108 protein-coding genes, 1 tRNA gene and 4 pseudogenes (2 of these 113 running past the window's edge) are annotated in these 115343 nt (G+C 60.0%); 56 read left to right on the top strand and 57 right to left on the bottom strand.

Going from position 1 to position 115343, the window contains the following annotated elements; genetic code table 11:
- Positions 1-92, top strand: partial view of an aldo/keto reductase gene (locus FZ934_RS17685; RefSeq protein ID WP_153272137.1) — the 3' portion only. 901 nt of this gene lie to the left of the window's left edge; 92 of the gene's 993 nt are visible here — the last part of the coding sequence; its start codon lies beyond the left edge, outside the window; the stop codon is at positions 90-92.
- Positions 93-187: 95 nt separating this feature from the next.
- Positions 188-547 carry a nuclear transport factor 2 family protein gene (locus tag FZ934_RS17680; protein ID WP_153272136.1) on the top strand — a complete coding sequence of 120 codons (360 nt, stop codon included), beginning with the start codon at positions 188-190 and terminating at the stop codon, positions 545-547.
- A gap of 50 nt (positions 548-597) precedes the next feature.
- Here the strand turns inward: FZ934_RS17680 and pheT are convergent, their stop codons facing one another.
- From pheT to infC, 10 genes are all read right to left on the bottom strand, one after another.
- Complete coding sequence (gene pheT / locus FZ934_RS17675) at positions 598-3033, bottom strand: phenylalanine--tRNA ligase subunit beta (protein ID WP_153272135.1); 2436 nt, start codon at positions 3031-3033, stop codon at positions 598-600.
- A 15-nt stretch (positions 3034-3048) separates the two neighbouring features.
- Positions 3049-4131 (bottom strand): phenylalanine--tRNA ligase subunit alpha, encoded by a 1083-nt coding sequence (gene pheS / locus FZ934_RS17670; protein WP_153272134.1) that lies wholly within the window; start codon positions 4129-4131, stop codon positions 3049-3051.
- Between the two features lie 38 nt (positions 4132-4169).
- Positions 4170-4988: a serine/threonine protein phosphatase gene (locus tag FZ934_RS17665; RefSeq protein ID WP_153272133.1), complete on the bottom strand. Its 819-nt coding sequence runs from the start codon at positions 4986-4988 to the stop codon at positions 4170-4172.
- A 101-nt stretch (positions 4989-5089) separates the two neighbouring features.
- Entirely contained in the window at positions 5090-5494 is a 405-nt protein-coding gene (gene rplT, locus FZ934_RS17660; protein ID WP_007529269.1) for a 50S ribosomal protein L20, read from the bottom strand.
- Between the two features lie 39 nt (positions 5495-5533).
- Positions 5534-5737 (bottom strand): 50S ribosomal protein L35, encoded by a 204-nt coding sequence (gene rpmI, locus FZ934_RS17655; protein WP_056816455.1) that lies wholly within the window; start codon positions 5735-5737, stop codon positions 5534-5536.
- A 244-nt stretch (positions 5738-5981) separates the two neighbouring features.
- Positions 5982-7322, bottom strand: a complete 1341-nt coding sequence (locus FZ934_RS17650) for an ATP-binding protein (protein WP_153272132.1) — start codon at positions 7320-7322, stop codon at positions 5982-5984.
- Positions 7319-7987: a response regulator transcription factor gene (locus FZ934_RS17645; protein ID WP_153272131.1), complete on the bottom strand. Its 669-nt coding sequence runs from the start codon at positions 7985-7987 to the stop codon at positions 7319-7321. Before FZ934_RS17645 ends, FZ934_RS17650 begins: the two co-directional genes overlap by 4 nt.
- 3 nt (positions 7988-7990) lie before the next feature.
- Positions 7991-8521: a PepSY domain-containing protein gene (locus tag FZ934_RS17640; protein WP_153272130.1), complete on the bottom strand. Its 531-nt coding sequence runs from the start codon at positions 8519-8521 to the stop codon at positions 7991-7993.
- 134 nt (positions 8522-8655) lie between these two features.
- Positions 8656-9228 (bottom strand): hypothetical protein, encoded by a 573-nt coding sequence (locus FZ934_RS17635; RefSeq protein WP_153272129.1) that lies wholly within the window; start codon positions 9226-9228, stop codon positions 8656-8658.
- A 172-nt stretch (positions 9229-9400) separates the two neighbouring features.
- Positions 9401-9937 carry a translation initiation factor IF-3 gene (gene infC, locus FZ934_RS17630; protein ID WP_153272486.1) on the bottom strand — a complete coding sequence of 179 codons (537 nt, stop codon included), beginning with the start codon at positions 9935-9937 and terminating at the stop codon, positions 9401-9403.
- Positions 9938-10112: 175 nt separating this feature from the next.
- On the opposite strand from infC, the gene FZ934_RS17625 reads away from it, so the two are divergent.
- Complete coding sequence (locus tag FZ934_RS17625) at positions 10113-10913, top strand: alpha/beta hydrolase (RefSeq protein ID WP_153272128.1); 801 nt, start codon at positions 10113-10115, stop codon at positions 10911-10913.
- A gap of 238 nt (positions 10914-11151) precedes the next feature.
- Positions 11152-11751 (top strand): transglutaminase-like cysteine peptidase, encoded by a 600-nt coding sequence (locus FZ934_RS17620; RefSeq protein WP_153272485.1) that lies wholly within the window; start codon positions 11152-11154, stop codon positions 11749-11751.
- A 53-nt stretch (positions 11752-11804) separates the two neighbouring features.
- Here the strand turns inward: FZ934_RS17620 and mbfA are convergent.
- Positions 11805-12787, bottom strand: a pseudogene (gene mbfA / locus FZ934_RS17615) (iron exporter MbfA).
- A 311-nt stretch (positions 12788-13098) separates the two neighbouring features.
- Between mbfA and FZ934_RS17610 the strand changes: the two are divergent.
- The gene (locus FZ934_RS17610; RefSeq protein WP_113360998.1) at positions 13099-13446 is read left to right on the top strand and encodes a helix-turn-helix domain-containing protein; all 348 of its coding nucleotides are present in this window, start codon (positions 13099-13101) and stop codon (positions 13444-13446) included.
- Positions 13447-13499: 53 nt separating this feature from the next.
- On the opposite strand, the gene FZ934_RS17605 is transcribed toward FZ934_RS17610, so the two are convergent.
- The 5 genes from FZ934_RS17605 to FZ934_RS17585 form a co-directional block, all read right to left on the bottom strand.
- The gene (locus FZ934_RS17605; protein WP_153272127.1) at positions 13500-13706 is read right to left on the bottom strand and encodes a hypothetical protein; all 207 of its coding nucleotides are present in this window, start codon (positions 13704-13706) and stop codon (positions 13500-13502) included.
- Positions 13707-13839: 133 nt separating this feature from the next.
- Positions 13840-15735: an adenylate/guanylate cyclase domain-containing protein gene (locus FZ934_RS17600; RefSeq protein WP_153272126.1), complete on the bottom strand. Its 1896-nt coding sequence runs from the start codon at positions 15733-15735 to the stop codon at positions 13840-13842.
- A 207-nt stretch (positions 15736-15942) separates the two neighbouring features.
- Positions 15943-17070: a molecular chaperone DnaJ gene (dnaJ, locus tag FZ934_RS17595; protein ID WP_153272125.1), complete on the bottom strand. Its 1128-nt coding sequence runs from the start codon at positions 17068-17070 to the stop codon at positions 15943-15945.
- A gap of 84 nt (positions 17071-17154) precedes the next feature.
- Positions 17155-19071 (bottom strand): molecular chaperone DnaK, encoded by a 1917-nt coding sequence (gene dnaK / locus FZ934_RS17590; RefSeq protein ID WP_153272124.1) that lies wholly within the window; start codon positions 19069-19071, stop codon positions 17155-17157.
- Between the two features lie 236 nt (positions 19072-19307).
- Positions 19308-21746 (bottom strand): transglycosylase domain-containing protein, encoded by a 2439-nt coding sequence (locus FZ934_RS17585; protein ID WP_153272123.1) that lies wholly within the window; start codon positions 21744-21746, stop codon positions 19308-19310.
- A gap of 301 nt (positions 21747-22047) precedes the next feature.
- On the opposite strand from FZ934_RS17585, the gene FZ934_RS17580 reads away from it, so the two are divergent.
- Both FZ934_RS17580 and FZ934_RS17575 read left to right on the top strand, forming a co-directional pair.
- Entirely contained in the window at positions 22048-22380 is a 333-nt protein-coding gene (locus tag FZ934_RS17580) for a GCG_CRPN prefix-to-repeats domain-containing protein (protein ID WP_153272122.1), read from the top strand.
- Between the two features lie 171 nt (positions 22381-22551).
- Positions 22552-22734, top strand: a complete 183-nt coding sequence (locus FZ934_RS17575; RefSeq protein WP_153272121.1) for a hypothetical protein — start codon at positions 22552-22554, stop codon at positions 22732-22734.
- Between the two features lie 411 nt (positions 22735-23145).
- On the opposite strand, the gene FZ934_RS17570 is transcribed toward FZ934_RS17575, so the two are convergent.
- Positions 23146-24534 (bottom strand): M20/M25/M40 family metallo-hydrolase, encoded by a 1389-nt coding sequence (locus FZ934_RS17570; RefSeq protein ID WP_153272120.1) that lies wholly within the window; start codon positions 24532-24534, stop codon positions 23146-23148.
- Positions 24535-24720: 186 nt separating this feature from the next.
- Here FZ934_RS17570 and FZ934_RS17565 point away from each other — a divergent pair, with 186 nt between their 5' ends.
- Entirely contained in the window at positions 24721-27099 is a 2379-nt protein-coding gene (locus FZ934_RS17565; RefSeq protein ID WP_153272119.1) for a bifunctional diguanylate cyclase/phosphodiesterase, read from the top strand.
- 5 nt (positions 27100-27104) lie between these two features.
- On the opposite strand, the gene FZ934_RS17560 is transcribed toward FZ934_RS17565, so the two are convergent.
- Positions 27105-27521, bottom strand: coding sequence for a MarR family winged helix-turn-helix transcriptional regulator (locus FZ934_RS17560; RefSeq protein WP_113360982.1), 417 nt, complete (start codon positions 27519-27521; stop codon positions 27105-27107).
- A 420-nt stretch (positions 27522-27941) separates the two neighbouring features.
- Between FZ934_RS17560 and polA the strand changes: the two genes are divergently transcribed.
- The 3 genes from polA (at position 27942) to FZ934_RS17545 (ending at position 34174) form a co-directional block, all read left to right on the top strand.
- On the top strand, positions 27942-30938 hold the full coding sequence (gene polA, locus FZ934_RS17555) for a DNA polymerase I (protein ID WP_153272118.1): 2997 nt from the start codon (positions 27942-27944) through the stop codon (positions 30936-30938).
- A gap of 172 nt (positions 30939-31110) precedes the next feature.
- Positions 31111-33507: a DNA translocase FtsK gene (locus tag FZ934_RS17550; protein ID WP_153272117.1), complete on the top strand. Its 2397-nt coding sequence runs from the start codon at positions 31111-31113 to the stop codon at positions 33505-33507.
- 289 nt (positions 33508-33796) lie between these two features.
- Positions 33797-34174 carry a VOC family protein gene (locus FZ934_RS17545; RefSeq protein WP_153272116.1) on the top strand — a complete coding sequence of 126 codons (378 nt, stop codon included), beginning with the start codon at positions 33797-33799 and terminating at the stop codon, positions 34172-34174.
- Positions 34175-34649: 475 nt separating this feature from the next.
- On the opposite strand, the gene FZ934_RS17540 is transcribed toward FZ934_RS17545, so the two are convergent.
- The 9 genes from FZ934_RS17540 to phnC form a co-directional block, all read right to left on the bottom strand.
- Positions 34650-35150, bottom strand: a complete 501-nt coding sequence (locus tag FZ934_RS17540) for a thermonuclease family protein (protein ID WP_153272115.1) — start codon at positions 35148-35150, stop codon at positions 34650-34652.
- A 100-nt stretch (positions 35151-35250) separates the two neighbouring features.
- Positions 35251-35754, bottom strand: coding sequence for a GrpB family protein (locus FZ934_RS17535; RefSeq protein ID WP_153272114.1), 504 nt, complete (start codon positions 35752-35754; stop codon positions 35251-35253).
- Between the two features lie 16 nt (positions 35755-35770).
- Positions 35771-36370, bottom strand: coding sequence for a phosphonate metabolism protein/1,5-bisphosphokinase (PRPP-forming) PhnN (phnN, locus tag FZ934_RS17530; RefSeq protein WP_153272113.1), 600 nt, complete (start codon positions 36368-36370; stop codon positions 35771-35773).
- Complete coding sequence (locus FZ934_RS17525; protein WP_153272112.1) at positions 36367-37506, bottom strand: alpha-D-ribose 1-methylphosphonate 5-triphosphate diphosphatase; 1140 nt, start codon at positions 37504-37506, stop codon at positions 36367-36369. Before FZ934_RS17525 ends, phnN begins: the two co-directional genes overlap by 4 nt.
- A gap of 12 nt (positions 37507-37518) precedes the next feature.
- A complete protein-coding gene (locus FZ934_RS17520; RefSeq protein ID WP_153272111.1) occupies positions 37519-38214 on the bottom strand; it encodes a DUF1045 domain-containing protein in 696 nt (231 codons plus the stop codon).
- Between the two features lie 131 nt (positions 38215-38345).
- Positions 38346-39686: a phosphonate ABC transporter, permease protein PhnE gene (gene phnE, locus FZ934_RS17515; RefSeq protein WP_153272110.1), complete on the bottom strand. Its 1341-nt coding sequence runs from the start codon at positions 39684-39686 to the stop codon at positions 38346-38348.
- A gap of 8 nt (positions 39687-39694) precedes the next feature.
- On the bottom strand, positions 39695-40675 hold the full coding sequence (gene phnE, locus FZ934_RS17510) for a phosphonate ABC transporter, permease protein PhnE (protein ID WP_153272109.1): 981 nt from the start codon (positions 40673-40675) through the stop codon (positions 39695-39697).
- A gap of 71 nt (positions 40676-40746) precedes the next feature.
- Positions 40747-41652: a phosphonate ABC transporter substrate-binding protein gene (phnD, locus tag FZ934_RS17505; protein WP_153272108.1), complete on the bottom strand. Its 906-nt coding sequence runs from the start codon at positions 41650-41652 to the stop codon at positions 40747-40749.
- 89 nt (positions 41653-41741) lie between these two features.
- A complete protein-coding gene (gene phnC, locus FZ934_RS17500) occupies positions 41742-42587 on the bottom strand; it encodes a phosphonate ABC transporter ATP-binding protein (protein ID WP_194273812.1) in 846 nt (281 codons plus the stop codon).
- A gap of 259 nt (positions 42588-42846) precedes the next feature.
- On the opposite strand from phnC, the gene FZ934_RS17495 reads away from it, so the two are divergent.
- Entirely contained in the window at positions 42847-43059 is a 213-nt protein-coding gene (locus FZ934_RS17495; protein ID WP_153272106.1) for a hypothetical protein, read from the top strand.
- A gap of 90 nt (positions 43060-43149) precedes the next feature.
- Here FZ934_RS17495 and FZ934_RS17490 read toward each other — a convergent pair whose 3' ends face one another.
- From FZ934_RS17490 to phnG, 9 genes and pseudogenes are all read right to left on the bottom strand, one after another.
- Positions 43150-43680, bottom strand: a complete 531-nt coding sequence (locus FZ934_RS17490; RefSeq protein ID WP_153272105.1) for a ribonuclease H family protein — start codon at positions 43678-43680, stop codon at positions 43150-43152.
- A 78-nt stretch (positions 43681-43758) separates the two neighbouring features.
- On the bottom strand, positions 43759-44160 hold the full coding sequence (locus tag FZ934_RS17485) for a hypothetical protein (protein WP_065691015.1): 402 nt from the start codon (positions 44158-44160) through the stop codon (positions 43759-43761).
- A gap of 355 nt (positions 44161-44515) precedes the next feature.
- On the bottom strand, positions 44516-45133 hold the full coding sequence (locus FZ934_RS17480; protein ID WP_153272104.1) for a DapH/DapD/GlmU-related protein: 618 nt from the start codon (positions 45131-45133) through the stop codon (positions 44516-44518).
- Positions 45130-45840 (bottom strand): phosphonate C-P lyase system protein PhnL, encoded by a 711-nt coding sequence (phnL, locus tag FZ934_RS17475; protein WP_153272103.1) that lies wholly within the window; start codon positions 45838-45840, stop codon positions 45130-45132. Before phnL ends, FZ934_RS17480 begins: the two co-directional genes overlap by 4 nt.
- A 64-nt stretch (positions 45841-45904) precedes the next feature.
- Positions 45905-46681, bottom strand: a complete 777-nt coding sequence (phnK, locus tag FZ934_RS17470; protein ID WP_153272102.1) for a phosphonate C-P lyase system protein PhnK — start codon at positions 46679-46681, stop codon at positions 45905-45907.
- 216 nt (positions 46682-46897) lie between these two features.
- Positions 46898-47779, bottom strand: coding sequence for an alpha-D-ribose 1-methylphosphonate 5-phosphate C-P-lyase PhnJ (locus FZ934_RS17465; RefSeq protein WP_153272101.1), 882 nt, complete (start codon positions 47777-47779; stop codon positions 46898-46900).
- Positions 47776-48885 (bottom strand): carbon-phosphorus lyase complex subunit PhnI, encoded by a 1110-nt coding sequence (locus FZ934_RS17460; RefSeq protein ID WP_153272100.1) that lies wholly within the window; start codon positions 48883-48885, stop codon positions 47776-47778. Before FZ934_RS17460 ends, FZ934_RS17465 begins: the two co-directional genes overlap by 4 nt.
- A 3-nt stretch (positions 48886-48888) precedes the next feature.
- Positions 48889-49512, bottom strand: a complete 624-nt coding sequence (phnH, locus tag FZ934_RS17455; RefSeq protein ID WP_153272099.1) for a phosphonate C-P lyase system protein PhnH — start codon at positions 49510-49512, stop codon at positions 48889-48891.
- Positions 49512-49978 (bottom strand): annotated as a pseudogene (phnG, locus tag FZ934_RS17450) (phosphonate C-P lyase system protein PhnG). Before phnG ends, phnH begins: the two are co-directional and overlap by 1 nt.
- A gap of 98 nt (positions 49979-50076) precedes the next feature.
- On the opposite strand from phnG, the gene phnF reads away from it, so the two are divergent.
- The gene (phnF, locus tag FZ934_RS17445; RefSeq protein ID WP_153272098.1) at positions 50077-50808 is read left to right on the top strand and encodes a phosphonate metabolism transcriptional regulator PhnF; all 732 of its coding nucleotides are present in this window, start codon (positions 50077-50079) and stop codon (positions 50806-50808) included.
- A 120-nt stretch (positions 50809-50928) separates the two neighbouring features.
- Here the strand turns inward: phnF and FZ934_RS17440 are convergent, their stop codons facing one another.
- From FZ934_RS17440 to mepA, 6 genes are all read right to left on the bottom strand, one after another.
- The gene (locus tag FZ934_RS17440) at positions 50929-51564 is read right to left on the bottom strand and encodes a 2,3-bisphosphoglycerate-dependent phosphoglycerate mutase (protein WP_113360928.1); all 636 of its coding nucleotides are present in this window, start codon (positions 51562-51564) and stop codon (positions 50929-50931) included.
- A gap of 21 nt (positions 51565-51585) precedes the next feature.
- Complete coding sequence (dapB, locus tag FZ934_RS17435) at positions 51586-52410, bottom strand: 4-hydroxy-tetrahydrodipicolinate reductase (RefSeq protein WP_153272097.1); 825 nt, start codon at positions 52408-52410, stop codon at positions 51586-51588.
- Positions 52411-52429: 19 nt separating this feature from the next.
- Positions 52430-54217 (bottom strand): ABC transporter ATP-binding protein, encoded by a 1788-nt coding sequence (locus tag FZ934_RS17430; RefSeq protein WP_153272096.1) that lies wholly within the window; start codon positions 54215-54217, stop codon positions 52430-52432.
- Positions 54218-54311: 94 nt separating this feature from the next.
- The gene (locus FZ934_RS17425; RefSeq protein ID WP_153272095.1) at positions 54312-55337 is read right to left on the bottom strand and encodes a glucokinase; all 1026 of its coding nucleotides are present in this window, start codon (positions 55335-55337) and stop codon (positions 54312-54314) included.
- Between the two features lie 32 nt (positions 55338-55369).
- Positions 55370-55750 (bottom strand): methylglyoxal synthase, encoded by a 381-nt coding sequence (locus tag FZ934_RS17420; RefSeq protein WP_153272094.1) that lies wholly within the window; start codon positions 55748-55750, stop codon positions 55370-55372.
- Between the two features lie 85 nt (positions 55751-55835).
- Positions 55836-56909: a penicillin-insensitive murein endopeptidase gene (mepA, locus tag FZ934_RS17415; RefSeq protein WP_153272093.1), complete on the bottom strand. Its 1074-nt coding sequence runs from the start codon at positions 56907-56909 to the stop codon at positions 55836-55838.
- 192 nt (positions 56910-57101) lie between these two features.
- On the opposite strand from mepA, the gene FZ934_RS17410 reads away from it, so the two are divergent.
- From FZ934_RS17410 to FZ934_RS17365, 10 genes are all read left to right on the top strand, one after another.
- A complete protein-coding gene (locus FZ934_RS17410) occupies positions 57102-58940 on the top strand; it encodes an extracellular solute-binding protein (protein ID WP_153272092.1) in 1839 nt (612 codons plus the stop codon).
- A 158-nt stretch (positions 58941-59098) separates the two neighbouring features.
- Positions 59099-60193: a microcin C ABC transporter permease YejB gene (locus FZ934_RS17405; protein ID WP_153272091.1), complete on the top strand. Its 1095-nt coding sequence runs from the start codon at positions 59099-59101 to the stop codon at positions 60191-60193.
- Positions 60193-61341, top strand: coding sequence for an ABC transporter permease (locus tag FZ934_RS17400; RefSeq protein ID WP_153272090.1), 1149 nt, complete (start codon positions 60193-60195; stop codon positions 61339-61341). Before FZ934_RS17405 ends, FZ934_RS17400 begins: the two co-directional genes overlap by 1 nt.
- Positions 61338-62975 (top strand): ABC transporter ATP-binding protein, encoded by a 1638-nt coding sequence (locus FZ934_RS17395; protein WP_153272089.1) that lies wholly within the window; start codon positions 61338-61340, stop codon positions 62973-62975. The genes FZ934_RS17400 and FZ934_RS17395 overlap by 4 nt, the downstream gene beginning before the upstream one ends.
- 8 nt (positions 62976-62983) lie before the next feature.
- The gene (locus FZ934_RS17390; RefSeq protein WP_153272088.1) at positions 62984-63943 is read left to right on the top strand and encodes a 2-hydroxyacid dehydrogenase; all 960 of its coding nucleotides are present in this window, start codon (positions 62984-62986) and stop codon (positions 63941-63943) included.
- A 90-nt stretch (positions 63944-64033) separates the two neighbouring features.
- Positions 64034-64384, top strand: a complete 351-nt coding sequence (locus tag FZ934_RS17385) for a hypothetical protein (protein WP_153272087.1) — start codon at positions 64034-64036, stop codon at positions 64382-64384.
- Between the two features lie 173 nt (positions 64385-64557).
- Positions 64558-65862 (top strand): nicotinate phosphoribosyltransferase, encoded by a 1305-nt coding sequence (gene pncB / locus FZ934_RS17380; protein ID WP_113360904.1) that lies wholly within the window; start codon positions 64558-64560, stop codon positions 65860-65862.
- 185 nt (positions 65863-66047) lie between these two features.
- Positions 66048-66404 carry a hypothetical protein gene (locus FZ934_RS17375; protein ID WP_153272484.1) on the top strand — a complete coding sequence of 119 codons (357 nt, stop codon included), beginning with the start codon at positions 66048-66050 and terminating at the stop codon, positions 66402-66404.
- A 25-nt stretch (positions 66405-66429) separates the two neighbouring features.
- Complete coding sequence (locus FZ934_RS17370; protein ID WP_153272086.1) at positions 66430-66726, top strand: hypothetical protein; 297 nt, start codon at positions 66430-66432, stop codon at positions 66724-66726.
- Positions 66727-66773: 47 nt separating this feature from the next.
- On the top strand, positions 66774-67979 hold the full coding sequence (locus FZ934_RS17365) for a tyrosine-type recombinase/integrase (protein WP_153272085.1): 1206 nt from the start codon (positions 66774-66776) through the stop codon (positions 67977-67979).
- Positions 67980-68483: 504 nt separating this feature from the next.
- Here the strand turns inward: FZ934_RS17365 and FZ934_RS17360 are convergent.
- The 3 genes and pseudogenes from FZ934_RS17360 to gmd all read right to left on the bottom strand — a co-directional run.
- A pseudogene (locus FZ934_RS17360) lies at positions 68484-68849 on the bottom strand (integrase core domain-containing protein); the annotation flags it as partial.
- A 136-nt stretch (positions 68850-68985) separates the two neighbouring features.
- On the bottom strand, positions 68986-69927 hold the full coding sequence (fcl, locus tag FZ934_RS17355; RefSeq protein WP_153272084.1) for a GDP-L-fucose synthase: 942 nt from the start codon (positions 69925-69927) through the stop codon (positions 68986-68988).
- Positions 69928-70986, bottom strand: coding sequence for a GDP-mannose 4,6-dehydratase (gene gmd, locus FZ934_RS17350; protein ID WP_153272483.1), 1059 nt, complete (start codon positions 70984-70986; stop codon positions 69928-69930). It lies immediately after the preceding gene.
- A gap of 409 nt (positions 70987-71395) precedes the next feature.
- On the opposite strand from gmd, the gene FZ934_RS17345 reads away from it, so the two are divergent.
- The 18 genes from FZ934_RS17345 (at position 71396) to FZ934_RS17260 (ending at position 91424) form a co-directional block, all read left to right on the top strand.
- Positions 71396-73159 carry an ABC transporter ATP-binding protein gene (locus FZ934_RS17345; protein WP_153272083.1) on the top strand — a complete coding sequence of 588 codons (1764 nt, stop codon included), beginning with the start codon at positions 71396-71398 and terminating at the stop codon, positions 73157-73159.
- 27 nt (positions 73160-73186) lie between these two features.
- Positions 73187-74185: a UDP-N-acetylglucosamine 4,6-dehydratase (inverting) gene (gene pseB, locus FZ934_RS17340; protein WP_153272082.1), complete on the top strand. Its 999-nt coding sequence runs from the start codon at positions 73187-73189 to the stop codon at positions 74183-74185.
- Positions 74185-75369 carry a UDP-4-amino-4,6-dideoxy-N-acetyl-beta-L-altrosamine transaminase gene (gene pseC / locus FZ934_RS17335; protein WP_153272081.1) on the top strand — a complete coding sequence of 395 codons (1185 nt, stop codon included), beginning with the start codon at positions 74185-74187 and terminating at the stop codon, positions 75367-75369. The genes pseB and pseC overlap by 1 nt, the downstream gene beginning before the upstream one ends.
- A gap of 18 nt (positions 75370-75387) precedes the next feature.
- Positions 75388-76266: an aldo/keto reductase gene (locus tag FZ934_RS17330; RefSeq protein WP_153272080.1), complete on the top strand. Its 879-nt coding sequence runs from the start codon at positions 75388-75390 to the stop codon at positions 76264-76266.
- Complete coding sequence (locus FZ934_RS17325) at positions 76263-78290, top strand: aminotransferase class III-fold pyridoxal phosphate-dependent enzyme (protein ID WP_153272079.1); 2028 nt, start codon at positions 76263-76265, stop codon at positions 78288-78290. The genes FZ934_RS17330 and FZ934_RS17325 overlap by 4 nt, the downstream gene beginning before the upstream one ends.
- 12 nt (positions 78291-78302) lie before the next feature.
- Positions 78303-79445, top strand: coding sequence for an acyltransferase family protein (locus tag FZ934_RS17320; RefSeq protein ID WP_153272078.1), 1143 nt, complete (start codon positions 78303-78305; stop codon positions 79443-79445).
- A 129-nt stretch (positions 79446-79574) separates the two neighbouring features.
- Complete coding sequence (locus FZ934_RS17315; RefSeq protein ID WP_194273729.1) at positions 79575-80804, top strand: phytanoyl-CoA dioxygenase family protein; 1230 nt, start codon at positions 79575-79577, stop codon at positions 80802-80804.
- A gap of 11 nt (positions 80805-80815) precedes the next feature.
- On the top strand, positions 80816-81847 hold the full coding sequence (pseG, locus tag FZ934_RS17310; RefSeq protein ID WP_153272076.1) for a UDP-2,4-diacetamido-2,4,6-trideoxy-beta-L-altropyranose hydrolase: 1032 nt from the start codon (positions 80816-80818) through the stop codon (positions 81845-81847).
- Positions 81844-82356, top strand: coding sequence for a UDP-4-amino-4,6-dideoxy-N-acetyl-beta-L-altrosamine N-acetyltransferase (gene pseH / locus FZ934_RS17305; RefSeq protein ID WP_203437309.1), 513 nt, complete (start codon positions 81844-81846; stop codon positions 82354-82356). Before pseG ends, pseH begins: the two co-directional genes overlap by 4 nt.
- A gap of 2 nt (positions 82357-82358) precedes the next feature.
- A complete protein-coding gene (pseI, locus tag FZ934_RS17300) occupies positions 82359-83417 on the top strand; it encodes a pseudaminic acid synthase (RefSeq protein WP_153272075.1) in 1059 nt (352 codons plus the stop codon).
- A gap of 6 nt (positions 83418-83423) precedes the next feature.
- A complete protein-coding gene (locus FZ934_RS17295) occupies positions 83424-84746 on the top strand; it encodes a hypothetical protein (RefSeq protein ID WP_153272074.1) in 1323 nt (440 codons plus the stop codon).
- Positions 84743-86290 (top strand): hypothetical protein, encoded by a 1548-nt coding sequence (locus tag FZ934_RS17290; RefSeq protein ID WP_153272073.1) that lies wholly within the window; start codon positions 84743-84745, stop codon positions 86288-86290. The genes FZ934_RS17295 and FZ934_RS17290 overlap by 4 nt, the downstream gene beginning before the upstream one ends.
- Positions 86287-87243: a glycosyltransferase gene (locus FZ934_RS17285; RefSeq protein WP_153272072.1), complete on the top strand. Its 957-nt coding sequence runs from the start codon at positions 86287-86289 to the stop codon at positions 87241-87243. The genes FZ934_RS17290 and FZ934_RS17285 overlap by 4 nt, the downstream gene beginning before the upstream one ends.
- A 6-nt stretch (positions 87244-87249) precedes the next feature.
- Positions 87250-87816, top strand: coding sequence for an acyltransferase (locus FZ934_RS17280; RefSeq protein WP_153272071.1), 567 nt, complete (start codon positions 87250-87252; stop codon positions 87814-87816).
- Complete coding sequence (locus FZ934_RS17275; RefSeq protein ID WP_153272070.1) at positions 87813-88535, top strand: methyltransferase domain-containing protein; 723 nt, start codon at positions 87813-87815, stop codon at positions 88533-88535. The genes FZ934_RS17280 and FZ934_RS17275 overlap by 4 nt, the downstream gene beginning before the upstream one ends.
- Positions 88536-88537: 2 nt before the next feature.
- Positions 88538-89500 (top strand): NAD-dependent epimerase/dehydratase family protein, encoded by a 963-nt coding sequence (locus FZ934_RS17270; protein ID WP_153272069.1) that lies wholly within the window; start codon positions 88538-88540, stop codon positions 89498-89500.
- Positions 89500-90666 (top strand): glycosyltransferase family 4 protein, encoded by a 1167-nt coding sequence (locus FZ934_RS17265; RefSeq protein ID WP_153272068.1) that lies wholly within the window; start codon positions 89500-89502, stop codon positions 90664-90666. Before FZ934_RS17270 ends, FZ934_RS17265 begins: the two co-directional genes overlap by 1 nt.
- The gene (locus FZ934_RS17260; RefSeq protein ID WP_153272067.1) at positions 90663-91424 is read left to right on the top strand and encodes a glycosyltransferase family 2 protein; all 762 of its coding nucleotides are present in this window, start codon (positions 90663-90665) and stop codon (positions 91422-91424) included. Before FZ934_RS17265 ends, FZ934_RS17260 begins: the two co-directional genes overlap by 4 nt.
- 61 nt (positions 91425-91485) lie before the next feature.
- Here FZ934_RS17260 and FZ934_RS17255 read toward each other — a convergent pair whose 3' ends face one another.
- The gene (locus FZ934_RS17255; RefSeq protein WP_194273728.1) at positions 91486-92193 is read right to left on the bottom strand and encodes an FkbM family methyltransferase; all 708 of its coding nucleotides are present in this window, start codon (positions 92191-92193) and stop codon (positions 91486-91488) included.
- A 244-nt stretch (positions 92194-92437) separates the two neighbouring features.
- Between FZ934_RS17255 and pseF the strand changes: the two genes are divergently transcribed.
- Complete coding sequence (gene pseF / locus FZ934_RS17250) at positions 92438-93139, top strand: pseudaminic acid cytidylyltransferase (RefSeq protein WP_153272065.1); 702 nt, start codon at positions 92438-92440, stop codon at positions 93137-93139.
- 61 nt (positions 93140-93200) lie between these two features.
- Here pseF and FZ934_RS17245 read toward each other — a convergent pair whose 3' ends face one another.
- From FZ934_RS17245 to FZ934_RS17225, 4 genes are all read right to left on the bottom strand, one after another.
- On the bottom strand, positions 93201-93857 hold the full coding sequence (locus FZ934_RS17245) for a class I SAM-dependent methyltransferase (RefSeq protein WP_153272064.1): 657 nt from the start codon (positions 93855-93857) through the stop codon (positions 93201-93203).
- Positions 93858-94403: 546 nt separating this feature from the next.
- On the bottom strand, positions 94404-95519 hold the full coding sequence (locus FZ934_RS17240; RefSeq protein ID WP_153272063.1) for a tyrosine-type recombinase/integrase: 1116 nt from the start codon (positions 95517-95519) through the stop codon (positions 94404-94406).
- Between the two features lie 193 nt (positions 95520-95712).
- A complete protein-coding gene (locus tag FZ934_RS17235) occupies positions 95713-96159 on the bottom strand; it encodes a hypothetical protein (protein WP_153272062.1) in 447 nt (148 codons plus the stop codon).
- A 614-nt stretch (positions 96160-96773) separates the two neighbouring features.
- A tRNA-Ser gene (locus FZ934_RS17225) sits at positions 96774-96863 on the bottom strand.
- A 226-nt stretch (positions 96864-97089) separates the two neighbouring features.
- On the opposite strand from FZ934_RS17225, the gene FZ934_RS17220 reads away from it, so the two are divergent.
- From FZ934_RS17220 to deoA, 9 genes and pseudogenes are all read left to right on the top strand, one after another.
- Positions 97090-97407 (top strand): hypothetical protein, encoded by a 318-nt coding sequence (locus tag FZ934_RS17220; RefSeq protein ID WP_153272060.1) that lies wholly within the window; start codon positions 97090-97092, stop codon positions 97405-97407.
- 295 nt (positions 97408-97702) lie between these two features.
- Complete coding sequence (locus FZ934_RS17215; protein WP_113360899.1) at positions 97703-98695, top strand: BMP family lipoprotein; 993 nt, start codon at positions 97703-97705, stop codon at positions 98693-98695.
- Between the two features lie 72 nt (positions 98696-98767).
- A complete protein-coding gene (locus tag FZ934_RS17210) occupies positions 98768-100279 on the top strand; it encodes an ABC transporter ATP-binding protein (RefSeq protein WP_113361382.1) in 1512 nt (503 codons plus the stop codon).
- Between the two features lie 7 nt (positions 100280-100286).
- Positions 100287-101390: an ABC transporter permease gene (locus FZ934_RS17205; protein WP_153272059.1), complete on the top strand. Its 1104-nt coding sequence runs from the start codon at positions 100287-100289 to the stop codon at positions 101388-101390.
- Positions 101391-101400: 10 nt separating this feature from the next.
- Positions 101401-102371 (top strand): annotated as a pseudogene (locus tag FZ934_RS17200) (ABC transporter permease).
- 4 nt (positions 102372-102375) lie between these two features.
- Complete coding sequence (locus FZ934_RS17195) at positions 102376-102765, top strand: cytidine deaminase (RefSeq protein ID WP_056816281.1); 390 nt, start codon at positions 102376-102378, stop codon at positions 102763-102765.
- Positions 102762-103565, top strand: coding sequence for a purine-nucleoside phosphorylase (locus tag FZ934_RS17190; protein ID WP_153272058.1), 804 nt, complete (start codon positions 102762-102764; stop codon positions 103563-103565). Before FZ934_RS17195 ends, FZ934_RS17190 begins: the two co-directional genes overlap by 4 nt.
- Complete coding sequence (deoC, locus tag FZ934_RS17185) at positions 103565-104341, top strand: deoxyribose-phosphate aldolase (protein WP_153272057.1); 777 nt, start codon at positions 103565-103567, stop codon at positions 104339-104341. The genes FZ934_RS17190 and deoC overlap by 1 nt, the downstream gene beginning before the upstream one ends.
- Position 104342: 1 nt before the next feature.
- Entirely contained in the window at positions 104343-105650 is a 1308-nt protein-coding gene (gene deoA / locus FZ934_RS17180) for a thymidine phosphorylase (protein ID WP_153272056.1), read from the top strand.
- Positions 105651-105656: 6 nt separating this feature from the next.
- Here the strand turns inward: deoA and FZ934_RS17175 are convergent, their stop codons facing one another.
- The 7 genes from FZ934_RS17175 to FZ934_RS17145 all read right to left on the bottom strand — a co-directional run bounded on the left by FZ934_RS17175 (position 105657) and on the right by FZ934_RS17145 (position 111084).
- Positions 105657-106196 (bottom strand): TIGR02281 family clan AA aspartic protease, encoded by a 540-nt coding sequence (locus tag FZ934_RS17175; protein ID WP_153272055.1) that lies wholly within the window; start codon positions 106194-106196, stop codon positions 105657-105659.
- A 159-nt stretch (positions 106197-106355) separates the two neighbouring features.
- Positions 106356-106985: a uracil phosphoribosyltransferase gene (gene upp, locus FZ934_RS17170; RefSeq protein ID WP_113360890.1), complete on the bottom strand. Its 630-nt coding sequence runs from the start codon at positions 106983-106985 to the stop codon at positions 106356-106358.
- Between the two features lie 108 nt (positions 106986-107093).
- Entirely contained in the window at positions 107094-108062 is a 969-nt protein-coding gene (locus FZ934_RS17165) for an adenosine deaminase (protein ID WP_153272054.1), read from the bottom strand.
- Positions 108059-109279, bottom strand: coding sequence for a phosphopentomutase (locus FZ934_RS17160; RefSeq protein ID WP_153272053.1), 1221 nt, complete (start codon positions 109277-109279; stop codon positions 108059-108061). The genes FZ934_RS17165 and FZ934_RS17160 overlap by 4 nt, the downstream gene beginning before the upstream one ends.
- A gap of 102 nt (positions 109280-109381) precedes the next feature.
- Positions 109382-109963 carry a TadE/TadG family type IV pilus assembly protein gene (locus FZ934_RS17155; RefSeq protein ID WP_153272052.1) on the bottom strand — a complete coding sequence of 194 codons (582 nt, stop codon included), beginning with the start codon at positions 109961-109963 and terminating at the stop codon, positions 109382-109384.
- A complete protein-coding gene (locus tag FZ934_RS17150; RefSeq protein WP_056816247.1) occupies positions 109963-110580 on the bottom strand; it encodes a TadE/TadG family type IV pilus assembly protein in 618 nt (205 codons plus the stop codon). Before FZ934_RS17150 ends, FZ934_RS17155 begins: the two co-directional genes overlap by 1 nt.
- An 87-nt stretch (positions 110581-110667) precedes the next feature.
- Positions 110668-111084: a pilus assembly protein N-terminal domain-containing protein gene (locus FZ934_RS17145; protein ID WP_153272481.1), complete on the bottom strand. Its 417-nt coding sequence runs from the start codon at positions 111082-111084 to the stop codon at positions 110668-110670.
- A gap of 403 nt (positions 111085-111487) precedes the next feature.
- On the opposite strand from FZ934_RS17145, the gene FZ934_RS17140 reads away from it, so the two are divergent.
- The 5 genes from FZ934_RS17140 to FZ934_RS17120 all read left to right on the top strand — a co-directional run.
- Positions 111488-111667, top strand: a complete 180-nt coding sequence (locus FZ934_RS17140; RefSeq protein ID WP_153272051.1) for a Flp family type IVb pilin — start codon at positions 111488-111490, stop codon at positions 111665-111667.
- 77 nt (positions 111668-111744) lie between these two features.
- Complete coding sequence (locus FZ934_RS17135; protein WP_153272050.1) at positions 111745-112260, top strand: A24 family peptidase; 516 nt, start codon at positions 111745-111747, stop codon at positions 112258-112260.
- A gap of 108 nt (positions 112261-112368) precedes the next feature.
- The gene (cpaB, locus tag FZ934_RS17130; RefSeq protein WP_153272049.1) at positions 112369-113184 is read left to right on the top strand and encodes a Flp pilus assembly protein CpaB; all 816 of its coding nucleotides are present in this window, start codon (positions 112369-112371) and stop codon (positions 113182-113184) included.
- A gap of 11 nt (positions 113185-113195) precedes the next feature.
- The gene (locus FZ934_RS17125; RefSeq protein WP_153272048.1) at positions 113196-114698 is read left to right on the top strand and encodes a type II and III secretion system protein family protein; all 1503 of its coding nucleotides are present in this window, start codon (positions 113196-113198) and stop codon (positions 114696-114698) included.
- On the top strand, positions 114695-115343 hold the 5' portion of the coding sequence (locus tag FZ934_RS17120; protein WP_153272047.1) for a CpaD family pilus assembly protein. It continues 98 nt past the right edge of the window; only the first 649 of its 747 coding nucleotides appear in the window; the start codon lies at positions 114695-114697; its stop codon lies off the right edge, out of view. The genes FZ934_RS17125 and FZ934_RS17120 overlap by 4 nt, the downstream gene beginning before the upstream one ends.

The following is a 115343-nucleotide window of genomic DNA, read 5'->3' as shown; positions in this document are numbered from 1 at the left end:
AAGAACTGGCCGAACTGACGGAGACGATTTCGCTCGATCAGATCGCCGGCAAACGCTACTCGGAGGCATCGCTGGCGATGACCAACCTCTAAAGGTTGACGCTTCGGATGCTGGCCCGCACCCTTCTTCGGCCTTGCCGCAAGCGGTCCCTGCACTATGCTAAGGACATGTTCTGGCGAGGTGAAGCATGTCGGACCAGCAAGCAATCGAAGCAGTCGTCCATCTCTACGTCGAGGGCATGACCTTCGCGAACGAAGCGGCATTGCGGAAGGCCTTTCATCCGCAATGCGCCATCATCGGACACTATGAAAACGCCGTCGAATGGCTGAGCCGCGACGAATTCATCGCCGCGATCGTCGCCGAGGGCGCCGCGCCGCCCACGACGCAGCCGCATATGGACATCCAGATGCTCGACATCATCGGCGATGCGGCGAGCGTGAAAGTCAGCGACGATTTCGCCGGCATGCGCTTTACCGACTATCTCTCGATGCTGAAGATCCAGGGCCGCTGGACGATCGTCAACAAGCTCTACTATCTCCACGCATAGAAAAGCCGGCGAGGCGATCGCCGGCTTTTCGCATCAAGAGATCATGCGCCTCAGGCTCTGAGGACGCCGCCGGTGAATTTCGTCACGCTGGCAACGATCTTCTGCGTCAGTGCTTCGAAATCCTCGTCGGTGAGCGTGCGGTCCACCGGCTGGATCTGAACCTCGATCGCCACCGACTTCTTGCCTTCACCGAGCGACGGGCCTTCGAAGATGTCGAAGACGTTGACACCGGTGACGAGCTTGCGGTCTGCACCGGTCGCTGCCTTGATGATCGCGCCTGCTTCCACCGACTTGTCGACGACGAAGGCAAAGTCGCGCTTGACGGCCTGGAACGGCGAAAGCTCCAGCGCCGGCTTGGTGCGGGTCGCCTTCTTCTTCGGCTCGGCCATGGCGTCGATATAGACTTCGAAGCCCGAGAGCGCGCCTGACACGTCAAGCGCTTCCAGCGTCAAGGGATGGAACTCGCCGAAATAGCCGAGAATGACCTTCGGGCCCATCTTGATCGTGCCGGAACGACCGGGGTGGTACCAATCAGGTCCACCCTGTTCGATCTGGATGTTGCCCATCGGCAGGCCGCAGGCTTCGATCACGGCAAGCGCATCGGCCTTGGCGTCGAAGACGTCGACCGGCTTGCCGCCGCCCTTGGCGGCGTTCAGCCACATGCGGCCGGCGCCGGCAAGCGAGGCGGTGCCACGACGGACACCACCGGCAACGCGGCGCTGCCCCTCGGGGCGATCGTTCTCATAGGTGCCGGAGACTTCGAAGATCGCGACGTCACCGTAGCCCTTGTCGGCATTGCGCTGGGCGGCGCTGAGCAGGCCCGGCAGCAGCGATGGGCGCATGTCGGACATATCCGCAGCGATCGGGTTGGCAAGCTTCAGCGCCGGCGAGCCGCCGCCGAAGAGCTTTGCCTGATCTTCGGAGATGAACGACCAGGTGACGGCCTCCAGCATTCCGCGCGAGGCGAGCGCGCGCTTGGCGGTGCGGGTGCGGATCTGCAGCGTCGTCAGGATCTTGCCGTTGACTTCAGCATGGCTTTCCAACGGCGCGGGCTTGATGTTGTCGACGCCGTGGATGCGCATGACTTCCTCGACGAGATCGGCCTTGCCGTCGACATCGGGGCGCCAGGAGGGAACCGAGACCGAGACGCGCTCGCCGGAACCGGTGACCTTGAAGCCGAGGCGCGTCAGGATTTCGGCGCTCTCGTCCGTCGAGACCTCGAGCCCCGTCAGGCGCTTGACCTCGGAGAAGGGGAAATCGACGATCTTGGGCTCATAGCCCTTGTAGCCGACGACATCGGCCTTGGCCGCCGTACCGCCGCAGAGTTCGAGGACCAGTTCGGTTGTGCGCTCGAGGCCCGGGACCATGTATTCAGGATCGACGCCGCGTTCGAAACGGTAGCGGGCATCGGTGATGATGCCGAGGCCGCGACCCGACTTGGCGATGTTCATTGGATCCCAGAGCGCCGATTCGATCAGGACGTCGGTGGTGTTCTCATCGCAGCCGGAATGCTCGCCGCCCATGATGCCGCCGATCGACTCGATGCCATCGGCGTCCGTGATCACGACATTGTTGGCGCTGAGCTTGTACTCGCGCTGATCGAGCGCCAGCACCGTTTCGCCATCCTTGGCGCGGCGGACGGTCAGGTTGCCCTTGACCTTGGCGGCGTCGAAGACGTGCATCGGGCGACCCTGGTCGAAGGTCATGTAGTTGGTGATGTCGACGAGCGCGTTGATGGGCCTGAGGCCGATCGCCAGCAGACGCTGCTGCATCCACTTCGGGCTCGGGCCGTTCTTGACACCGCGCACGAGGCGGAGCGCAAAGCCCGGGCAAAGCTTCTCGTCATCGAGATCGAGCGTCACCTTGACGGGCGTTTCGCCTTCGACGGCAAAGGACGGCGCGGGCCGTGTCTTCAGCGTGCCGAGGCCTGATGCCGCCAGGTCACGGGCGATGCCGTAGATCGAGGTGCAATCCGGACGGTTCGGCGTCAGGTTGATCTCGATCATGGGATCGTCGAGATGAGCGTAGGCGGCAAAAGAGGTGCCGACAGGCGCATCGGCGGGCAGATCGATGATGCCGTCGTGGCTGTCGGACATGTTCAGCTCCTTTTCGGAGCACATCATGCCTTGGCTTTCGACGCCTCTGATCTTGCCGACGCCGAGCGTGACATCGATGCCCGGCACATAATCGCCAGGCCGCGCCAGCGCGCCCACGAGACCGGCGCGGGCATTCGGCGCACCGCAGACGATCTGCAACGGCTTGCCGCCGTTCACATCAGGACCGGCATCGACCGACAGCACCTTCAGGCGATCGGCCTCCGGATGCTTTTCAGCCGACAGAACCCGCGCGATGACGAAGGGCTTGTAGGCCGCCTTGTCGTCGACATCCTCGACCTCAAGGCCGATCTCGGTCAGGCGCTTGCAGATTTCGTCAAGGGTCGCATCCGTTTCCAGATGATCCTTCAGCCAGGAAAGTGTGAACTTCATGATCTCTATCCTCCCTTACGCGCTCAGACCGCCGAACAGCGTCGGCATGTCGAGCGGGCGGAAGCCGTAATGGGTCATCCAGCGGACGTCGGCGTTGAAGAAGTCGCGCAGGTCGGGCATGCCGTATTTCAGCATGGCGATGCGGTCGAGGCCCATGCCCCAGGCAAAGCCCTGGTACTCGTCGGGATCAAGACCGCCGGCGCGCAGCACGTTCGGGTGCACCATGCCGCAGCCCAGGATCTCCATCCAGTCGGTGCCTTCGCCGAACTTGACGATCGGGCCGGAGCGGTCGCACTGGATGTCGACCTCGAAGGACGGCTCGGTGAAGGGGAAGAAGGACGGGCGGAAGCGCATCGTCACGCTGTCGACCTCGAAGAAGGTCTTGCAGAACTCTTCCAGCACCCAGCGGATGTTGGCGACATTGGCCTTCTTGTCGACGACGAGACCCTCGACCTGATGGAACATCGGCGAGTGCGTGGCGTCACTGTCCTGGCGGTAGGTCTTGCCGGGGATGATGATGCGGATCGGCGGCTTCTGCGCTTCCATGGTGCGCACCTGCACCGGCGAGGTGTGCGTGCGCAGCACCTTGCGCTCGCCGTTCTCGTCCGGATTGAAGAAGAAGGTGTCGTGCATCTCGCGGGCCGGATGACCTTCGGGGAAGTTCAGCGCCGTGAAATTGTAATAGTCGGTCTCGACATCGGGACCTTCAGCGATCGAGAAGCCCATGTCGCCGAAGATCGCGGTGATCTCGTCGATGATCTGGCTGATCGGATGGATGCGGCCGCGCTCGGCCGGCGAAGAGCGGACCGGCAGCGAGACATCGACCGTCTCGGCCTTCAGACGGGCGTCGATCGCCGCCTTCTTGAGATCGGCCTTGCGGGCGTTGATCGCCTCGGTCACGACAGTCTTCAGCGCGTTGATCGCCGCGCCGCGCGTCTGGCGCTCTTCCGGCGTCATCGAACCGAGCGTCTTCAGGAGCTCGGAGACCGAACCCTTCTTGCCGAGTGCGCCGACACGCACGGCTTCGATCGCCGGCTCGTCGGCAGCGGCTGCCACATCAGACAGAAGTTGCTTTTCCAGGGTTTCGAGTTCGGTCATCTTTTCCTGCCTCACGGGGCGTCAGTCTTGTCGATAATTCACGAAACTTGCTTCAGATAGCTGGTCGCCACGATGAAACGTCGCAGATCACTACCCATGTGCACGCGGCCAATCAACCGGGCAGCGGATAAAAAGCCGCCCAGGAATCCTGTAAGCTTGCGCAGTTCGGCAACGGCGGCTGCCGGCGCCACATCGGCCCAGGCCTTGTAGGCCCGGTCGTGCGTTTTGCCGCCAAGCTTGGCGCGGGTCGCGACCTGCAAAAAGAGCAGCCAGATATCGCGTGCCTGGGCGACTTCCAGCGGCATCACCCGATCGGGCTCTTCCTCGAAATCCATGAAGCCGACGCGGCCGTCCTTCAGGAACATGTCGCGCGGATAGGGCCGACCGTGGCACAGGCCTTTTGAATGCAGTCGGCCAAGCTCGGCGGCGCAATGGACAAGCATATTATCGTGGGCAACAGGATCGTTATTCAGCACATGATGGAGCTGGCGATCGACGGTATCGCCGACATCGGTGAACACGATGGCCGCACCGGAAGAATAGAGGACGCGGGCCGTCGGAACGTCCTGCGCGGAAAACTGCGCGACGCGGCGCATCTCGCGCGCCGCCATGCCCTCGTCGCCGAGAAGCGGCGACGGACGGAGAAACGGCGCCTTGATGAGATTGGCGAGCATGCGCTGCAGGCTCACCCAGCGCGATGCGCGCTCGGTGCCATAGCGCTTGATCCAGACGGCACCGCTCGACAGCGCCACGCGCTCGACGCGTCGCGAACTGCTCAGCAGGGCTGCGAGCAGGACAGGCACGTCCGCTTCCTTCAGCCCGGCTTCCGCCGTCAGATTTTCGAGATCGTTCGTCACGCCTTCTCGACGCCTTCATCCGGATTAAAACGAAAGAACCCGCGCAAGCCTTGCCAGCGCGGGTTCAAAATCATCGAAGCAAAAGCTTTGATAGCGCCGGCTTAGTTGACGGCTGCTTCAAACTCGTTCTTCGTACCAGCGTCCTTCAGGTACTCGAGAGCCTTCTTGGAGGCTGCAACGAGTGCACCGAATGCTTCCGGCTCATGGATCGCCATATCGGAGAGAACCTTACGGTCAACTTCGATGCCAGCCTTGTTCAGGCCGTCGATGAAGCGGCCGTAGGTCAGGCCGAATTCGCGGACAGCAGCGTTGATACGCTGGATCCAGAGAGCGCGGAAGTTGCGCTTGTTGACCTTGCGGTCGCGGTAGGCGTACTGCTTCGAACGATCAACAGCGGCCTTAGCGGCGCGGATGGTGTTCTTGCGACGACCGTAGAAGCCCTTAGCGGCCTTCAAAACCTTCTTGTGCTTGGCGTGGGCGGTAACGCCTCTTTTTACACGTGCCATTTCATGATCTCCTTAATCTAAAGCGTTCGCGGAATAGTCTTAGAGACCGTTCGGCAGGTAGTTCTTCACGACCTTGCGGCCATCCGGTTCAGCCAGAACCATCGTGCCACGTGCATCGCGGATGAACTTGTTGCTACGCTTGATCATGCCATGGCGCTTGCCAGCAGCTGCAGCCTTGACCTTGCCAGTTGCGGTGATCTTGAACCGCTTCTTGGCAGCAGACTTCGTCTTCATCTTGGGCATTTTGCTACTCCGTTTCTGATCCCCCTGCATGCTTCAAAAGAAGCCTTCTCGCGATGCCCGGTTTCCCTGGAGTCGCAACAAGTGCGGGAGCGTTTGTTGTTGATCTGCGGCTCCGGTGACGAACCGTTCCGCAAGCATTCGAAACTGCCACGGCATGCCCTGCCGGTCAGTTCGGACGCGCGCTTATAACCGCGACGTCATAAAAGTGCAACGGGGCGAGGCGAGGAATCTTCCGTGTCCGACATCAAGGGGCAACCTCGCTGGCGGGCAAGGTCATTTTCACCATCAACCCACCCAGTTTCGATGCCAGGAGATCGAGCTTGCCGCCATAGGCTTCGACGATATCGGCGGAGATTGCAAGCCCGAGCCCGGAGCCGGAGGTCTCGTCGTTGATGGTAACGCCGCGCTTCAGCATCCGGTCGTAGCTCTCGGCACCCGCGCCGGGGCCATCGTCGGAGACGATCAGAACGATATGCCGTTGGTCGTGACGGGCGCTGAGCTCAATTCGCGAGCGGGCAAAGCGTACGGCATTATCGAGCACATTGCCCAGCGCCTCCGCGATATCAGCGGGATCCGCCTGAATGCTCAGCGCCGGATCGATGTCGACATGCCAATCGATGCCCTTTCCCGAGGTGAACGCCTGCAGGACATTGACGAGCTTTCCCGATATGCCGAGCAGCGACGTCGTCGCCATCTGTTCGACGCCCATGCGCGCGGCCTGCAGCTGACGATCGGATCGCTGCCGCACCAGCTCGATCTGCTGCAGGGCGGTGTCGCGCTTTTCGGCCGGCAGGCTCTCCGCCAGATGAGACAGAACCGTCAGTGGCGTCTTCAGCCCATGGGCCAGATCACTTGCCCGCGCCCGGGCCCGCTCGACGGCCGTTTCGCGCTCGGTCAGCAAGAGGTTGATCTCGCGCACCAGCGGCGTCACCTCTCTCGGTCCGCTCCAGCCAATATGGGCAAGGCGGCCAGCGCGGATATCCGCAACGCTGTCACGAAGCCGCGCCAGCGGACGAAGGCCAATCCAGCCCTGCAGAAAGGCGGCCAGCAGCAAGATCCCGCCGATCGACAGCAGCATCAACCGCAACGGCCGGTGATAGCTTTCAAGCACGGTTTCCATCTCGGCCTTGGAGAAACCGGTGTAGATCGTGAACTCCTTGCGGGCAGCGCCCTCCCCAAGGCTCATCCGCTTTTCCGAAACAAGGACGGGCAATCCGTCCGGGCCATCTGTCTGGCGGAACCCGCAATAGAGATCGGCAGACAGATCGCCGGCGGCGATCTCCTCATCCCACAGCGATCGCGAGCGCAAGGGGCGCCCGCCATCGCTCGGAGAGATCTGCCAGTAGCGGCCGCCCGTTGGCAGGTCGAAGCGGGTGTCGGCCAGTTCACCCGTCAGCACGAGCCGACCATCTTCGACCGTGAGGCGCGCGGCGAGTGAATCCATCACGCCGGTCATCTCATAGGAATACTGGTCGGCGAGATAATCGGTGAACAGATGGCTGAGCACAAACCAGACGATCGTCAATGCAACGCCGATCGCGACAAGCGCGCCGACGGCAAGGCGAAATCGCAGCGAGCCCATCATGCGCCACGCCGCTCCGGCAGCACATAGCCGAAGCCACGACGCGTCTCGATCGCGTCGCTGTCGGTCTTCTTTCTCAGTCGTGCCACCATGGCTTCGACGGCATTCTTGGCGGCATCATCGTCCCTGCCCTGAACCTGGCTCGCAAGTTCAGCGGCGGTGAGCACCGCGCCGGGTCTTGCGATGAAAAGCGCCAGCATCCGATATTCCAGCGGGCTTAGGTCCAACTCCCTGCCGTCGAATGTCACCCGGCGGGCATTTTCATCCAGCGTGAAGCGATCGGCGGACTTGACGCGTGCGTGGCCGACGCCGGAGCGGCGCAACAAGGCGCGCAGACGCGCGATCAATTCCTCGGTGCGAAACGGCTTCGGCAGATAATCGTCGGCTCCGGCATCGAAGCCATCAACGCGCTCCATCCATGAGCCGCGAGCCGTCAGCACCAGGACAGGCGTATTGATGCCGGCCATGCGCCATCGCTTCAGGATCGACAGGCCGTCCATGCCTGGCAGGCCGAGGTCGAGAATGATCGCGGCGAAGTCACCGGTCTCGCCTTCCTCCCAGACCTGCGGCCCGGTCGCGAGAACGTCGATGCGGTAGCCCTCGCGCCCGAGCGCCTCGACCACGTGACTGGAAATGTTGGCGTCGTCCTCGCCCAGCAAGATCCGCATTGGTCAGGATCCTCCCAGCAACGTGCCGTCGCGGGCGTTGATGCGCAGGGTTCTGATGGTTCCGGCGCCGTCCCTGACTTTCAGCTGATAGGTATCGCTGACCATCGACCGCTGCAGCCGGACGTCGATGACGCGGCCATAGCGTCGCATGTCGATGTTTTTCAGGATCGCCTTCAGGGGCAGCACCTTGCCGTCCCGGACAGCATCCCTGGCGCGATCATAGTCCGAACCGCGCCCGTGATTGCCGCTACCGCCGTCGTCGTCGCCATCATCGCCGTCGTCACCGCCATGACCGCCTCCGTGATCATCGCCGCCGCCATGGCCGCTGTTATCGCTTCCGGAGCCGGAACTTCCGGAATTCGATCCGGACGAACCGGATCCAGAGGAGCCGCTGCCGGAGCCGCCCGAACTGCCCGACCCGCTGTTGCTGCCTCCGTCCTTGGCGGATGCATCGCGCACCGCGAGGTTACCGGCCGCCGCCAGCCAGCAGGTCAACAATAAAAGAGATAGAAGCGAGCGGCGTTTGGGGTCCATGGTCGTTCCGGCGATTAAGGGCCAGCAGCTAGATTGTACGCTTCACTGCGGCGAGGCAAGGTCGCCAGACCAAGAGACCCCGTCGCATGGCGACGGAGCCTCTTTCTTCCGAGGCGGTCGGAAGATCTGTCGCGCTACTGCGCGGCAGCTGGGAGGATCTGGACACTGGTGATTGCTCCAGGATTGCGGCGAGCATCCGACCGGTGGACCTGGGCCTTGATAATGCGCGCGCCATGTTCGCGCTCGACCTCGACTTCCAGCAGGCGGCCGAGCTGATCGCGCGCCACCAGCGATCCGTTCAGAAGACCGCGCAGGCTTGCATCAGAAACCGTCAGGACGGTCTGCGGTCGATCGGACCGGTCACGGTTTCTTCGCCCGCCATGGTTTCCGGGATTGTCGTCGCCGACGTCATGGGAGGCGCCGTCGTCAGAGGCGCGATCGCCGCGCCGACCGCCGTGGTCATCATTGCCGTCGTCGTCATGACCGCCACTGCGGCCGCCATGGTCGTCGCTACCATGATTACCGCCGCTTCGACCGGAGCTACCGCTGCCGCTGCTGCTTGAGGAGCCGCCATCGTCGTGACCGCCCCGGGCCAAGGCAGCCCCCGCCAGCGAAGGCGGGCCGAACGATTGAACGACCGGCATCGACGCCGTTAGCGCCAATGCGGCAACCGATGCGAGCGCCATCTTGCGAATCTTGATTGTCATGACTTGCCTCCTCTGTCGTTTCGATGCGCAGAGAATGGCAAAAGCTGACTGACAAGGCGTTGAGCGCCGATGTCAGTATCCTGTCAGATTGATGGGACAACCCAGAAATACAAAAGCCGCCCTTTCGGACGGCTTTGATACGAATGGCGGCGATGCGCCCTGTTCCGACATCTTACTTCGGTGCGAGCACCATCATCATCTGGCGGCCTTCGAGCTTGGGCTCAGCCTCGACCTTGGCGAACTCCAGCGTGTCGGCCTTGACCTGCTGCAAAAGCTTCATGCCGAGTTCCTGGTGGGCCATTTCGCGGCCGCGGAACTTCAGGGTCACCTTGACCTTGTCGCCTTCTTCGAAGAAACGACCCATCGCCTTCATCTTCACCTCATAATCATGGGTGTCGATGTTCGGGCGCATCTTGATTTCTTTGACTTCGACGATCTTCTGCTTCTTGCGCGCCTCGGCGGCCTTCTTCTGGTTGGCATATTTCAGCTTGCCCAGATCGAGGATCTTGCACACAGGCGGTTCGGCGTTGGGGGAAATCTCCACCAGGTCGAGGCCGGCTTCTTCAGCCATTCTCAGGGCCTGGTCGGTCGCCACGACGCCTAGATTCTGTCCTTCAGCATCGATGAGCTGAACTTTGGGAATGCGAATTTCCCTGTTCGAGCGCGGCCCTTCCTTTACGGGCGCGTCGTTCTTGAAAGGTCTGCGAATGGTCGTACTCTCCTCGCGTTGTTTCGGATTGCTGCAGCGGATCGCCTCTATATAAGGAAGACGACCGAGTTTCGCCATCGCTGCAACCAAGTCATTAGCACGCTTTAGCGGAAAAATCACCCGCTGTCAGCCTGTCAAGAATCTGTTTTATAGGCCGAAACGAAGGAGTTTTCGCATGTCCGACGCCATTTCCGCCTCCGAACCGCAATTTCTGGCCGTCGGGCAAGGCGCCGCTGCCCGGGACATCGCCTATGTGGTGCGTCCGGCGCGGGAAGGCAACAACGGCCCTGCCCTGGTCTGGCTGTCCGGATATCGCTCCGACATGGAAGGCACGAAGGCGATCGAGCTCGACAGGCTCGCGGCCGAGAGCGGACTGTCGTGCATCCGTTTCGACTATTCCGGGCACGGCGTGTCGAAAGGCGCATTCACCGAGGGCACCATTTCGCGCTGGCTGGAAGAGGCGCTCGGCGTCATCGCACACACCAGGCTCGAGCGTGTCATCCTCGTCGGCTCGTCAATGGGCGGCTGGATCGCGTTGCGGCTCGCCCAGGAGTTCGCCAAGCGCGCCGATGCGCCGAAGCTTCAGGGCATGGTGCTGATCGCGCCCGCACCGGACTTCACCTCCGATCTCATCGAGCCGAACCTTACAAAGAAGGAGAAGACCTCGCTTGCCGAGCGCGGCTTCTTCGAAGAGCGCTCCGAATACAGCCCGGAGCCCAATATCTACACCCGGGCCCTGATCGAGGACGGACGCGAGAACCAGGTGCTGAAGGGCATTATCGAGGTTGGATGCCCTGTTCACATCCTGCAGGGGATGAAGGATCCGGATGTCCCGTTCCAGCACGCGATGAAGCTCGTCGAGCATCTGCCGGCCGATGACGTGGTACTGACCTTCATCCGTGATGGGGATCACCGCCTGTCCCGTCCACAGGACATAGAACGCATGCTATTTGCCGTTAAGGAAATGGCGGACTGATCACCGCAAGCCTGGCACCGAGCCTGGACTTCGCGATATCTTTAGCAATATTAGAGACTTGCTTGAAAATTGCCGCAGCGGCCAGATGCGGCAAACTGGCAGCGATGTGTCAAATCCTAACGTATTTTAACCATATCCAGCGCTTCCACCCCCTCCCCAGAAGTAGCGATTGACTCTCCGCACGTCCCTCAATTAACTTTTTGTTAAGAATTCAGGGGCGATGCAAGGAATATCGGGCGTGCGGATCAAGGGTTTCCTGGTGGCCATGATGGCCATGTGTGCGATGTCGACGGCCGCGATACCGGCCCCAACAAGCAATTTTTCCATGGTCACGGGTGCCGCAACGTCCCAGCCGATCGGCCATTACGAATTCTGTCAGACGCATCGCGAAGAGTGCGGTCCGAACCGCAATTCGGCAGCGGCCGACATGACGGATGACAAGTGGGCGATGGTCCGCGCTGTCAACACCAAGGTCAACACCACCATCATCCCGATGACCGACAAGGAAATCTACGGCAAGGACGAAGTCTGGGCCTATCCGACCACGGCCGGCGATTGCGAGGACTTCGCGCTGCTGAAGCGCCGTATCCTGATCCAGCGCGGCTTCTCGGCCGCCAACCTTCTGATGACCGTCGTGCGCAAGCCGGATGGCGAAGGCCATGCGATCTTGACGCTGCGCACCACCAAGGGCGACTTCGTACTCGACAACCTGGCCTCGACGGTCAAGCCGTGGTTCGACACGCCGTACTCGTTCATCAAACGCCAGTCGAGCGCCAATGCCGGTCGCTGGGTTACCATCGAGAACGGCCGCGACGTGCTGGTCGGTGCGTTGAAGTAGGTTAGGGCACATTTCGAATTGAAAAGGCCGGCTTGAAGCCGGCCTTTTCTGGCTCAGCCGTTGCCGATCAGAATGCCGGCGCCGAGAACCAGTCCGCCGCCGACGACGACCTGGAAGGCCGCCCGGAGAAAGGGCGTCTCCATGTAGCGGTTCTGGATGAATGCGATCGCCCACAGCTCGAAGATCGCGATGATCACGGCCATCGTCGTTGCCGTCAGGAAGTTCGGGATGAGATAAGGCAGCGTGTGTCCGAGGCCGCCGAGCGCGGTCATGACACCGCACGAGAGGCCGCGCTTGATCGGCGAACCGCGGCCGGAAATCTTGCCGTCGTCATGCGCGGCTTCGGTGAAGCCCATCGAGATGCCGGCGCCGACCGACGCGGACATGCCGACGAGAAATGTCTGCCAGGTGTCCTGCGTGGCGAAGGCCGCGGCAAAGATCGGCGCCAGCGTCGACACCGATCCGTCCATCAGCCCGGCAAGACCGGGCTGCACATAGGTCAGCACGAACTGCCGCCGCACCGCCAGGTCCTCCTCGCCTTTAACTTCCGCCGGCACGTGCTTTTCGCTCAGCATGCGGGTGATGTCTTCGTGTCCCTGCTCGGCGAGCGCGAGATCGCCCAGCAGCTGGCGCGTCTTCGCATCGGAAACACGCTTGGTGGCCTCCACATAGAAGCGGTAGGCCTGCTGCTCCATGGCCTCGGCCTCGCCGCGGATCTTCTCCAGCGAGAGATTCCGCCGCAGCCAATCGGGCTTGCGCTCGTAGAACCCCGCACATGCTCGCGACGGATCAGCGTGATGCGCTCGCCAAACCGCTCCCGGTAGATCGCGATCAGGGATCTGCGGTGGGTATCCTCGACCTCCGCCATATCCTCGAACACCTTGGCGGAGGCGGGAGACTGGGGACGGAGCATTTCGGCATAGGAAAGATAGATGCGGGCGTCGTCTTCTTCGGAACTGATCGCCAGAGCCAGGATTTCCTGCTCCGACAAACTATCGAAAGACCGTTTCGACGACTGGAAAATGCGATTCAACATGGGGACCTCTTTTAGAATAATTCTAAAATAGGCGCCGCGGGAGAGGCGGTCAAGTCCGCCTTTTCCGCGCTCTTCGGGACCATCACATATTGATGGAGAAGACGATGGCAAAGCCGAGTAAAACTCGGCGCCTCTTCGAGAGGTGGTATGTAAAGTTTTTGCATCTTAAAGTCTACAAACGTATATCGACGCACCATTATTGCCGCGGAGCAAGGAAAAGTTGGTTGAAATTTTCAACTTCCGGATTGCGATATTTCAAAACGTCGCCATAGTACGAGGCGCGATTTACTCGCTAATAAGGGAACACTCACGTGCCAGATCCGGTCGATATTATTGTCGGGCAGAATGTTAGGGCGCTTCGGGCGCAACGAAAGATTTCGCAGCTGGAACTGGGCGAAGCGCTGGGTCTGACCTTCCAGCAGATCCAGAAATACGAGAAGGGTACGAACCGCGTATCGGCAAGCAAGCTGCACCAGATCGCGGTGTTTCTCGATGTCGACATTTCAGCTCTTTTCGAGGGCGTCGAGACCAAGTCTCGTCCGGGCCTCAGCGCGGAAGCGTACGAACTCGCGGTCCATTACGACCGCATGCAATCGACCGCAGGCAAGCAGGCGGTCAAGACCATCCTGACCTTGATCAACGGCGACAACTACGCCTGAACCGCCGGAGGAACCCGGCGGCAGGATCGTTTCCCAGGCCTTAGCGCCGAAAATTAGTGAAGGTCGCGCTCGTGGAGCGCGACGAGAAGCGCATCCTGCGTGTGATGGCCGGCGTGGTACAGATCGATCGCTATGCTTGCGATCGACAGGCCCTGCTGGCTGCGAAGTTTGATGTTGCGTTCAGCGCACCAGGAATAGAGTGCACCTGCGAGCACGTCGATATCATCCGACTGCATGGATAAGGCGGCGGCTACCGTCATGGAGTTGCCCTTTGTTTGAAATTCCCCTGCGAGCATAGTGGCAACAAGACGCGCGGCTGAAAAGCGCGTTCAAAGACCTGCGTTAACATAAGACACAACGCCGTCTCGCCCAGTTCCATTTTGGAACAGATCGCTACTCCGAGGCCACCCTGTAGCCTTCCTGCGGGAAGGAGCAGGCCTCGATCGCATCGAGCATGGCCTGGAAACGCGGATGGTCGCGCACCGAATCCAGATCCGAATCATGCTTGAACCAGAGGATCTGGTAGCACGAGGACTGCGGCAACAGCGCCTCGAGCAGGTCGAGGGCGGTTTCGCGCTCGTCGAGCAGCGCATAGACGCAGGCGATGTTGTACTGCGCGACGATGTCATCGGGGTCGATCGCCTGGGCACGTTTCAGCCATTCCTTGGCGCGTTCGCTTTCGCCCATGTGGGCAAGCGCCAACGCGCCGCGGTGGGCCGGCCCGGCATTCTCCGGATGATCCTCCAGCGCACGCTCGGCACGCTCGATACCGATGCGCGCCCAACGTTCCCGTTCCGCCTGCAGCCCGAGCGAGCGGCAGGCGCTCATCAGGTGGATCGGCGACAGGTAGTCGTCGGGGCGAATTTCAGACGCGCGGGTGAAGAAGGTGATGGCCCCTTCGAACTTGCCCTGCATGAAGAGGAAGCGTCCGTAGTGAAAATTCACCTCGTAAAGGTCGGGCTCCAGCTTCAGCGCCTTTTCGAATTCCGCCAGCGCTTCGACGTCGCGGCCGTCCTGATGCAGCGCCAGGCCGCGCGACGCGTGCGCCTCGGCGAGGTTCGGGTCCAGCGCGAGCGCCTTTGCGGTCAGGCTGAGGATGCCCTCCAGCGTATATTCGCCCGCATGCCAATCCCTGAGGGCGGATTCGCAGTCGGCTATGCCGGCATAGGCGCGCGCATAATCTGGATCGAGCGCAACCGCTGTCGAGAACATCCGCCGCGCCATCAGCAGGTAATGGCGGGTCCATGTGTGCGAGAACTGCCGTCCCCTCAGATAGTAGGTGTAGGCCTCGACATTGTTGGTCGGATCGTTGGCGATCGCCCGCTTTTCTTCCGGCAGTAGCTTGATCTTCAGCTGGTCGACGATCGCGTGGGTGATCTCGTCCTGGATGGCGAAGATGTCAGTCAGATCGCGGTCGAAGCGATCTGCCCAAAGGTGCGCGCCATTGCGCGCATCGATCAGCTGTCCGGTGATGCGAACACGTTGCCCGGCCTTGCGGACACTACCCTGCAGGACGAAATTGACGCCGAGTTCGGAAGCCACCTGCTTTACCTGAACGGATTTTCCCTTGTAGGTGAAGGCCGTGTTCCGCGCGACGACGTAGAGGTTCGATATCTTGGAGAGATCGGTGATGATGTCTTCCGTGATGCCGTCGGAAAAATACTCCTGTTCGGGATCGCCGCTCATATTCGTGAAGGGCAGCACAGCCACCAGCTGCTTGTGCTTTTCCCTGGCGGCCGCCAGCGCTGCTTCATTGACCTTCAGCGGCAGGCCGCGGCGCGGCGAAATGGCATAGACCTTGACGGGACGCTCGATGTTCTTCAGCCGGTGCTCGCCGCGATCCTCGAACGGCAGGTCGAGCCTCGTGCCGACATGATCCCGCGCCGTCGCGGACAAGGCGATCCCGCCGGGTTCGGCAATGGCTTCCAGCCGGGCTGCGACATTCACCCCATCGCCGAAGATATCGCCGTCCTCGACCAGCACGTCGCCGAGATGGATGCCGATGCGGAAATCGATCCTGCGATTGGATTCGACCGCACGGTTGCGCTCGGCCATGGTCTCCTGGATCTCGCTGGCGCAGGCAACGGCATTCACGATGCTCGAGAATTCGATGAGAATACCGTCGCCGGTCAACTTGACGATGCGGCCCTTGCAGCGGGCAATGACAGGGTCGACAAGCTCAGCGCGGCAGAGCTTGACCGCATTCAGCGTCCCCTGTTCGTCTGAACCCATCAACCGGCTGTAGCCGACGATATCTGCTGCGAGAATAGCTGCGAGACGACGTTCCAATGGGACCTCGGCGCTGGCTGACCAATAAGGATACAAGTCTAGCCTCCCACAAGAGGCTCATCGCGACATTTACTGTTCGGTAGTAAAGAAGCTAAAAATACAAAAGTCGAGTGCAATCGACGATCAAATCCGCGTTTATCAAATAAATTGACAAATAGAAAAGCCCGGCTGAAACAACCGGGCCTTGATAAACGCATCGAGGCTTGATCAGCCTTCGAAGAATTCCTTCATCCGGGCGAAGAAGCCGGTGGATTCGGGATTGTTTTCCTTCGACGACAGAGATTCGAACTCCTGCAGCAACTCGCGCTGGCGCTTGGTGAGCTTCTGCGGTGTCTCGATCTGGATCTGGATATAAAGATCCCCCGTCTGCGACGAGCGCAGCACGGGCATGCCCTTGCCCTTCAGGCGGAACTGCTTGCCGGCCTGCGTACCCTCGGGCACCGTCACCCGCGACTTGGTGCTGTCGAGCGTCGCTACATCGAAAGTGCCGCCGAGAGCCGCCGTCGTCATCGAGATCGGAATGGTGCAGTAGAGATCCGCCCCGTCGCGCTGATAGAACTCATGCGGCTTGACCGACAGGAAGATATAGAGATCGCCCGATGGTCCGCCGCGCGTGCCAGCTTCGCCCTCACCCTGGAGACGAATGCGCGTGCCGTCCTCGATACCGGAGGGAATGTTCACGGAGAGCGAACGCTCCTCGGTGACGCGGCCCTGACCGTGGCACTTGGTGCAGGGATCGGGAATGATCTGACCGCGACCGTGGCAGGTCGGGCAGGTGCGCTCGATCGAGAAAAAGCCTTGCGCGGCGCGAACACGACCGGAACCCTGACAGGTTCCGCAGGTCTTCGGCTGCGTGCCCGGCTTGGCGCCGGAGCCGGAGCAGACGTCGCAGGTGATCGACGTCGGGACGCGGATCTGCGCGGTCTTGCCGGAGAAGGATTCCTCCAGCGAAATTTCCATGTTGTAGCGAAGGTCTGCGCCGCGTTCGCGGCCGCCGGAAGAGCGCTGCCGCTGGCGGCCGCCGCCCATCATCTCGCCGAAGATGTCTTCGAAAATATCGGAGAAGCCACCGCCGGCAAAACCACCGCCACCGCCGCCCATGCCACCATGCTCGAAAGCCGCGTGGCCGTAACGGTCATAGGCCGCGCGCTTCTGCGGGTCCTTCAACGTCTCGTAGGCTTCGTTGATTTCCTTGAACTTCTGTTCGGCGGTATGATCGCCCGGATTCTTGTCCGGATGGAACTTCATCGCCAGCTTGCGGAAAGCGCTCTTCAGCTCTTTTTCGTCAGCCGTCTTGGCGACTCCAAGCGTTTCGTAAAAATCGGCTTTTGCCATTAAGGATCAGACCCCGGAAATGGATTTCCGGCTGCCACGAAGACAGCCGGAATGTCAGTTTCAAACGTGACCGTTCAGCCCAGCTTACGCGGACTTCTTGTGGTCGTCGTCCTTGACTTCTTCATAGTCGGCATCAACGACATTCTCGTCGCCACCGGCAGCAGAGGCATCCGCCGCACCGCCTTCAGCCTGCTGCGCTTCGTAGATCGCCTGACCGAGCTTCATGGAGGTTTCCATGAGGGTCTGGGTCTTCGCCTTGATGTCTTCGGCATCCGGTTCGGTTGCTTCGACAGCAGACTTCAGAGCGGCAATCGCGTCGGAGATCGCAGTGCGGTCTGCCTCGGTGACCTTGTCGCCGTAATCCTTCAGCGACTTTTCGGTCGAGTGGATCAGGCTTTCGGCCTGGTTCTTGGCTTCGACGGCATCGCGACGCTTCTTGTCGGCTTCGGCATTGGCTTCGGCGTCCTTGACCATCTTCTCGATGTCGGCGTCGGAGAGACCACCAGATGCCTGGATGCGAATCTGCTGTTCCTTGCCGGTGCCCTTGTCCTTGGCCGAAACCTGCACGATGCCGTTGGCGTCGATGTCGAAAGTGACTTCGATCTGCGGAACGCCACGCGGTGCCGGCGGCAGGCCAACGAGGTCGAACTGGCCGAGCAGCTTGTTGTCGGCAGCCATTTCGCGCTCGCCCTGCGAAACGCGGATGGTGACGGCCTGCTGGTTGTCGTCGGCGGTCGAGAAGGTCTGCGACTTCTTCGTCGGGATCGTGGTGTTACGCTCGATCAGACGGGTGAAGACGCCACCCAGCGTTTCGATGCCGAGAGACAGCGGGGTTACGTCGAGAAGCAGAACGTCCTTGACGTCGCCCTGGAGAACACCGGCCTGGATCGCTGCGCCGAGTGCGACGACTTCATCCGGGTTGACGCCCTTGTGAGGCTCCTTGCCGAACAGCTGCTTGACGACTTCCTGCACCTTCGGCATGCGGCTCATGCCACCGACCAGAACGACTTCGTCGATCTCGGCAGGGGTGACGCCGGCATCCTTGAGGGCTGCCTTGCACGGCGCGATGGTGCGCTGGATCAGATCGTCGACCAGGCTTTCGAGCTTGGCGCGGGTCAGCTTCAGCGTCAGGTGCTTCGGACCGGTTGCATCGGCCGTGATGAACGGCAGGTTGATTTCGGTCTGCTGCGACGACGAGAGTTCGATCTTGGCCTTTTCGGCAGCTTCCTTGAGGCGCTGCAGAGCAAGCTTGTCGCCCTTGAGGTCGATGCCGTTGTCCTTCTTGAACTCGGCAACGAGGTATTCGACGAGACGCATGTCGAAGTCTTCACCGCCGAGGAAGGTATCGCCGTTGGTGGACTTCACTTCGAAGACGCCGTCGCCGATTTCGAGGATCGAGATATCGAAGGTACCGCCACCCAAGTCGTAAACGGCGATCGTCTTGCCGTCCTTCTTGTCGAGACCGTAAGCGAGCGCGGCAGCGGTCGGCTCGTTGATGATGCGGAGAACTTCGAGGCCAGCGATCTTGCCGGCATCCTTGGTTGCCTGGCGCTGTGCGTCGTTGAAGTATGCGGGAACGGTGATGACGGCCTTTTCGACCTTTTCACCGAGGTAGGATTCAGCGGTTTCCTTCATCTTCTGAAGGATCATCGCGGAGATCTGTGCAGGCGAATAGCCGGTGCCGCGGGCCTTGACCCAGGCGTCGCCGTTGTCGCCCTTGGTGATCTCGAAAGGAACGAGAGCCTTGTCCTTTTCAACCGTCGGATCGTCGTAGCGGCGGCCGATGAGGCGCTTCACTGCGAACAGCGTATCCGTGGGGTTGGTAACTGCCTGGCGCTTGGCCGGCTGACCGACGAGGCGTTCGCCATCTTCGGAAAATGCTACGATCGAAGGCGTCGTGCGCGCACCTTCGGCGTTCTCAATGACCTTTGCGTCCTTGCCGTCCATGACAGCGACGCAGGAATTTGTCGTTCCAAGGTCGATACCAATTACTTTTGCCATGTCATTCTCTCCTTGAAGCAAGCTGTCGGAACCCCGAGAAGGCATTTCCCTGACAGCCCCTTACGGGATGGGTCTTTAAGATTAACGCAATCGTGATTGCGGTGATGCGGCGTATATAAGGAGCGGTTTTCGGGACTGCAAGGCGAGAAATGGCCTGAAAACCAGCAAAACGAGCCCGCGGCGATTAATTTTTATGACAGCCTGAATAGCGCATTTTACCGCGCCTGTCGGGCCCGCTATTGCCCCATGATCAGATCAAGAAGCGTGGTTCTGCGCGGCCGTCCCGACGGCGCTTCCTCGACCTCTCCGATATCGCCCGGCGGGATGGCGCCGTCATAGCGGTAGCGACCGCCCGCGACATCGGCGGGAGGCACCGGCCCACCGTCCATCGGTACCGGCGAGCGGCGATTATCGGAACGTACCGGCGCCTGCGGATAGCGCTCTTCCTCGCTCGAACCGCCGAAGACACCGGAGATGATGTTTCCGATCGTCGTCGGCTGTTCGGCTGACTGCGGCGGCATCGCCGGATCCGCGGAAGCCATCGGCTGGCCGCCGTTGTCGAGGACCGAGGGATCGTTGACAAACCGGCCGCTGCCGAAGAGCGGCGCAGGCGACAGGCCCTTATGGGCTGCTGTCATGTATTCCTGCCAGGCCTTGGCCGGCAATCCGCCACCCGTGACCTTCTTCATCGGCTTGCCGTCGTCGTTGCCGAACCAGACGCCCGTGGTCAGATTGCTGGTGAAGCCGACGAAGAGCGCGTCGCGCGAATTCTGCGTCGTGCCGGTCTTGCCCGCTGCCTGCCATCCGGCCAGCTTGGCGCTCTTGCCGGTGCCCTGGTCGATGACACCCATCATCATGGCGTTCATGTTAGCAGCGACCGTTTCGGACAACACCCGCGGCGGGTTGTCATAGGTGTTTTCGTAGAGCACCTTGCTGCCGTCGGCGGTCGTGACGCGGCGGATGACATGCGGCGTTGCCTTGTATCCGCCATTCATGAAGGCGGCATAGGCGCCGGTCAGTTCCATCAGCGTTACCTCTGATGTCCCGAGCGCGATCGAGGCATTCGGCTGCAGTTCCGACTCGATGCCGAGACGATGGGCGAGCTTGATGACCTGATCGGGACCGTCATACATGACGAGCTGCGCGGCCACCGTGTTCAGCGACTTCGAGAGTGCCGTCGCCAGCGTGACTTCGCCATTGTACTTCTTCTCGTAGTTCTCAGGCGTCCAGTCGCCGATGCGGATTGGCGCATCGTTGAACACCGAGAACGGCGTCAGGCCCTTTTCAAGTGCTGCGGCATAGACGAAAGGCTTGAAGGACGAACCCGGCTGGCGCTTTGCCTTGACGGCACGGTTGAACTGGCTGTCCGCATAGTCGCGACCGCCGACCAGCGCGCGGATCGCACCTGTCCCGTCAAGCGAGACAAGGGCTGCCTGCGACGCATCGAGCTTGGCGCCGTCCTTGGAAAGAACGTCATCCAGCGATTGCTCGGCGCGTTTCTCGAGTGTCTTGTCGATGGTCGTGTCGACGACAATGTCTTCCTTCACGTCCCCGATCAAAGCCGGAAGCTGATCCATGACCATGTCGGCGACGTAGTGGCCGGCGCCCGACCAGTAGCGCTTGGCCTTTGCCGGCGTCTGCGACATGGCGGTCTTCACTTCGTCATCGGTGATGTAGCCCTGGTCGCGCATCGCCTGCAGGACAACCTGCGCCCGGGCGTTTGCCGCTTCCGGGTCGCGCGCCGGCGACAGCCGCGACGGCGCTTTCACCAGGCCTGCCAACAGCGCGGCTTCGCCGAGATTGACGTCTCGCGCAGACTTGTTGAAGTAGCGACGCGACGCGGCCTCGACGCCATAGGCGTTGGAGCCGAAGAACACCCGGTTCAGATACATCGCAAGGATCTGGTCCTTGGTGTATTTCTGTTCGAGCCACAGGGCGAGGAGAACTTCCTGCACCTTGCGCTCCAGTGTCCGATCCGGGGACAGGAACATGTTCTTGGCCAGCTGCTGGGTCAGCGTCGAGCCGCCCTGGACCATGTGGCCGGTCGTCAGATTGACGACGAAGGCGCGGGCGAGACCGAGCGGGTCCACGCCGAAATGCGAATAGAAGCGCCGGTCCTCGATCGCGACGATTGCTTCCGGGATGTAGGGCGACATATCCTCGAGCGCCAGCGCCTCGCCGCCCGTCGTCCCTCGGTTTGCCATGACGCTGCCGTCGACGGCAGTGATCTTGACGTTCGGGGGTCGTTCCGGAATGGCCCAGGTGGAGGCGCTCGGCATGCGCGAGCCGTAATAGACGACAAGGCCGGTTATGCCGATGCCGGCCCAGATGCCGAGAACGATGCACCAATAGACCATGCGGCGGATGAGGCCGAAGAAGCCGAGGCTTTCGCGCTGCGGCGGCCGGCGCTTGCCGCCGCTGCTGCGACGGCGCCGTGGTTCGCGTGTGCGCGGCGGCTCGTCGTCCTCATAACGATCATCATAGTCGTCGCGATCGTAATCGGGCTCGCGGCGGGCGGACCTGGCGGATGGGCGCTTGTCCGCGGAGCGGGCAGCGCCGCGTCCGCCGGCGACCCGGTCGCCGGCGCCGAGCGCGAAATCGTCCTCGTCGCGCCTGTTATCGCGGCCATTGAAGGACGGTTCAATTCTATCGCCTGATCTGCCTCTGCCCGCCATTTACGCCTGATAAACCCCTATTCCTGACGCAGAGCCGAAGCCTGCGAATGCCCGCAAGCGCCTCTGGCCGCGGCAACGGCATCACGCCGGTCGCATGTCTACCCGGTTGAACTTTAAATGCGGCGATTTAAGGGGTGGTTAATAACTCGTTAGGCACGCGCGATTGCTTTAGAATCAAGTGTTTCCGGCGCACAACAGCGATCGGTTTCCTGCCCCAATAATGCCTCGTTTGGTTCAGCCCCCGTTCACCTCGACGGCTCTCTAATCGAGATGCAAGGGACTGCAGAACAGAGGTGCAGAAATGCGCATAACTACGATCGCACTAGCGATTGCGATGAGCGGCTTCGGTGTTTCGATCGCCGAAGCGATGCCGATGCCCGCCGCCGATAGCGGCGCGGCGGCAGGAAATGTCGTCAAGGTCGATTACGCCTGCGGGCGCGGCTATCACCTGTCGCGCTGGGGCAATTGCCGGCCGAACTGGCGCCCGCCACCGCCGCGCTACTATGGCGGCGGCTACGGCTACGGTCGGCCTCGCTGGGACCGCCCGCCACCGCCACGCTACGGCTGGGGCTACGAGCGCTCCTGGGGTTACCGCGGCCCGCCGCCGTGGGCTCGCGACCGCTACCGCTACTGACGGCAAACCAAGAATTCTTCCAAGCCCGGCTCCAAAGGCCGGGCTTTGTGCTTCCGGCCGAGCCTCGCTATTTTGGCATGGCTGCCATTCGTTGCCACCGTCACAAATCTGACATATATCGCGCCGACTTGCGCCTAAGATTAGCGCAATGCGCGCAATATGTAGGCATCGATGAATAAAGACCTGTCCAAATCCGAGGAATTCAAGCTGCGCGAAGTCTGGTGCGTGCACGAATTCGCGCGCCGCTATCGCTTGAGCAAGATGGAAGAGAGCCGGCTGAAGATGCTGCACGGTCCGTTCGCCGAAATGCGCGACCTGCTCGCCGGACGAGAAAGCTCCGTTACCGTCTGGTGACGGAACCTTTAGCAGCTGTGTGGGTTATCGATGCAGCGAGGCAACCCAAGCTTCGCGATTGGTCGGTCGTCTCCCTCAAACGTTCCGACCGAAATTAGGCCCGGCGTCTCCGAACGGAGCGCCGGGCTTTTCATTGTCGCGACCGATCCGTCTGCCTGCCCCTTGAAACGACAGCACGGCATCCCGATATAGGGTTCACAAGCTGCAGCGTTCGACCGTGAGCGCGTCACGCGCCGTCGGTATCGGCATTGTGGTCCGAAGTTCCGTTAACCCTTCGTTAACCTTTCGAGATCACTCTAGCTGCAGTGTTCGCTTCCTCCTTGACCACGGATGTACTGGCATCGACGCGAAGCGAATGACGAAAGGCCGGATTGATCCGGCCTTTTTGTTTTTCAGCAATGATCAAGCGCCTCAGGCGGCAAGCGCGCTCAGGATGCGGATCCACGAGCGAATACCCTTGTGGTAGGACGTGAGCTCGTATTTCTCGTTCGGCGAATGGATGCGGTCGTCGCTGAGGCCGAAGCCGACAAGCAGCGATTCCATTCCGAGCATCTTCTGGAAATCACCGACGATCGGGATCGATCCGCCCATGCCGATCACGACGGCAGGCTTCGGCCATTCGTCCGAGAGCGCCGTCTTCGCCTTGGTGAGCACAGGCGAATCGTAGGCCAGATGAATTGCAGGCGAACCGCCGTGCGGGTGGAACTCGACGGAGCAATCCGCCGGCACCTTCGAGCGAACGAAGTTGCGGAAGCTCTGACGGATGGCGTCCGGATCCTGCGTGCCGACGAGACGGAACGAAACCTTGGCGGACGCCTTGGCGGCGATCACGGTCTTGAAGCCCTCGCCGGTATAGCCGCCCCAGATGCCGTTGACCTCAGCGGTCGGTCGCGCCCAGGTGAGCTCCAGCACTGACCGGCCCTTTTCGCCCGATGGAACGGACAGGCCAACTTCGCCGAGGAAGCTTTCAGCGGTCTTTCCGAGCGTGTCCCAGGATGCCTTGATGTTCTCAGGGGTTTCCTCGACACCGTCGTAGAAGCCATCGAGCGTGATGCGGCCGGTCTCGTCGTGCAGGCCGGCAAGCGCGGATGCCAGGATGTGGATCGGATTGGCGGCGGCGCCACCGAAGAGACCGGAATGCAGATCGCGATCCGCGGCGGTCACCACGATCTCCTCGCCGACAAGGCCGCGCAGGGCTCCGGCGATGGCCGGCGTCTCGCGATCCCACATGCTGGTGTCGCAGACCAGCGCATAATCCGCCTTCAGTTCATCGGCATTCGCCTGCAGGAACGGCTTCAGGGACGGCGAACCGGACTCTTCCTCGCCCTCGAAGAGAATGGTGATGCGGCAGGGGAGCGTGCCCTGCACTTCCTTGTAGGCGCGGCAGGCTTCGACGAAGGTCATCAGCTGACCCTTGTCGTCGGCGGTGCCACGGCCGGTCAGGATCTTCCTGCCATCACCGACATCCTTGATCGATGGCTCGAACGGATCATTCTCCCAAAGCTCGATCGGATCGACCGGCTGGACGTCGTAATGGCCGTAGAAAAGCAGATGCGGTGCATCCGGAGTGGCGCCATCGTGATGGGCAACGACCATCGGGTGTCCGGGGGTGTCGCGCACCGAAGCGTCAAATCCGATCGACTGGAGGTAGGTCACCAACCACTCGGCGCCCTTCCGGCATTCGGCCTTGTAGGCCGGATCGGTCGAGATCGACTTGATCCGCAGCAGCTCAAACAGCTTATCCAGACTCGAGGTGAGGTTCTGATCCGCACGCGCGAGTACCGGTACTATATCGGTCATTTTCGACTCCTTTGAAAATCCGGCGGGACGATAGACCAAAGAGGCGCTGCTTTCGAGGCGAAAAACCACACGAAGCGGAATGACACAAGCGCACACGCCATAAAGGGGTGCAGCAAGCGAAATACAATTTACAGTTATTTAGCAACTGCTTGATAATCTTGGTCCAGTCGTTGATCGAGGGTGAACATGTTTTCCGTCATCACCTGTATTCGTGACAACCATGACTGGCGCCTGATCGTCGCCGCGGTTGTCGTCTGCCTCATCGGCAATCTCACAGCCATGCTGCTGCTCTTCAGAGCCCAGCAATATGATCGGCCCCAGCAGCGTCTGTGGATCATGGCTTCGGCATTTGCCTGCGGTGTCGGCATTTGGGCGACGCATTTCATCGCCATGCTGGCCTATGACGGCGGCTTCCCGATTACCTACGGACTCGGCCTGACCGCCCTCTCCGTCATGATCGCAATCGGCATGTCGCTGCTGGCGATCCTCGTCGCCTCCGAAGGAACGAGCCGATATGCGTTTGCGTCCGGCGGCGTGCTGATGGCGCTTGGCATCGGCGCCATGCACTTGACGGGCATGCAGGCCATCGAAGCGCCTGTCGACATCGTCTACGATCTCTCTGCGACACTCGTGGCGCTGGTGATTGGCGCAACGTTGACGAGCACCGCGTTTCTTGCCTTCAGCAAGCTCAAGGGTGCGCCAAGGCTGATCGCTTCGGCCATCGCAATGGTGCTTGCCATATCGCTGATGCACTTCATCTCGATGAGCAGCATCACGCTCGTCCCGGTTGCCGGCCGCATCGCGACCGCGATGGTGCTCGAGCCAAAATCCCTAGCGGCGATCGTCATGGGTATTTCGACCTCGCTTATTCTGCTCGCACTCGGCGCCGTCTTCCTGGCAAGCCACCTGACGGACCTGCGCGGTCTTGCGAACGCGACCATGGAAGGCCTGCTCGTGCTACACGACGGCTCGATCGTCGACGCCAACGAGCGCGTTCAGCAACTATCCGGCTGGCCGCTTGCCGATCTCATCGGACGAGGGCCAGAGGGACTGTTCATGACCACGGGCAGCGCCGCCGCTGGCAACATCGAAACGTTGCTGACGACGCGAGACGAGCGAGAAATCCCGGTCGAAACCATGACGCGCCGGATGGTCTACCGAGGCCGAACCTGCGAGGTGTTGGCGATACGCGACCTCACGGAACGGAAGCGCGCCGAACAGATGATCGAGCATCTGGCTCAGCACGACGTGCTGACCGGCCTGCCGAACCGCTCACTGTTCGACACCCGCATGCGCCAGGCGATCCAGGTTGCCAGCCGCAAACGGTCGCAGGTCGCCGTCTTCTATCTCGACCTTGATCGCTTCAAGGCGGTCAACGATATCTTCGGGCACGCCGAGGGCGACCGGATTCTCTGCAAGATCGCGGCGATCCTGCGCCGTGTCGTCGATGAGAGTGCCACCATCGCCCGGCTCGGCGGCGACGAGTTCGCCATCATACAGACGGGGAAGAGACAGCCGGACGGCGGACGGCGTCTCGCCGACCAGATACTGGAGGGCGTCGCGGCCGAGATGGATATCGCCCGCGATCCGACTGCAGTCGGCGTCAGCATCGGCATTGCGGTCTATCCCGCCGACGGCGAGACCGTGGAGCAGCTTTGCGGCAACGCCGATACGGCGCTCTACCGCGCAAAGCATGCGGGTCGTGGCAAGGCCTGCTTCTTCGACGCGGAAATGGATGCTTCGATCAAGGCACGCCGCGAGATTGAGAACGAGCTGCGACATGCGATCACGCGCAACCAGCTTTATGTCCACTACCAGCCGATCCTCGACAGCGTGAGCTCCGCCATCAGCGGATACGAGGCGTTGATGCGATGGAACCGGCCGGGGCACGGCACCAGCGAGCCCAGCGTCTTCATCACCATCGCCGAAGAGAGCGGCACCATCATCCAGCTCGGCGAGTGGGTGCTGCGAGAGGCCTGCATCGAGGCCTCGCGTTGGCCGGAGCCGCTTTCGATCGCCGTCAACGTTTCGCCTGTGCAGTTCATGCTGCCGAACCTCTATGACCGGATCGCCAGCATCCTGCAGGAAACCGGGTTGGCGCCGGAGCGACTGGAACTGGAAATCACCGAAGCCGCCTTCGTTCGCGACAGGAAAGCCACGATCTCGACGCTGATGCGCCTGCATGAGCTCGGCATCCGTATCGTCATGGACGATTTCGGCACCGGCTTCTCCTCGCTGTCCAACCTGCGCGCCCTGCCCTTCGACAAGATCAAGGTCGACAGGAGTTTTACGGGCATACTGGAGCATGACCCCGCCGCCCGCTCCATCGTTCGGGCGATCATCGGCCTCGGGCACAGCCTCGGCATCCAGGTCGTGACCGAGGGCGTCGAGACGGAGCTGCAGCGGCAGATCGTGACGAACGAAGGCTGCCAGCAGATTCAGGGCCTGCTGCTCGGGAAACCGGATATCGAGCCAAGTGTAAAGATGGCGGCGCGCGAGAGCTATCTTGCTGCCAGGGCCGAACCGCGCACACCCGCTCAGCCGCACACGGCGGCGATCAAATAGGAGGGTCAGAGCTTCTTGGCGTTTTCCAGAAGCCGCCTGATATATTCGAGGGTGAGTTCGCGCTCGAAGGTCTTGAAGCCGTCGAAAAGCGCAAGGTCGGCCTGCTGCGCCGCTTCCACGGCATCCTTTTCCATGCGCCGCGACTTCTCGGTGAGGAAGATCAGTTGAGCCCGCTTGTCCGAGGGATGGGGGCGTCGCTCGATGAGGCCGTCGCGTTCCATTCTCGACAGGGTATTGGCCATGGTTGCCTGCTCGATATCGACGCGCGCCAGCAACTGCTTCTGCGTCAGCCCGTCTTCGGCCCACAGCTCCAGAAGAATCGGAAACTGCCCGGGAGAGAAACCAAGCCTTGCCGCGCGCTGCTGGAGCGAGCGGGCAAAGCCTTTGGCCAATTGGCTGGCGAGATAGGCTCCCGAGTCCATTCGATCAAATCCCATTTTCTCACTTAGGCCCAAAAACCGACCCTGAGCAATGCAACAAATCGTATGCGATGCATCAAAAAATGTTCATTCCGCTTCATACAGCTTGAGATAGAGCAGAAAAACAAAGCCGCCATAGCCTGGAGGTGTGGCTATGGCGGCTTAAAAATGGGGACAAAGGCCCGGAGAGGGGATTAGGCCTTTGTCCAAGTCCGACGCGGCGGGGGACAAGCCGGCTATCAGACCCGCGACGCGATCAGTGATCTGCCGTCGGTAAGGCTGATTTGTGATTCCGAATGTGGCTTTTCAAGGGAGAAAATTTATTTGACTATTACATTTTAGTAACAGTTTGGTGAGTCAGAATCTTTTTGACCGCCCAAGTTTATATGGACCTTGCAAAGGCGGCACGCTATCCATGCTGCCATGAAAAAAGGCGATCATCTTTTCCTTGTCGACGGTTCCGGCTTCATCTTTCGGGCCTTTCACGCTCTTCCGCCACTGACTCGCAAATCGGACGGTCTGCCCGTCGGCGCCGTCTCGGGTTTCTGCAACATGCTGTGGAAATTGCTGACGGATGCACGCGACACCTCGGTTGGAGTCACGCCGACGCATCTGGCCGTCATCTTCGATTACTCGTCGAAGACCTTCCGCAAGGATCTTTACGACGCCTACAAGGCCAACCGCTCGGCGCCGCCGGAAGAGCTCATTCCGCAGTTCGGACTGATCCGGCAGGCGACGCGGGCTTTCAACCTGCCCTGCATCGAGGTCGAAGGGTTCGAGGCTGACGACATCATCGCCACCTATGCGCGGCAGGCCGAGGCAATCGGCGGCGACGTGACGATCGTTTCCTCCGACAAGGACCTGATGCAGCTCGTCACGCCCAATGTCCACATGTACGACAGCATGAAGGACAAGCAGATCGGCATCCCCGATGTCGTCGAAAAGTGGGGTGTGCCGCCGGAGAAGATGATCGATCTTCAGGCCATGACCGGCGACTCCGTCGACAACGTGCCCGGCATTCCGGGCATCGGACCGAAAACGGCGGCCCAGTTGCTGGCCGAATATGGCGACCTCGATACGCTGCTTAACCGGGCAACCGAGATCAAGCAGGAGAAGCGCCGGCAGACCATCATCGAAAACGCCGACAAGGCAAGACTGTCACGCGAGCTCGTTCGCCTCAGGACCGATGTGCCGCTTGAGCTGGCGGTCCAGGATCTGGTGCTCGAGAAGCAGGATGGGCCGAAGCTGATCGGCTTCTTGAAGGCCATGCAGTTCACGTCGCTGACGCGGCGCGTCGCCGACGCCTGCGAATGCGACGCCAGCGTAATCGACGCGGTGGATGTTCCGGTTGAATGGGGTGCTGCGGCTCATGGGCCGGATCTCGACGTTGATAAGCCGGCGCCGGTTGCCGGCGGCGTTCCCGATATCGTCGGTGACAGCGTTCAGGTTCCGGCCAAGGCGAAGGAAGCGAATGGCGAGGGCATGTTCCAGCCGGCATCGCTGGCACAGAGCCGCGCCGAGGCGTTCGCCTCGCTGCCGTTCGACCACTCCCGCTACATAACGATCCGCGATCTCGCCACCCTCGACCAATGGATCGCGGATGCGCGGCAGACGGGGCTAGTTGCGTTCGACACGGAAACCACCTCGCTCGACGCGATGCAGGCCGAACTTGTCGGCTTCTCGATGGCGATCGCCGATAACGCCAAGAATTCGACCGGCACCACCATCCGCGCGGCCTATGTGCCGCTCACGCACAAGACGGGCTACGGTGATCTTCTCGGCGGCGGCCTTGCTGACAATCAGATTCCGATGCGCGATGCGCTGCCGCGCCTGAAAGCGCTGCTCGAAGACGCGTCCGTGCTGAAAGTCGCGCAGAACCTGAAATACGACTACCTGCTGATGAAGCGCTATGGCGTCGAGACCAGGAACTTCGACGATACCATGCTGATCTCCTATGTGCTCGATGCCGGAACCGGCGCCCACGGGATGGATCCGCTGTCGGAAAAGTTCCTCGGACACAAGCCGATCGCCTACAAGGACGTCGCCGGCAGCGGCAAGTCGAACGTGACCTTCGACCTCGTCGACATCGACCGGGCGACGCACTATGCGGCAGAGGACGCCGACATCACGCTTCGCCTCTGGATGGTGCTGAAGCCGCGGCTGGCCGCCGAAAAGCTGACGGCCGTGTACGAGCGGCTCGAGCGCCCGCTGCTGCCTGTCCTCGCGCATATGGAAGAACGCGGCATTACGGTGGACCGGCAGATCCTGTCGCGTCTCTCCGGCGAGCTTGCACAGGGTGCGGCCGCGCTCGAGGACGAGATCTTCAAGCTTGCCGGCGAGCGCTTCACCATCGGCTCGCCGAAGCAGCTCGGCGACATCCTGTTCGGCAAGATGGGGCTCGCGGGCGGCACCAAGACGAAGACCGGGCAATGGTCTACTTCGGCCAGCGTTCTCGAGGATCTGGCGGCGGCCGGTTTCGAGCTGCCGCGCAAGATCGTCGACTGGCGCCAGCTTACCAAGCTGAAGTCGACCTATACCGACGCCCTGCCGGGATATGTCCATCCGCAGACGAAGCGAGTGCACACATCCTATTCGCTGGCATCGACCACGACGGGCCGCCTTTCCTCATCGGAACCCAATCTGCAGAACATTCCGGTCCGCACCGCCGAAGGTCGCAAGATCCGCACGGCCTTCATCGCCGCGCCGGGGCACAAGCTCATTTCCGCAGACTACAGCCAGATCGAATTGCGCGTGCTGGCACATGTCGCGCACATTCCGCAGCTGACACAGGCCTTCGCCGACGGCATCGACATTCATGCGATGACGGCCTCGGAAATGTTCGGCGTACCGGTCGAAGGCATGCCTTCGGAAGTGCGTCGCCGCGCCAAGGCGATCAACTTCGGCATCATCTACGGCATTTCGGCCTTCGGCCTCTCCAACCAGCTGTCGATCGAACGCTCGGAGGCAAGCGATTACATCAAGCGGTACTTCGAGCGCTTCCCCGGCATTCGCGACTACATGGACAGCCGCAAGCAGATGGCGCGCGACAAGGGCTACGTCGAGACGATCTTCGGGCGGCGAATCAACTATCCGGAGATTCGCTCCTCCAACCCGTCGGTCCGTGCCTTCAACGAGCGCGCTGCCATCAATGCGCCGATCCAGGGTTCGGCCGCCGATATCATCCGCCGTGCGATGATCAAGATGGAACCGGCACTCAGCGAAGCCGGAATTGGCGACCGTGTGCGCATGCTGTTGCAAGTGCACGACGAATTGATTTTCGAGGTCGAGGATGCGGATGTCGAGAAGGCCACGCCGATCATCGTTTCCGTGATGGAAAACGCTGCGATGCCCGCCTTGGAAATGCGCGTGCCGCTGAAGGTCGACGCGCGCGCCGCCAGCAACTGGGACGAAGCGCACTGAGCGCTTCGTCGAAAATCCCTTAAAATTTTATGCTTCACTCAAGCAATTGATATTTCGTCATTATCGGCGATTTCTGGCCTCGCGGACGACTGCGTCGGAAGGAACTTATTAACCTTCATTTCCTAATCCGGAGGTGGGTAATAGTTGCTAATCATGAGTGAGTAGCGGTCGCATGCGCTTTCCTAGAAACAATCTGACGGACGCCGGGGACATTCAGACTGAGGTCGACGGCGAACAGCGACACGACGAGGTTGCCGGCGAGAAGCCGACGCCTCCGATCTGGCAGAGCAATTTCTCGCTGGCTCCGAACGTGCGTTTCACGCGGACGCCGGAGAGTCTGATCAATCCTCGCCGGGTCCAGGCAGAGGCTGTCCAGAAGCCTCAGATCGACGTCGTAGCGCCGCCGGTATCCCATGCAGCGGCAGAAGCCGTGCAGGTGCAGCCGCAGGTGATCGTTCATACTCAGCCGCAGGCGCCTGTCGTGGTCGACGTGCCGTTCGACATCTACGTCCCCGAGGCGGCTCCCGCCCCGGCGCACGTTGTGGTCAGACGGCTGCCGGTCGAAATCCCGACGGTCGCACCTGCGGAGACTGTCGCGAGCACGCTGAGCGCGTCGCCGCGCCTCGCAGGCATCTCCGATTTCGCCTTCTGGGAGGCCATGTCGTTCGACGAAGTCGCGGCGATCCCCGCCCCTGCTGCCGTTCCGGTTCCGCCGGTCGTGATCCAGAAGCCCGAGATCAGCGCCGAAGCGATCATCAGCCGTTTCCGCATCATGGAATGGCGCCCCGGCAAGCAGCCGGTCGCAGCGCCGATCGCCATCGTGCCCGAGCCTCCGGTCGAGGTCGCAGTACCGACGCCGGCACCAGCCCCGGTCGCGGCCATCGAGCCCGAGCCCGTCCCGGCGCCGATCGTTCAGGTAGAGCCTCCGCAGGCCAAGTCGCAGCCGATTGCGCCATTGCCGGTTCGCACGCTGGCAGCGCAGCCGCTTGCGCCGCTGCCCCGCTTTGTCGCACCGAAGGTCGTGCCGCCGCGCGTCGATGCTTCCGGCTACGAGTTCCCGTCGCACTCGCTGCTGCAGGAACCGCCGGAGCGCGTTGGCGAAATCATGTCGCAGGAGACGCTGGAGCAGAACGCCGGGCTTCTCGAAAGCGTGCTCGAAGACTTTGGCATCAAGGGCGAGATCATCCATGTCCGCCCCGGCCCGGTTGTCACGCTCTACGAATTCGAACCGGCACCGGGGGTCAAGTCCTCCCGCGTCATCGGCCTTGCCGACGATATCGCCCGCTCGATGTCGGCGCTGTCGGCGCGCGTCGCCGTGGTCCCCGGCCGCAACGTCATCGGCATCGAACTGCCGAATGCGCTGCGCGAGACCGTCTATTTCCGCGAGATGATCGAGAGCCAGGACTTCGAGAAGAGCGGCTACAAGCTTGCGCTCGGCCTCGGCAAGACGATCGGCGGCGAGCCTGTCATTGCCGAGCTCGCAAAGATGCCGCACCTGCTTGTCGCCGGCACCACCGGCTCGGGCAAGTCGGTCGCCATCAACACGATGATCCTGTCGTTGCTCTACCGCATGTCGCCGGAACAGTGCCGCCTCATCATGGTCGATCCGAAGATGCTGGAACTGTCGGTCTATGACGGCATCCCGCACCTTCTGACACCTGTCGTTACCGACCCCAAGAAGGCCGTGATGGCGCTGAAGTGGGCGGTGCGCGAAATGGAGGATCGCTATCGCAAGATGTCGCGCCTCGGCGTGCGCAATATCGACGGCTACAACAGCCGCGTGGCGCAGGCGCGCGACAAGGACGAGACCATCCACGTCATGGTCCAGACCGGCTTCGACAGAAGCACCGGCGCTCCGATCGAGGAGCAGCAGGAAATGGACCTGACGCCGATGCCATACATCGTCGTCATCGTCGACGAGATGGCCGACCTGATGATGGTCGCCGGCAAGGAAATCGAAGGCGCGATCCAGCGTCTGGCACAGATGGCGCGTGCTGCCGGCATCCATCTGATCATGGCGACCCAGCGTCCGTCGGTCGATGTCATCACCGGCACGATCAAGGCGAACTTCCCGACCCGCATCTCCTTCCAGGTGACGTCGAAGATCGACAGCCGCACGATCCTTGGCGAACAGGGCGCCGAACAGCTGCTCGGCCAGGGCGACATGCTGCACATGCAGGGCGGCGGGCGGATTTCGCGCGTGCACGGCCCGTTCGTTTCGGATGCCGAAGTCGAGAAGGTCGTGGCACATCTGAAGACGCAGGGTCGCCCAGAGTATCTCGATACCGTTACGGCGGACGAGGAAGACGAAGCCGGCGAAGAAGAGGACAGCGCGGTCTTCGACAAGAGCGCCATGGGCTCCGAGGACGGCGACGAGCTGTACCAGCAGGCGGTGAAGGTCGTCCTGCGCGACAAGAAGTGCTCGACCTCCTACATCCAACGCCGTCTCGGCATCGGCTACAACCGTGCCGCCTCGCTCGTCGAGCGCATGGAGAAGGAAGGCCTCGTCGGGCCGGCAAACCATGTCGGCAAGCGCGAGATCGTGGCTGGACGCAGCGAAGGGGAGTGATCTCCTGAATGGGGTGGACGCCGGCGGTGGACGCCAGCTTGGAGAGACGCCGCGCCAGACTTCCAACCTGAGCCGTGACGATGTCGGGCCATGACGAGTGACTGGTGAATTCCGTGGCGCGGCATGCCAACAGTCCGCCCTGCCTCGCAATGCCGCCATTGCGACGCGAAACCTCCGCAGCTATAGATGGCCTCGTAGGCACCGCCCTTCATGTTGAAACATTGGAGCGCGCGTATGGTCTTCCGCACCGCCGGAACCCATTCGTGACGTCTCAGAAGGAGATTGAGCGATGACAGAGATCGCTGATCATCGTGTCCGCTTCGGACGTATTGCCGCGATGCTTCCCGTGAAAGATATCAGTCGAGCAATGGATTTCTATCGCGGCGTGATGGGCTTCACCAAGGTGTTCGAAAACGGCAATCCCGTCGGTTTCGTTATCCTGAAACGCGATGCCGCCGAACTGCATCTGACGCTGCAACCGAACCACGAAACGCCCAACTTCAACGTCGCCCATCTCATGGTCGACGATGCGGATGCTCTCTACGCGCTGTGCCAGGCGCATGGCGCGCGGATCATCAAGCGACTGCAGGACAAGGACTATGGCCTGCGCGCCTTCGTGTTCGAGGATCCGGACGGCAATCGCATCGATGTCGGCCAAGCGATCTAGCCCAACGCCGGACCCGGGCGCATCGTGCGTTCGGGTCTTTCGTGCGGGTGCGAGCGGACAACACAAAGCCCCGCGCCGGAGGGTTCTCCGCGACGGTGCAAACATGCTGGGAACAGGCAGGCGGCAGTTGTGGGTAGATGGGGATTGTCAGGCGGTGCAGCCTGCCCGATCGCATCGAGGTTCCGCTCTTCCAGGCCGACAGGAGCGTCTCTCGGCCTTTCCGATGCGGCGGAGCACTCGTCCTGACGACTTGCGATCCCCTGCTGCAACCATCATCGAACGCCGGACTCTCGACCAGTTTTGTCAGATCCGGTTCACGACCCGGCTCCCTGTCCAATGACGCGATCAGTATGGGCTGGACTACGAAAGCGGGGATGGATGGGGGACGATGTGATCAGCAACTCGTTGAGAGTGCAGTATAGTTTTTCACCGCATAAGCTCATTATCCCCGCGACACGGCCGCGCTCACTGATCTTTAGCTGTCGGTCTGCGTACGAAGTTTGCCGCGCTGGCGCGCATCGGCGCGCCACAGTTTGCGCCGTGCATCCGCCGTTTCGAGGTGCCGGTATTTCCCTCCCGAGAACTTGGGCCAGTCCAGCGCCAGACCCATGCGCACGAGTTCGGCCGACAGATCGCGTCCATCCGAGAGGAAGCAATCCGCGACCACGCGGTCATAGGAGAGTTCCGGTCTGATCCGAGCCGTTACCGTCTGGCCCTTGCACAGCTGGACCAGCGCCCATTTTGACTGCTTGCCCCACGGGTGATCGAGTTCCGGCGCATCGATTCCGGCCAAGCGAATGCGAACGCTGTCGATGATGATGGTATCGCCGTCGACGACCCAGCACCGGCCGCTCAGAACGGTCTCGACTTTGGGAGGCGGGACAGGATTGGTGACAACGACAATCGATTCATAGCGTCGCTTCTGGACTCTGCCCCTGCCGGAAAACAACCGAACCAAAACCCGAAACAGCCGCATGCCCCCTCCGCAATGCATCCCATCCCCGCCATATCGGCGGACATGCTGCGTTAAAGCTTGGCGCAATTCAGCGTTGCGCGCAAGCAGGGTGCGTTATCAACTATATCGAGCGTGCGCGGCGCAGGGTCTCGCGTACGAAGTCCGTCTTGCCGCCGGTGTAGTAGGACCAATCGTCATTCGCCTCGCCCATTAGGCGAAGCTTGAGTGCCGCATAAGCATCCGCCCTCTCCCGGTGCGCCCTCAGATAGTCGCGGAAAATGATGCGATCGCGGAGCACGGCGTTGTCGGATGTGCAGAGGTAGAGCCGGGCACCATAAGAGCCCTTGCCGCTGGTGAAGGCCCAGCTCTGGTCGTTGTACTTGTCGCCGTGAAAGGTGTAGACGGGCAGGCCCTTGATACGCTCGATCGCGACCGGCAAGGCTTGCTGCTCAGTGAAGGCGGCATGCAGATCGATCTTTGGCTTGGCGGCGAGACCCGGTACAGATGTGCTGCCGACATGATGGAAGACCGGCGCCAGATCCGACAGCACCGGCTCTAGTTCCGCCCGGACCTCGATAAAGAGCCTCGGCCAGTCTGGATCGTAGGGAACGACAACAATCGCCATCGTCCCTCCTTCGATCTCACGCGACTTCCGCGAGGAAGCTGTTCAGCGCATCCACGATCCTGCGCTCGCCTTCTTCCAGCGAGTCGCTGTTGTCGAGATCGATCACGTCGTAATCACCGCGCACGGTCAAAGGACCACGGGCGAGACGCGCCATGATATCTTCATGCGTTTCGCGGCCACGAGCCTCGAGACGCGTTGCCAGCACCTCGGCACGCGCCGTCACGTTGATGACCTTGAGGCGCGGGAACACCGCCTTGAAGTGGTGAAGCGCCGAGCGGGAGCCGTTGGCGATGACAAGGTTTCCCTGTGCGAGCGAAACCGACACTTCGGCCGGAATGCCGTACTTCAAGCCGTGCGCTTCCCACCAGACCGCGAAGTTTCCGGCCTGCTCCATCGACGCGAAGCCCTGGTTCGACACTGCGAGGTGGTGCTCGCCGCCCGCCTCGCTGTCACGCGTGATGACGCGGCGGACGAAATGCACATCCTGGCGGCCCTGGAAATGCTTGGCGGCAAGCGCCATCAGCGTGTCCTTGCCGGCGCCGCTCGGGCCGACGACGACGACCATGATGCCGCGTTCTGTGCCAGGAACGATGTGAGGTTCGTGCGACGGGTTCATGCGACACGGCGCCCTTCGCGCCAGACGGAGCGGCTGACCGGAACGCCGTGATCACGGTGAACGCGGACGAGGTCGGCACGCAAGCCCTGAGCGATCCGGCCGCGGTCATTGAGGCTGACGGTGCGGGCGGGTGTCGAGGTGACCATGGCGATCGCCTTGGGCAACGTAATTCCTTCGACCTCGTCAGCGAGGATGAAGGGCGCGTAAAGCAGGCTGAGCGGAACATAGTCGGACGAGAGAACGTCGAGCACGCCACGTTCGGCGAGATCGCGGGCGGCGATGTTGCCGGAGTGCGACTTGCCGCGCACCACATTCGGTGCACCCATGAGCACGCTCATGCCGTGGCCGTGCGAGGCCTTGGCGGCGTCGAAGCTCGTCGGGAATTCCGCGAGGCGCACACCGTTCTCGATCGCTTCGTCGACATGGGCAAGCGTTGCGTCGTCGTGGCTGGCGACGGTGATGCCGCGCTCGGCACAGACCTTGGCGATGGCGAGGCGGTGTGGCGTGGAGTTGCGTTCGGATTCCGAAACGCGGCGATCGACGAACTTGGCGAACTCGGCGTCCGAGAGGCCGCGCTTCTTCTGATAGTAGAAGATGTACTGGTCCATCGTCTGGAACTGACGCTGGCCGGGGGCATGATCCATCAGCGAGACCAGACGGACATAGGGATCGTTTTCGAAATCGGCGAAGTGCTGCAGCACGTTATCGGCGGAGACTTCGCAGCGCAGGTGGATCAGGTGCTCGGCGCGCAGGCGACCTTCCTGTTCGGCCTGCTGGATCGCATCGGCCATCTCGCGCATTTCGCCATGCTCGAAGCCGCCGTCTTCGTCGGCGCCCATGCGCAGGCAATCGAAAACAGTGGTGATGCCCGAGGTGACGATCTGGGCGTCGTGCGCCTGGATCGCTGCCGTCTTGTGCCAGCGCAGGCCGGGGCGCGGCGAATAGTGACCTTCGAGGTGGTCGGTATGCAGTTCGACGAGACCGGGGATCAGGTAGTCACCCTCGAAGTCTTCGCCGACATGCGAGCTGCCCGTCGAGATATCGGCAATCTTGCCATCGCGGACGAGGACCGATCCGCTGACGATCTCTTCCTCGAGGACGATACGCGCATTGGAAAAGACGGTTTCTTTGCTCATGGATCAGGTCTTTCAGCTTTCGGCGCCGGCAAGCGGCCACCAGGAATGAACTTTGAACGGGGCGCCGCGCGCCTCCTCGACGAATACGGCCAGGCCGGAGATTGCCAGCGGCCGGCCCGTGAAGGCCGAAAATCGCTCGGCCAGAATTTCCTTCATCACGCCGGATCGCTCGGGCGGCACCTTGCCGGTCAGGGTCATGTGGAAACCGAAGTCATCCATCACGTAGGGATATCCCCAGCGCAGGAGATTGGCCCTCTGGCTTTCCGTCAGTTCCTCCGGCTTGCGGCGCGCGACATCGGCTTCCGATAGCGCGGCACGAAACGGTTCGAAGGACTTTACCACCTTCGCAGCGAAATCCTGAAGTGGGGGATGCAGGAAACCGGGTACGAGCGCGAAAAAGCGGCCGAGTTGCCCCAACACCAGTTCCGGGATCTCGAAAGCAGACGTGCGAGCGGCAAAATCCTCGACGACCGGGATCAGGTCCTTCTCCGTTACCGAGGCCGCGAGGCTGAACGGCGCCTTGATCGTCGCATGGAAGCCGTAACGGCGCGGATCGGCGGTCAGCTCGAACTGCTCGCCGGCCGGCATTTCCGGATATTCGGGAGCCGGATAAGTTTCGCCGGTGAAAGCATCGCGACCCAGCCAGCGCGAGGCCGTTCCGTTCAAAGGATGATCCTTCGGCGGCGTGAAATAGAGTGCGTAGCGCAAGGCTCGTATCCTGGGAAATCGTTCTGAAAGCGGGCCGCAGTCTGCCGCGATTTGCGCGGCAACTGCAAGGCCGGTTTCCGGCTAAAAGATTTCCGTGACAGAATGATGATGGCCGAAGCCGATCCTCACATTTAATGTGACTTCGTTCCCATCAGCCGGTGACGCAGGGCATTCGAGGCCATGTCGAACAGGAACACAACCATCAGGATGAGAAGAACCATGTAGGCGACGTTTTCCCAGTTCGCGTTGGTGCGCATCGATTCCCAGAGCTTCAGGCCGATACCGCCCGCGCCAACGGCGCCGATGATCGTCGCACCGCGGACATTCGATTCCCACTGGTAAAGCGTCTGGCTGACAAAGACAGGAACGATCTGCGGGATGATGCCGTAGCGGTGCGTGAGCATCGTGGACGCACCTGTCGACTTGATGCCTTCGCGCGGCTTATTGTCGATATTCTCGAGGCCTTCGGAATAGAGTTTGCCGAGCGTGCCGGTTTCCGTGAGGAAGATCGCGCCGGAGCCGGCGAGTGGACCGGGGCCGAAGGCGCGGGTCAGGAACAGCGCCCATATCAGCATGTCGACCGAACGCAGGAAGTCGAAGGAGCGCTTCAGGACCTGATTCAACAGCCTGTTCGGCGTGATGTTGCGCGCTGCCAGGAACGCCAGCGGGAAGGCTGCCAGCGCACCGAGCAAAGTGCCGAGGAAGGCCATGACAATGGTCTGGAAAAGCTTGGTCCAGACATCGCCATGCTGCCAGGCGCTGTTGTACCAGATGTTGTCGAAAGCGAGCGACAGGTTGGATTGACCAGGCTTCAGTTCCGGACCCGAAACGATCAGGCTCAGGACCTCGCCGGCCGGCTTGTCGAAGAAGGGCGATTGGGTGTCGAAGACGAAGTTCGCCCAACCCAGGAAGCGCTTGCGGATCTTCACGCGATCGGCGGAAATGCTGACATCCCCGGCGAAGCCGAGATCGGCAAGAACGTTGTCGTCATAGACGGTCATCCAGCTCGGGACGGGGCCCACGACCTTCGGCGCACCGCCCGAGAGTTCGACCGGGACAGTGATGCCGTGGGCGGTGACGACGGCCTCGGTCTTCGAAACCGTGACCGTGCGGCTCTCACCACTCACCGAAACCGAGACGCTGCCATCCGGGTTGTTGACCACCCAATCGGGATGCGGGTTGTCGCCCAGCGGCGAGAAGCGCGGATACTTGACGGTGATGCCGGTATCGCCGATGCGAAACTCCGGCTGGACGTCATAGCTCACCCACTGGCTGAGATAGAGGCCGACACGTTCCCAATGCGCTTCGGCCAGCAGCTTCGGCAGGTCGAAGAACCAGGTGGCGTAAACGCCGTAGAGCAGCGTCGCGATGACGATCATCAGGCCGCCGAACCGCTGACGGAAGGAACGTTTGAAGTAATCCGGATAGCGGAGTTCGATTTCATGCATCCGGTTGGCGTCGATCACCGTCATGGCGGACCTCAATGCTGCAGAAGGAAGGCATGCTCGCCGACGAGGCGGCGGCGCAGCCATGCGGAGAACTGATCAACCACGACGATGGTGATGAAGAGCAACAGAACCAGTGCCACGGTCTTGGCACCGAAACCGCGCGAGATGGAAAGCTTCAGCTCCTCGCCGATGCCGCCGCCGCCGACGGCGCCGATGATGGTGGAGGCGCGTACGTTCACTTCAAGCCGCAGCAGCGCATAGGACATGAAATTCGGCAGAACCTGCGGCAAGGCCGCGAAGCGGACGCGCTCGGCCCAGCTGGCGCCGACGGCCTTCATGCCTTCGTCCGGCTTCATGTCGATGTTTTCGACGACTTCGTAGAAGAGCTTTCCGAGCGCGCCGATCGTGTGGAGGCTGACGGCGATGATGGCGGCGACCGGACCGATCGAGAGGATCGCGGCGAAGAGGCCGGCAATGACGATCTCGGGAAAGGCGCGCAGGAACTCCATGAAGCGCTTGACGACGATGCGCAGCGGCGAAGACGGCGACAGGTTTCGAGCTGCGAGGAAGCTCAGCGGCATTGCGAAGACGACGCCGATGATGGTCGAGACCAGCGCGATGTTGATCGTGATGATCATCAGCTCGAAATATTCGGGAATGTAGAAGCTGCCCCATACGGGCACGCGACCGAGCGCGAAATTGTATTCTTCGCCGGTCTGGTGGTTCGGGCTTTCGATATCGAACAGTGCCCGCCAGACGTCGTTCCAGTCTTTCGGAACGAGCCAGCTCACGAAATCGAACAGATGCGGAAGACGCTCGATGAAATGGCCGGCATTGCTTTCGTCGGCAAACTTCACGGAACTGACGAAAGCGACGAACAGGATCAACAGGCCGAGACCGGTGTAGAGGCGTCGGCGCGCGACCATTTTGCTCCACGCCTCGCCGATTTCATGGGCGCTCTGCTGCGGTTGCTGCGCGCGGTGCGTCTGGGAATGAGGATCGGCAAAAGTCATGAAACGATGTCCGCTTTCTTGGCAGGAAAAAGGGCGGCCACAAGGGCCGCCCCTCTCGATCTGGAGATCGATCAGCCGCCGATGGCAGCCTTACGAGCGTCGATGATCGCGTTGTAGAAGTCAGGCTTGACCTTGGAGTAGCCCTTGAAGTCGCCGCCTTCGATGGCTGCGAAGCACTTGGCGTCCGTCTGCGGGAGCTTCATGAAGAAGTCCGTGAGCTTGGCCTGCCACTCGGTGCCGAGTTCGTTGCGAACGACGAGCGGGCCGTTCGGGATGAGCGGCGAGCGCCATACTTCAACGAGCTTGTTCGGATCGACGGTGCCCTTGTCGACAGCCTTGCGGAAGGTGCCGGAGGTGTAGCCGTCCTTGAAGTCGCCGATGCCCGAGCTATCGTCAACAGCGATGTCGACCTTGCCGTCATAGGCGGCGAGAAGGTTGTTCTCGTGGCCGCCGTTGAACTGCGTCGAAGCGAAGTACTTGTCGTTCGGAACGCCGGTGTCCTTCGGGATCTGCGTCAGCGGGATCAGGTAACCAGACGTGGAGTCCGGATCGGCGTAGCCGAGCTTCTTGCCCTTGGCGTCCTTGATGTCCTTGATGCCGGCGGACTTCAGGGCGAGACCGATCGAGTAGTAGCCGGTCGAGCCGTCTTCCTGCTGCGTCGTCAGGATCGGTGTTACAGCCTTCGGGTCCTTGATATGGACGGCTGCGTAGCCGGAAGCGCCGAGTTCGGCGAAGTCGAGCGTGCCGCCGAGGAGACCCTGGATAACGCCGTCATAGTCGGCGGCCGGGAAGAGCGAGACCTTCTCGAAGCCGAATTCCTTCTTCAGGTGATCGGAAAGGCAGGCGTAGTTGCGAAGACGATCGGCTTCGTTTTCGCCACCGAGGATACCGACGCGGAATTCCTTGAGGTCGGCAGCATGCGAAACGCCAGCGAGCGCAAACAGCGCCGTGGCGGCAAAAAGTGCTTTCTTCAACATGGTTCTCTCCTGATTGACCGGGGTCTCCGGCAATTCTGTTTAAGAAGAAGTGTGCCCATAACGCAGGCTTACGATCGAGGCCGCCCCTCTCAGAGACCGGCCAGCGCCAGCGGTTGCAAGCCGGCGGATTGTTGCGCGGCCGCGGCCGCGGGAATGTTGATTGCGGTCGACGTCATCGTTTCGTCGATGCCGGCGCCGTCCTTGTCGGTGCCGTAGATCTGCTTGACGGCTTCGGCCGTCAGTTCGGACGGCTTGCCATCGAAGACGACGCGACCGGCCGACATGCCGACGATGCGCTCGCAGTAATTGCGCGCGGTGTCGAGCGTATGCAGGTTGGTGACGACGGTGATGCCTTCACGCTCGTTGATGTCGCGGAGTGCATCCATGACGATCTTGGCGTTCAGCGGATCGAGCGAGGCGATCGGCTCATCGGCGAGCAGCATCTTCGGGTTCTGCATCAGGGCGCGGGCAATGGCGACGCGCTGCTGCTGGCCACCCGACAGGGTGCCGGCCATCTGCAGCGCCGTCTGCTCGATACCGAGACGCTCAAGCGCGGCAATGGCATGGATGCGCTCTTCGCGGCTGAAAACGCCAAGCAGGCTCATCGTGGTCGAGCGATGGTTGAGACGGCCGAGCATGACATTCGTCAGCACGTCGAGGCGCGGCACGAGATTGAACTGCTGAAAGATCATCGCGCAATCGCGCTGCCAGTTGCGCAGCGCATGACCGCGCAGACGCGAGACTTCGACGCCGGCGAAATGGATCGAGCCCGACGTCGGCTCCTGCAGGCGGTTGATCATGCGCAGAAGCGTGGACTTGCCGGCGCCGGAACGGCCGATGATCCCGACCATCTGTCCCTGAGGAATGTCGAGCGTCACGGAATCGACGGCAGTCTTGGTTCCGAAACGGCGGGTGACATTCTTCAGTTCGAACATCATGCTCTTCCTCATAGTCCAGATGCGATATGGGGGAGTGCATTAGTCCCGGTTCGTGAAGCTCCAATGTCAGTTTTATGTAAGGACTGTCATAATGGGAGCTTTCGGCGGCCGCGAAAGCCAGACGGGCCGCGCGCAGCCAAAAATCAGCCAATCGGCGCCTTTTCCGGGATTTCCAACCGAGCCTGCTGTCGTTGACGGTTGACCCGACAGCCGGTCGATGGCAGGCAATCCCGATCGACGATAGTGGAGTAAAGCGATGGATCAGACACTCTTCAAAAGCCTGTGCAAGGCCGGGAAGTTCAAAGAGGCACTCGCTCTCGCCATCAGCGGACACGAGGACGAGAAGTTCACGCCCAGCCGCTTTTCCATGGACAAGAAGACCGGGCTGCCGATCTTCTATCGCGGCAACAAGCGCGTCGAGCCCGATGAGACCGGGGAATGGCAGTTGTCGAAGAACCCGTGGGCGTAAGGGCCGAAGCCAAGAGTTGATCACGGCAAGGCTGCGTTTAAGGCCTACCGGAAATCGCCACAGCCGCGAAGGTCAACCGGCGTGAGCAGTTCAGCGGTCGCCCTTGCCGCGCAAGGACAGTCGGCCGCGCTCGGCGAGCTCATCGGCCCGCTCGTTGCCGGCAAGGCCCGCATGGCCCTTACACCAGGCGATGGTCATCAGACGGTTAAGAGACAGCTGACCGTCGATCGCCTTCCAGAGTTGCGCGTTCGCGATCGTTCGGCCTCGGAGCTTCGTGTTGGCGCTGATCTTCTTCCAGCCGTTGTTCTTCCAGATGTGGCGCCATTGATTGCAGCCTCTGACGGCGTAAGCCGAATCGGACCAGACGACGGCCGTTTCCTCCGTGGCGTTGGCGTTGATCCACTTAACGGCTTCGAGCAGGGCGATCAGTTCTGTCGTATTGTTGGCGGTGTCCTTGACGCCGCCAAAACCGGAGGCGATTTCCGCATCGTCGCGATAGACCGCGAAGGCCCAGCCGCCTTCCCCGGAGACGGGTTCGTAGCAACCATCGGCGAAGACGTGGAGGGAGTGCGAGGCAGCGATACTTTCAGGGAACAGGATAGTGTCGATGTTATCGGTCATTTACGCCTTGTGACGTCCATCCGTAGGGATGGATGGCGGGAGGCTCGGTCTTACACCGAGCCATCAGGGACGCCAGACCTATTCGGCAGCAGCCAGAAACACCGTATTCTCAGAGGTAGATGCAAGAGCGCGAACCCTGGCTTCCGTCTTGGCGATCAGCCGATAGAACTCTTCTTGCGCGTCAACATCGAGCTGGATGACGGCATTTACTTCGTCCGGGGTATCGCAGACGCAGGCGACCGCAGATATCGGACAGATGCCACCCGGATACCGCTTGCCGGTTCCCGTATAGGCGCGACGGCCCCACTGTTCGGAATAGACCGTTTCCTCACGATCCAGCTCCAGGATCGTGCCCTTGCAGGCCGTCACGATCGCAGCCTTGCCATAAGCGAACCAATGATAGTTCAGCTTGCGCAGAATATACTTGCCAGTGATATCTTCGCCGGCCAATTCTGCCGGATCTTCAATCATTCTGATCATGACGACTTCCTCAAGATCAGTCTAATATCCATGAAGTATGATTCTGAGACAAGCTGGAAAATTGTAGCTTTTGTAACGACTTAGTCACAATGTGTTTCCGATTCTTACAGGAACTGGCATTCGCGCCAGCTCATCCACGGCCAAGACGCATGGTTATCCTTGCGGTAAACAGGGTCGCCTCCTGTTCTTTCCTAGCAGAGACAGACGCGACTATTATGACAATGGAGTGCGCCGATGCTTCGTCGGCTGCATGTTTTTAGCGCCCGGGCGAGCCGTGAGGAGCGGAGGTCGGTCGGCCGATTTTTGGGCGGCCAAGCTCCGGGGCTGGACGAGCGCCCCTTTTAGGGGCGCCCGATCATGCTTCGTAGCGGGCGAGGAAATCTTCGGCGCTCAGCGCGCGGAAATCGGCCAGGGCAACGCGCAGGCGGTCGTGCTCCCAGTCCCACCAGGCGAGCTTGTCCATCCGTTCGCCGACGTCCTTCGGGAAGCGTTCGCGGATCAGCTTGGCCGGGACGCCACCGACGATGGTGTAAGGGGCGACATCCTTGGAGACGACGGCACCGGCGCCGATGACCGCGCCATTGCCGACCGTGACGCCGGGGAGGATGGTGACTCCATGGCCGATCCAGACGTCATGGCCGATGACGACGCGGTTCGAGCGGCGCCATTCGAAGAAGTCGGTCTCCATGTCGGCATCCGGCCAATAATCGGCGGCGCGATAGCTGAAGTGGTGCAGCGTCGCTCGCCAGGTCGGGTGGTTGGTGGCATTGATGCGGACCGACGCTGCGATGTTGACGAACTTGCCGATCGTTGCGCACCAGATGGCGCCGTCCTGCATGACATAGGAATAGTCGCCGAATTCGACTTCCTCGATGCGGCAACGCTCCGAGACCTCCGTGAAGCGGCCGAAGGTGGCGTTCTTCACGGAAGCGGTTTCATGGAAATAGGGCTCGAGGCCAATCTTGCGGCTCATGCTGCGATTGCCTTTCGCGGCGAGAACTTCTGGACGTCGAGAATGCGGTCGGCGACAGCCTCGCGCACTTCCTCATCGTGGAAGATGCCAAGCAGGGCGACGCCTGCCTTCTTCTTCTCCTCGATCATGCCGACGACGACGGCGCGGTTCCTGGCGTCGAGCGAGGCGGTCGGCTCGTCGAGCAGCAGGACGGTGTGATCGGTAATGAAGCCTCGGGCGATGTTGACGCGCTGCTGCTCGCCGCCCGAAAAGGTGGCGGGCGGAAGCTGCCAGAGCGCTTCTGGCAGGTTCAGCTTCGAAAGAAGGTCTGCGGCCTTCTCGCGCGCCGTTTCCGCCTTCTCGCCACGGGCGACCAGCGGCTCGGCCACCACGTCGATGGCGGCGACACGCGGCACGGTGCGCAGGAACTGGCTGACATAGCCAAGCGTATCACGGCGCACGGCGATGACGGTGCGCGGGTCGGCTGTTGCCAGGTCGACAATCTTGTCGTGATGCTTGATGAGGATCTGGCCGCTATCGACGGCGTAGTTGCCGTAGATCATCTTCAGGAGCGAGCTCTTGCCGATGCCAGACGGGCCGCCGAGGACGACGCATTCCCCGCATGCTACGGAAAAGGATACATCCGAGACGACGGGCAGCTTGATGCCGTCGCGCAGGTGCATGGTGAAGCTCTTGACGACTTCAGAAACAACGAGTGGCGTTGCCATGATTTCTTTCCTTAGTTTCGCTTGCCTCGGACACCGTTAGCCGGAGTCTGAACAGCATTCGCGATCAGACCTGCAGGATGGAGGAAACGAGGAGCTGCGTGTAGGGCTCGCGCGGATCGTCGAGCACGCGATCGGTCAGCCCCTGCTCGATGACATGGCCATCCTTCATCACCATCATGCGGTGCGACAGCAGGCGCGCGACGGCGAGATCGTGAGTGACGATGATCGCGGCAAGGCCGAGATCGTTGACGAGGCCGCGCACGAGATCGAGCAGGCGGGCCTGCACCGACACATCGAGGCCACCGGTCGGCTCGTCCATGAAGACCAGGCGCGGGCCGGTCACTAGGTTGCGGGCGATCTGCAGGCGCTGGCGCATGCCGCCGGAGAAGGCGCGCGGCTGGTCGTCGATACGGCCCTCATCGATCTCGACGCGCTGCAGCCAGTCGATGGCGGTGGAGCGGATATTGCCGTAGTGGCGGTCACCGATCGCCATCAGACGCTCACCGACATTGGCACCGGCCGAGACCGTCATGCGCAGACCGTCAGCCGGATTCTGATGCACGAAACCCCAGTCGGTGCGCATGAGGAAGCGGCGCTCGGCCTCGCTCATGCGGTATAGGTCGCGATAGGCGCCGTCGCGCATGTGGTATTCGACGCTGCCCGTCGTCGGCATCAAACGGGTCGAGATGCAGTTGAGCAGCGTGGTCTTGCCTGAGCCGGATTCGCCGACGATGGCGAGCACTTCGCCGGGCCAGAGCTCGAAGGAGACATTGCGGCAGCCGATGCGGTTGCCGTAGAACTTCGAGACGTCATTGACTTTGAGAAGCGGGGTGTCGGTCATGGCGCGATATCCTTGAATGATGGTGCGTGGCACTCACCCCCCTCTGTCCTGCCGGACATCTCCCCCTCAAGGGGGGAGATCGGATGGGCGCGCCCGTTCGCTCCTCGGTCATTGTGTGAATGGAAGATGGCCACTTGCCGATCTCCCCCTTGAGGGGGAGATGCCCGGCAGGGCAGAGGGGGGTAATGCTGGCGCTGTGGCCGATTATCTCCGCCCTCATTCGGCGGCCTCCCGGCCCGGTGCCAACATCTCGCCGGCATGCCCGTGGGCGCGGCGGTCTTCGCAATGGTCAGTATCGGAGCAGACGAACATGCGCCCGCCCTTGTCGTCGAGGATGACTTCGTCGAGGTAGACCTCTTCGGCGCCGCAGAGCGCACAGGGCTTGCCGAAGCGCTGGATCTCGAAGGGGTAGTCGTCGAAATCGAGGCTGACGACTTCGGTATAGGGCGGAACGGCATAGATGCGCTTCTCGCGCCCCGCCCCGAAGAGCTGCAGCGCATCCGACATGTGCATTTTCGGATTGTCGAACTTCGGCGTCGGCGACGGGTCCATGACGTAGCGGCCGGCAACCTTGACTGGATAGGCATAGGTCTTGGAGATGCGGCCGTTGTGCGCGATGTCCTCGTAGAGTTTCACATGCATGAGGCCGTATTCCTCAAGCGCGTGCATCTTGCGGGTTTCCGTCTCGCGCGGCTCGAGGAAGCGGAGCGGTTCCGGGATCGGCACCTGGTAGACGAGCACCTGTTTGTCGCCGAGCTTTTCTTCGGGGATGCGGTGGCGGGTCTGGATGATCGTCGCATCCTTGGTGTGCGTCGTCACCGCGACATTCGCGACCTTCTGGAAGAAGGCGCGGATCGAGACGGCGTTGGTCGTGTCGTCGGCGCCCTGGTCGATGACCTTCAGCACGTCATCCGGCCCGATGATCGAGGCCGTGACCTGCACGCCGCCAGTGCCCCAGCCGTACGGCATCGGCATTTCGCGGGAGGCGAAAGGTACCTGGTAACCAGGGATGGCGATCGCCTTCAGGATGGCGCGGCGGATCATGCGCTTCGTCTGCTCGTCCAGATAAGCGAAATTGTAGCTGGCTAGGTCGGTCATTCCGCCGCCTCCTTCATGGTATCGTCGCCACCGATGCGGCCCGCTTCGAATTCGTTGCGCATGCGGCGGACCAGATCGAGTTCCGCCTGGAAGTCGACGTAGTGCGGCAGCTTCAGATGCTCGACGAAGCCGGTCGACTGGACGTTGTCGGCATGCGAGATGACGAATTCCTCGTCCTGTGCCGGGGCGGTGATGTCCTCACCGAGCTCGTCGGCGCGCAGCGCCCGGTCGACGAGCGACATGGACATTGCCTTGCGCTCGCTCTGGCCGAAGACGAGCCCATAGCCACGGGTGAACTGCGGCGGCGCCTTGGACGAACCCTTGAACTGGTTGACCATCTGGCATTCGGTGACCTGGATGAGCCCAAGCGAAACGGCGAAGCCGAGTTCGGGAACATCGAATTCGACCTCGACCTCACCGATGCGGATTTCGCCGGTGAAGGGATGGTTGCGGCCGTAACCGCGTTGGGTCGAATAGCCGAGCGCCAACAGGAAGCCTTCGTCGCCGCGGGCCAACGCCTGCAGGCGCAGATCGCGGGTCATCGGGAACTCCATCGGCTCGCGTGTCAGGTCGCCGATCTCGTGATCTTCGGGCATTTCGCCATCGCCCTCGATCAGGCCTTCCTGCGCGAGGATTTCCGAAACGCGCATGACGCGGCCGATTTCTGCATCGCGAAGCGTCGGCTCCTCGACCGCTTCATCGGTAAGGAGCGACGGGTCGAGAAGGCGATGCGTATAGTCGAAGGTCGGGCCGAGCAGCTGGCCGCCGGGCAGATCCTTGTAGGTGGCCGAGACGCGGCGCTCGATCTTCATGCGCGCCGTGTCGATCGGCTTGCTATAGCCGAAGCGCGGCAGCGTCGTGCGGTAGGCGCGAAGCAGGAAGATCGCTTCGATCATGTCACCGCGCGACTGGCGGACGGCGAGAGCGGCAAGCGTTCGATCGTAGAGCGAGGCTTCGGCCATGACGCGATCGACGGCCAGCGCCAGCTGCGCCACGATCTGGTCGATACCGATAGCCGGCAACGAACGGTCGCCACGACGGCGATCCGCCAGCAGGCGATGGGCGTTGGCAATGGCGGCCTCGCCCCCTTTGACAGCAACATACATGGGTCACATCTCCGTTGCGGTGATCTTGGTGGTGCGCGGCAGGCAGACGAACCGGCTGCCCGAGGTCAGCACGATGTCGATGCCGCGCGGGAAAAGAGCACGGTTCTCCGTCCAGAGGCGCAGGAAGGTATCGGGCAGGCCAAGCGGCGCGATGTCCGTCACCGTCTTGATGCCGGGACCCATCAGCGCCAGCCTGCGGCCGCCTTCGATGTCAGCCAGTTCGATGACCAGCGTCGTCGAACGGTCCGGATATTCCTGGGTGCCGGCGGCAAAGAGACCGAAGGACGACAGCGGCGTTCCGGCTTCGACGAAGGCGAAGCGCGCTTCGGCCTTCTCAGGCGTGACAGGCGCGCCGGTGTGGAAACCGAGCCATTGCGGCACGGCCGATTTTGCGAGCCCCGACGACAACCAGACGGGCGTGTCATGGTCGCAGAGCGTCAGCGCGATCGCGCCTGCCGCAACGCCGAGAGGGGCCGGCGGCAGGGCGTCGGGAGCGACCGTCTGGATTGTGCCCGGACGCGCCATCGCATCCATCATCAGCTTGAACACGCTCTGGGCGTGGAAGACCGGCTCGGCAAAGCCCCCAGCCAACACGTCATTCTTAGGAACTTCTGTCTTGAGGCTCATCAGTCGTCTCCGCGAACCATGGTGAAGAAATCGACGCGGGTTGCCGCCGTCTCATCGGCCTTGCGGCGATCGGCATCGGCCACGCGTGCCTCGACCGGCTGCAGAAGCGCCTGCTCGACGAAGGATTGCGTCGCCTGCTCCTGCCAGAGGGCATCGAAGATGGCGGAAAGCCGGGCCTTCTCGCGATCGGTGCCGAGCGCCTGGGCGTGACCGACGGAGCCCGATGCAAGGCGCACGGTGGCACGTGTCACCGTCACCTCACCGAGGTTGAACCGCGCACCGCCGCCACCCATCCGGCCCGGACCATGACGAGGCCCGTTTCCGGGCCGCGCACAGGCTGGACCGCCGGCTTTTCCGCCAGCTTGTCCCAAGCCTCGACCAGCTCCTGCCGCTCCGCACGCGCAAGCAGGTCGACGACGCGCTTGCGCCCACCTGCCGCCGGCTCATTCTTTTCCGCTAAGGTCATCGCCACATCCTTTAAATGTCTATTGATATAGACAACTATACAATATATGGTTACGCTTAAATCGGCGACATGACAAGCGTGTGACATCAAGGGGTAAAATGGCTGGGCAGGTACAAAGACAGACGGGCGTGGCGCTGTGGCGGCAGATCGCGGACCGCATTCGCCAGGCGATCAGCGCCGGCGCCTATGACGAGACCGGCATGGTGCCGCCGGAGATGGTGCTGGCGCTGCAGTTCGGCGTCAACAGACATACGGTGAGAAGTGCGATCGCGGCGCTTGCCCAGGAAGGCATCGTGCGCGCCGTACAGGGACGCGGCACGCTGATCGAGCGCAAGGAGCGGCTGAACTTTCCGATCACCAAGCGCACGCGCTTTACATCAGGGATCGGCGAGCAGGCACGCGAGATGCGCGGGCTATTGCTCTCCTATTCGGAGGAGAGGGCCGACGCGGAGGTGGCGCGCGGGCTGAAGATCCGGCCAGGCGAGCCGGTCATCCGCATGGAAACGGTTCGCAAGGCGGATGGCCGCCCGGTCTCCTGCGCGACGGCGTGGTTTCCGGCCGCGCGCTTCGGCGGTATGCCCGACGTCTACAAGCGGACGGAATCGATCACCAAGGCCTTTGCCGAGCTTGGGCTATCGGATTACGTGCGCGCGACCACCGAGATCACCGCCGTCCATGCCGACGAGGCGGATACCGCAGCACTCGAACTGGCCCCCGGCGCGATCCTGCTGATCACCAAGGCCGTCAACACCGACCTCGAGGGCGTGCCGGTCCAATACGCGATCAGCCGGTTTGCAGCCGACCGGGTGCAGTTCACGATCGAGAATTGAGAGGGCTGAAAGTATCCGTCATCCTGCTGCGGATGACGCCGAGTACGGATCTGCCTTATCGCAGAATCGAAAAGGCGCGGCCCATGAGACCGCGCCTTTTCAACTGTAAAACAATCGATATCAGTGTGCGCCGGACATGTCGCCGAGCACTTCCTTGGAAGCGACCGTCGAGTCGGCATTGAGCTTGTAGACCATCGGCACGCCGGTCGCGAGGTTGACGCCGAGGATCTGTTCCTTGGTCAGGCGGTCGAGCACCATGACCAGCGAGCGCAGCGAGTTGCCGTGAGCGGCGACCAGCACCTTTTCGCCGCGGAGCACGCGGGGCAGGATTTCCGTCAGGTAGTACGGCCAGACGCGGGCGCCGGTGTCGCGCAGGCTTTCGCCGCCCGGAGGCGGTACGTCGTAGGAGCGGCGCCAGATGTGGACCTGCTCCTCGCCCCACTTGGCGCGGGCGTCGTCCTTGTTGAGGCCGGAGAGATCGCCGTAGTCGCGCTCGTTCAGCGCCTGATCCTTGATCGTCTCCAGACCGGGCTGGCCGACATTGTCGAGGATGATCTTCAGCGTATCCTGGGCGCGCTTCAGATCAGAGGTGAAGGCGATGTCGAACTTGATGCCGTAGTCGGCCAGCGCCTTGCCGCCGGTGTTGGCTTCCTGAACGCCGAGCTCGGTGAGCTCCGGGTTCTTCCAGCCGGTGAAAAGGTTCTTCAGGTTCCAGTCGCTCTGGCCGTGGCGAACGAGGACGAGGGTACCGCTCATGAAATATGCCTCCAAAATAGATCAGTGTTGGGAAAGCCCGAGCACGTCGAGCATGGAATAGAGACCGGGTTTCTTGTCGCGCGCCCAAAGGGCGGCCTTGATGGCGCCGCGTGCGAAAATCGAACGATCGCCGGCGCTGTGCGACATGGTGACCAGCTCGCCTTCGCCGGCGAAAACGACCGAATGTTCGCCGATGACCGAGCCGCCGCGCAGCGTGGCAAAACCGATCGTGCCGGCTTCACGCGGGCCTGTGTGGCCGTCGCGGACGCGCACGGAATGCGTGGCGAAATCGACGCCGCGCCCCTTGGCGGCAGCCGCGCCGAGCAACAGGGCAGTGCCTGATGGGGCATCGACCTTGCGCTTGTGGTGCATTTCGAGAACTTCGATATCCCAATCGGCCGGATCGAGCGCGCGGGCGGCCTGTTCGACAAGGACGCTCAAGAGATTGACGCCGAGGCCCATGTTGCCCGACTTGACGACGCGGGCGTGGCGGGCGGCGGCTGCGATCCTCGCTTCGTCCTCGGTCGAGCATCCGGTCGTGCCGATGATATGGACGATGCGGGCCTGGGCTGCGAGTGCTGCAAATTCGTTGGTTGTATCAGGCGTGGTGAAATCGAGAACGCCGTCGGCATGCAGGAAAGCCGCCAGCGGATCGTCGCCAATGATGATGCCGTTCGGGCCGAGGCCTGCGATCTCGCCGGCATCCTTGCCGACGAAGGCAGAGCCTGGGCGGGCAACGGCGGCATGCAGGGTCACACCCTCGATCTCGTGGACCAACCGGATGAGCGCCTGCCCCATGCGACCTGCTGCACCAACCACCACCAGCTTCATCGCAGCATCGCTCATGTCACCACACTATCCTGTATCAGTATAATTCCGAGGCTGCCGGCCTCTGAAGGTTGTTGAGGCGAGCGTAGAGACCGTCATCACGCTTCGCAAGCGCCTCATGCGTGCCCTCTTCGACGACCCTGCCCTGCTGCATGACGACGATCTTGTCGGCGCGGACGACGGTCGAAAGGCGGTGAGCGATGACGACGACTGTGCGGCCGGTCATGGCCTCGTCGAGCGCCTTCTGTACGGCGGCTTCCGATTCCGTGTCGAGCGCGGAGGTCGCTTCGTCGAGCAACAGGATCGGCGCGTTGCGCACGAGCGCACGCGCGATCGACAGGCGCTGACGTTGGCCGCCCGACAGCGTTACACCGTTTTCGCCGACGGGCGTATCGTAACCCTGCGGCTGGGCGAGGATGAACTCGTGCGCATAGGCGAGACGGGCGGCTTCCTCGATTTCCGCATCGGTGGCCTCCGGGCGACCATAGCGAATGTTGTCGCGGATCGAGCCCTCGAAGAGATAGGGCTGCTGCGACACGTAGGCCAGCTGGTGACGCAGCGACTGCTTCGTGACATGCGCGATGTCCTGGCCATCAATCAGGATCGATCCGGCCTTCGGATCATAGAAGCGCGGAATGAGATTGATGATCGTCGACTTGCCGGCCCCCGATGGCCCCACCAGCGCCGTGGTCTTTCCGCCTTCGGCAACGAAGTTCAGGCCATTCAGGACGTTCTCGTCGCCATAGCCGAAGGCCACGTCGCGAAACTCGATGCGCGCGGCGGTGACGACAAGCGGCTTCGCATCCGGCAGATCGCGCTGCCGCGGCTCCATGTCGAGGAGTTCGTAGATCATGCGCGCATTGACGGCCGCGCGCTCCATCTGCACCTGCAGCTTCGCCAGGCGACGCGCCGGGTCGTAGGCAAGCAGGAGCGCGGTAACGAACGAGAAGAATGCGCCGGGAGGCGCATTGAAATAGATCGACCGGTAGGCGGCGTAGGCCAGAACGCTTGCGACAGCGAGGCCGGCAAAGCTTTCCGTCATCGGCGCATTGCGTTCCGAAAGGCGGGCGATCTTGTTGGCGCGGCTTTCCGCAGCCGTGATGATCTTGTTGATCTTGCCTTCAAGCTCGGCTTCCATCGTGAAGGCCTTTACGATGGAGATACCCTGGATGGTTTCCTGCATCGCGCCGAGCACGTGGCTGTTGAGGTCGATCGCCTCCTTGGTGGCCTGGCGCAGACGCCGGGACAGATAGCGCAGGGCGATCAGCAGCGGCGGCGCGAGAACCAGGACCGCCAGGCTGAGCAGGGGATCCTGGTAGACCATGACGCCGATCAGCGAAACGAAGGTCAGAAGATCGCGCGCGGTCGAGGTGACCGTCAGGTTCAGGACATCGCCGATGCCGCTGACATTCTGGCTGACCTGAGCGGCGATGCGGGCCGAGCGAGCCTCGTTGAAGAAGCCGACTGACAGCGTCATCAGATGCGAATAGAGGCGGCGCTGATAGCGCGCCACGATATTGTTGCTGACCTTCGACAAGGCCACGGCCTGGCCGTAGCTCGCAAAACCGCGCAGCACGAAGGCAACGAAAATCGAAAGACAGATGACCCACACCACATCGGCGCGGCGATTGGCGAAGGCCTCATCGATGACCGACCGCATGATCCAGGCGGTAAAGGCCGTGGAAAGCGCGACGATCACGAGGCATGTGATCGCAATAGCGTAGCCCCAGATATGCTCGCGCCCATTTTCGGCAATAATACGCTTCAGGACGGCGGTAACCGTGCTGCTGTCAACGGGGCGCTGCGAAGTATCTGGTGACGGCAAAAATCGGGCTTCCTGTCTCGGACCAGTGCGCCGCAGCTGCAGCGCACGCTCGGGCGGCTCTATAAAGAGTTGCCGCCCATTTGGCTAGAGCGGCCTAGCGCCGCCAGCGGCGACCATCGGTCGAAACGCCGAAGCTCTCCGGCCTGCGGGCAAAGGACGACAGTCCTGCCAGGGCCGCGAGAGGATGGGTCACGACGTAGGTGGGGATCTTCGCGAGCAGCCCGGAATGCGGCGCCTTGTCCTCGAAGGCAGCACGAAATTCCGGACGGCGGAGTGCCGGCAATATCTTCTGCGAGATGCCGCCCGACAGGAAGACGCCGCCGCGGGCCATGAAGACGAGCGCCATGTCGCCGGCAACCCGGCCAAGATAGGTCGAAAACAGCGAAACTGTCTCGACAGCGATCTTGTCGGTGTCCGCCAGCGCATGCGAGGTGATATCGGCCGGATCGCTGTAGGCCGGCTCGATGCCATCGGCGGCGCAGATCGCCTTGTAGAGATGGACGATACCGCGGCCGCAGAGGATCTGCTCGGCCGACACGCGTCCCTCAATCGTCTCGACATGCGGGAAAATCTCGTAGTCGCGCTTGCTGCGCGGTCCGAGATCGATATGGCCGCCCTCGCCCGGAACCGGGATCCAGGTGTTCTGCGCATGCAGCAGGCCGCCGACGCCAAGGCCGGTGCCCGGGCCGAGCACCACGCGAGAGGCGACGACATCACCAGACGCATCGCCCAGGCGTTCCCGATGCTCGTCAGAGAGATGGGCAATCGCAAGTGCCTGCGCCTCGAAGTCATTGACGACAAGCACATCCTCGAGCCCGAGGCCCTCGATCATCGTGCGCGGGCGCACCACCCAATCGCAGTTCGTCAGCGGGATTTCGTCCTCGCGGATCGGGCCGGCGACGGCCAGGATCGCGGAGCGTGGCTTGACGGCGCTCTTTTCCATGATCGCGGCGCGGATGGCATCGTCGATCGTCTCGAAATCCGCGGTCCGGACGTTCGGAAAATTGATCTGCTCCGCGTCGGCATCAGCGATGATCGCGAAGCGGGCATTGGTGCCGCCGATGTCGCCGATAAGGATCGGATAAGGCATTCTTGCTTCGTTGGTGTCGGACTGTAGCATCTCAGGTTCCGTGAATGCGCGCGTCTTGCGGATTAAAGGTGAAGGTCTGCTATCAGCCTGTCGGCCGTCGCCTCGTTGAGGGCCATCGGAATATCATAGACGATCGCCAGGCGCATCAAAGCCTTGACGTCGACATCGTGCGGCATCGGCGTCAGCGGATCGACGAAGAAGATGAGCGCATCCGCCTCGCCGGTCGCAATCAGCGCGCCGATCTGCTGATCGCCACCGAGAGGACCGCTCTTCAGCCTGATGACGTCAAGCTCCGGCACGGCCTCGAGGACGCGGCCACCGGTGGTGCCGGTGGCGACGATCCGCCAGTTCTTCAGCGCCTCCTTGTGACGGCGGGCAAACTCCGCCATGTCATCCTTCTTCTGGTCATGCGCAATCAATGCGAGGCATTTGCCGCCGGCCATGAAAAGAGACCTCCGCCCTAAAATTAAATCGATTTGGCGCTTCTATACGAAGAGTTTGCGATTTGAAAGACGACCCGATACCGGCTCATTGATCGGCAGGCTTGTCATCCGGCACCGGACCGAGAGCCGGCAGCGCTTCGCCCGACGTTGCCGCCGGTTCCGCAGCCGGCGCGACCGCCAGAGACTCCGCAGCCGACGCACCGCCGTATGTCGCCGCACGGACGGATGCCACCGAGGGCGCAGCGAGGATGGCCGCGCAGGCCTTCGGCAGATCGGACACCATCACTTCGCGCGGCTTCACCGGCTTGGTGCCTGGCTTCGGCGGCTTCGGCGCCGCCCACGGCTCCTTGGTGAACCACCAGGCGAGCGACTTGTCGCAGCCATCACCGGCAACGACTGGCGCCTGCGGCTTGCAGCCGGCGGCACCCGGAGGGCATTTGATGCGGATGTGGAAGTGCGAGTCGTGGCCATACTCCGGCCTCAGCTTGCCGAGATTGGTGCGGTCGCCCGTCCAGGTGTCGCACATCTTCTTCTTGATGGCCGGATTGACGAAGATGCGCTCGACCTGCGGATAGCTCGCGGCGCGCATCAGCAGGCGGGCGCGAGACTCGCTCCAGACGTTCGGATTGATCGTCAGGAAAGCGCCCTTCTGCAGCATCGTCGTGAACGGCAGCGTTTCTCGCTGCTCCGCTGTCAGATGACGCGATGGCATCGGCGTCAGCCATACGTCGGCATCGAGACCGATCTGGTGGGAGGCGTGGCCGTTGAACATCGGGCCGCCACGCGGCTGCGCGATGTCGCCGACCAGAAGGCCTGGCCAACCGTCGTATTTCGCGGCATCACGGGAGAGCTGCTCAAGGAGAGCGATCATCGCCGGATTGCCCCAGCGTCGATTGCGGGAAAGACGCATCGCCTGCCAGGTCGGTCCATCCGTCGGCAGGGCGACCGCGCCGGTCATGCAGCCCTTGGCATAGAAACCATAGGGTTCGGCCGGGCCTTGAGACGGCAACTCGACCGAACCGAAAATAGCCTTGGCGCTACCCGGGCTGGGCTGCTTCTGCTGTGCCGCGACATCACCGGCAATGAGACCCGCACCGATCGTCCCCGCCAAGGTCAATTGAACGAAAGAGCGAAATACCTGCGCTATACGAAGTGCCATGCCATTTCCCGAACATCTGCTGATTTCAAATCAAGTGATTTGCTTTGAATTTAACGTGAAATCGAATTTTGGTGAATCGATGTTTCACAAAATCCGTTCCGCTTCCATCAGGACAAAAACTCTTGGCTCACCTGTTTTTCGCCTGCTTTTCGCCTATTGTCGGCAAAAGCAGAAAACAATCGGGGTTGGCGAATGGCGCTTACGTGGTCGAAACTTGGTGTGGTCCTTTCTCTTTTCGGCACATTGGCGCTGCCGCTCGCCGCGACGGCGCAGGACCTGGATTTCAAGATCGGCAGCTCCGTCATCAGCGAGCTGAAATACAAGCCGGGCTTCAAGCATTTCGACTACGTGAACCCGGACGCGCCGAAGGGCGGCAATCTCCGGCTTTCGGCATCGGGCACCTACGACACGTTCAACCCGCTGCTTTCCAAGGGCGAGGCCGCCGTCGGCCTGACGCTGCCGTTCGAGACGCTGATGAAATCGGCGGACGACGAGTTGCTCGCCTCCTACGGCCTGCTGGCGGAAGGGCTCTCCTATCCCGACGACGTCTCAAGCGCGACCTTCCGGCTGCGGGCGGAGGCGAAGTGGGCGGATGGCAAGCCCGTCACGCCCGAGGACGTGATCTTCAGCTTCGACAAGGTGAAGGAGCTCAACCCGCTCGCTTCCAACTACTACAAGCACGTCGTGAAGGCCGAAAAATCGGGCGAGCGCGACGTGACCTTCACCTTCGACGAGAAGAACAACAAGGAACTGCCCAATATCCTGGGGCAGCTCGTGGTCGTGCCGAAGCACTGGTGGGAGGGCGCCGGGCCTGATGGCAAGCCGCGCGATATCGCGAAGACGACGCTGGAACCTGTCATGGGCTCTGGCCCCTACAAGATCGCCGCCTTCTCGGCGGGGTCCACGATCCGTTACGAACTACGCGACGACTACTGGGGCAAGGATCTCAACGTGAATGTCGGGCAGAACAATTTCGGCTCGATCACTTACACCTATTACGCCGACCGTGACGTGGAGTTCGAGGCCTTCCGCGCCGGCAACAGCGACTTCTGGCAGGAGACCCAGGCAGCGCGCTGGGCGACTGGATATGATTTCCCCGCCGTAAAGGAAGGGCGCGTGAAAAAGGAGGAGGTGCCGAATGGGCTGCGCGCCGCCGGCATCATGCAGGCGCTGGTGCTGAACACCCGCCGCGACATCTTCAAGGACGAGAAGGTGCGCGAGGCGCTGAATTACGGCTTCGATTTCGAGGAGCTGAACCGCACCGTCGCCTTCAACAGCTACAAGCGCATCGACAGCTATTTCTGGAATACCGAGCTCGCCTCCTCCGGCCTGCCTGAGGGGCGCGAACTGGAGATCCTCAACGGCCTCAAGGACAAGCTTTCGCCGTCGATCTTCACCACCGCCTATACAAACCCTGTCGGCGGCGACCCGCAGAAAAGCCGCGACAACCTGCGCACGGCGATCAAGCTGCTCAAGGAAGCGGGCTGGGAGATCAAGGGCAATCGCATGGTCAATACGCAGACCGGCAAGCCGATGAGCTTCGAGATCCTGCTTTCAAGCCCGATGCTGGAGCGCTGGGCGGTGCCCTACGCCAACAATCTCAAGAAGATCGGCATCGATGCGCGGGTGCGCACCGTGGATGCCTCGCAATATACCAACCGGGTGCGCGCCTTCGACTACGACGTGATCTGGCAGGTGCGGGCCGAAACGATGAACCCCGGCAACGAACAGGCCGACTACTGGGGTTCGGGTTCGGTGAACCAGCAGGGCTCGGGCAATTATTCCGGCATTTCCGACCCTGCGATCGACGCGCTGATCCGTATGGTGATCTTCGCGCCTAATCGAGACGAGCAGGTGGCGTCGATCAAGGCGCTCGACCGCGTGCTGCTCGCCGGACACTATGTCGTGCCGCTCTTCTACCGCGATACGCAATCGATCACTTACTGGAACACGATCACCCACCCGGCCGAATATCCGACCTATTCGACCGGTTTCCCTGATGTCTGGTGGTCGTCTTCCGCCAAGAAATGAGCGGACTTGCATTGGCCTGACGGCTGGGCTCCAAATGGACCAACCGAATCACTTCGGACCATGATCAGCGCCGGTATGAACCGGCAGAGGAAGGCTTGACGATTGAGCGGCGATAGACTGGACAGCCTACGACAGAACTCCCCGGAGGCCGCTCGCTGATGGGAGCCTATATTCTTCGCCGCCTGCTTCTGATGATCCCGACAATCGTCGGCATCATGGCCATTTCGTTCACCGTCATCCAGTTCGCACCGGGCGGTCCGGTCGAGCAGGTGATCGCGCAGCTGACAGGCGATGCGCAGGGAGCCGACTCGCGCCTTTCCGGCGGTGGCGGCGATCTTCTCGGCGGTGGTGGCCTCGACGAAGGCAGCTCGAAATACCGCGGCGCCCAGGGGCTTGATCCCGAATTGATCGCCAAGCTCGAAAAGCAGTTCGGCTTCGACAAGCCGCCGCTGACGCGCTTTGGCGAAATGATGTGGAACTACATCCGCTTCGACTTCGGCGAGAGCTTCTTCCGCAACACCACGGTTCTCGAACTGATCAAGGAAAAGCTTCCGGTCTCCGCCTCGCTCGGCATCTGGATCATGATCTTCTCCTACGGGATTTCGATCCCGCTCGGCATCCGCAAGGCGGTCAAGGACGGCTCGACCTTCGACGTCTGGACTTCAGGCATCATCATCATCGGCTATGCCGTTCCAAGCTTCCTGTTCGGCATCCTGCTGATCGTGCTCTTTGCCGGCGGATCCTTCTACGACTGGTTCCCGCTGCGCGGCCTCGTCTCCGACAATTTCGACCAGCTCGCCTGGTGGCAGAAGCCGCTCGACTATTTCTGGCACCTGACGCTGCCGCTGATCTCGCTGTCGCTCGCCGCCTTCGCGACGACGACGCTGCTGACGAAAAACTCCTTCATCGAGGAGATCAAGAAGCAGTATGTCGTGACGGCCCGGGCCAAGGGCCTGAACGAACGGCAGGTGCTCTACGGCCACGTCTTCCGCAACGCCATGCTGATCATCATCGCTGGCTTCCCCGGCGCCTTCATCTCGGCCTTCTTCACCGGATCGCTCCTGATCGAGAACATCTTCTCGCTCGATGGCCTCGGGCGGCTCGGCTATCTCTCTGTCGTCAACCGCGATTACCCGATCGTGTTTGCGACGCTCTACATCTTCTCGTTGCTCGGCCTGTTCGTCAGCCTGATCTCCGACCTGATCTACACATGGATCGATCCGCGCATCGACTTCGAGCGGAGGGACGTCTGATGGACACCGCCGCCAATCCGACCAGCGCAACGCCGGTCAAGCCGCCGCGCAAGGGGCTGCTGTCGCCGACCAATGTTCGCCGCTGGAAGAACTTCAAGGCTAACCGCCGCGGCTACTGGTCCTTGTGGCTGTTTCTCGTGCTGTTCGTGCTCAGCCTGTTTGCCGAGTTCATCGCCAACGACCGGCCGATCGTCGCGTCCTACAAGGGCGAAATCCTGTTTCCTGTGCTGGTCAATTATCCGGAAGAGAAGTTCGGCGGATTCCTTGCCGAGACGGACTATCGTTCCGACGTTATTTCCGACGAGATCAAGGCCAATGGCTGGATGATCTGGCCGCCGATCCATTACTCCTATCGTTCGGTCAACTCGAATATCCCGCATTCGGCGCCGACCGCGCCCTTCTGGCTGATGAGCAAGGAGGAACGCTGCTCCGGATATCCCCAGGGTGCGGCCGATCCGGGCTGCAACCTCGGCAACCTCAACTGGCTCGGCACGGACGATCAGGCGCGTGACGTTCTTGCCCGCGTCATTTACGGCTTCCGCATCTCCGTGCTCTTCGGCCTGGTGCTGACGATCTTCTCTGCCGTCATCGGCGTCACTGCCGGCGCGATCCAGGGCTATTTCGGCGGCTGGACGGACCTCTTGCTGCAGCGCTTCATCGAGATCTGGTCGTCGATGCCGGTGCTCTACATCCTGTTGATCATCGCGGCGATCCTGCCTCCCGGCTTCTTCGTGCTGCTCGGGATCATGCTGCTGTTCTCCTGGGTCGGCTTCGTCGGCGTCGTGCGTGCGGAATTCCTGCGGGCCCGAAATTTCGAGTATGTGCGGGCAGCGCGGGCGCTCGGCGTCGGCAACCGCACGATCATGTGGCGGCATCTGTTGCCGAACGCGATGGTCGCAACGCTGACCTTCCTGCCGTTCATCCTGTCGGGCTCGATCACCACGTTGACGTCACTCGACTTCCTCGGCTTCGGCATGCCGCCGGGCTCCCCTTCGCTCGGCGAGATGATCGCGCAGGGCAAGGCCAACCTGCAGGCGCCGTGGCTCGGACTGACGGCGTTCTTCACCATGTCGATCATGCTGTCGCTGTTGATCTTCATCGGCGAGGCGGTTCGCGATGCATTCGATCCCAGGAAGACGTTTCAATGAGTGACGCTGCCGAAACACTGCTGTCCGTCCGCGATCTCTCGGTGGCATTCCACCAGGGCGGCGAAACATCGCTGGCTGTCGATCGCGTCTCCTTCGATATCCGCAAGGGCGAGGTCGTGGCGCTGGTCGGCGAGTCCGGGTCGGGCAAGTCGGTCTCCGCCAACTCGATCCTGCGGCTGCTCCCCTACCCCTCCGCCAGCCATCCCTCCGGCGAAATCCTGTTCAAGGGCAAGGACCTCCTGAAGGCATCCGACAAGGCGTTGCGCGAAGTGCGCGGCAACGACATCACGATGATCTTCCAGGAGCCGATGACCTCGCTCAATCCGCTGCACAGCATCGAGAAGCAGATCGCCGAGATTCTCGAGTTGCATCAGGGCGTGACGGGACAGGCGGCGCGCAAGCGGATTCTCGAACTGCTCAACCAGGTCGGCATTCGCGAGCCGGAAAAGCGGCTGAAGGCCTATCCGCACGAGCTGTCAGGCGGCCAGCGCCAACGCGTGATGATCGCCATGGCGCTCGCCAACCGGCCGGAGCTTCTGATTGCCGACGAGCCGACGACGGCGCTCGACGTCACCGTGCAGGCACAGATCCTCGAACTGCTGCGGCAGCTGAAGGGGCAGCATGGCATGTCGATGCTGTTCATCACCCACGACCTCGGCATCGTGCGAAAGTTTGCCGATCGGGTCTGCGTGATGACCAAGGGCAAGATCGTCGAGACCGGCACGGTGGAAGAGGTCTTCCGCAATCCCAAACACGATTACACCCGGCATCTGCTCGCCTCCGAGCCGCGCGGCGAGCCGCCGCTTGCGGACGCCTCGAAACCCATCGTGATGCAGGGATCCGACATTCGCGTCTGGTTCCCGATCAAGGCCGGGCTCATGCGCAAGGTCGTCGATCATGTGAAGGCCGTCGACGGCATCGACCTGCAGCTGCGCGCTGGCCAGACGCTCGGCGTCGTCGGTGAATCCGGTTCCGGCAAGACGACGCTCGGCCTCGCGCTGACACGGCTGATCTCCTCGCAGGGCCGGATCAGTTTTGTCGGTAAGGATATAGCCAGCTATTCATTTACGGAGATGCGGCCGCTGCGCAACCAGTTGCAGGTCGTGTTCCAGGATCCCTACGGCTCGCTCAGCCCGCGCATGTCGGTCGGCGATATCATCGCCGAGGGGCTCAAAGTACATGAGCGGTCGCTCTCCTATGAAGAGCGCGACAGCCGCGTCTGCTGGGCGCTGGAAGAGGTCGGGCTCGATCCGCTGACCCGTTGGCGCTATCCGCACGAATTCTCAGGCGGGCAACGCCAGCGCATCGCCATTGCCCGCGCCATGGTGCTGAAACCGCGCTTCGTGATGCTGGACGAGCCAACCTCGGCGCTCGACATGAGCGTCCAGGCGCAAGTCGTCGATCTCCTGCGCGATCTGCAGAAGAAACACGATCTCGCCTACCTGTTCATCAGCCACGACCTGAAGGTGGTGAAGGCGCTGGCAAACGACGTCATCGTCATGCGCTTCGGCAAGGTGGTCGAGCAGGGACCGTCGGCCGATATCTTCGGTGCGCCGAAGGATGACTATACCAAGGCGCTAATGGCTGCCGCCTTCAACATCGAGGCGGTGCCGACGCCCGCCGTCCAACAGTAAAGACGATCATGTCCGCAAAACAGCCCATTCTCGTCGATTTGAAATTCGACCCCGATACCGTTGCCCGCATCCTGAAAACGGCCTTTCCCGATCGCGGCAGCATCAATCTCGCGGATCCCGCCAACAGGGATCGCGATCTGACCGGCATCGACTATGCGCTGCTCTGGAAACCGGACGCGGATCTTTTCAGCCGCGCCCCTAATCTCAAGGTCATCTTCTCCGGTGGCGCCGGCGTCGACAGCTTCATGAACCTGCCGGGCTTGCCCGATGTGCCGATCGTTCGCTTCTCCGACCGAAGCCTGACGACGCGGATGAGCGAATGGGTGGTGATGCAGTGCCTGATGCACCTGCGCCAGCAGCATCAGCACGACAAGGATCAGCGGGCGCGCATCTGGGGCAAGCTCGTTCCACCTGAGGCCGCAGAAATCACCGTCGGCATCATGGGCCTTGGCGTACTCGGGCAGGATGCGGCATACAAGCTGAAGGTCATGGGCTTCAACGTCATCGGCTGGTCGCGCAGCCGCAAGGAGATCGATGGCGTCGAGACCTTCGATTCCGGGCAGCTCGATGATTTCCTCTCCAGAACGGATTTTCTCGTCGGTCTGCTCCCGCTGACACCGGAGACGACAGGCTTCTACAATGCCGCGCTGTTTTCGAAGCTGCGGCAGGGCGGTGCGCTCGGCAAGCCTGTGTTTATCAATGCGGGCCGCGGCAAGAGCCAGGTGCAATCGGACATCGTCGCCGCGATCGAGGGCGGCGTGCTCGGCGGTGCGTCGATCGACGTCTTCGCGGTCGAGCCGCTTGCCTCCGACGATCCGCTCTGGGGGCTCGAAAACGTGTTCATCACGCCGCACGATGCGGCAGTCTCCGATGAGACAGCGCTCTTCCGCCACGTCGAGCGCCAGATCGCCCGCCACGAGGGTGGCGAGCCGCTGCAGTTCGTCGTCGACCGGCAGCGCGGTTACTGACGGCAGGAACCATGCTGTCTGCCGTTCGTTTTCCTCCAGGATGAGGTGCCGGGCTGATGATGGCTCGCGCGACGTCGGAAGGAGAAAAGCATGGCTCAGCAGACGGAAACGCGCTGGGAAGAAACGGACGGAAAGCTTCACGCCGAGGAGACGATTTCACCTGTGAACGCAAAGCAGGGCCGCGCGGGCACCCGCATCCTTGCGGTCCTGATAGCGGCTCTGGTGCTCGCATTCATCATTTGGATCCCTGTCGAGATTTGGGGCAAGAAGGAGGCGGCGGAGGTTGCTCCGCAGCAGCCCGGACAGCGGTTGCAGTCCGAGCAGCCAGCGACGCCACCATCGCCATCATTGCAGAACGGTAACGCTGTTCCGACCGAAACGCAGTCTCAGCCTACAGGCACGAATACCGCGCCGGCAACGCCGAAGACCACCGGGCAATAGAACGGGGCGGGTCGAGGCGGTCACCACAGAGCACCCTGCCGGACCACCGGCAGGGGTGCTCATCCGTTTGTGCTGGACTTTGCCGGCTGATTTTTCGATAAGAAGCGCACCAGCCGGTCTTCTCGCGTCGGCTCATGACGCGATTTTGCCCGGTCGGGGAATGGGCGGAGTTCATGGCCAAGACTGATATCGCACGGCGCGTTTATAACCACACCTGGAAGCTCGATCCGATTGTTCGCAGCCTGATCGACACGGATTTCTACAAGCTGCTCATGCTGCAGATGATCTGGAAGCTCTATCCGGATGCGAACGCGACCTTCACGGTCATCAACCGCACCAAGCGCGTCCGTCTCGCCGAAGAGATCGATGAGGGAGAACTGCGCGAGCAACTCGACCACGCGCGCTCGCTGCGCCTCTCGAAGAAAGAGATGATCTGGCTGGCCGGTAACAGCTTCTATGGGCGCGCGCAGATCTTCGAGCCCGAATTCCTCGCCTGGCTGTCGCATTTCCAGCTGCCGGAATACGAGCTGTCGAAGCGCGACGGCCAATATGTGCTCGACTTCCACGGCTCGTGGAAGGACACGACCATGTGGGAAATCCCGGCGCTCGCGATCATCAACGAGTTACGCTCGCGCACCGCCATGAAGGCGCTCGGGCCGTTTACGCTCGACGTGCTCTATGCCCGCGCCAAGGCGCGGATGTGGGAGAAGGTCGAGCGCCTGCGCGAACTGCCGGGCCTGCGCATCTCCGACTTCGGCACGCGCCGGCGTCACAGCTTCCTATGGCAGCGCTGGTGCGTCGAGGCACTGAAGGAAGGCATCGGTCCTGCTTTCACCGGTACCAGCAACGTCCTGCTCGCGATGGATTCCGATCTCGAAGCGGTGGGTACCAATGCCCACGAGCTACCGATGGTTGCCGCAGCCCTTGCCCAGACCGATGAGGAACTGCGCAATTCGCCCTACAAGGTGCTGCGCGACTGGAACAAGCTCTATGGCGGCAATCTGCTGATCGTCCTTCCCGACGCCTTCGGCACCGCCGCCTTCCTGCGCGACGCGCCCGAATGGGTCGCCGATTGGACCGGTTTCCGGCCGGATAGCGCACCGCCGATCGAGGGCGGCGAGAAGATTATCGAGTGGTGGAAGAAGATGGGGCGCGATCCGCGCCAGAAGCTTCTCATCTTCTCCGACGGGCTCGACGTCGATGCGATCATCGACACCTACAAGCATTTCGAAGGCAAGGTGCGGATGAGCTTCGGCTGGGGCACCAACCTCACCAACGACTTTGCCGGCTGCGCACCGACCGAGATCTCCGGGCTGAACCCGATCTCCATCGTCTGCAAGGTCAGCGATGCCAACGGACGGCCCGCGGTCAAACTGTCGGACAATCCGCAAAAGGCGACCGGCGATCCGGCAGAGGTCCAGCGCTACCTGAAGTTCTTCGGCACGGAAGACCGCGTTGATCAGGCAGTGCTCGTCTAGACCGGAGCCCCACCCAGCAACAGGTTTTCACATTGCCCCAATCTCGTCGGAGAGTGGTGGCAAAGCGTCGCGGTGCGCACGATTCACCGTCGGGCCGCTTATATCGTTCATGAGCCGTTAAGCGCAGCGATGCGATTATTCCTACCAACGGGTTGGGCCCTGGCTTAATCTCAACTGGAGACATGATGAAGAAGATACTGTTGTCCACGATTGCGGCTGCACTGGCTGCCAGCAGCCTCGTCGCAACGGCTGCGCCGGCCGCTGCACAAGAGTGGCGTCGTCCGCCCTACGGAGACTATCCTCCCCCGCCACCGCCGCCGCGCAGGCATCATCACAACGACACCGGCGCGGCAATCGCCGGCGGCCTCGCAGCAGGCGTCATCGGCGGCCTGATCGCCGGCTCGATCGCCAATGACCGCGGTCCGCGCTACATCGACCCGCCGCCCCCACCGCCTCCGCCGCGCTGCTGGTTCGAAGATCGCCAGGTACCGAACGCCTATGACGGCGGCTGGCACATGGAAAGCATGCGCGTCTGCCGTTAGGCTCAGGTTGAGCGTATCGAGATAGTTGGATTTGAACCCGCCGTGCGCGACAGCATGCGGCGGTTTTTTCAATGGGGGCCTGCGCAATCACGGCAATGGACGTCAATTGATGTCTGCACACCGGGCGCGGACGGAAAACGATCAGCATTATCCTGGTTTGGAAAATGGCGGACAAGGTGGCCGCCGTCACCTCCAGCTCATCGCATCTCAAACAAAACAATATAGTATTGATTTATTTGAATTTTTATCGAAATTCTGCGTAACCAGCATCTCATTCAATACCATTCCATTCCATCGAATTTCGCCTCTTGTGGCGGGCTGAATGGCGGGCTAGGAGAGATCCATCGAACCCCTTATGGACCGCAAAAAATGCTCAGCGATGCCAAAGCCCGGAAGGTAAAGCCGAACGACAAACCCGTGTCTGACGGCACCATAGTCGGTCTATATCTCGTTCCTAGTGGCACGGTTGGGAGTGGGAAATGGATTCTACGCTTTGTGTCACCGACGAGCGGAACGCGACGTGAGATGGGCCTAGGCAGTTATCCGACAACTTCGATCCGGGACGCCAGAGCCAAGGCATTTGAGGCTAGAGGTGCGATCGATGACGGAAGAGATCCGCTTGACGAGCGCAGGGAGCGGGAGCGGGAGACTGCGCGGCTGGCGGCAGTTCCGACTTTCGAAAAAGCGGCGCGACTTCATCACGCCGACAAGATCGAAGGTTTTCGTAACCGCAAGCATATCGATCAATGGATCAACACTCTGGACCAATATGTCTTCCCCAAAATCGGAAAGAAACTCGTCAACGTACTCGGTCCGGCCGACTTTGCGGCGTGCCTAAAACCAATCTGGCTCTCGAAGCCTGAGACTTCCTCACGCATCAAGCAGCGTTGCGATGCCGTGATGAACTGGGCGGCTGCCCACGGATACATTGTTGCGAGCCCCGTGAGAGTCGTCGACAAGCTTCTGCCAAAGCAGCCAGGCAAAAGAGAACGTGTCGCGCATCAGCCTGCCCTACCATGGCGGGACTTACCGACCTTCTTCTCCGGCGTCCTCCATGCGGGACCACCAAATGCGACCCGCCAAATGCTGGAGCTGCTGATCCTCACGGCTTGCCGTTCGGGAGAGCTGCGTCAGATGCAATGGGACGAGATCGACTTTTCCAGCGCGATCTGGACGGTGCCAGCAGCACGAATGAAAGCAAAGATCATTCACCGCGTACCGCTCTCACAGAAGGGCATCCAAATCCTAAGAAGCCGGCTTGAGAAATCGGAGACCGGCACAGGGTTGGTATTCCCGTCACGAAAATGCACACCAATCAGCGACATGACACTCACCAAGTTTCTGCGAGACAATGAGGTTTTCAGCGATACGCCTGGGCGCATCGCCACTGCTCATGGCTTCCGCTCAAGCTTTAGAGATTGGGCATCTGAGAACGGATATCCCCGTGATGTCGCGGAGCGCGCGCTCGCCCATACGGTCAAGAATGCAGTCGAGGCTGCCTACCATCGTACGGACCTTATTGATCAACGGCGCGCTATGATGTCGGCGTGGGAGGCTTTCTGTCTAGGAAAGTGACGACTACCAACAGGTCGCGGCGAGCGGCGCCATCTAACCAGCGTAAAACGCCGCGAGGCGGCAGATGGCTTGGCCCCTCGGCGCGAATACGTGCATATCCTGATCGCGCGAATGTGCCCAGATTCGAACCAAGCCCCCTGCGCCTTATTTTCTATACTAGGTCAACGCAAGCTAACGGACCAACGCGACTGCTTGTCAAACCTGTTGGGTTATGGAACTTTAAGGCGGGGGGGCGCGCCAGTCAGTCACCTGGCGGGACAGAGGAGCGGTGCGTGAACTGGCACTCCCACCCACCCCATCCTCATGTATCGGCGACGTTGTTGACACCGGCCCTAGGCCAAGCTCCGAGCGTAAGGGCAGTGAGGTCTTTAGAGGCACTGCCGCCGGCAAAAAGAATCTGACCTTGCCCCCAAGTTTTATCCAGTTTTAAGTTCGCTCCGGCGGTTTTTTTGAAGTGCTCCCCGATTTTGGGCCAGCGGGAGCTGGAATTTTCCGGGGTTAGGCTCAGTTCGGCGGGGGTGCCGATGAGCCGTTCATGAGCGAAATCGGCACCTTGTTGCCGATCGCGCTGTGTGGCCGGAACTCGTTATAGTCTCTACGCCAATCCTCCATCTTTGCCCTTGCGTCGTCAAGGCTCATGAACCAGTGAGCGTTCAGGCACTCGGCGCGGAATTTGCCATTGAAACTCTCGATGTAGCTGTTGTCGGTCGGCTTGCCTGGTCGCGAGAAATCGAGGACGACGCCCTTGTGGTAGGCCCACAGATCAAGGTCTCGGGAGATGAACTCGCTGCCATTGTCCACACGAATGGTGGCAGGGTAACCGACCTGACGGCATACCCGTTCGAGCGTTTGGACCACGTCTTCCCGCCGTCAGCTAGTGGAGATGACGGCGACATTGCTTACAGGAGTTTGCACCACGTTTCGACGAAGTGAAAACCATTGCGGTGACACGCTCGAAACAGGCGATCTAAAAATTGGTGCAGCTCAGAAATTGACGGCCATCAATTTAGCGACGAGAATTTTCGGTCTCAAGGTACCATTCATAAACCGATCGAATACCCTCTTCTAAAGAGATGCGCGGTTTCCATCCCATGTTGGCCAGCGTAGCGTTGCTCATGAGCTTCCGCGGGGTTCCATCAGGCTTGGATAAGTCGTGGGTGATAGCTCCATGGAACTCAGTTACGCGGCAGACCAAGCGCATCAGTTCAATTATTTCAATATCCTCACCTGAGCCGACATTGACGTGCTGAACATCAGAGTAGTTTTTCAGCAAAAAGATCAATGCATCGGCGCAATCATCAACGTGTAGAAACTCGCGTCGAGGTGTACCTGTACCCCAAATTGTAACCTCGTCGGATCGTGCCAACTTTGCTTGATGGGCTTTTCGGATCAACGCGGGTAAGACATGACTCGATTGAAGATCGAAATTATCGCCTGGTCCATAAAGGTTAGTGGGCATCGCGGAAATATAGTCGCGTCCGTGCTGTCTACGATACGCTTCCGCCAACTTAATGCCAGCGATCTTAGCGATCGCATACCATTCGTTAGTTGGCTCAAGCGAGCCGCTCAACAAGGAGTCTTCTTGGATCGGTTGCTGCGCGAACTTCGGGTAAATACAACTTGATCCCAAAAACAAAATCTTGTTGACGTCATAGCGGTGCGCTGCTTGGAAGATGTTTGCCTCGATGATCAAGTTTTCGTAAAGGAAATCAGCAGGAAGCGCATTGTTTGCGAGAATACCACCTACTTTTGCGGCCGCAAGAATGAGTGCGTCAGGTTTGTGAGCCCTAACGAACGCTTCGACCTGATCTTGCCGCGTCAAGTCGAGTTCCTCTCGTGCCGCGGTAACGATGGTGCAGTCCTCTGATTGCAGCCGCCTCACCAGCGCGCTCCCCACCATTCCTCGATGGCCAGCGACCCAGATCTTTTTCTGTGACAGAGAGTACACTCAAACCACTTTCTTGTTTACGGCATTCCAGTGCTTGATATCCTCGCGAACCATTTCAGCAGCCAAATCGCGAACAGTAGTCCTGTGACTCCAGCCCAAATTCTGCCGAGCTTTGGCAGGGTCGCCAAGCAGCAGATCAACTTCTGTTGGCCGGAAATATCGAGGGTCGATTTCCACAAGGCACGCGCCGGTATCAGCATTATATCCCTTTTCATCGGCCGCGCTGCCTTTCCACTCCAGCGTGATGCCGACATCAGAGAATGCCCATTCTACGAACTGACGCACGCTGGTCGTTTCGCCGGTTGCCAAAACGTAATCATCCGGCTTCTCCTGCTGGAGCATTAGCCACATGCCTTCGACGTACTCGCGAGCATGCCCCCAATCCCGCTGTGCGTCGAGGTTGCCCAAGAAGACCTTCTCTTGGATGCCAAGGTGGATGGCTGCGACCGCCATCGTTATCTTGCGGGTAACGAACGTTTCGCCGCGAAGAGGGCTTTCGTGATTGAACAGAATTCCGTTGGAAGCATGCATACCATAGGCCTCCCGGTAATTCACAACTATCCAATAAGCATAGAGCTTGGCTACAGCATAAGGCGAACGAGGATAAAACGGTGTGCTCTCATTTTGAGGAACCTGCTGAACAAGGCCGTAAAGCTCCGATGTCGAAGCTTGATAGAAGCGTGTCTTTTTCTCACGGCCGAGAATACGGATCGCTTCGAGCAATCTCAACGTGCCGATGCCGTCAGCATCTGCGGTGTATTCGGGCGTTTCGAAACTAACGCCAACGTGGCTTTGTGCGGCAAGATTATAGATTTCATCAGGCTGAACCTGCTGCACGATCCTCAGCAAATTAGTAGAGTCGATCATATCGCCATAGTGTAGAATGAAGCGTGGGTGGGTCTCGTGCGGATCTTGGTAGATGTGCTCAATCCGGCCGGTATTAAACGACGACGATCGTCGTTTAATACCGTGGACAGTGTAGCCCTTGTTCAGCAGCAATTCAGCTAGGTAGGCGCCATCCTGACCTGTCACCCCGGTTATGAGCGCGGTTTTTGCCATCTCTGTCACGTCGTCTTTCGATATTATCTTTGGCATTTGTTTATGGAAACGGTTGGCCCCATGCAAGCCCGCATAATTGAAAACTCGCCGCCTCAAAGAGAGCTTAATGACTGTTAACAGCTGACTTGCGCGCAGTGCGATGGAATTAGTGGCGATTGCTCGCACGCGTGGACGTCACTCTCTTTGTGTCGCAAAGCGAGCCTGCTGGCCCGGTGCCAAGCCGATCAAGCGTGTGTTGGGCTAAGAAACCAATTAATCGCTTTGTTCCCTACTTTTGGACCTTCCGGTATGCGACCTCACTTCCTGAGTGACGCCGAAAGCGCCTGTCTTTCGAGAGCGTACGGGTGGTCAAGACTTGAACTGAGCTGATGGAAGGCGTTAAAAGCCCCCATTTGCTGGACCCCATATCATGAAGATCGCGATACATATCTACCAACTCCTTAACACTGTCGAACGGCGACGCGCCGTAGGCGTGCTGTTGTTGACAATTGTCGCCGTCCTGCTTGAAACATTTTCGATTGGCCTGATTATTCCTGCGTTGACTCTGATGACTCAGAGTGGCTCAAGCGCCAAATATTCAACTATGCTGAACCACCTTCCAGATGTCGTTCAACAAATGGATCCGAAAGCACTGGTTGCTTGGGCCATGGGTTTCATGGTCCTGCTCTATGTTGTGAAAGCCATCTATCTGTTATTTCTATCGTGGGTGCAGGCTTCCTTTACATTTTCGGCGCAATTGCGGGTCTCGCAGCAATTGATGAAGACCTACTTGAGCCAACCTTATTCTTTCCATCTACAACGCAATTCGGCGCAACTGATCCATAACGCTACGACGGGGATCAATCTCTTTGCCGGCGCCATTTTGCATACGCTAATCGTGGCCACGGAGAGTCTGGTCGTCGGCGCGGTTTTCGCCATGCTGTTGATCGTCGAACCGCTGGGGACTCTGGCCGTCGCTTTACTGCTCGGCGTGGCTGGCGGGTTGCTGCATAGTCGAACGCGGCAGCGGCTTTCGGCATGGGGGCGACATTATCATAAGCACGAAGGCATGCGAATCCAGCACATCCAGCAAGGGCTGGGGGGCATCAAAGAGGTGCTGTTGCTCGGCCGTGCTAAGGTGTTCGTTGATCGTTACGATGCGCACAGTCGGTCGGCCGCGCGCATGGCCAAATATCAGGGCATCCTTCAAAATCTGCCTCGATTGGCGCTTGAGGCTTTCGCCGTTGCAGCGCTTGCTTGCCTGGTGGTCACTATGATTGGACAGGGCCGCAGTCTTTCCGCCGTCGTCACCACGCTCGGTCTCTTTGCCACGGCCGCCTTCCGGCTCATCCCTTCGGCCAATCGTATTCTTTCATCACTTCAATCACTTGCTTATCATGACGCAGCAGTCACAACATTGGCTGCGGAGCTCGCGGATGCGCCCGTTTCGGCGAAAGCCGTCGAAGCGACGCGTCAAAAGATCAGTGCCCATTGGAAGATGATACAATTCAGTGGTGTTGACTACAGCTACGACGGTGCCCAGGAGAACGCGCTTACTGGTATAAGTCTAACCATCCCACGTGGTCAGGTAATTGGTATCGTCGGAGCGAGCGGTTCGGGAAAGAGCACGGCGATCGATATTCTACTGGGTCTCCTCAAGCCGACAACGGGACAGGTAACGCTCGATGGTCAAGACATCTCAAACGACATGCGCGGATGGCAGAGACAAATCGGTTATGTGCCGCAGGCCATATTCCTCACGGATGAACCACTCCGTCAAAATATAGCTTTCGGGATTCCTCCTGATGAAATAGATGAGGTCGCAGTCGAGCGTGCGTTGAAAGCCGCGCAACTGTACGATTTTGTCAATCACCTACCGCGGGGCGTTGAAACCGAAGTGGGTGAACGAGGCGCTCGGCTTTCGGGTGGGCAGCGTCAGCGCATCGGAATTGCGCGAGCATTGTATCATGATCCGGAGGTGTTGGTGCTCGATGAAGCGACCAGCGCGCTGGATGGCGAAACGGAAGAGGATGTCATGCAGGCGATCCAGTCGTTGCGCGGCGAAAAGACGATCATCTTGGTCGCACACCGCATGAGTACGGTGGCGCAGTGTGATCATCTGTACCGTCTCTCCGGCGGCAGAGTTGTGGCGCAAGGCAGACCTCGCGACATGCTCTCCTCAAACAAAATCTGAACGAATAGATACGCAATCGGAAACATCATGTTTGAAAACCAATCCATTCTGGTCACGGGTGGCACCGGCTCCTTCGGAAACAAGTTCGTGCCGATGACGTTAGAAAAGTATAATCCGAAGCGTCTCGTCATTTTCTCGCGCGACGAGATGAAACAGTGGGAGATGGCCAAGCTATTTGGCGATGATCCGCGCGTGCGTTTTTTTATAGGCGACGTACGCGATCGTGAGCGGCTTTACCGGGCCTTGGACAATATCGACTGCGTAGTCCACGCCGCGGCAACGAAGATCGTGCCGACGGCGGAATACAATCCGTTCGAATGCGTTAAGACCAACGTGATTGGCGCCATGAACCTGATCGATGCCTGTATCGATCGTGGCGTCAAACGCGTAGTTGCACTCTCCACCGACAAGGCATCGAGCCCCGTCAATCTCTACGGTGCCACTAAGCTGGCATCCGACAAGCTGTTCGTGGCCGGCAATTCCTATTCCGGCAGCCATGACACGCGCTTTGCCGTTGTTCGCTATGGAAACGTCATGGGCTCGCGCGGCTCGGTCATCCCCTTCTTCCAATCGATCCGCGATAAGGGCACGTTGCCGGTGACGGATGACCGCATGACGCGCTTCATGATCACGCTTGAGCAGGGCGTCGAGCTCGTCTGGCATGCCTTTGAGGACATGGCCGGCGGCGAAATCTACGTCAAGAAAATTCCGTCCATGAACATTATGGATATCGCCGCCTCGGTGGCACCGGAGGCGAAAACCGAAATCGTCGGTATCCGTCCCGGGGAAAAGCTGCACGAGCAGATGATCGGCACCGAAGACGCGCTCTACACCTATGAGTACGATGAGCACTACAAGATCCTGCCGGCCATTCACGATTGGTCGAAGGATCCCTTCCGCATCAAGGACGGTGTCAGGGTTCCCGATGGCTTCACCTACTGCAGCGACAACAACAAGGACTGGATGAGCCGCGAAGAACTGCGCGCCTGGATCGCTGCCAACGAAAGCAAGATCGGAAAAATCTGATGGCTCTCATTCCCTACGGTCGACAAACGATCTCGGAGGAAGACCTTCAGGCGGTTGCCACCGTGTTGAAATCGGACTTCCTGACGCAGGGCCCGGAAGTGCCGAAATTCGAGCGCGTTATCGCCGATTATTGTGGCGCGGCGCACGGTGTTGCAGTCAACAGCGCCACTAGCGCGCTACACATCGCATGCCTCGCGCTGGGCCTTGGCGAGGGTGATGTCGCCTGGACGGTGCCGAACACCTTCGTGGCCAGCGCCAACTGCGCGATCTATTGCGGTGCGTCAGTCGATTTCGTCGATATCGATCCGCTGACACTAAACATGTCGCCAAAGTCGCTCGAAGAGAAACTGAAGGCTGCCAAGGCGGAGGGCCGGCTACCAAAGATCGTCATCCCCGTGCATTTCGCCGGCATGCCGTGCGACATGGCCAGGATTGGCACCCTGGCGCAGGAATACGGTTTCAGGGTCATCGAGGATGCGTCGCACGCCATCGGCGCCAGCTACGGCAATCGCAAGGTCGGCAGCTGCCAGCACTCGGACATCACTGTCTTCTCCTTCCATCCGGTGAAAATCATCACCACTGCGGAGGGTGGGCTTGCGACCACGCAGTCCGAAGAACTGGCCAAACGCATGCAGGATCTTCGTTCGCATGGCATTACCCGCGACGCGGCCCGTATGACAAAGGCGGACGAAGGTCCGTGGTACTATGAGCAGTTGGACATTGGCTTCAACTATCGCATGACTGAAATTCAGGCGGCGCTCGGCACCTCGCAGGCAGCTCGGCTCGACGAATGGGTGGCTCGCCGCCACCGGATCGCCAATGCCTATGACAGGAAGCTCGTGCATCTGCCCCTGATCCTGCCTGTCCGCGAAAATGGCTCGCTTTCCGCGCTGCATCTCTATGTCGTGCAGGTGGACGAAATGAAGACCAAGCTCACACGCCGGCAGGTGTTCGACGCGATGCGCAATGCCGGGATAGGCGTTAATGTTCACTACATTCCGGTTCACACGCAGCCATACTACCAGGAGAACGGCATGACTGGCGTCTCCTTCCCTGCATCGGAAGCCTATTACGACCGCTGCATCTCGCTGCCGATGTTTGCATCGCTTTCCGATGATGACCAGGACTACGTAGTTGCCGTTCTGGAAGACATCTTTGCCGGTGGAAAGGATGCCCGTGTCTGAGCCGGGAGGGCGGACTCGATGAGCAAGCTGGCGCTCGGCACGGTGCAGTTCGGCATGAAATACGGCGTGGCGAACGCCGGAGAGCGGGTCTCGACGGCGGAGCTGGATGCGATCATTGCGACCGCCCGTGAGCACGGCATCGATACGCTGGATACCGCGATCGCCTACGGGGATGCGGAGGCCAACCTCGGGGCAGCAAACACCGGTGACTTCCGTATCGTCACCAAGCTCCCTCCGTTTCCCGCCGATGTGGCGGACGTTCGGTCCTGGATTACTGCGAACATCCGCGCCTCGCTCGGGCGCCTGCGCCGCCCCTCGGTGGATGCGGTCCTGCTGCACCGGTCGCATGAAATCATCGGCCGGCACGCGGAAGCCTACAGGGCCGGCCTTGCCGATCTGAAGACGGCGGGGCTGTGTGCCGCCGTTGGCGTTTCGATCTATGCACCGGCCGAATTGCAGGCGATCTGGTCCGATGGCGCGGGGTGGAAACCGGAACTTATCCAGGCTCCCTACAACGTGCTCGACCGGCGGCTGGACACATCCGGCTGGCTTGACCGGCTCGCGGATGCGGGTGTACGGGTTCACACCCGCTCCGCATTCCTGCAAGGTCTGCTGTTGATGCCCGCAGACAAACGTCCAGCCTATTTCACGCCCTTTGCCGCCTTGCTCGACCGCTGGCGCGATTGGTGCATCGCGCAAGACACACAGCCTTTGGCAGAGGCGCTCTGTTTCGTCTGCGGGGACGCCCGCATTGAAAAGGCTGTCATCGGTGCGGATACGGCAGTCCAGTTGCGCCAGATCGTGGCAGGGCTCTCCGGAAACCACGCCGACGTGCCGGCTGATCTCTGGAGCGAAGAGCTTGCGCTTATCGATCCCTCACAGTGGAAAATCGCATGAAGACTGTTGCCATCGTCCAGGCCCGCATGGGCTCGACCCGCCTGCCCAACAAGGTCATGAAATTGATCCGCGGCACGCCGATGATCGGCATCCTGCTGTCGCGGCTGGCGCAGTCGAAAACGATTGATGAAATCGTTGTCGCGACGTCCGAGGATCGACGCAACGATCCGCTGGCAGACTATGTGCGGAGCCTCGGCTATTCCGTGTTCCGCGGCAGCGAGAATGATGTTCTGGATCGCTACTATCAAGCCGCGACGCTGGCTAACGCCACGCGCGTCCTGCGGATCACGGGCGATTGCCCGTTGATCGATGCTGCACTCGTCGATCAGGTGGTGGATGCTTTCGAAAAAGCAGGCGTCGATTATGGTTCGAACATCGCGCCACCCACCTATCCGGACGGTCTCGATACAGAGGTCTTCACCTATGCGGCCTTGAAGCGCGCCTGGCAGGAAACGCAGGAGCCTTTCGACCACGAGCATGTGACGCCGTATCTTCGCAACTCCGGTCGCTTCTCGGCGGTCAATGTGGCGAATGACACGGATGTCTCCGCAGAACGCTGGACAGTCGATACCGCAGAGGATTTCGCTGTTATCTCCGGCCTCTTCGATGCATTTGGCGATACGACCGATTTCACATGGAGCGACGTGCTTTCGCTCCGCCGGCAGAAGCCGGAGATCTTTACAGCCAATCAGGCACATATCCGCAATGAGGGGGCGTCAATGGGCAAGGGTCAGAAACTGTGGACGCGGGCTAAGCAAATCATTCCCGGCGGCAACATGCTCTTGTCCAAGCGGGCGGAGATGTTTCTGCCCGAGCAATGGCCGGCATACTTCTCCAAGTCCAAGGGCTACAAGGTCTGGGACCTCGACGGTAAAGAATATATCGATATGACCCTGATGGGCGTCGGCACGAACATCCTTGGCTATGGCCACTCGGAAGTGGACGAAGCCGTGATGGACGTCGTTCGGAACGGCAACATGTCGACGCTCAATGCGCCGGAAGAAGTCTACCTCGCGGAAAAACTGATTGAACTGCATCCCTTTGCCGAGATGGCGCGCTTTGCCCGCTCCGGAGGAGAGGCGAATGCAATCGCCATCCGTATCGCCCGCGCGGCATCCGGCAGGGACAATGTCGCGGTCTGCGGCTATCACGGATGGCACGACTGGTATCTGTCGGCCAATCTCGGCGAGGACGAGAGCCTTGCGGGCCACCTGCTGCCAGGCCTGGAGCCGAACGGCGTGCCGCGCAACCTGCGTGGCACTGTCCATCCCTTCAACTACAATGACTTCAAGGGCCTTGAGACGCTGGTTGCCGAACGCAACATCGGCGTCATCAAGATGGAAGTCGTGCGCAACAAGGGTCCGGAAGACAACTTCCTGCACAAGGTGCGCGAACTGGCGACGAAGAATGGCATCGTGCTGATCTTCGACGAATGCACCTCCGGTTTCCGCGAGACCTTCGGCGGGCTCTACAAGAAATACGGCGTCGAGCCTGACATGGCCGTTTTCGGCAAGACCCTTGGCAATGGTTATGCGGTAACGGCGACGATTGGCAGACGATCCATCATGGAGGCGGCGCAATCGACCTTCATTTCCTCCACCTTCTGGACCGAACGGGTCGGCTCGGCTGCTGCGGTGAAGACGCTCGAGGTGATGGAACGTGAAAAGCCATGGGAGCGTATCACTGAGGTCGGCGGCGGCGTCACGGAACGATGGAAGGCGCTTGCCGACAAACACGGGCTGTCGATCTCGACGGCCGGATTGCCGTCGCTGACGACGTACTCGTTCAACAGTCCCAATGCGTTGGCCTACAAGACATTGATCGCGCAGGAAATGCTCACCAAGGGTTTCCTCGCCTCGACCAATTTCTACGCCTCGATCGCGCATACGCCTGATGTCATCGATGCCTATTTCGAAGCGCTGGATCCGATCTATGCGACCATACGCGAATGCGAAGACGGCCGCGATGTGATGGGGCTACTGAAAGGCCCGCTCTGCCACGCAGGCTTCAAGCGGCTGAACTGAGGCGTCTCAAAAATGTCCGGACCGGTCCTCATGGTGCGTGAAAGAAACGTAAACGGCAGTTTCCTCAGCGCCTGCCGTGGGGTTCTCGCCATTGTCGTCTGTTTTGCGCACACCTGGCAGAAGATCGTCAGCCCGCAGTTCGGAAACTATGGTTGGGAGCATGCCATTTTTGGCCTCTCCGCCCGTATCGCGGTCGATATGTTTTATGTTCTTTCGGGCTGGGTGATCTATCACAGCATCAGTTCCAATATCGGCCGGTTCGGGAGATTCAATCCTTTTGACTGGTACGAGAACCGTAGCTTCCGAATTCTGCCGCCACTGTTGGTCAGCGTCGCGATTGCCTCGGTCATTTTTATAGTCGTCCGCGGCTTTCACATGGACAGGGTCCCGTCACCCTACAGGATAGAGCCATTTATCTATTCATACAGGCCGCATCATGTCGCCGGCTCAATTCTGACCTTCGGCTTTTTCGGCAATCTCACCGGTGGCGTGAATGGGCCGCTCTGGTCGCTCGAAATCGAAATGCAGCTCTATTTTCTGGCCTGCGTGTGCGTATGCGCTTTTCAGCGCAGCAAACTCGCTCTCGTTATCCTGCTGGTGGCCATAGTCTACAGAACGTCTCTCGATGCCAACTTCCTTCTTGGTTATGGGTCTTTCCTGTTCGGCTTTGCGGCGTCCTGGCTTTACGAGAGAAATCCTGGAAGAAACCGCTATGACCGGCTTATCGCGGTTGTTTCTGTCCTCCTGATGGGCGTAGCGGTTTTCTGGATGTTCTTTGCCTACGCAGTCGATGTGACCTATCTCGATCGGCTTGCTGAGTGGAGGTCGGTTTTCACGCAGCTCGTCCTGTCGTTCGGCTTTGCAGCCTATCTCTACAAGGGTGTGGCCGATCATCCTTTCCCATTCGAAGAAACAGGCAAGTTTTCTTACACGCTCTACATCATCCATTTCCCGATTCTGATATTTATTTCATATATTTACTATCGGGTTTTCGATATTCTCGACAATATCCCGTTCATGTGCGTCCTTTTCGCGATCTCCGCGGGCCTTTGCATTCTTGTTGCGTGGAGAATAAGCATGTGGGTAGAAAACCCCAAGGAGCAGAAACTCTGGTTCAATATGCATGTTCGGAAGTGGCGAGAGCGCCTTGTATAAGCGATGTCCAAGATAGGGTCGAAACTCATAGGCGCGGCGTCATGCCCGATGTTCGCTTTTCGATGATTTCGGCCAGAACGTACGCAAATGTGCACGACGATCTTAACCTCTGACAACAGCCGAGCAAAAATGACAGTTGAAAAATCCTTGCAGGACTTCCTGAAAAATCACTATCCCTCGTTCCTGAGCAGCGACGCTGCTAAGGCGAAGATCGATGCACTTAGCGCCGAAAAGGCGGCTACGCTGCTCAAGGTTCTGGAAGCCGAGGAGAGCGGCAAGCCGACCTTCATGGTTCGGGACGCCAATTTTTCCGATTTCTACGGCTTCGATCTTGGGTTGAATGCTCTTTTTTCCGAGATTCTTGCATCCAAGGTGCCTTACGACAGCCTTGTGACCTTTCGCGAGTCCGATATTTTCAAGCGCGATCAGGTGGTTGAGGTCGAGGAGCAGGCCGAACTGCAGGAACTCGGCTATCGCATCTCTTCTCATCGCTTTACGCCGGAGCAGCTGGCGACCGTCAATGCCGAAATCGCCAACGCGACCTTTGTCAATCGTGGCATCTTCTCCCGCGAGCTGACAGGCGGAGAAATCTTCGGCAAGATCCGCGACGGCTCGATCGAGAGCTATCTCGGCATTAACGGTGATACTTTCTGGCTCAAGGATCAGGATGCGGCGGCGCATAGCAGATTCTTCCAGAAGCTGGCGTTCGATCCCTACATCCTGTCGATGGTCTCGCAATATCTGGGCTGCGCGCCCGTGCATGTCCAGACCAATCTGTGGTTCAGCTTCCCGACGCTGAAAGACAAGAACAACCTGTCGACCAACGCGCAGATGTATCACCAGGACAAGGAATTCACCAAGTTCATCAAGGTGTTCATCTATCTCTCCGATGTTGGCCCGGACAATGGTCCGCATGCCTATATCGTCGGAAGCCATATCGATGAGGCACACACACACGGTTTCAAGTTCTCAGATCGTATCCCTGACGAGGACATCACCAAGTACTATGCGCCGGAGAGAATAAGGTCGCTTGTCGGCCCAGCGGGCACGATTACGTTCGGCGACACGTCCTGCGTCCACAAGGGTGTGCCGGTCGAAGCCGGTTATCGTCTGATGATGCAGTTGGAATATGCTTCGTCGCTTTATCTCTCTGCTGTACCCCCGTTTACCGCGCTGACGACGGATCAACTGGCGGCATTGCCCTATCCCGATCCCGTTCGCAAGCGAATGACGGTAAACTATAACAGCGATGATCGCCGCGCCTACCAGCAGATGAGTGCCGCGGGCGCTGCGCCGGAGCCCAGCACATTCCGCAAAATGCTGCGACTGGCCAAGCGATACGTGAAGACCAAGCTGTAAACAGAGCCGAAATGGTAAAAGCCGGAATACGGATCTTCATTCGCGCAGATGCATCGGCAAAAATCGGGGCAGGGCACGTCATGCGCTGCCTGACGCTGGCCGATGCATTGCGACAGGAAGGCGCCACGGCTACCTTTCTCAGCCGGGATATGCCGCCGGCGCTGGCCGCCCTGATCAGGGAAAAGGGCCATTGGCTTGTTGCCTTGAGTGATGATCAGGCCTGTCTGGCGCTGCTTGCCGAGGCAGAGCCGGAATGGTTGATTGTCGATCACTACGGTCTGGATGTCCGTTTCGAGCAGGCTGCGCGATGCGCGGCAAGGAAGATCATGGTCATCGATGACCTCGCGGACCGCGTTCATGACTGCGATCTGCTGCTCGATCAAAATCTGGGGCGCAACGCGGAGCACTACCGAGGTCTTACGCCAGGACATTGTCAGCTTTTGATTGGTCCAAGCTATGCGCTGCTGCGTCCGGATTTCGCGGAATTGCGTAACATTAGCCTGCAGCGCCGGACGGCGGGTGTCGTCAGGCATATTCTCATCTCGATGGGCGGGTTCGACGGCGACAATGTCACTGGTGCCGTGCTTTCCGCGCTGCAATCCTGTTCACTTCCAGCGGGCCTCAGATTGTCTGTGGTCATGGGCCGTGATTCACCCTGGATTGACAGCGTAGGCCAGCTTGCCGCGACGATGCCCTGGCCGACGGAGGTTCTTGTCGGGGTGCGGGACATGGCCCGGCTCATGAGCGCCAGCGATCTGGCAATCGGCGCAGCCGGGGGCGCGGCCTGGGAGCGCGCGACGCTTGGCCTGCCGGTCCTCCTTCTCATTCTTGCCGACAATCAGCGTCCCGGTGCGATGGCTCTTGCGAAGGCCGGCGCAGCACGTCTCCTGCCGGAAGATCGTCCGATTGCTGAAACCCTCTGTGCAGAACTGGTTGCCCTCATGGAGCCGTCCGTACTCGTGGCGGCGAGCCGGGCAAGTGCGGCGGTCACGGACGCGCTGGGTGCGCAAAAGGTGGCAGCGACGCTTCTGGAGGCTGCATGACCGAACCACGTCTCAGGCCGATGACGGAAGACGATCTCGAGCTCGTGCTCAAATGGCGTAACGCACCACCGGTGCGGAGTTTCATGCTGACGCAGCAGGAAATCAGTCTCGACGATCATCGGGTATGGTTCGCCTCGGCCTCGAGGAATTCGGCCCGCGCGCTTCTCGTCTTCGAAGTCGGCGGCGAGCCGCTCGGCCATATGAATTTCAAGATTGACCTTTCCGACGAAATAGCCGATTGGGGCTTCTACGCCGCTCCAGACGCGCCTAGAGGCACCGGGCGGGCCATGGGCAGCAAGGCGTTGGAATACGGTTTTACGACGCTCCGCCTGCACAAGATCTGCGGACAGGTGCTGGATTTCAACACGGCGTCGCGAAAGATGCATGAGACCCTGGGCTTCCGCCGCGAAGGCATTCTGCGTGAGCAGAAGCAGATGAATGGCGTGTGGCGCGATCTTGTTTGTTATGGATTGCTGGCGCAGGAATGGTCCGCGCGCGAAGGAAAGTGACGATGACGAAGACATCCCCGTCCATCACCATCAACGGCCGCGCGATTGGCGTCGACTATTCCCCGTATGTGATCGCCGAGCTTTCCGCCAATCACAACGGCAAGCTGGATGTCGCGATGGCGATTATTGACGAAGCCAAGAGGGCTGGCGCGGATGCCGTCAAGCTGCAGACCTATCGTCCCGACACCATCACGCTGGATTGCAACGACGATGATTTCCAGATCCACGGCGGCCTTTGGGACGGGCGCACGCTCTATGAACTCTACCAGGAGGCGCATATGCCCTGGGAGTGGCACAAGCCTTTGTTCGAGCATGCTCGCAAGCTTGGCCTTACCATTTTTTCCTCGCCTTTCGACAACACCGCGATCGATCTTCTGGAGGACCTGAATGCGCCGGCCTACAAGATCGCCTCTTTCGAGGCGGTGGATCACGCGCTGATCAAGTACGCGGCTTCCACCGGCAAGCCGATGATCATCTCAACCGGTATGGCCGATGACGAGGAAATCGCCGAGGCGATCGAGGCGGCCCGCAGCGGCGGCTGCAGGGAACTAGCGATCCTTCATTGCGTGTCGGGCTATCCCGCACCGGCGCAGGACTATAATCTGCGCACCATACCCGACATGATTTCCCGCTTCGGCTGTGTGACCGGCCTGTCGGACCACACGCTGGACAATACGACGGCGATTGCATCAGTGGTGCTTGGCGCTTCCATCATCGAAAAGCATTTCACGCTTGACCGGAGCGGTGGCGGTCCCGATGACAGCTTTTCTCTCGAACCTGTCGAGATGGCAGCACTCTGCCGGGACTCCAAGACGGCCTGGGAGGCGCTTGGCCGCATCGACTATGGCCGCAAGTCGAGCGAGCTCGGTAATGTGAAGTTCCGCCGCTCGCTCTATTTCGTACGCGACATGGAGGCTGGCGAGACGATCACTACCGAACATGTGCGTTCCGTGCGCCCCGGTTTCGGGCTGCCGCCCAAGATGCTGGAAATCATCATCGGCAAGACGGTTAACCGCGACATCCGCAAGAATACGCCGGTTACCGACGAAGCGCTCGCCTGATTGCATATGTCTCACGTCGTGCCACCGTATCGTGTTCTGTCCGTCGGCTTCGAGGGTGAAATCCTTGCCGAGTTGCGCAAGCGTTTCGACGTCGCCTGCGTCATCTCGGCCGATCCTTCGGCGGATGTGAACTGGGATTCGCTGCACCTGCTGAAGCTTGCCGTTCCCGCGCCGAGCATGGACGAAGCCATGCGTGCCTGTTTCGATGCGGTGTCGGCGAGCTTCCTGCGTTTTGCCGATATCAACTCCCGTCGGCACTACTATGTCACGCCGCCCTTTTCGAACGTCTACAACAGCTTCGTGCTGACGTTCACCTTCTGTTACGACCTGTGGAAGCGGCATCGGATTGAGCTGGTTTTATCCGCGAACATTGCGCACGAAGGCTTCGATTTCGTCCTAGTCGAGATGGCCCGCTATCTCGGTATTAAGGTGGTCATGTGCTATCAGTCGCTGATTGCCAGCCGTTTCTGGATGGCTGCAAGGGTTGACGATTTCGGTCTTCCTGCACTGAACCCGACACTGTACGAGCGCGAGGCTTCCGGATACCGCCTGCCGGAAAACTGGTTCTATATGAAGAAGCTGCCGCAGGATGCTTCCTATGGCCCGAAAATGTTGCTGTCCGAACTTGCCCGCAGGCCTTGGCGTGCGCCGCTCGCTCTGGTGCGCTTCGCCTATGCTCGCCGCTACCGCCAGGATATAGCTCGGCTTACCAGGGCATTGCCGGCCGGCGAACGGTACATCTATGTGCCACTGCATCTTCAGCCGGAGCTGACGACATCGGCGCTCGGCGGTGACTATTCGGATCAGATGTTGGCTCTGGAGGCCCTGAGCGCATGGGTGCCCGACGGCGTGAAGATCTATGCCAAGGAAAACCCGAAACAGACCGAAAAGCAGCGCGATGAGTTCTTCTACAAGCGGCTTTCGGCGCTTTCCAATGTCACGCTGCTCAGCAACGCGGAAGATTCCATTTCACTGATCAAGGGCAGCATCGGCGTGGCAACCATCACCGGCACGGCTGGATGGGAAGCGCTGTTTCATGGCAAGCCGGTTATTGTCTTCGGCCTTGCCTGGTATCGCTTCATCGAGGGCGTTTTTGCCTTTCAAACCGATCTTTCCTTCGAGACGTTCTCATCCGCAGTACCGCCTTCACCGGAACGGCTCGCTGACAAGCTGGACGATGCCTTGATGACGACGGGACGCGGCATCGTGGACTCCCATTACCGCGTATTGGTCGATGGTTTCGATGCGATTGCGAATGCTCATGATGTCGCCGAGAGCTTGGTCCGCTTTGTCGATGCGAAATTCGCCAATGGCGGGGCAGGCGCATGAGCCGTATTCGAACCCTGATTGCCGCCGCCAGTGCGCGCTGGGGGCTGGACCAGACGGAGAGCCGTTTTGCCCGTGAGGCGACTGCGCTTTATGCGCCAATACCAGCGCCGTCGGGTGAAGAACCGATGCGCATTCTTGTTCAGCTGTCGCCGGATTATCAGTGCCTGATCAAATTTCTTGGCGCCATACAGGCTGAAGGCAAAGGTCATGCGGAATGCGTGGGCTTGTGGCACCAGAACGTCATGTCTGCGCCCTATTGCGAGCGGTTCTCAATGCCGCGCCGGCTTGTCCGCCGGCTTTTCAACCTACTGGATTTCCTGAAATGGAAGCGGCTCTATCATGCGATCGGCGTCCGCAGTTTCGTCAATCTGGAAGTTTCGCCGCTGACGTCACTTTCGAATTTCCGGCAGGCGAACCGCATTTGGCGTGGTCTGAAAAGCAAAGAGGATGTACTGGCGATCAGCCTAAACGGCACGGACTGTGGAACTCTGATCTACGACACCTACCTACGCTATCGTGTTCAGCCCACGGTCAATGTCTCTGATCGCTACCTGCGCATGCTGATCGTGCAGGCACTCAATGCGCAGGCGGCAATCCGCAGGCATCTTGCCAAAGGGCGGTTCGATCGCCTCTATACAAATTACGCGAGCTACATCCAGCACGGTATTCCGGTGCGGGAAGCGTTGCGGGCCGGCGTAGAGGTTTATGCCTGCGGCAATCTCTCTCAGGTTTACAAGAAGCTGGCGGTTGACGATCCGTTGCATACCGAACCGCACTGGCACTATGTCGAACGTTTCGCCGGAATTGCCGACAAGCATGCAGCACGTTCGCAGGCCGAGGCGGTGCTGGAAAAGCGCTTTGCCGGCGGTATAGACAAGGCCACAGCCTACATGAAGACGAGCGCCTATGCCGCGGGGGCGCCTGGCGCTCTGTCCGATGGCATCGAAGGGGTCGTCTTCCTTCACGATTTTTTCGACAGCCCCCACCATTTCCGGCACATGCTGTTTCCCGATTTTGACAATTGGGTGCGCTTTACGCTGGATACGATCGTCAGGGAAAAACTGCCGCTTGCCATAAAAGCGCATCCGAACCAGTTGCCGGAAAGTGCTGTTCTGGTCGAGCAGCTCAAGCGCGACTATCCCACGGTCACCTTTCTCGACCCAAAGCTTTCGAATGCAATCATCTTCCGGTCAGGCATCAAATGCGGTGTATCGGTCTATGGCACGGTACTCGGCGAACTCGCCTATCACGGGATTCCGGCGCTGGCCGGCGGTGATCATCCGCATATCGATTTCGATATTGCGATCACCCCGATCTCGATCGAAGACTACAGGCAGAAGCTTGTCGGCTTCCGTGAACTCAAGGCCCCAGCCAATGCCAGGGAGCAGATGCTGGAGTTCTATTATACCCACCAGATCATGCCCAGTGACGACCTTGTCGTCGATTTTGGCGCGCTCGACGTCAATCGGCTGGAGCAGAACCAGTCGCGGGCGCTGGCGACGGTGATGAGCACCTACGAACCTTTCGTGAAGGCGCGCGCATGAGCGACGGCAAAAAAACGCCTGTCGCGATCTTTGTCTTCAAGCGGCCGCAGCACACCGCGAGAATGCTCGAAGCGCTGGCAAGGAATCCAGAACTTGCCGAGCTGCCGCTTTTCATTTTCTGTGACGGTGCGCGCCGCGAGGACGAGAAGGCCGCTGTCGAGGCTACGCGCTCGATCGTGCGTGATTTCGCCCACCCGGCCAAAACGGTGGTCGAGCGCGAAACGAATTCAGGTCTTGCTGCGTCCATTATCGAAGCCGTCAGCAATCTTTGCAGCAATCATGGCCGGGTCATTGTACTCGAGGACGATCTGGTCGTCTCGAATGGGTTTCTCGGCTTCATGCTGAAGGCGCTCGATCGCTACGAGAACGACCCGCAGGTCATGCAGGTGTCCGGTCACGCTTTCCCCGTCGAGAGCTTTGGTGACACCGATCCCGTACTCTTCCTCCCCTTCATCAGTTCCTGGGGCTGGGCGACGTGGGATCGCGCCTGGTCGGCTTTCGATACCAAGGCCGAGGGGTGGCAGGCGCTGCTGCTCGACCGCGCGCTTGCCCGCAGTTTCGATATTGGCGGGGTCTATCCTTATTCCGCCATGCTTGCCGCGCAGATGGAAGGCCGGATCGACAGCTGGGCAATCCGCTGGAACTGGTCTGTATTCCGCAGCCAGGGATGTGTCGTCTATCCGCCCGTTTCGCTTGTCACGAATGTCGGCTTTGACGGCAGTGGTACGCACCGTTCGGCCAATGCGAAATTCGAGGCGCAGTCGGTTGCAGACGCCGCGACAATTACCTTTCTTGACCCCCCCTCCGCCCCTGATCGCGAGGATGAGCGCTTTCGCCTTGTCCAGGCTTCCGTGAAGGCCATGCAGGGCAATCCGCTCAAGCAGTTTGCAAAACGGCTCTTATGGCTTTATGTGCGCAGACGTATATTGAAGTCGCCGGTCAGAGGAAACTGACAGGACATGCGCCGCCTTGCGATAAAAATCCTCAATTTCCTGTTCGAGCTGCGCTATCGCGGCGACAATGTCACTGTCGGCAGCAATAGCAAGGTCGACTACTGGCGGCTTAACGGAAGAGGCGGCAAGATCGCCATCGGCAATGACTGCCTGATCCACTGCCGGGTGGATTTCGACGCGCCGGGCGGCAAGTTGACGATCGGCGATCGCTGCTTTATCGGCGCCAGCCAACTCGTCTGCCATAGCGGCATTTCCATCGGCGACGATGTGATCATGTCCTGGGGTATTACCGTTGTCGATCACAATTCCCATGCTGTCGAATGGGAGGCGCGCAAGGACGACGTGCGGCTTTGGAGTCGTTGTGAAAAGGATTGGAGTTCTGTGAAAATTGCCCCTGTCACCATCGGCGACAAGGTGTGGATCGGCTTTGGGGCGTCGATCCTCAAGGGCGTTACCATTGGCGAAGGGGCGGTGATCGGCGCACAATCGGTTGTGACGCGCGACGTGCCCGCTTACGCTGTCGTGGCCGGCAATCCGGCCGTCATTGTCAGGCAGTTGGGAGAGACGCCATGAAGATCAGTGACAAGCTGAATGACATGTACGCCGGTTATTATAACAGTGAAGCCGTGTTGAAGAAGCGCGTGATTTCAGCGCGCCAGACCATCTCGCACATCACGGAGATGACCGGCGGGAGGCATTTTCGCTCCGTTATCGATGTTGGTGCAGGCGAAGGCTCTGTTCTCGCCGGACTTGACGCAATCTGCTTTGCTGACGACCTGAACGCTGTGGAGATTTCCGAATCCGGTTGCGAGGCGATTGCAGCACGCAAGCTGAAGAGCCTGCGCTCGGTGCAAAAGTTTGATGGCTATTCCATTCCGGCAGCCACTAACGCCTATGAGATCGGAATTGCTGCCCATGTATTGGAACATGTGGAATTCGAGCGACCTTTTCTGCAAGAGATCGGTCGCGTGTGCGATATTGTCTATGTTGAGGTGCCGCTTGAACTCACGCTGAGTGTTGAGCGTTCGATCCAAATGGCCGCCCCATATGGTCACGTTAATTTTTACACACCAGCGACGCTGCGTAATGTGCTGGAGACATCTGGTCTGGAAGTGATCGACCTGAAAGTTTGGGCCAACTCGCTGGAGTATGAAATGCATGTCAGCGGTCGTTTGAAGGGCAGGATCGTCAATCGGATCCGAAATACGACGCTGACGCTCTTTCCGAAGCATGCACCTTTCTTGATGACCACTATTGGTGGTGCGCTTTGCCGTAAGCGGATTGAGCGCTGAGCATGTTGGCAGGACAAGAAATCGTCTGGGTAACCGGCACTCATGGCTTTATCGGCAGGCATATCTCGCGCACACTGGCAAGCAAGGGCCATTTCGTTGCCGGCCTCGGTCATGGTGCGTGGCCGGAAATGGAGGCCGCCGTATGGGGCGTTTCCGCCTGGTTGAATGGCGATATTGCCGCCAGTAATCTTGGCCAGCTGCAGCGACTTTCCGGCTCTCCGAAAACAATCTATCATCTCGCTGGCGGATCTTCGGTTGGCGCCGCAATTGCACAACCGCGCGAGGATTTTGCCCGCACCGTTTCATCCACAGCTGAACTTCTGGAATGGGTGCGTCAATATACGCCCAATACGCGGATTGTCGCCATATCAAGTGCTGCTGTCTACGGCAGTGATCACGAAGGGCCAATTCGGGAGGATGCGCTACTGACGCCTTATTCGCCCTACGGCTATCACAAGCGCATGATGGAGGACCTCTGCCGCTCCTATGGTGCGAGCTTCGGTCTTGCTTTTGCTATCCCTCGCCTTTTCTCCGTCTATGGGGCAGGATTAAAGAAGCAGCTACTCTGGGACCTCTGTAGCAAACTGGCCGGAAATAACGGTGAGATCGAGCTGGGAGGGACCGGCCATGAAATCCGGGACTGGGTGCACGTTGAAGATGTCGCAAGAGCAGTTGTTGCCTGCGCTGATTTAGCTGACACAAGCGGCCCGGTCGTTAACATCGGTTCCGGGGAGCCTTTAACGGTCAGAGACGTCGCGCGGCGAATGATCGATGCTTGGGCGATCCACGGTCATCCGAAGCGAGACGTCGTGTTTAGCGGGAAGAGCCGAGCAGGGGATCCTTTTAGCCTCCTGGCTGACGTAACGCGCCTTGGCTCCATCCTGCCCTGCCTCAATCACACGACCGATGCTGGCTTCGACGCCTATGTTGGCTGGTATCTTGCCGCATCGCGAGGAAATGTCTGATGCGCGCGGCCTTCACTTTGATTGGTGGCAAAGCCTGGACTGGTGGCACCAATTTCCTTCTTAATCTTTTGACACTGGTCACCCGTCATCAGCCGGGCCGCATCACACCGATCCTTTTCGTTGGTGCCGACACGTTTGCCGGCGACTACGAAAAGTTCGTTGCGATTCCCGGTATCGAGATTGTTGTCACGCCCTTGCTCGATGCTGAACGACAGCGTGTCTCACTGTTGAAGTCGGTTGTTCTTGGCCGCGATGCCGCATTGACAGCGTTGTTCACAAGCCATGGGGTCGATGTCGTCTTTGAATCCGCCCGTTTCTTCGGTTGGAGTTTAGGCTTGCCTGCAGTCGCTTGGATACCGGACATGCAACACCGCAGGCTGCCGCAATTCTTCACCAGCGGCGGCTGGGTCAAGCGTGAACTGGGCTTTCGCCTGCAAAGCCTAGGCGGTCGCCGTATCATGGTGTCGAGTAACGACACCCGTATCGCCTGCGAACACTATTATCCCTCGACGCGGGGCCGTATCGGCGTGGTGCATTTCGCCATCGAACCGAGTGCGGTCGCTAGCCCGGTTGAAGCTCGTGGTATTGCTCAAAGCTATGGTTTGCCCGATCAGTTTTTCTTTATGCCTAACCAGTTCTGGCGCCATAAGAACCATGACCGGGTTCTCGACGCGCTGGCGATCCTGAAGACGCGGGGAATCCAGACTGTAATCGCGGCGTCAGGCAGGCAGAACGATCCGCGTGATCCGACGCACTTCCCTGCTCTATCGAAAAAGATAGAGATGCTAGGCCTGGAGGACGAATTCCGTCTGCTCGGCATGATCCCTTACCCGCATCTCGCCCAATTGATGCTTGCAAGCACTGCAGTCATCAATGCCTCTCTTTCCGAAGGATGGAGTACGACGGTCGAAGAAGCCAAGTCGCTTGGTATTCCGCTTATTGTTTCGAACCTCGACGTTCATCAGGAGCAGCTTGCTGAAACGGCGACCTATTTCGATCCGCTGTCGCCAGAGTCAATTGCGGACGCGATCGCCGGATTCATACCCTTCAACATTGAAGATCGCGATGCCATGACATGTGCTGCACTTGCCGATGCAGAACGTCGCATCAAGGATTTCGTCGCTGATTTCTGCCGCTTTGTCGAAGGGAGCGTTAGGGACCGATGAAGATCACGGTCATCACAGTTTGCTATAATTCGGTGGCCACCATCGGCGATGCGTTGCGATCCGTAGCAGCGCAGACTTACCCAGATATTGAACATATCGTTATCGATGGTGGATCACGGGATGGTACTCAGGATGCAATCCGCGCTAACATTGCACGTGTTGCTCAATTCGTCTCAGAAAGAGATGAAGGCATCTATGATGCTATGAACAAAGGGCTTGCCCGCGCGACCGGCGATGTCATTTGTTTCCTAAATTCTGATGATTTCTATGCCTCGCCAGAGGCGCTTGCTGTTGTCGCGTGCGAAATGAATGATCCAAGTATCGATGCTCTGTTTGGCGATGTAGCCTTTATCGATCCGATAAATCCCGAAAAAATCCTCCGCCACTATCGTTCCGGACGCTTTTCACCCCGTAGCATCGCTTGGGGTTGGATGCCTGCACACCCGGCGTCGTTTATCCGTCGCACTGTGTTTGAGATCGAAGGCGGCTTCAAGACTGACTACCGGATTGCGGCTGATTTCGAGTTCATTGCGCGTTCATTCGGAAAGAAGGCTTATCGCTTCCGTCACAGCACACGGACTTTCGTGAAGATGCGTTTGGGGGGAGTCAGCACTGGCGGCTTCAAGAGCAAGATTCTGTTGAACCGCGAGGTTTTGCGGGCATGTCGAGAAAACGGAATTCGAACGAGCTATCTGCAGATTCTTATGAAGTACCCGTTTAAGATACTTGAGTATGTCTCCCCCACACTCCCTAAATGAACGTTGTGACAATACCCTTAGAAAAGTCGCTCGCGATCAATCTCCGTCTTGGAATCGCGCTTTATGACGCATGATCAATTATCAGATAGTCGTGAAATGAAAGCTGCTTTTCCATTTTGTAGCCGCGCCCAAGGTGCGAAAGAACGGCTTCTGGTTGGGTGGTTTCTATGAGGATGAACTTTGGCCTATGACGGACGAGGTTAAGGCCTTCTAACACCCTTAATTCAAAGCCTTCAACGTCTAGGCTAAGTAACGTTACCGGTGGTGCTTCTATCTCGTCTAAAATTGACGAAAGCGTTCTAATTGGAGCCGCGAAAGTAGTTGGATTAGGCCCAAACAATCCCCCCCATTTCGGAGATGCCGTTCGCTCGTAGACTTTTGAGGACATCAAGTCTGAAAACGTCATCTCAAGGCACTTGCCTTCATCCTCCGTACTTCCGAGAGCCGCGGCTATCGCTGTCGCCGATCTAAACCGGGAGGACAAACGGGAGAGTGGTTCAAAAGGTTCAATGAGAATACCTTCCCAGCCCATGCATTTCTCGAGGTAAAAAGTATTTGACTGATCCACACCATCGTTGCCTCCCGCTTCGACAAAAAAACCTCCGCTTGGCAAGTAGCTCAGCAATTGCTTGTCTAGTCCGTTGAGTGCCGTGTATGGCGCACGTCCCATAGCCATCTGCGCTCTTAGCTTTAGATACTTTGCTATCTTTATTCCGCGAACGCCGACTGCAGTCTCAAACAACCCCCCAATACCGTTACGCGAAACCATTCCTACCCTCCCATCGCAGCACTCATGTAAGCGCATTTTGTGGTGGTACGTCAAACCACCAACAGGCCGCCGGATCGGTTCACCGTGAGTTTGCGTTCGAACAAGAAGCTCTTAGCCTCTTAACCCACGTCCGCCCTCCAATGGCATCACGTTGGATCAGCACCTAGCTTTGCATATTTAATTATGATACCTAATAGTTCCAATAATGCACTATCAATGAGTGCGATATCTAGATTGAGGCTAAGTGGTGATTGCTCTTATCCCGGCAAGGGGTGGATCTAAACGAATTCCACGCAAAAATATTAAGCTTTTCGCGGGCCGCCCGATGATTGGGTGGGCAATCGAAACAGCGACGAAATGTGGCTGCTTTGAGCGCGTCGTTGTATCGACCGACAGCGAAGAAATCGCACTAGTGTCTCGTTCGCTTGGGGCCGAAGTGCCATTCATTCGGCCAGCTCATCTTGCCGACGATCATGCAGATACCGCATCTGTTGTCCAGCACTCACTCGACGAGCTACAAGTTCAAGATGAGCTCTTGTGTTGCATTTATGCGACAACCCCAATGCTGTTAAGTGATGACATCGTAGCAGGTATCGAGGCTGTTCAGAAAGATCCAGCCGTCCAGTACGCCTTCACCGTCGGCGAATTCTCTTGCCCGATTGAGCGAGCGCTTCGGTTGACAGGAAAAGGTGGAGTAGAGCCTATCTATCCCGAGAATATGACTAAACGAACTCAAGATCTTAGTCACGCTTTCTTCGACGCCGGCCAGTTCTATGTTGGTAGAGTTTCCGCTTGGAAGAGACGCCTGCCGATATTTGGACCATATAGCACGCCTATAAGGCTTCCAGCTCACAGAGCCATTGATATCGACAACGAGCAAGATTGGAGGCGAGCGGAACTGCTTTTTGAGCTCGTGCGCGGAGCTAACAAAAGTATAAGAGAATAGCTGACTATAAATATAAGCCCGCTATAAATCGGTAGCTGGCGCATCTTCATACGTTTCCGTTTTAATAAGCGTCCTCTTCTTTATATAGGATAGATATGGAAACGCGCTCGTTGCTGTCCTCTGAGAACGTATTGCCAGTATGAGAAAGGCTGTCCTTTGCGACGAGGTAATAGTGGCCGCTGCCTGTAAAGAAGTTGGCATACGACGTCTTATAACTGAAAAGACCTCTGCGATGATGATACTCGCGTTTGTGGCGTATGGCCGGATCGAAGTCTAAAATTGCAAGAAATCCGCCGGGCCGAAGTACCCGATCAGCCTCCGCAACTGCTTTAAGCATATCGCCTCGATCAACTAGATACAGGCAGAAGCCAAAATAAACGAGATCGAACTGACCATCGAGAAATGGAAGCTTGGAGGCGGTGCCGACTTGTAACTTTGCGCTGGGGAACTGTACAGAACCATCTTTTACGGCGATCTCAGATGGATCGACTCCAAAACTTTCAGCATTGAAAAAATTGCCGAGGTTGGCCACCTTTTTGCCGTTGCCGCATCCTATCTCAAGAATGGCGCTTATATCGGCTCTCTTTGAGTTCAGTACACGTTTGATCGTGTCTAACGCAGTTTCGTCTTCGTTGTGGGCCAACGCTGACTTATTTCTTTGATACCACTGATCGCCTTCTGTATCCAGAAATGTGCGTTCTTGGATTTTATCGGTCATGCCGCTTCCTTTTCATTTGAGCGAAATAGCGTCAAATCCTACTTGGAGAGCTTAAGTCTAACTTGATTTCGACAGACATTAACAGCCATCTTTGGAAAAAGTGCTTTCCCGGACAAGTTAGAGCAAGGTTTTAGGGCGGGACGATAGCCGAGATACACGGCTCCAGGATGATACATTGCACCGATGCCATGCGTTATTCATGATTAAAGTAAGTGATGTTGGCTTTAATTCCTCTCATAGATACCACTTCGGTCCACACTAATTACCGTCGATAAATACCCCTTATCTGATCGCAGTATCAGTAAGCTCACCAAGCGCTTCACGAATTTCACGAAAAAACAAAGGGTTCGTCCTTTTGATTGAAGAGCGCGGTGGGCGAACCAAGGAAATCGTTCTCCGCTGGGAAAGCACTGCAAGTCTAGGATTTTGGGAAGCCTTGTGCCTCTTCCGAAATTCAGCCACACGGATCAAACTCGCTTCACGCGAATTGGTGTCCCGGCATGAACCCGCGGCGGCAAGTTTTCCGCCGCCGCGTTTGTTGACTGGCTATTTCTTGTCCAGCGCCAACTGCAGGATCTTGCGCACCACATCCTGCGTCTCCAGGCTGACGCGCTCTACAAGCTCACTGATGTCGCGTGCACCCGGATTCCGCTGCTTGTCGCGCATCTTGCGGAAGAGCTGCTCTTTCACGTCAGGCTCGACATCACCGTAATACTTTGAGGTCGTGCTGACCTGTTCATGGCCAAAGTTCTGACTGAGCGCCTTCAAATCTCGCGGCGACGAGGCCCATTCGTCGGATAGCCTTGCGACTGTGGAGCGGATGGCATGCGGTTTGAAGTAGGGAACACCCGCGGCAGCTGCCGCCTTCCGCAAAACCTGCCGGACAGGTGCAGCAGTGGTCAGGAACTCTAGCTCGATGCGGTGCCGGCCGATCCACGGTCTGAATGGCGCTGTTGGAAAGAGAGGGGCATCGTCTCCTGCGCCCATGCTCCTCAGCTCGCCGATCCACTCGATGACAATATGTTCGATGTCGTCTCCGACTGGAAACCAGTCGACGACGCTCGTCTTGCTGAACTTCGTCTTCACCTCGCGTGCGTCCTGGAACACCTGTTTGCGGTCGATGTCGACATGCTTCAGGCGAAGCGAGATCAGCGCGCCATCGCGAACCCCAAACAGGAGCAGGGCCGCCAACATAGCGCGGTCCCTGCGCTGGGCAGGCAAATTTGCCGGCATCTCCCGAAGCATTAGCCGCAGTTGTTCTGCACTTGGGACAAACTTCTGCGCCGCAGCTCCAGCAAGCTCAACGAGATGCCTCGGCGAGTTGAAATGGTTATAGAGTTGAGCGGTGATCGCCCTCCGATAGCCGTCCTGATCCGCAAGCCAGATAAAGAAGGCTTTCAGGTTCCCAAACGTATGGACAATAGTCGAGGCGGACAATCCCTCCTTGCCGGACTTGCCTGCCCGGTCGATGAGCTCATCCTTGAAGTCCTCGATCATCCTACGGGTCACTGATCGGAAGTCGACCGATCCGGTGTGGCCCTCGAACTGCCAGATATGGCGCAGGATGTCGTTAACGGTCTTCGGGTGGAACCCTTTTCCATGCCTCAGTTCACCCTGGTAAAGGTAGATGATAGAGGCGTTCTCTTCGATCAATGCATTCATACTCGTCACTTTCTAGTTGATGCGCTCAAATGAGATCGCATGGGTCTTCGATGCCAAATGCGAACGTTCGGCTAGGATGAGGATTTCTGGTTTATGGCGCTGCGTGAGCTTGGCGATGGACAGGTTGCGGCGGCCCACCTCGGGGTCCAGACCGCCAGATCTGCACAAACCCCGACTGGATCGAGGAAACATATTAGTCGGGAGTCTCGCTTCCGGGAGTGGTTTCACGAAGCCTCTGGAGCGCCCCCAATTCTTCGCTGCAGACGAACCGGTTCGCCCTTGCGCCGGTATCCGGGCAGGTTCTGGAGACACGGAAAACCCTATCAGTTCGACCGGGAGAAATTGAGATGTCACCCTCAAGCAATGAGTGAGAGCGCTTGCAACCGAAGCAACTGACGAGAAACTGGCCGAGTGGCTTTCCTGCAGCTTTCCTACGTCGACCGTGGAAGGCGTTGAGGTCCGAGCCGCGAAACAAACGTGGCTCGGCATCTATGACGGTGAGGCCGTCGGCGATCCAGTTGGTCAGGGTGTTGCGTGAGATATCATAGAGTTTGATGACATCGTCACTTGAATAGAGTTGGTGGAGTCTGGCCTTCCGATCGCTCTGGAGATTCCGGCGCTTCTTTGGGGCCGCGGTCATCGGCTGACCTCCTGGCGCGAAACCTCGAATGCCAGGATATCGCTCATGCGCCAGCGCGTGGATCCGTTCAGTATCTTGATCGGCTTGGGAAAGTCAGGATTTTGCTTGGTATGGCGCCAAACGGTCTGAATGCTGATGCTGTATCTTGCGCCAACCTCCTTGACCGAAAGGTAGCGCTCATCGTTTGAAGATATAGCCTTACGAGGCTTTAGCCCCTTTATCAAAGCAGCCGGCTGGGTGGAGGCCTCCAGACGATTTTCAGCTTGCGCTGTGTTCCGTTGCGCTGCGACCTCGATCGAGGATGGCGCGACCGCGTCGTCGACAATTGGCCGCGCGGCGGCGTCGACTTCGGCGTCGGGCAAAAATGAAAGCTGTTGGATTGAAGACATAGGGGTCCCTTGGCGTTTGAGGACCGCACGTCTTGCGCAGTACGGAATATCGTTTCCGTTATGTTCCGTTTAATCTAATGAGATCGCATCTGGCAAGAGGCTGAAGAAATTTTCTTGAAAGAATATCCGAAAGAAGACGCTAAAATAGTCGTGGCGGGCTGATTGGCGGGCCAACTAGAATCGGTTTCAGTAAATCCAATAAAACCAGCAGCTTAGCCAAAAAAATGGCGGACAAGGTGGGATTCGAACCCACGGTACGCTTTCACGTACACACGCGTTCCAGGCGTGCGCCTTAAACCACTCGGCCACCTGTCCTGCTTGCTTGATCTGCGTCGCGAAACGCAAATCGTTGGAACGGCGCGATATATACCGATGAATTTTCCGCGATCAACCTAAATCTAACAGTTTTTTGACTTCTTCCGGCAAAAGTGCGTGGAAGCCGCCGTTTGCAGTTTCGCTTGCAGGCCTCCACGTCCTGTGCAAGCTGGAAAATCCTCGCTGGAGCAGGCGGCGTCGCGATGTTGAATGGCCGGAGTGATCGATGCGTTTCCTATTGCGTTTGGCAAGTCTTGTTGCCCTGGCCGTGGCCGTGATCGCCGGAACGATCGATTCCATCCAGTCCGTCGCGGCATCGTCCGTGGTGATAACGTCGATGGGAGAGGCGTGGGAAGATCTCAACGCAACGTCGCTGCAGGATCTGCAGTCATCGATTTCCTACTATGTTCATCCGCGTTTCTATACGCTCGCCTTCCAATGGCTGATGCTCCAGCCAGCCTTCGCGGTGTTCCTGGTTCTGTCGCTGCTGTTGTGGATGGTTGGCTACAAGAAGCCGCCGGTCGCGGGCCGTTTTGCTGCCTGACGAAGGGCGGTTCTCGCCCGATTGCGCGTAACTTCTCCGAGCAGCTGATTTCGCTAATATGTACAGAAAAACCGCAACCAGCCGGCGATTCTGAACAAAAATAAGCTCGTGTGAGACGATTTTCGGCATTCTCCGCAAATTTTTACCAGCCGAAAAATTTCTCGTGAATTTTTTTTTGAGCCATGCAAGGATGCGCCCAAGCCAGGCCTCGGGGGAGGTCGGCGGTTCCGCAGACATGCCTGAAAACGGGCTTGCGGGAGGACCCCAACAAATAGAAACAACAGGGCTGCAACTCATGAAAAAATCCCTTCTGACTCTCCTCGCCGTGGCTGCCATGTCCACGACGGCGCTGGCCGCCGACGTCAAGCCAGCTCTCGTCTATGGCACCGGCGGGAAGTTCGATAAGTCTTTCAACGAAGCCGCCTACAACGGCGCTGAAAAGTTCAAGAAGGAAACCGGTATCGCCTATCGCGATTTCGAGCCCACCGGTGATACGCAGGGCGAGCAGGCAATCCGCAACTTCGCAAGCCGCGGCTTCAACCCGGTTGTTGCCGTCTCGTTCGCCTGGACCTCGGCGATTGAAAAGGTTGCCGCCGAATTCCCCGACACCAAGTTCATCATCGTTGACGCCGTCGTCGACAAGCCGAACGTTCGCTCGGTAGTCTACAAGGAAGAGGAAGGTTCCTACCTCGTCGGCGTTCTCGCCGGCATGGCCTCCAAGACCGGCAAGGTCGGGTTCGTCGGCGGCATGGACATTCCGCTGATCCGCAAGTTCGAGTGCGGCTACGAGCAGGGCGCACGGGCTGCAAATGCCAAGATGGAAGTGTTCCAGAACATGACCGGCACGACCGGTGCCGCCTGGAACGACCCGGTCCGCGGTGGCGAGCTCACCAAGAACCAGATCGACCAGGGCGCTGACGTGATCTACGCGGCAGCCGGCGCAACCGGTCTCGGCGTTCTGCAGACGGCAGCCGACAACAAGAAGTTCTCGATCGGCGTCGATTCGAACCAGAACTACCTGCATCCGGGCTCCGTCCTGACCTCGATGGTCAAGCGTGTCGACCTCGCTGTCTACAACGCCTACACCGACACCAAGGCTGACAAGTTCACCGGTGGCGTACAGTCGCTCGGCGTCAAGGAAGACGGTGTTTCGGCTGCTATCGACGAGCACAACAAGGCCCTCATCACGCCTGAAATGCTGGCAGCCGTCGAAAAGGCCAAGGCCGACATCATCGCAGGAACCGTCAAGGTTCACGATTACACATCGGACAACGCCTGCCCGAAGTGATCCGCGCCTGAAATTGGGCGTATGGCGGAACGTGTTTTTCGCCATACGCCCTTTTCGTATCTGGAGCCTGCTGTGACTGACACGCCCGCTATCGAACTTGTGGGCATCGACAAGAAATTCGGTGCCGTCCACGCCAACAAAGACATCAACCTCACCGTCGCCAAAGGCACGATCCACGGCATCATCGGAGAGAACGGGGCCGGAAAATCGACGCTGATGTCGATCATCTACGGTTTTTACCACGCCGACCAGGGCGAGATCCGGGTCAACGGCCAGGCCGTGACGATCAAGGACAGCCAAGCGGCAATCGCCACAGGCATCGGCATGGTGCACCAGCACTTCATGCTCGTTGACAATTTCACGGTGCTCGAGAACATCATGCTCGGCGCCGAGGGCGGAGCGCTGCTCGCCAGGGGCGTGGCATCGGCCCGCGCCGAACTGAAGCGGCTCGAGAAGGAATATGGCCTTGAGGTCAACCCGGATGCGCTGATCGAGCAGCTCCCGGTCGGCCTGCAGCAACGCGTCGAAATCCTGAAGGCCATGTATCGCGGCGCCGAAATCCTCATTCTCGACGAGCCGACCGGCGTTCTGACACCTGCTGAAGCCGACCATCTGTTCAAGATCCTCGGCGTGCTGCGCGATCAGGGCAAGACCGTCATTCTCATCACGCACAAGCTGCGCGAAATCATGGCGATTACCGACACGGTATCGGTCATGCGCCGCGGCGAGATGGTCGCGACCCGCAAGACGGCGGAAACGACCGTCGAAGAACTTGCCGAGCTGATGGTCGGCCGTCGCGTCCTGCTGCGCGTCCAGAAGGGCGAGGCCAATCCAGGCAAAGTCATCCTATCCGTGCGCAATCTGACGGTGAAGGATAACCGCGGCGTCGTCATGGTCGACAACGTCTCGTTCGACGTCAGAGCCGGCGAGATCGTCGGCGTTGCCGGGGTCGCCGGCAACGGACAGTCGGAGCTGCTGGAAGCCATTGCCGGTATCCGCAAGCCGCACTCCGGCGAGATATTCCTCGACGGCCAGCCGATTGACAAGGCGGATCCCGCGCGCCTGCGCGAACTTGGCCTCGCGCACATCCCCGAGGACCGGCACCACATGGGCCTCGTGCTGAAGTTCGAGGAGTACGAGAACTCGGTGCTCGGCTATCATCGCAATTCCGCCTACAGCAAAGGACCGCTCCTCGATCTCGACGCGATCCGCAAGGACGCGATGGAGAAGATCGAGAAGTATGACATCCGCCCGCCGAACCCGCGCCTGAAGACGGCGAATTTCTCCGGCGGCAACCAGCAGAAGATCGTCGTCGCCCGCGAGATCGAACGCGATCCGACGGCGCTGATCATCGGTCAGCCGACGCGCGGCGTCGATATCGGCGCCATCGAGTTCATCCATCGCCGCATCATCGAGATGCGCGATGCGGGCAAGGCAATCCTGCTCGTCTCCGTCGAACTCGACGAAATCCGCGCCCTTTCCGACCGTATCCTTGTCATGTTTGCCGGCCACGTGGTCGGCGAGAAGACGCCCGATGCCGGTGAACAGACCCTCGGCCTGATGATGGCCGGCATTGCCGCGTGAGGACTTTATGAGCACTGCTTCCGTCCCGCTTCCCAATTGGATCAATTACGGCCTCATTCCGCTTTTGAACCTTGTCGTTGCCTTCCTGATCTCGGGCTTCGTCGTCTGGCTGATCGGCGAAAGCCCGCTCGGCGCCCTGTCACTCCTGATCGAAGGAGCACTCGGCAGCGGCGAAGGCATCGGCTTCACGCTGTACTATGCAACGAGCTTCATCTTCACGGGGCTCTCGGTCGCCGTTGCGATCCATGCCGGCCTCTTCAACATCGGTTCCGAAGGCCAGGCCTATCTCGGCGGCCTCGGCTGCGCGCTGGTGGCACTGGCTCTCGACAATTATGTGCCGTGGTACGTCACAATGCCCATCGCCGTCATCGGCGCCGGGCTCTTCGGCGCGGCCTGGGCCCTCATTCCCGCATTCCTGCAGGCCAAGCGCGGCAGCCACATCGTCATCACGACGATCATGTTCAATTACATCGGTGCGGCACTGATGGTGTACCTGCTGGTGCATGTCCTGATCGTGCCGGGCAAGATGGCGCCTGAGACCCGTACCTTCCTCGAAGGCGGCCAGCTTCCGAAACTCGGCTGGCTGATGAACATGTTCGGCGCGAAGCTTGGCGCGGCACCGTTCAACGTTTCGTTCATCATCGCGCTGGTTGCATCCTATTTCGTCTGGCTACTGATCTGGCGCACGAAGCTCGGCTTCGAGATGCGCACGCTCGGCGTCAGCCCCAGTGCTGCCTCCTATGCCGGTATTCCCTATGCACGCACGGTCATGATCGCCATGCTGCTGTCGGGCGCGCTCGCCGGCATGATGGCGCTCAACCCGGTCATGGGTTCGTCGGCACGCCTGCAGGTCGAGTTCGTCGGCGGCGCGGGCTTTGTCGGCATTGCCGTATCGCTGATGGGACGCAACCATCCTGTCGGCATCGTCTTTTCGGCGATCCTTTTCGGTATCCTCTATCAGGGCGGTGACTGGATCTCCTTCGAGATGCCCACCATCACGCGCGAGATGATCCTGGTCATCCAGGGTCTGGTGATCCTGTTTGCCGGTGCTCTGGAGTACATGTTCCGTCCGGCGCTTGTGCGCGTCTACCAGCAGTTCAAGGGCAAGTGAGGAGCGCGCGATGGACTATTATGACATCTTCATCAGCGTTCTGAGCTCGACGATCCGCCTGTCGATCCCGCTGATATTCACGGCCCTTGCCGGGCTCTTCTCGGAGCGAGCGGGCGTTTTCGACATCGGCCTCGAAGGCAAGATGCTGGGATCGGCCTTCGCGGCCGCCTGCGTCGCCTACCTGACGGATTCGCCGTGGCTCGGCCTCGGCGCCGGCATCATCTGCTCGGTGGCTCTCAGCCTCGTGCACGGCTTCGCGTCGATTACCAACCGCGGCAACCAGATCATCTCGGGCGTGGCGATCAACTTCTTCATTGCCGGTATCACCATCGTTCTCGGTGGCGCCTGGTTTGGCCAGGGGGACGAACGCCGCAGCTTCTCCCCGAGGCACGGTTTTCGCCGATCGTGCTGCCTGGCGCTGATGCAATGCGCGAGGTTCCGGTCATCGGGCCGCTCTATGCAAACGTCATCTCCGGCAACAATATCCTGACTTATCTGGCGTTTCTTGCCGTGCCGCTCTCCTGGTGGATCCTCTACCGGACCCGCTTCGGCCTTCGCCTGCGCGCGGTCGGCGAGAATCCGGGCGCGGTCGACACCGCCGGCATTTCGGTCAGCTGGCTGCGCTACCGTTCGGTCATGTGCGCGGGAATTCTCTGCGGGTTCTCCGGCACCTACCTCGCCATTGCGCAATCGGCTGCCTTCATCAAGGACATGTCGGCGGGCAAGGGTTACATCGCGCTTGCCGCCCTCGTCTTCGCCAAGTGGAAGCCGGTTCCGGTCATGTTTGCCTGCCTGCTGTTCGGTTTCCTCGACGCACTCGGCAATTTCATGCAGGGCAAGCCTATCCCCGGTATCGGCGAGGTGCCGGTGCAGATCTTCCAGGCCCTGCCCTATATCCTCACCTGCGTCCTGCTCGCCGGTTTCATCGGCAAAGCCATCCCGCCGAAGGCCGGCGGCGTCCCCTACACGAAGGAACGTTGAGAACATGTCGCACGATCTTTTCGAAGCCGCACGCGGCGCCATGGCCTTTGCCCATGCGCCCTACTCCAAGTTCCCCGTTGGCGCGGCGATCCGCGCCGAGGACGGGAAGGTCTATACCGGCGCCAACATCGAGAACCTGTCGTTCCCGCAGGGCTGGTGTGCGGAGCCCACCGCGATCAGCGCGATGATCATGGGCGGCGCCAAGAAAATCGTCGAGATGGCTGTCATCGCCGAAAAACTGCCGCTCTGCCCGCCCTGTGGCGGCTGCCGCCAGAAGATCTCGGAGTTCGCGTCGAAGGAAACCCGCATCTATCTTTGTGACGAGGCTGGCGTGAAGAAGACCATGACGATGGACGAGCTTCTGCCGTTCAGCTTCGAAACGGAACTGGGATGAAGGCGGCTATTGACCTGCTGAGCGGCAGACTGGGCAGCCATTCCCCGCGCTACGGCATCGTGCTCGGCTCCGGCCTCGGCTCGCTTGTCGATCAGCTGGAGGATGCCGTACGCATACCGTACGGCGATCTTCCAAGCTTCCCGGTCAGCGCGGTTTCCGGTCACGCCGGCGAAGTGGTTATCGGCTCGCTCGGCGGCGTTTCCGTGGTCATGCTGTCCGGCCGCGTGCATTTCTACGAAAAGGGTGATGCCGCTGCCATGCGCGCGCCGCTGGAGGTGCTGAAGGCGCTTGGGGTCGATTCCCTGATCCTGACCAATTCGGCTGGCTCGCTGCGTGAAGACATGCCGCCCGGGTCGGTGATGCAGATCTCCGATCACATCAACTATTCCGGCATGAACCCGCTGATCGGCGAGGAAAGCGACAAGCGTTTCGTCGGGATGACCAATGCCTATGACGCTGAACTCGCCGCCGCGATGCAACACGCCGCGGAACGGACCAACATCCCGCTCGCCAAGGGCGTCTACATGTGGTTCTCGGGTCCGAGCTTTGAAACTCCGGCCGAGATACGCATGGCGCGTATCCTCGGCGCCGATGCCGTCGGCATGTCGACCGTGCCCGAAGTCATCATCGCCAGAATGCTTGGCATGAGGGTTGCGGCTGCCTCTGTCATCACCAATTATGGTGCAGGCATGACCGGTTCCGAACTCAGCCACGACGAAACCAAGGACATGGCGCCTGTTGGAGGCGCCCGTCTCGCTGCCATCCTCAAGGACATGATCGCAGCTGGAGGAAACGAATAATGAGCACCCATTCCCTCAAGGAAACGGCCGCGGTCGCACTGTCCCTTCTCGACTTGACGAACCTCAAGGATGATTGCACCGAAGCCCAGATCGACGCGCTTTGCGCGCGGGCACAGACGCCCTACGGCAATACGGCTGCCATCTGCATCTGGCCGCGCTTCGTCGCGCACGCCCGCGCCATTCTCGGCAGCGGGCATTCCGTCAAGATCGCGACCGTCGTCAATTTTCCATCGGGCGAGATGGAAGTAGCCGACGTCGCGGCCGAGACGCGCGAAGCGATTGCTGACGGCGCCGACGAGATCGACCTTGTGATCCCCTATCGCGCGTTCATGTCGGGCAGCGGCAAGGCCGTGACCGACATGGTCGCAGCGGTGCGCGCCGAATGCGTTGAGCCGGTATTGCTGAAGGTCATCCTGGAGACCGGCGAGATCAAGGATCCGGCGCTGATCCGCCGCGCATCCGAACTGGCGATCGAGGCCGGTGCTGATTTCATCAAGACGTCGACGGGCAAGGTCTCCGTCAACGCGACGCTTGAAGCGGCTGACATCATGCTTCGTTCAATCCGCCATAGCGGCCGAAAGGTCGGCTTCAAGCCGGCCGGTGGCATTGGATCGGTTGCGGATGCGGCCCTCTACCTCAGCCTCGCAGAGACGATCATGGCACCGGATTGGCCGATGCCTTCGACGTTCCGCTTCGGTGCATCGGGCCTGCTGGACGATATCCTTGCCGTTCTCAGCGGAACGCAATCGACACAATCGGCGGCATCGAGCTACTGAGATGATCCCGCAGGAAATCATCAGGCGGAAGCGGGACGGCGGCACGCTATCGGCCGATGACATCCGTGCGTTCATCTCCGCACTGGCGGCGGGCGATCTTTCAGAAGGCCAGATCGGCGCTTTCGCGATGGCCGTTTGGTTCAAGGGCATGTCCCGTGACGAAGTGATTGCCCTGACGCAGGCGATGGCGGCCTCTGGCGACACCTTGAACTGGAGCGATATCGACCGACCGATTGCCGACAAGCATTCGACCGGCGGCGTGGGGGACAATGTCTCGCTGATGCTGGCGCCGATTGCGGCAGCCTGCGGGCTCGCGGTACCGATGATTTCCGGCCGCGGACTTGGCCATACCGGCGGCACGCTGGACAAGCTGGAGTCCATTCCCGGCTATAATATCACGCCCGATGCATCCCTCTTCCGCAGAACGGTCAGGGAGGTCGGCTGCGCGATCATCGGCCAGACCAGCGCGCTGGCACCTGCCGACGGCAAGCTCTACGCGATCAGGGACGTGACGGCGACGGTCGATTCGATACCGCTGATCACGGCGTCCATTCTTTCCAAGAAACTGGCGGCGGGCCTGCAGACGCTGGTGCTCGACGTCAAGGTCGGCAATGGCGCCTTCATGATGGAGCCTGAGGACGCGCGCGTTCTGGCGCGCTCGCTGGTCGAGGTTTCGAACGGCGCGGGCGTGAAGACCTCCGCGCTGATCACCGACATGAACCAGCCGCTGGCCGATGCCGCCGGCAACGCGGTCGAGATCCGGAATTGTCTGGATTTTCTTGCCGGCCGGAAGAAGGGCACGCGACTGGAAACAGTCGTTCTTGCTTTCGCCGGCGAGATGCTGATGGCCTCCGGTCTTGCCGAGACGCCTGACAGCGCGACCGCGAAGGCGCTGGACGCCCTTTCCTCGGGCGCAGCCGCCGAGATCTTTGGTCGGATGGTGCACGCGCTCGGTGGCCCTTCCGATCTGCTGGAGAGGCCCGATGCCTATCTCCAGACCGCGCCTTGCGTCGTTCCGGTCGCCGCTGATCAATCCGGGTGGCTGCATTCCTGCGACGCCCGTCAGATCGGCATGACGGTGATCGATCTCGGTGGCGGACGACGGCACCCTCAAGACAAGATCGATAGCCGCGTGGGTTTCTCCGAGCTTCCGCCCATCGGCACCTATGTCGAGAAAGGCGCTCCGATCGGGTTCGTTCACGCAGCGACGAGAGACGCGGCCGCCGCCGCCGCGGCCGCGCTGAGGAACACGTACAGGATTTCCGACAGCGAGCCTGCGCTCGCCGCCGTCATCTCGCAGCGTCTCTGATGTTCTTTATTGCTTCAGGCTGAGCGATCCGTCAGCGACGGAATAGGATCCGAGCTTCTTCAGGAAGCTCATGCCGACAAGCGTCGAAGACAGGGCCTCGTCTCTCAGGACGAAAGCTTCCACATCGCGAACGCGGATACCGCCGATCTCGACGCGATCCAGGGTAACATGAGCGGCTTTCGTCTGACCGTTGGCTGTGCTGACGGCGTAGCGGAAATCCAGCTGGTTGGCGGTATAGCCGAGGCGGCGCGCGAGGCTTTCGTTCAGGGCGACATAGGTGGCGCCGGTATCGATCAACCCCTGCACCTGACGACCGTTTATCCTGAAATCGCCTGTATAGTGGCCCTGAGCATCGGCCTGCAGGCGCATCGTGCCCAGCGACGTGGATGCCTGGGACGGCTGCACCGTATCGACGGTGCCGGAAACGTAATTCGCAGAGACGGCAGGCTCTGGGCGGGAAACACTGCCTGTTGCCCCGATCAACGATGGGACCTGGCTGGCAAACACCGCTGCGATGCTTGCGAATATGATTGTACGCACGAGCATGGAGACAGAAATCCTTCCTGTATAAACCGCGCATCATGCGAGGCCATGTCTCTAGGTGCTACGCCGCAATTGCTGACAAGTTACTAATGCCTCAATGAAAATGCCCCGGAAGGTCGTTCCGGGGCATCAACCACCAACATCTGGTAAATGGCGCGTTAATTATTTCGTGCCGTACATGCGGTCGCCGGCGTCGCCCAATCCCGGCACGATGTAGCCCTTATCGTTCAGATGGCTGTCGATCGACGCCGTGAAGACGGGCACGTCCGGATGCGCCTCGCGGAAGTTCTTGATGCCTTCCGGCGCCGCCAGCAGGCAGAGGAAGCGGATGTTGTGTGCGCCGCGCTCCTTGAGCTTCTCGATCGCGGCGATCGACGAATTGCCGGTGGCAAGCATCGGATCGACGACAATGATCAGGCGCTCGGAAATGTCCTCCGGTGCCTTGAAGTAGTATTCGACTGGCTGCAGCGTATCATGGTCGCGGTAGACGCCGATATGCGATACGCGGGCCGACGGGACCAGATCCAGCATGCCTTCCAGAAGACCGTTACCAGCGCGAAGGATCGACGCGAAAACGAGCTTCTTGCCTTCCAGAATCGGCGATTCCATGGTTTCCATGGGCGTCTCGATAGTTTCCATCGTCAGCTCGAGGTCTCGGGTCACCTCGTAACACAGCAGCGTCGATATCTCGCGCAACAGGCGACGGAAACTTCCGGTCGATGTTTCCTTGCGCCGCATGATGGTGAGTTTGTGCTGCACAAGCGGATGATCGATGACCGTAACGCCGTCCATGGCCGAGCCCTTTCTTTAGCTATTCTTATAGGATGTTTCTTTCATGGAAATCCCGTCCGCTGCAAGAGCGGACGACGATTTGCATTGCTGATCCCCAATCACGGACGCTCAGAGGCGCGCCAGAAGGACCTTGCGCGTCTCTTCGTCCACGAAGGCCGCTTCGAGGCCCGTGCGCGTCAGCTCGTCGATCTCGCTATCGGTGAAGCCGAAGGCGCTCGCCGCAAGCTCATACTCGCGCTCGAGCGACGTATGGAAGAAGGGTGGGTCGTCGGAACTGATCGTTACCCGCACGCCTGCTTCCTTCAGCCGCCGCAGCGGGTGGGCGGCAAAATCCGGAAAGACCTTCAATGCGATGTTCGAGCCGGGGCACACTTCGAGAACCGTGCCCTGCTCCGCCAGACGACGCACCAAGGCTTCATCCTCGATCGCCCGCACGCCATGACCGATGCGGGACGGACGCACGACATCGAGTGCATCGGCGACGCTGAACGGTCCGCAGACTTCGCCCGCGTGGATCGTCAGCCCAAGACCGGCATCACGCGCGATGTCGAAAGCCCGGGCGTAGTCGGCAACGCGGCCCATACGCTCCTCACCGGCAAGATTGAAGCCTGTGATCAGCGGGTTGCGTGCCTTCGCGGCATATTCCGCGGCACCGACAACACTATCGGGACCGAAATGCCGCTCGCCCGTGACGATCAGCCGGGCCACGATCCCGTTTGCAGCCTCTGCCCGGCGGATGCCTTCGCAAACACCGGCGATGTAAGCGTCAGCTCCAAGGCCGATGCGTTTTCCGTGATCGGGCGAGACAATCAATTCGCTGTAGATCGTACCAACCGAGGCAAGCTCGCCCAGATAGGTTTCCGTCAGCAGCGCATAGTCTTCCTCGGTCTTGTAGACCTCGGAAATCTTGTCGTAGCACTGCAGGAAGCTCGCGAAGTCGTGCCAGACATAGGCTCCGTCCTTCAGATATGCGGCGATGTCGATGTTGTATTTGCGGGCCTGCGCCAACGTCAGCGATGGAGGAGCCGCCCCTTCCAGATGGCAGTGCAGCTCGACCTTCTTCAAATGGCGGGTCATAGAAAGCTTCTCCCGTGCTGGCCGGTCGGAATGCGCAGATGCCGGGCGATCGTCTCGCCGATGTCGGCGTAGGTCGAGCGGATACCGATATCGCGAGGGCGCAAGCCCGGGCCATAGGCAATGATAGGCACCCGTTCGCGGGTGTGATCGGTGCCGCGCCAGGTCGGGTCGCAGCCGTGATCGGCGGTCAGGATGACGAGATCTCCGGGCTTTAGTTTGCCGCCGACCTCGGGCAAACGGGCATCGAATGCCTCGAGAGCTGCGGCATAGCCCGGAACATCGCGACGGTGGCCATAGACCATGTCGAAATCGACGAAATTGGTGAAGACCAGGTCGCCGTCCTCGGCGGTATCCATCGCGTCGAGCGTCGCGTCCATCAGCGCCTGATTGCCGTTGGCCTTGATCACGCGCGACACACCCTGATGGGCGAAGATGTCGCCGATCTTGCCGATGGCATGCACGTTGCGCCCTTCCTTCACCAGCCGATCGAGCAGCGTCGGCTCCGGCGGTGGAACCGAAAAGTCGCGACGATTTCCGGTTCGCTGAAAATTGGCCACCCGTTCGCCGACGAACGGCCGGGCAATCACCCGTCCGATATTCATCGGGTCGAGCAATGCTCGCGCGATCGCGCAGAACGTCATCAGCCGGTCGAGACCGAAATGCGTTTCATGCGCGGCAACCTGGAACACCGAGTCCGTCGAGGTGTAACAGATGGGCTTGCCCGTCCGGATGTGTTCCTCGCCGAAGCGCGCTATGATATCGGTCCCCGATGCGTGGCAGTTGCCGAGGATGCCGGGCACATCGGCCGCACGGCACAGCGACTCCAGAAAGTCGGGCGAGAATGCATCTCCATCAGTGGGAAAATAGCCCCAGTCGAAGGTTACCGGCGTTCCGGCGATCTCCCAGTGCCCTGACGGCGTATCCTTGCCGCGCGAGACCTCGTTGGCGGAGCCGTAGGTCGCGTAAATTTTCTCCGGCACCGGCATCCCTGCCGGGAAGCGACCGGAAGCCGCCTTGGCGAGATGCAGCAACCCCAAGGCCGACATGTTCGGAAGCTGCAGCGGGCCAGCGCGCAGTCCTTCGCGGTCCCCTGCCCCGGCGGCGCAGAATTCCGCTATATGGCCGAGCGTATTGGCGCCCTCGTCGCCATAGGTCGTTGCATCCGGCGCACCGCCGACTCCGAAGGAATCCAGAACGAACAGAAAAGCACGCGGCATGGTTCACCCGATAGCAAAACGCGCCCGACGTCTGCAGGCTGCGAAAGGCCAAGCCTTATATCGGTCGTGGTGACTTGGCAAATATCGCGGGGAAACGAGCTGTCAGCAATCGCTGCAGGCGACGTCATCGCCCTGACGCTGGCGATAGTAATAGGTCCGGCTGATCGTCAGGGCGCTTGTGTTCGACACGAGATTCGGCGCGAACGCGAAGAGGAACAGCTGGTACGGCACAGTGATCTCGGCACGAACGAGGAAGCTGCTCGCCTTTTTCAGATCCGTCGGCACCGTGACCGCCGAGTTTGCGGCATAGGGCGCGGAGTTATCTTGGGCCCAGGACCACTTGACCTTCGGATTGGCGGACGAATCGATCGTGATGCCGGTGATCTTCAGCGTCATTCCCGTTGTCGGGTACGGAGCAAAGATCGCGCTTGCGACCGAAGGCATGTCGGCCAGCCAGGACTTCGTGACGCTCTGCTGCTGGGTTACTACATCGGCGACAGACGCGGCCGATCGCGCGGCGCGCTTGCTGAGGCTCAATCCGATGGTAATCTCGAACGCACCGACATAGAGCACGACGAGGATCGGAAACAGGATCGCGAACTCGATCGCACCGACGCCCTCGCGATCCCTCGCGAAACGGCTACCCAGTCTTCTCAGTTTCCGCAAAGCGTTACGAAGGGCCATCACGGATACTGCTCGTTCTGGAAAGCCGCGGTCGCGACGATGAGGAAATAGGCCGAGGAGCCGTCGGCGGGCCGAACGCTGGAGATGTAGGGGCGGATGAGGTCGGTAATGACCTGCCAGCGATAGTAGGCCCTGACCATGTTGATCGTTCCGGCACCGCCCGGCGCGTATTGGAAGGCCGACGTATTGATATCCGCGTAATTCGCCGTCGACACCTTCGGAATGGTTGTCGGGATGGCCGCGAACGTCGAGAACTTCTGCACGTCGACATAAAGCTTGTTGGGCGTTGCGGCCTCTGTCGTCGAGCATTTGATCAGGACGGAGATCTCGTTGCAGAGCGCGGTACGAAATGCCGTGCGGTCGGTGTTCGCGAGCGTGATCTGACCCGTCCGTATCTTGCGGCTCAGCGTATCGACGGCGCTGGAAACGAGTTGTTCGCCCGCGAAGGCGACGAAGGTCTCGATGATCGCGAAGACAATCATGAAATAGGGAATGGCGAGCAGGGCAAACTCGATCGCCGCCGATCCATCGCGAGAGCGCGCGAAAGCGGCAATTGACCGTCGACGTGTCCATCCCCGCCGTCTGGCCCCTTCCGCTGTCTGATCCAATTCCGTCATGGTTTTTGTCCGAACAGCTTTGATCGCGCAGTCTTACGCGACGAGCGTTGATTTTTCGTTTCAGAGCGGCTCAGAAGTTTAACGAGCTTAGTTGGATGCTGCGGCCGAGGTTTCGTTCGAGGGGGCGCTGTGCTGCTCGCAATTCGGCGTGCAGGACAGGACCGTCCGTTCCGTCTGGCGGAAAACGCGCACAGTGTTTGCTTCGTCGATCGAGACAAGGATGCTCTCATCAAGGATTGCGTTGCCGTCCGAATCGAGAAGGACAAGATTGGTGCTGCCGAAGCTTCTGCCGGTCAGCACGATCGTCTTGGGGTCGGCGACGGTTGCGTCGGCCACCTTGGCATTGCCGATGATGACCTTGCTGACAGGACGGTCAAGCTTCAACACGCGCGCCTGATCCATATAGACGCGCAGCATTTCGGATTGCTGCGCCACGGCTGCTTGTGAGAGACCCGCGACGGCAAGAGCGCTGGCGAGAAATATCCTTTTGCCGCTCGGTGACATCCACTTTTCTTTCGCGATCTTAATGGAACCTCCCGCCAGCATGGGAAAAAATGGTGAACGAAGATTTAACCGATGGTGATTCATCTTATAGCACGCGAGATAGGCTCGATTTGGAGCATATGGCACGGCGCGTTCCAGCACAGGCGACGACACGAGCAAACGGCGGGAAACGGTGGTTTCCGGGAAGTCCTGTAGTATCAAGAAGACGTTAGGTGACAATACTTCGAATTTTAAGTTTCGATCGAAGGCAACACTTACCATATTCAAAGCGCTAAACACGTTTACGCATCGGTAACTCAATTCTTTAAGTTGATGGAAAGCGCCACTCGCTAGGGTAGGCCAATCCGATCAACGGCAAACAGTTGGCGGACGTGCTGAACATCAACTGGAGTTAGGAGTTATCATGACCAAGCTTGTAAGCCGTTTTCTCAAGGACGAATCCGGCGCGACCGCAATCGAATACGGCCTGATCGCAGCGCTCATTTCCGTAGCGCTCATCACCGGTGCATCCGCTCTCGGCAACAAACTGAACCTCATGTTCAACAGCCTGTCGAACACGATCAGCAGCAAGACGCCGACCTGATATCGCGGTAACCGCGCATGTGTTACTGGAGGCTCACGGGCAGATGACCGTGAGCCTTTCGTGCTTGGGGAGCGAATATGACTGAAGCGGCAATTTTTCTGATTTTCCCGCTGTGCCTGGCGATCGCCGCACTGTCTGATATTCTTACGATGACGATCCCCAACAGGGTATCGCTCATCCTCGCTGCAGCATTTGTTCCGATCGCTTTCATGGCGGGCCTGCCGCCAGCCGCCATCTGCATGCACCTCGTAGCCGGTGCCGCCGTGTTTGCCGCCTGCTTCGCGCTCTTCGCGCTGAACGTCATGGGCGGCGGGGATGCGAAGCTGCTGACAGCCGCCGCACTCTGGTTCGGATATGATCCGTCGCTTGCCGCCTTTGTCGTCTATGTCGGCATCATCGGCGGCGCCGTTACCCTCGTTATTCTTGGGATCCGGATGTATTCGGATGTCATACTGGCGACCGGCCTGCCGGTTCCCCATTCCATTCTTACGGCTAAGAAGGTCCCTTACGGTATCGCCATCGCGATCGGGGGCTTTCTTGCTTTCCCTCAAAGTCCGCTGTTTCTCGCCGCGCTGGAAGCCGTGAAATCCTAGGAATTAAGGTAGAATTAACCTAAATCCGAAGGCTTTCGTTAACTATAATTACACCAATTGAGGTCCATTCTCCGGAACGAATATCTCGAATCTCCGGGGAATGGACCAATGAAACCCGCCCGAATTCTAATACTTGGAGTGGCCGTCGTGGCTGCCGGCCTCGCCGGCATACTCGCGATGAGCCTTGCCGGGCGCGGGTCGGTCGTCACCCAGGTACAATCCGTCGTCGAGAGAGAACCAACGGTAAACGTGCTCGTTTCGAGCGCCAACCTGCCGGTCGGTGCGCGCCTCGACGACAAGGCCGTACACTGGATGCCATGGCCGCAGGGCGGCGTTGTCCAGGGCTTCATTACCGAATCTGAGAAGCCGGATGCCATCAAGGATATGCAGGGCGCCGTCGTGCGTCTGCCGATCTTTGAAGGCGAACCGGTTCGCGCCGAGAAGATCGCCGATGCCAGCAGCAAGATCATGTCGTCGCTGCTGCCATCCGGCAAGCGCGCGGTGGCGACCGAGATCTCGGTTGCGACAGGTGCGGGCGGTTTCATCCTGCCTAACGACCGCGTCGACGTCATCATGGTGCGCAAGGCCAAGAGCGGTGACAAATATCTGACCGAAACCGTGCTGAGCAACGTGCGTATTCTCGCCATCGACCAGCAGATCCAGGAAAAGGAAGACGGCTCCAAGTCCGTCGTCGGGACGACCGCGACGCTGGAACTCACGCCCGACCAGACCAAAGTGCTCGCCGTAGCGCAACAAATGGCGGACCGGCTTTCGCTGGCGCTTCGTTCCGTTGCCGATGCGCGCGAGCAGGATACGACCGCAGCCGACTACCTGCTGAGCGGCGACAACGGCAGCTCGATCGTCCAGGTCATCAAATCCGGGGCGATCGTCACCGACAGCACCGGCACAGCAAAGGCCGAGTAGAGGAAACGCTAATGGGCAATTCAACGCGGTACACAAAGCCTTTGCTGGCAGGCTGCCTATCCTTCGTGATCGGCGTGACTGGCATGGCGCCGGGCTTCTTGCCCGGCGATTTCGGCGTGCGGGCGGCACTTGCGGAATCCGACGGCATGGTCACGATCACGCAGGCCGGCCCGGGCGCACACCGCAGCTTGAAGCTCGGGTTGAAGAAGGCGATCGTGGTCGATCTGCCTGTCGATGCGCATGATATCCTCGTTTCCGACCCGTCGATGGCAGATGCCGTCACCCGCTCGTCGCGTCGTATCTACCTCTTCGGCAAGACCGTCGGACAGACCAACATCTTCATTTTCGGCGCCGACGGACAGCAGATCGTCAGCCTCGACATCGCCATCGAACGCGATGTCGCCGGGCTCGAAAGCAATCTGCGGCGCTTCATTCCCGATTCCAACATCAACGTGGAGATCGTCTCCGACAACATCGTGCTGACCGGCACGGTGCGCACGCCGCAGGACGCGGCACAGGCCGCAGATCTCGCCCAGGTCTTCCTGAAGGGCGGCGAAGCGACCACCCGAACGGAAACGGCGAGCGGCCAGGGCGGCGACAGCTCCGTTGCGCTCTTTGCCGAAGGTCGCCAAACCTCGCAGGTTATCAATCTCCTGAAGATCGAAGGCGAAGACCAGGTAACACTGAAGGTGACGATCGCCGAAGTCCGTCGCGAAATCCTCAAGCAGCTCGGCTTCGACAATCTCGTTTCCAACTCGAAGGGCCTATCGGTCGCTCAGCTCGGATCTCCGAACGTGGACAGCGCGACAGCAACCGTCGGCGGCGGTCTGGCAGCACTGTTCAAGAGCTCGATCGGCAAATACGACATCTCGACCTACCTCAGCGCGCTGGAACAGGCAAAGGTCGTCAAGACGCTGGCCGAACCGACGCTGACCGCGATCTCCGGCCAGGCTGCGACATTCAACTCCGGTGGCCAGGTTCTCTATTCGACGACCGACAACGACGGCAACGTCACGATCGTTCCTTACAACTACGGCATCAATCTTGCCTTCAAGCCGGTCGTGCTCTCCTCGGGGCGCATCAGCCTGCAGATCAAGACCAATGTGTCGGAACCGGCACCGTCGGTTTCCGGCTCGACTCCCACCTACCAACGTCGCGCGGCCGAAACCTCCGTCGAGCTTCCCTCGGGCGGCTCGATCGCGCTTGCCGGCTTGATCCGTGACAACGTCGCCCAGACCTCCAACGGCACGCCTGGCGTCAACAAGATTCCGCTGCTCGGCACGCTGTTTCGCCAGCGCACCGTCGAACGCGACGAAACCGAGCTTGTCATCATCGCGACGCCGTATCTGGTGCGCCCGGTCGCGCGCAACCAGCTCAATCGCCCGGACGACAACTTCAGCCCGGAAAACGATGGCGCAGCATTCTTCCTCAACCGCGTGAACAAGGTTTACGGGCACCAGACGCCTGTTGCCGACGCGCAGTTCCACGGCTCGATCGGGTTCATCTACAAATGAGCGGAGCGGTAGCAATGACAAGAGATAGAGATCATTCGATGACTCGGACCAGCACGACCCGCATCGCAAAATCCAGGTGCATGGTTGCCGTTGCGGCGATGGCCGCTGCTCTCCTTTCCGGCTGCGCATCGCATGACGACCTGACCACAGGCGGGATCCCTGACGACTATCGCCAGCGCCACCCCATCGTCGTCACCGAAGCGGAGCAATCCGTGGATATCCCGGTTGCCTCGACGGACCGGCGCCTCAACACGGCGCAGCGCGACATGATCCGCGGCTTCGCCCAGAATTACGGCTCCAGAGCGACCGGCCCAGTCTACCTGATGACCCCTGAGGGCTCGCCGAACGCCGCGGCCGCGCGCCAGCTGCGCGGGCAGGTTCGGGCCGAACTGTCGGCACGCGGCATTGCGAGTTCGAAGATCGTCAACAGCTCATATGGCGCCGGCGCCACCGGCGATTCCGCGCCGATCCGCCTGACCTTCGTCGGCACAACGGCCATGACCTCGCAGTGCGGCCAGTGGCCGAAGGACATGATCAACGATTTCAGCAACCAGAACTACTACAACTTCGGTTGCGCCACGCAGAACAATCTCGCCGCACAGGTCGCGAACCCGGAAGACCTGGTCGCGCCGCGCGGCATGACCC

The sequence above is a fragment of the Rhizobium grahamii genome (assembly GCF_009498215.1).
GTDB lineage: Bacteria > Pseudomonadota > Alphaproteobacteria > Rhizobiales > Rhizobiaceae > Rhizobium > Rhizobium grahamii_A.
The sequence above is the reverse complement of the archived record's forward strand: the minus strand, read 5'-3'. Positions and strand labels throughout refer to the sequence as shown.

Excerpts from the sequence above, each read along its gene's own strand:
- pncB (WP_113360904.1), top strand. The coding sequence starts at position 64,558 with ATGGCCAAGACTGATATCGCACGGCGCGTTTATAACCACACCTGGAAG.
- FZ934_RS17420 (WP_153272094.1), bottom strand. The coding sequence starts at position 55,750 with ATGGCCGGCGGCAAATGCCTCGCATTGATTGCGCATGACCAGAAGAAG.
- FZ934_RS17135 (WP_153272050.1), top strand. The coding sequence starts at position 111,745 with ATGACTGAAGCGGCAATTTTTCTGATTTTCCCGCTGTGCCTGGCGATC.
- FZ934_RS17320 (WP_153272078.1), top strand. The coding sequence starts at position 78,303 with ATGTCCGGACCGGTCCTCATGGTGCGTGAAAGAAACGTAAACGGCAGT.
- FZ934_RS17575 (WP_153272121.1), top strand. The coding sequence starts at position 22,552 with ATGAATAAAGACCTGTCCAAATCCGAGGAATTCAAGCTGCGCGAAGTC.
- gmd (WP_153272483.1), bottom strand. The coding sequence starts at position 70,986 with ATGGCAAAAACCGCGCTCATAACCGGGGTGACAGGTCAGGATGGCGCC.
- FZ934_RS17400 (WP_153272090.1), top strand. The coding sequence starts at position 60,193 with ATGGACACCGCCGCCAATCCGACCAGCGCAACGCCGGTCAAGCCGCCG.
- FZ934_RS17390 (WP_153272088.1), top strand. The coding sequence starts at position 62,984 with ATGTCCGCAAAACAGCCCATTCTCGTCGATTTGAAATTCGACCCCGAT.
- FZ934_RS17680 (WP_153272136.1), top strand. The coding sequence starts at position 188 with ATGTCGGACCAGCAAGCAATCGAAGCAGTCGTCCATCTCTACGTCGAG.
- pheT (WP_153272135.1), bottom strand. The coding sequence starts at position 3,033 with ATGAAGTTCACACTTTCCTGGCTGAAGGATCATCTGGAAACGGATGCG.
- phnE (WP_153272110.1), bottom strand. The coding sequence starts at position 39,686 with ATGACGGTGATCGACGCCAACCGGATGCATGAAATCGAACTCCGCTAT.
- rplT (WP_007529269.1), bottom strand. The coding sequence starts at position 5,494 with ATGGCACGTGTAAAAAGAGGCGTTACCGCCCACGCCAAGCACAAGAAG.
- FZ934_RS17270 (WP_153272069.1), top strand. The coding sequence starts at position 88,538 with ATGTTGGCAGGACAAGAAATCGTCTGGGTAACCGGCACTCATGGCTTT.
- FZ934_RS17525 (WP_153272112.1), bottom strand. The coding sequence starts at position 37,506 with ATGAGCAAAGAAACCGTCTTTTCCAATGCGCGTATCGTCCTCGAGGAA.
- FZ934_RS17640 (WP_153272130.1), bottom strand. The coding sequence starts at position 8,521 with ATGGACCCCAAACGCCGCTCGCTTCTATCTCTTTTATTGTTGACCTGC.
- FZ934_RS17255 (WP_194273728.1), bottom strand. The coding sequence starts at position 92,193 with ATGGTTTCGCGTAACGGTATTGGGGGGTTGTTTGAGACTGCAGTCGGC.
- FZ934_RS17465 (WP_153272101.1), bottom strand. The coding sequence starts at position 47,779 with ATGACCGACCTAGCCAGCTACAATTTCGCTTATCTGGACGAGCAGACG.
- dnaK (WP_153272124.1), bottom strand. The coding sequence starts at position 19,071 with ATGGCAAAAGTAATTGGTATCGACCTTGGAACGACAAATTCCTGCGTC.
- dapB (WP_153272097.1), bottom strand. The coding sequence starts at position 52,410 with ATGAGCGATGCTGCGATGAAGCTGGTGGTGGTTGGTGCAGCAGGTCGC.
- FZ934_RS17160 (WP_153272053.1), bottom strand. The coding sequence starts at position 109,279 with ATGCCGCGTGCTTTTCTGTTCGTTCTGGATTCCTTCGGAGTCGGCGGT.
- rpmI (WP_056816455.1), bottom strand. The coding sequence starts at position 5,737 with ATGCCCAAGATGAAGACGAAGTCTGCTGCCAAGAAGCGGTTCAAGATC.
- phnK (WP_153272102.1), bottom strand. The coding sequence starts at position 46,681 with ATGACCGACACCCCGCTTCTCAAAGTCAATGACGTCTCGAAGTTCTAC.
- FZ934_RS17425 (WP_153272095.1), bottom strand. The coding sequence starts at position 55,337 with ATGCTACAGTCCGACACCAACGAAGCAAGAATGCCTTATCCGATCCTT.
- FZ934_RS17375 (WP_153272484.1), top strand. The coding sequence starts at position 66,048 with ATGAAGAAGATACTGTTGTCCACGATTGCGGCTGCACTGGCTGCCAGC.
- FZ934_RS17190 (WP_153272058.1), top strand. The coding sequence starts at position 102,762 with ATGAAGGCGGCTATTGACCTGCTGAGCGGCAGACTGGGCAGCCATTCC.
- FZ934_RS17150 (WP_056816247.1), bottom strand. The coding sequence starts at position 110,580 with ATGACGGAATTGGATCAGACAGCGGAAGGGGCCAGACGGCGGGGATGG.
- FZ934_RS17565 (WP_153272119.1), top strand. The coding sequence starts at position 24,721 with ATGTTTTCCGTCATCACCTGTATTCGTGACAACCATGACTGGCGCCTG.
- FZ934_RS17155 (WP_153272052.1), bottom strand. The coding sequence starts at position 109,963 with ATGGCCCTTCGTAACGCTTTGCGGAAACTGAGAAGACTGGGTAGCCGT.
- FZ934_RS17585 (WP_153272123.1), bottom strand. The coding sequence starts at position 21,746 with ATGGCGGGCAGAGGCAGATCAGGCGATAGAATTGAACCGTCCTTCAAT.
- phnD (WP_153272108.1), bottom strand. The coding sequence starts at position 41,652 with ATGTTGAAGAAAGCACTTTTTGCCGCCACGGCGCTGTTTGCGCTCGCT.
- pseI (WP_153272075.1), top strand. The coding sequence starts at position 82,359 with ATGACGAAGACATCCCCGTCCATCACCATCAACGGCCGCGCGATTGGC.
- FZ934_RS17495 (WP_153272106.1), top strand. The coding sequence starts at position 42,847 with ATGGATCAGACACTCTTCAAAAGCCTGTGCAAGGCCGGGAAGTTCAAA.
- FZ934_RS17605 (WP_153272127.1), bottom strand. The coding sequence starts at position 13,706 with ATGACGGTAGCCGCCGCCTTATCCATGCAGTCGGATGATATCGACGTG.
- FZ934_RS17535 (WP_153272114.1), bottom strand. The coding sequence starts at position 35,754 with ATGGCGATTGTTGTCGTTCCCTACGATCCAGACTGGCCGAGGCTCTTT.
- FZ934_RS17365 (WP_153272085.1), top strand. The coding sequence starts at position 66,774 with ATGCTCAGCGATGCCAAAGCCCGGAAGGTAAAGCCGAACGACAAACCC.
- FZ934_RS17205 (WP_153272059.1), top strand. The coding sequence starts at position 100,287 with ATGAGCACTGCTTCCGTCCCGCTTCCCAATTGGATCAATTACGGCCTC.
- FZ934_RS17315 (WP_194273729.1), top strand. The coding sequence starts at position 79,575 with ATGACAGTTGAAAAATCCTTGCAGGACTTCCTGAAAAATCACTATCCC.
- FZ934_RS17220 (WP_153272060.1), top strand. The coding sequence starts at position 97,090 with ATGCGTTTCCTATTGCGTTTGGCAAGTCTTGTTGCCCTGGCCGTGGCC.
- FZ934_RS17440 (WP_113360928.1), bottom strand. The coding sequence starts at position 51,564 with ATGAGCGGTACCCTCGTCCTCGTTCGCCACGGCCAGAGCGACTGGAAC.
- pseC (WP_153272081.1), top strand. The coding sequence starts at position 74,185 with ATGGCTCTCATTCCCTACGGTCGACAAACGATCTCGGAGGAAGACCTT.
- FZ934_RS17490 (WP_153272105.1), bottom strand. The coding sequence starts at position 43,680 with ATGACCGATAACATCGACACTATCCTGTTCCCTGAAAGTATCGCTGCC.
- FZ934_RS17395 (WP_153272089.1), top strand. The coding sequence starts at position 61,338 with ATGAGTGACGCTGCCGAAACACTGCTGTCCGTCCGCGATCTCTCGGTG.
- FZ934_RS17625 (WP_153272128.1), top strand. The coding sequence starts at position 10,113 with ATGTCCGACGCCATTTCCGCCTCCGAACCGCAATTTCTGGCCGTCGGG.
- mepA (WP_153272093.1), bottom strand. The coding sequence starts at position 56,909 with ATGGCACTTCGTATAGCGCAGGTATTTCGCTCTTTCGTTCAATTGACC.
- FZ934_RS17280 (WP_153272071.1), top strand. The coding sequence starts at position 87,250 with ATGCGCCGCCTTGCGATAAAAATCCTCAATTTCCTGTTCGAGCTGCGC.
- FZ934_RS17295 (WP_153272074.1), top strand. The coding sequence starts at position 83,424 with ATGTCTCACGTCGTGCCACCGTATCGTGTTCTGTCCGTCGGCTTCGAG.
- FZ934_RS17245 (WP_153272064.1), bottom strand. The coding sequence starts at position 93,857 with ATGACCGATAAAATCCAAGAACGCACATTTCTGGATACAGAAGGCGAT.
- FZ934_RS17125 (WP_153272048.1), top strand. The coding sequence starts at position 113,196 with ATGGGCAATTCAACGCGGTACACAAAGCCTTTGCTGGCAGGCTGCCTA.
- deoC (WP_153272057.1), top strand. The coding sequence starts at position 103,565 with ATGAGCACCCATTCCCTCAAGGAAACGGCCGCGGTCGCACTGTCCCTT.
- FZ934_RS17265 (WP_153272068.1), top strand. The coding sequence starts at position 89,500 with ATGCGCGCGGCCTTCACTTTGATTGGTGGCAAAGCCTGGACTGGTGGC.
- FZ934_RS17275 (WP_153272070.1), top strand. The coding sequence starts at position 87,813 with ATGAAGATCAGTGACAAGCTGAATGACATGTACGCCGGTTATTATAAC.
- FZ934_RS17285 (WP_153272072.1), top strand. The coding sequence starts at position 86,287 with ATGAGCGACGGCAAAAAAACGCCTGTCGCGATCTTTGTCTTCAAGCGG.
- FZ934_RS17410 (WP_153272092.1), top strand. The coding sequence starts at position 57,102 with ATGGCGCTTACGTGGTCGAAACTTGGTGTGGTCCTTTCTCTTTTCGGC.
- FZ934_RS17165 (WP_153272054.1), bottom strand. The coding sequence starts at position 108,062 with ATGACCCGCCATTTGAAGAAGGTCGAGCTGCACTGCCATCTGGAAGGG.
- FZ934_RS17325 (WP_153272079.1), top strand. The coding sequence starts at position 76,263 with ATGAAGACTGTTGCCATCGTCCAGGCCCGCATGGGCTCGACCCGCCTG.
- FZ934_RS17645 (WP_153272131.1), bottom strand. The coding sequence starts at position 7,987 with ATGCGGATCTTGCTGGGCGAGGACGACGCCAACATTTCCAGTCACGTG.
- FZ934_RS17545 (WP_153272116.1), top strand. The coding sequence starts at position 33,797 with ATGACAGAGATCGCTGATCATCGTGTCCGCTTCGGACGTATTGCCGCG.
- FZ934_RS17215 (WP_113360899.1), top strand. The coding sequence starts at position 97,703 with ATGAAAAAATCCCTTCTGACTCTCCTCGCCGTGGCTGCCATGTCCACG.
- FZ934_RS17580 (WP_153272122.1), top strand. The coding sequence starts at position 22,048 with ATGCGCATAACTACGATCGCACTAGCGATTGCGATGAGCGGCTTCGGT.
- phnN (WP_153272113.1), bottom strand. The coding sequence starts at position 36,370 with ATGAACCCGTCGCACGAACCTCACATCGTTCCTGGCACAGAACGCGGC.
- FZ934_RS17330 (WP_153272080.1), top strand. The coding sequence starts at position 75,388 with ATGAGCAAGCTGGCGCTCGGCACGGTGCAGTTCGGCATGAAATACGGC.
- dnaJ (WP_153272125.1), bottom strand. The coding sequence starts at position 17,070 with ATGGCAAAAGCCGATTTTTACGAAACGCTTGGAGTCGCCAAGACGGCT.
- FZ934_RS17140 (WP_153272051.1), top strand. The coding sequence starts at position 111,488 with ATGACCAAGCTTGTAAGCCGTTTTCTCAAGGACGAATCCGGCGCGACC.
- phnF (WP_153272098.1), top strand. The coding sequence starts at position 50,077 with ATGGCTGGGCAGGTACAAAGACAGACGGGCGTGGCGCTGTGGCGGCAG.
- FZ934_RS17635 (WP_153272129.1), bottom strand. The coding sequence starts at position 9,228 with ATGACAATCAAGATTCGCAAGATGGCGCTCGCATCGGTTGCCGCATTG.
- FZ934_RS17385 (WP_153272087.1), top strand. The coding sequence starts at position 64,034 with ATGGCTCAGCAGACGGAAACGCGCTGGGAAGAAACGGACGGAAAGCTT.
- cpaB (WP_153272049.1), top strand. The coding sequence starts at position 112,369 with ATGAAACCCGCCCGAATTCTAATACTTGGAGTGGCCGTCGTGGCTGCC.
- upp (WP_113360890.1), bottom strand. The coding sequence starts at position 106,985 with ATGGACGGCGTTACGGTCATCGATCATCCGCTTGTGCAGCACAAACTC.
- FZ934_RS17345 (WP_153272083.1), top strand. The coding sequence starts at position 71,396 with ATGAAGATCGCGATACATATCTACCAACTCCTTAACACTGTCGAACGG.
- FZ934_RS17145 (WP_153272481.1), bottom strand. The coding sequence starts at position 111,084 with ATGTCACCGAGCGGCAAAAGGATATTTCTCGCCAGCGCTCTTGCCGTC.
- FZ934_RS17485 (WP_065691015.1), bottom strand. The coding sequence starts at position 44,160 with ATGATCAGAATGATTGAAGATCCGGCAGAATTGGCCGGCGAAGATATC.
- FZ934_RS17650 (WP_153272132.1), bottom strand. The coding sequence starts at position 7,322 with ATGATGGGCTCGCTGCGATTTCGCCTTGCCGTCGGCGCGCTTGTCGCG.
- FZ934_RS17405 (WP_153272091.1), top strand. The coding sequence starts at position 59,099 with ATGGGAGCCTATATTCTTCGCCGCCTGCTTCTGATGATCCCGACAATC.
- pseB (WP_153272082.1), top strand. The coding sequence starts at position 73,187 with ATGTTTGAAAACCAATCCATTCTGGTCACGGGTGGCACCGGCTCCTTC.
- FZ934_RS17240 (WP_153272063.1), bottom strand. The coding sequence starts at position 95,519 with ATGAATGCATTGATCGAAGAGAACGCCTCTATCATCTACCTTTACCAG.
- FZ934_RS17175 (WP_153272055.1), bottom strand. The coding sequence starts at position 106,196 with ATGCTCGTGCGTACAATCATATTCGCAAGCATCGCAGCGGTGTTTGCC.
- phnC (WP_194273812.1), bottom strand. The coding sequence starts at position 42,587 with ATGTTCGAACTGAAGAATGTCACCCGCCGTTTCGGAACCAAGACTGCC.
- FZ934_RS17235 (WP_153272062.1), bottom strand. The coding sequence starts at position 96,159 with ATGACCGCGGCCCCAAAGAAGCGCCGGAATCTCCAGAGCGATCGGAAG.
- FZ934_RS17570 (WP_153272120.1), bottom strand. The coding sequence starts at position 24,534 with ATGACCGATATAGTACCGGTACTCGCGCGTGCGGATCAGAACCTCACC.
- FZ934_RS17290 (WP_153272073.1), top strand. The coding sequence starts at position 84,743 with ATGAGCCGTATTCGAACCCTGATTGCCGCCGCCAGTGCGCGCTGGGGG.
- FZ934_RS17260 (WP_153272067.1), top strand. The coding sequence starts at position 90,663 with ATGAAGATCACGGTCATCACAGTTTGCTATAATTCGGTGGCCACCATC.
- FZ934_RS17480 (WP_153272104.1), bottom strand. The coding sequence starts at position 45,133 with ATGAGCCGCAAGATTGGCCTCGAGCCCTATTTCCATGAAACCGCTTCC.
- pseH (WP_203437309.1), top strand. The coding sequence starts at position 81,844 with ATGACCGAACCACGTCTCAGGCCGATGACGGAAGACGATCTCGAGCTC.
- phnH (WP_153272099.1), bottom strand. The coding sequence starts at position 49,512 with ATGAGCCTCAAGACAGAAGTTCCTAAGAATGACGTGTTGGCTGGGGGC.
- FZ934_RS17460 (WP_153272100.1), bottom strand. The coding sequence starts at position 48,885 with ATGTATGTTGCTGTCAAAGGGGGCGAGGCCGCCATTGCCAACGCCCAT.
- phnE (WP_153272109.1), bottom strand. The coding sequence starts at position 40,675 with ATGACTTTTGCCGATCCTCATTCCCAGACGCACCGCGCGCAGCAACCG.
- phnL (WP_153272103.1), bottom strand. The coding sequence starts at position 45,840 with ATGGCAACGCCACTCGTTGTTTCTGAAGTCGTCAAGAGCTTCACCATG.
- pseG (WP_153272076.1), top strand. The coding sequence starts at position 80,816 with ATGGTAAAAGCCGGAATACGGATCTTCATTCGCGCAGATGCATCGGCA.
- FZ934_RS17540 (WP_153272115.1), bottom strand. The coding sequence starts at position 35,150 with ATGCGGCTGTTTCGGGTTTTGGTTCGGTTGTTTTCCGGCAGGGGCAGA.
- FZ934_RS17560 (WP_113360982.1), bottom strand. The coding sequence starts at position 27,521 with ATGGACTCGGGAGCCTATCTCGCCAGCCAATTGGCCAAAGGCTTTGCC.
- FZ934_RS17550 (WP_153272117.1), top strand. The coding sequence starts at position 31,111 with ATGCGCTTTCCTAGAAACAATCTGACGGACGCCGGGGACATTCAGACT.
- polA (WP_153272118.1), top strand. The coding sequence starts at position 27,942 with ATGAAAAAAGGCGATCATCTTTTCCTTGTCGACGGTTCCGGCTTCATC.
- deoA (WP_153272056.1), top strand. The coding sequence starts at position 104,343 with ATGATCCCGCAGGAAATCATCAGGCGGAAGCGGGACGGCGGCACGCTA.
- FZ934_RS17195 (WP_056816281.1), top strand. The coding sequence starts at position 102,376 with ATGTCGCACGATCTTTTCGAAGCCGCACGCGGCGCCATGGCCTTTGCC.
- pheS (WP_153272134.1), bottom strand. The coding sequence starts at position 4,131 with ATGACCGAACTCGAAACCCTGGAAAAGCAACTTCTGTCTGATGTGGCA.